103 protein-coding genes (1 of these 103 running past the window's edge) are annotated in these 114,085 nt (G+C 55.5%); 44 read left to right on the top strand and 59 right to left on the bottom strand.

Features of this window, described 5'->3' with window-relative positions:
- The coding region (locus G565_RS26335) for a transposase family protein (protein WP_169579623.1) at positions 1 to 275 on the bottom strand (275 nt) is incomplete at its 3' end.
- A 160-nt stretch (positions 276 to 435) separates the two neighbouring features.
- On the opposite strand from G565_RS26335, the gene G565_RS23465 reads away from it, so the two are divergent.
- From G565_RS23465 to G565_RS25925, 3 genes are all read left to right on the top strand, one after another.
- Positions 436 to 1,968 (top strand): methyl-accepting chemotaxis protein, encoded by a 1,533-nt coding sequence (locus G565_RS23465; protein ID WP_051207584.1) that lies wholly within the window; start codon positions 436 to 438, stop codon positions 1,966 to 1,968.
- Between the two features lie 108 nt (positions 1,969 to 2,076).
- On the top strand, positions 2,077 to 3,369 hold the full coding sequence (locus tag G565_RS0108125) for a ferredoxin reductase family protein (protein WP_028670479.1): 1,293 nt from the start codon (positions 2,077 to 2,079) through the stop codon (positions 3,367 to 3,369).
- Positions 3,366 to 4,160 (top strand): cytochrome b5 domain-containing protein, encoded by a 795-nt coding sequence (locus G565_RS25925; RefSeq protein WP_051207582.1) that lies wholly within the window; start codon positions 3,366 to 3,368, stop codon positions 4,158 to 4,160. The genes G565_RS0108125 and G565_RS25925 overlap by 4 nt, the downstream gene beginning before the upstream one ends.
- A 46-nt stretch (positions 4,161 to 4,206) precedes the next feature.
- Here G565_RS25925 and G565_RS0108115 read toward each other — a convergent pair whose 3' ends face one another.
- Positions 4,207 to 5,202: an NADP-dependent oxidoreductase gene (locus tag G565_RS0108115; RefSeq protein ID WP_028670478.1), complete on the bottom strand. Its 996-nt coding sequence runs from the start codon at positions 5,200 to 5,202 to the stop codon at positions 4,207 to 4,209.
- A gap of 137 nt (positions 5,203 to 5,339) precedes the next feature.
- Here G565_RS0108115 and G565_RS0108110 point away from each other — a divergent pair, with 137 nt between their 5' ends.
- From G565_RS0108110 to G565_RS0108090, 5 genes are all read left to right on the top strand, one after another.
- Entirely contained in the window at positions 5,340 to 6,248 is a 909-nt protein-coding gene (locus G565_RS0108110; RefSeq protein WP_028670477.1) for a LysR family transcriptional regulator, read from the top strand.
- Positions 6,249 to 6,319: 71 nt separating this feature from the next.
- Entirely contained in the window at positions 6,320 to 6,733 is a 414-nt protein-coding gene (arfB, locus tag G565_RS0108105) for an alternative ribosome rescue aminoacyl-tRNA hydrolase ArfB (RefSeq protein WP_028670476.1), read from the top strand.
- Between the two features lie 169 nt (positions 6,734 to 6,902).
- Complete coding sequence (locus G565_RS25920) at positions 6,903 to 8,018, top strand: GGDEF domain-containing protein (RefSeq protein ID WP_051207580.1); 1,116 nt, start codon at positions 6,903 to 6,905, stop codon at positions 8,016 to 8,018.
- Positions 8,019 to 8,069: 51 nt separating this feature from the next.
- A complete protein-coding gene (locus G565_RS0108095) occupies positions 8,070 to 9,275 on the top strand; it encodes a BaiN/RdsA family NAD(P)/FAD-dependent oxidoreductase (RefSeq protein WP_028670475.1) in 1,206 nt (401 codons plus the stop codon).
- A 57-nt stretch (positions 9,276 to 9,332) separates the two neighbouring features.
- The gene (locus G565_RS0108090; protein ID WP_028670474.1) at positions 9,333 to 10,190 is read left to right on the top strand and encodes a PA4780 family RIO1-like protein kinase; all 858 of its coding nucleotides are present in this window, start codon (positions 9,333 to 9,335) and stop codon (positions 10,188 to 10,190) included.
- On the opposite strand, the gene G565_RS0108085 is transcribed toward G565_RS0108090, so the two are convergent.
- The gene (locus G565_RS0108085; RefSeq protein WP_211227145.1) at positions 10,187 to 11,122 is read right to left on the bottom strand and encodes a MurR/RpiR family transcriptional regulator; all 936 of its coding nucleotides are present in this window, start codon (positions 11,120 to 11,122) and stop codon (positions 10,187 to 10,189) included. The two genes, G565_RS0108090 and G565_RS0108085, sit on opposite strands and share 4 nt — an antisense overlap.
- A gap of 250 nt (positions 11,123 to 11,372) precedes the next feature.
- Here G565_RS0108085 and G565_RS0108080 point away from each other — a divergent pair, with 250 nt between their 5' ends.
- The 3 genes from G565_RS0108080 to G565_RS0108070 are packed head-to-tail and all read left to right on the top strand — an operon-like array spanning position 11,373 to position 14,294.
- Positions 11,373 to 11,879 carry a TRAP transporter small permease subunit gene (locus G565_RS0108080; RefSeq protein ID WP_028670472.1) on the top strand — a complete coding sequence of 169 codons (507 nt, stop codon included), beginning with the start codon at positions 11,373 to 11,375 and terminating at the stop codon, positions 11,877 to 11,879.
- Positions 11,879 to 13,207, top strand: coding sequence for a TRAP transporter large permease (locus G565_RS0108075; protein WP_028670471.1), 1,329 nt, complete (start codon positions 11,879 to 11,881; stop codon positions 13,205 to 13,207). The genes G565_RS0108080 and G565_RS0108075 overlap by 1 nt, the downstream gene beginning before the upstream one ends.
- Positions 13,208 to 13,259: 52 nt before the next feature.
- Positions 13,260 to 14,294: a TRAP transporter substrate-binding protein gene (locus G565_RS0108070; RefSeq protein WP_028670470.1), complete on the top strand. Its 1,035-nt coding sequence runs from the start codon at positions 13,260 to 13,262 to the stop codon at positions 14,292 to 14,294.
- On the opposite strand, the gene G565_RS23450 is transcribed toward G565_RS0108070, so the two are convergent.
- The 10 genes from G565_RS23450 to G565_RS0108020 all read right to left on the bottom strand — a co-directional run bounded on the left by G565_RS23450 (position 14,285) and on the right by G565_RS0108020 (position 24,012).
- Positions 14,285 to 14,950, bottom strand: coding sequence for an SCO family protein (locus G565_RS23450; protein WP_051207579.1), 666 nt, complete (start codon positions 14,948 to 14,950; stop codon positions 14,285 to 14,287). The two genes, G565_RS0108070 and G565_RS23450, sit on opposite strands and share 10 nt — an antisense overlap.
- Before the next feature lie 8 nt (positions 14,951 to 14,958).
- Positions 14,959 to 15,279, bottom strand: coding sequence for a cytochrome C oxidase subunit IV family protein (locus G565_RS0108060; protein ID WP_028670469.1), 321 nt, complete (start codon positions 15,277 to 15,279; stop codon positions 14,959 to 14,961).
- A gap of 33 nt (positions 15,280 to 15,312) precedes the next feature.
- Complete coding sequence (locus G565_RS0108055; RefSeq protein ID WP_028670468.1) at positions 15,313 to 15,984, bottom strand: heme-copper oxidase subunit III family protein; 672 nt, start codon at positions 15,982 to 15,984, stop codon at positions 15,313 to 15,315.
- A 5-nt stretch (positions 15,985 to 15,989) separates the two neighbouring features.
- Positions 15,990 to 16,667: a cytochrome c oxidase subunit 3 gene (locus tag G565_RS0108050; RefSeq protein ID WP_028670467.1), complete on the bottom strand. Its 678-nt coding sequence runs from the start codon at positions 16,665 to 16,667 to the stop codon at positions 15,990 to 15,992.
- Positions 16,664 to 18,439 carry a cytochrome c oxidase subunit I gene (locus tag G565_RS23445; protein ID WP_037338242.1) on the bottom strand — a complete coding sequence of 592 codons (1,776 nt, stop codon included), beginning with the start codon at positions 18,437 to 18,439 and terminating at the stop codon, positions 16,664 to 16,666. Before G565_RS23445 ends, G565_RS0108050 begins: the two co-directional genes overlap by 4 nt.
- A gap of 45 nt (positions 18,440 to 18,484) precedes the next feature.
- Complete coding sequence (locus G565_RS0108040) at positions 18,485 to 19,834, bottom strand: c-type cytochrome (protein WP_028670466.1); 1,350 nt, start codon at positions 19,832 to 19,834, stop codon at positions 18,485 to 18,487.
- A gap of 200 nt (positions 19,835 to 20,034) precedes the next feature.
- Positions 20,035 to 20,568, bottom strand: coding sequence for a hypothetical protein (locus G565_RS0108035; RefSeq protein WP_028670465.1), 534 nt, complete (start codon positions 20,566 to 20,568; stop codon positions 20,035 to 20,037).
- A 331-nt stretch (positions 20,569 to 20,899) separates the two neighbouring features.
- Positions 20,900 to 21,424, bottom strand: coding sequence for a TlpA family protein disulfide reductase (locus tag G565_RS0108030; RefSeq protein ID WP_028670464.1), 525 nt, complete (start codon positions 21,422 to 21,424; stop codon positions 20,900 to 20,902).
- An 87-nt stretch (positions 21,425 to 21,511) separates the two neighbouring features.
- Entirely contained in the window at positions 21,512 to 22,135 is a 624-nt protein-coding gene (locus tag G565_RS0108025) for an arylesterase (protein WP_051207577.1), read from the bottom strand.
- A 14-nt stretch (positions 22,136 to 22,149) separates the two neighbouring features.
- A complete protein-coding gene (locus G565_RS0108020; protein ID WP_028670462.1) occupies positions 22,150 to 24,012 on the bottom strand; it encodes a patatin-like phospholipase family protein in 1,863 nt (620 codons plus the stop codon).
- 278 nt (positions 24,013 to 24,290) lie between these two features.
- Between G565_RS0108020 and G565_RS0108015 the strand changes: the two genes are divergently transcribed.
- The 3 genes from G565_RS0108015 (at position 24,291) to G565_RS0108005 (ending at position 26,634) form a co-directional block, all read left to right on the top strand.
- Positions 24,291 to 25,316 carry an adenylate/guanylate cyclase domain-containing protein gene (locus tag G565_RS0108015; RefSeq protein WP_028670461.1) on the top strand — a complete coding sequence of 342 codons (1,026 nt, stop codon included), beginning with the start codon at positions 24,291 to 24,293 and terminating at the stop codon, positions 25,314 to 25,316.
- A 39-nt stretch (positions 25,317 to 25,355) separates the two neighbouring features.
- Positions 25,356 to 26,033 carry a Crp/Fnr family transcriptional regulator gene (locus G565_RS23440; RefSeq protein ID WP_084649283.1) on the top strand — a complete coding sequence of 226 codons (678 nt, stop codon included), beginning with the start codon at positions 25,356 to 25,358 and terminating at the stop codon, positions 26,031 to 26,033.
- Positions 26,034 to 26,100: 67 nt separating this feature from the next.
- Complete coding sequence (locus G565_RS0108005) at positions 26,101 to 26,634, top strand: PH domain-containing protein (RefSeq protein ID WP_028670460.1); 534 nt, start codon at positions 26,101 to 26,103, stop codon at positions 26,632 to 26,634.
- A gap of 8 nt (positions 26,635 to 26,642) precedes the next feature.
- Here the strand turns inward: G565_RS0108005 and G565_RS0108000 are convergent, their stop codons facing one another.
- The 3 genes from G565_RS0108000 to G565_RS0107990 form a co-directional block, all read right to left on the bottom strand.
- Positions 26,643 to 27,902: a cyclic di-GMP phosphodiesterase gene (locus G565_RS0108000; RefSeq protein ID WP_028670459.1), complete on the bottom strand. Its 1,260-nt coding sequence runs from the start codon at positions 27,900 to 27,902 to the stop codon at positions 26,643 to 26,645.
- Positions 27,903 to 28,089: 187 nt separating this feature from the next.
- Positions 28,090 to 28,935, bottom strand: a complete 846-nt coding sequence (fghA, locus tag G565_RS0107995) for an S-formylglutathione hydrolase (RefSeq protein WP_028670458.1) — start codon at positions 28,933 to 28,935, stop codon at positions 28,090 to 28,092.
- Positions 28,936 to 28,994: 59 nt separating this feature from the next.
- Positions 28,995 to 30,104, bottom strand: a complete 1,110-nt coding sequence (locus G565_RS0107990; protein WP_211227147.1) for an S-(hydroxymethyl)glutathione dehydrogenase/class III alcohol dehydrogenase — start codon at positions 30,102 to 30,104, stop codon at positions 28,995 to 28,997.
- Positions 30,105 to 30,342: 238 nt separating this feature from the next.
- On the opposite strand from G565_RS0107990, the gene G565_RS0107985 reads away from it, so the two are divergent.
- Entirely contained in the window at positions 30,343 to 31,218 is an 876-nt protein-coding gene (locus tag G565_RS0107985) for a LysR substrate-binding domain-containing protein (protein ID WP_028670456.1), read from the top strand.
- A 241-nt stretch (positions 31,219 to 31,459) separates the two neighbouring features.
- Here the strand turns inward: G565_RS0107985 and rimO are convergent, their stop codons facing one another.
- Complete coding sequence (gene rimO, locus G565_RS0107980) at positions 31,460 to 32,818, bottom strand: 30S ribosomal protein S12 methylthiotransferase RimO (RefSeq protein ID WP_051207595.1); 1,359 nt, start codon at positions 32,816 to 32,818, stop codon at positions 31,460 to 31,462.
- 351 nt (positions 32,819 to 33,169) lie between these two features.
- Between rimO and G565_RS0107975 the strand changes: the two genes are divergently transcribed.
- Genes G565_RS0107975 through G565_RS0107965 form a run of 3 tightly spaced genes read left to right on the top strand, consistent with a single transcriptional unit; the run spans position 33,170 to position 36,253 of the window.
- Positions 33,170 to 34,234 (top strand): TRAP transporter substrate-binding protein, encoded by a 1,065-nt coding sequence (locus G565_RS0107975; protein ID WP_037338296.1) that lies wholly within the window; start codon positions 33,170 to 33,172, stop codon positions 34,232 to 34,234.
- 3 nt (positions 34,235 to 34,237) lie between these two features.
- Complete coding sequence (locus G565_RS23435; RefSeq protein ID WP_037338236.1) at positions 34,238 to 34,837, top strand: TRAP transporter small permease subunit; 600 nt, start codon at positions 34,238 to 34,240, stop codon at positions 34,835 to 34,837.
- Between the two features lie 54 nt (positions 34,838 to 34,891).
- Positions 34,892 to 36,253: a TRAP transporter large permease gene (locus G565_RS0107965; protein WP_028670453.1), complete on the top strand. Its 1,362-nt coding sequence runs from the start codon at positions 34,892 to 34,894 to the stop codon at positions 36,251 to 36,253.
- 66 nt (positions 36,254 to 36,319) lie between these two features.
- Here the strand turns inward: G565_RS0107965 and kynU are convergent, their stop codons facing one another.
- From kynU to G565_RS0107935, 6 genes are all read right to left on the bottom strand, one after another.
- Positions 36,320 to 37,570 (bottom strand): kynureninase, encoded by a 1,251-nt coding sequence (gene kynU, locus G565_RS0107960; RefSeq protein ID WP_028670452.1) that lies wholly within the window; start codon positions 37,568 to 37,570, stop codon positions 36,320 to 36,322.
- Positions 37,571 to 37,714: 144 nt separating this feature from the next.
- Positions 37,715 to 38,146, bottom strand: a complete 432-nt coding sequence (locus tag G565_RS0107955; protein WP_028670451.1) for a type 2 periplasmic-binding domain-containing protein — start codon at positions 38,144 to 38,146, stop codon at positions 37,715 to 37,717.
- Between the two features lie 16 nt (positions 38,147 to 38,162).
- Positions 38,163 to 39,257 (bottom strand): hypothetical protein, encoded by a 1,095-nt coding sequence (locus G565_RS0107950; protein ID WP_028670450.1) that lies wholly within the window; start codon positions 39,255 to 39,257, stop codon positions 38,163 to 38,165.
- A 52-nt stretch (positions 39,258 to 39,309) separates the two neighbouring features.
- Complete coding sequence (locus G565_RS0107945; RefSeq protein WP_028670449.1) at positions 39,310 to 40,953, bottom strand: TonB family protein; 1,644 nt, start codon at positions 40,951 to 40,953, stop codon at positions 39,310 to 39,312.
- A gap of 340 nt (positions 40,954 to 41,293) precedes the next feature.
- Entirely contained in the window at positions 41,294 to 42,364 is a 1,071-nt protein-coding gene (locus G565_RS0107940; protein WP_157600027.1) for a lipase family protein, read from the bottom strand.
- 199 nt (positions 42,365 to 42,563) lie between these two features.
- Positions 42,564 to 43,757 carry a hypothetical protein gene (locus G565_RS0107935; RefSeq protein ID WP_028670447.1) on the bottom strand — a complete coding sequence of 398 codons (1,194 nt, stop codon included), beginning with the start codon at positions 43,755 to 43,757 and terminating at the stop codon, positions 42,564 to 42,566.
- A gap of 226 nt (positions 43,758 to 43,983) precedes the next feature.
- Between G565_RS0107935 and G565_RS0107925 the strand changes: the two genes are divergently transcribed.
- The 6 genes from G565_RS0107925 to G565_RS0107900 all read left to right on the top strand — a co-directional run bounded on the left by G565_RS0107925 (position 43,984) and on the right by G565_RS0107900 (position 49,024).
- On the top strand, positions 43,984 to 45,402 hold the full coding sequence (locus G565_RS0107925; RefSeq protein ID WP_028670446.1) for a C13 family peptidase: 1,419 nt from the start codon (positions 43,984 to 43,986) through the stop codon (positions 45,400 to 45,402).
- A 282-nt stretch (positions 45,403 to 45,684) separates the two neighbouring features.
- Positions 45,685 to 46,809 (top strand): M14 family metallopeptidase, encoded by a 1,125-nt coding sequence (locus tag G565_RS0107920; RefSeq protein WP_028670445.1) that lies wholly within the window; start codon positions 45,685 to 45,687, stop codon positions 46,807 to 46,809.
- Between the two features lie 35 nt (positions 46,810 to 46,844).
- Entirely contained in the window at positions 46,845 to 47,156 is a 312-nt protein-coding gene (locus G565_RS0107915) for a cupin domain-containing protein (RefSeq protein ID WP_028670444.1), read from the top strand.
- Positions 47,156 to 47,911, top strand: a complete 756-nt coding sequence (locus tag G565_RS0107910) for an SDR family oxidoreductase (protein WP_028670443.1) — start codon at positions 47,156 to 47,158, stop codon at positions 47,909 to 47,911. Before G565_RS0107915 ends, G565_RS0107910 begins: the two co-directional genes overlap by 1 nt.
- 202 nt (positions 47,912 to 48,113) lie before the next feature.
- A complete protein-coding gene (locus G565_RS0107905) occupies positions 48,114 to 48,551 on the top strand; it encodes a VOC family protein (RefSeq protein ID WP_028670442.1) in 438 nt (145 codons plus the stop codon).
- Entirely contained in the window at positions 48,551 to 49,024 is a 474-nt protein-coding gene (locus G565_RS0107900) for a GNAT family N-acetyltransferase (RefSeq protein ID WP_028670441.1), read from the top strand. The genes G565_RS0107905 and G565_RS0107900 overlap by 1 nt, the downstream gene beginning before the upstream one ends.
- A gap of 55 nt (positions 49,025 to 49,079) precedes the next feature.
- Here the strand turns inward: G565_RS0107900 and G565_RS0107895 are convergent, their stop codons facing one another.
- A complete protein-coding gene (locus tag G565_RS0107895; RefSeq protein ID WP_028670440.1) occupies positions 49,080 to 49,634 on the bottom strand; it encodes an NADPH-dependent FMN reductase in 555 nt (184 codons plus the stop codon).
- A 129-nt stretch (positions 49,635 to 49,763) separates the two neighbouring features.
- Here G565_RS0107895 and G565_RS0107890 point away from each other — a divergent pair, with 129 nt between their 5' ends.
- The 5 genes from G565_RS0107890 to G565_RS0107870 all read left to right on the top strand — a co-directional run bounded on the left by G565_RS0107890 (position 49,764) and on the right by G565_RS0107870 (position 55,643).
- On the top strand, positions 49,764 to 50,663 hold the full coding sequence (locus G565_RS0107890) for a LysR family transcriptional regulator (RefSeq protein WP_028670439.1): 900 nt from the start codon (positions 49,764 to 49,766) through the stop codon (positions 50,661 to 50,663).
- A 51-nt stretch (positions 50,664 to 50,714) separates the two neighbouring features.
- Positions 50,715 to 52,139, top strand: a complete 1,425-nt coding sequence (locus tag G565_RS23430) for an MFS transporter (RefSeq protein ID WP_037338233.1) — start codon at positions 50,715 to 50,717, stop codon at positions 52,137 to 52,139.
- A gap of 48 nt (positions 52,140 to 52,187) precedes the next feature.
- Positions 52,188 to 52,613 carry a DUF1801 domain-containing protein gene (locus G565_RS0107880; protein ID WP_028670438.1) on the top strand — a complete coding sequence of 142 codons (426 nt, stop codon included), beginning with the start codon at positions 52,188 to 52,190 and terminating at the stop codon, positions 52,611 to 52,613.
- Positions 52,614 to 52,821: 208 nt separating this feature from the next.
- A complete protein-coding gene (locus G565_RS0107875) occupies positions 52,822 to 53,814 on the top strand; it encodes a DctP family TRAP transporter solute-binding subunit (RefSeq protein ID WP_051207571.1) in 993 nt (330 codons plus the stop codon).
- Between the two features lie 149 nt (positions 53,815 to 53,963).
- Positions 53,964 to 55,643, top strand: coding sequence for an NAD-dependent malic enzyme (locus tag G565_RS0107870; protein ID WP_028670436.1), 1,680 nt, complete (start codon positions 53,964 to 53,966; stop codon positions 55,641 to 55,643).
- Positions 55,644 to 55,708: 65 nt separating this feature from the next.
- On the opposite strand, the gene G565_RS23425 is transcribed toward G565_RS0107870, so the two are convergent.
- Complete coding sequence (locus tag G565_RS23425; RefSeq protein WP_084649280.1) at positions 55,709 to 56,230, bottom strand: cupredoxin domain-containing protein; 522 nt, start codon at positions 56,228 to 56,230, stop codon at positions 55,709 to 55,711.
- Between the two features lie 616 nt (positions 56,231 to 56,846).
- On the opposite strand from G565_RS23425, the gene G565_RS26330 reads away from it, so the two are divergent.
- The 3 genes from G565_RS26330 (at position 56,847) to G565_RS0107850 (ending at position 58,272) form a co-directional block, all read left to right on the top strand.
- On the top strand, positions 56,847 to 57,296 hold the full coding sequence (locus G565_RS26330) for a P-type ATPase actuator domain-containing protein (protein WP_245584150.1): 450 nt from the start codon (positions 56,847 to 56,849) through the stop codon (positions 57,294 to 57,296).
- Between the two features lie 27 nt (positions 57,297 to 57,323).
- Positions 57,324 to 57,599: a hypothetical protein gene (locus G565_RS27430; RefSeq protein WP_245584149.1), complete on the top strand. Its 276-nt coding sequence runs from the start codon at positions 57,324 to 57,326 to the stop codon at positions 57,597 to 57,599.
- A gap of 160 nt (positions 57,600 to 57,759) precedes the next feature.
- A complete protein-coding gene (locus G565_RS0107850) occupies positions 57,760 to 58,272 on the top strand; it encodes a hypothetical protein (RefSeq protein WP_051207567.1) in 513 nt (170 codons plus the stop codon).
- A 101-nt stretch (positions 58,273 to 58,373) separates the two neighbouring features.
- On the opposite strand, the gene G565_RS0107845 is transcribed toward G565_RS0107850, so the two are convergent.
- The 7 genes from G565_RS0107845 to aceA form a co-directional block, all read right to left on the bottom strand.
- Complete coding sequence (locus G565_RS0107845) at positions 58,374 to 59,663, bottom strand: APC family permease (RefSeq protein ID WP_037338285.1); 1,290 nt, start codon at positions 59,661 to 59,663, stop codon at positions 58,374 to 58,376.
- A gap of 114 nt (positions 59,664 to 59,777) precedes the next feature.
- A complete protein-coding gene (locus tag G565_RS0107840) occupies positions 59,778 to 60,266 on the bottom strand; it encodes a c-type cytochrome (protein WP_028670431.1) in 489 nt (162 codons plus the stop codon).
- Between the two features lie 43 nt (positions 60,267 to 60,309).
- Positions 60,310 to 61,662, bottom strand: coding sequence for a multicopper oxidase family protein (locus tag G565_RS0107835; protein ID WP_028670430.1), 1,353 nt, complete (start codon positions 61,660 to 61,662; stop codon positions 60,310 to 60,312).
- Positions 61,663 to 61,812: 150 nt separating this feature from the next.
- Complete coding sequence (locus G565_RS0107830; protein WP_028670429.1) at positions 61,813 to 62,022, bottom strand: hypothetical protein; 210 nt, start codon at positions 62,020 to 62,022, stop codon at positions 61,813 to 61,815.
- A gap of 84 nt (positions 62,023 to 62,106) precedes the next feature.
- Positions 62,107 to 62,556, bottom strand: a complete 450-nt coding sequence (locus G565_RS0107825) for a c-type cytochrome (protein WP_051207563.1) — start codon at positions 62,554 to 62,556, stop codon at positions 62,107 to 62,109.
- A 660-nt stretch (positions 62,557 to 63,216) separates the two neighbouring features.
- Positions 63,217 to 64,356: a HupE/UreJ family protein gene (locus G565_RS0107820; RefSeq protein ID WP_051207561.1), complete on the bottom strand. Its 1,140-nt coding sequence runs from the start codon at positions 64,354 to 64,356 to the stop codon at positions 63,217 to 63,219.
- A 211-nt stretch (positions 64,357 to 64,567) separates the two neighbouring features.
- Entirely contained in the window at positions 64,568 to 65,902 is a 1,335-nt protein-coding gene (gene aceA / locus G565_RS0107815; RefSeq protein WP_157600025.1) for an isocitrate lyase, read from the bottom strand.
- Between the two features lie 229 nt (positions 65,903 to 66,131).
- Between aceA and G565_RS0107810 the strand changes: the two genes are divergently transcribed.
- From G565_RS0107810 to efpL, 3 genes are all read left to right on the top strand, one after another.
- On the top strand, positions 66,132 to 67,082 hold the full coding sequence (locus G565_RS0107810; RefSeq protein WP_028670425.1) for a LysR family transcriptional regulator: 951 nt from the start codon (positions 66,132 to 66,134) through the stop codon (positions 67,080 to 67,082).
- A 199-nt stretch (positions 67,083 to 67,281) separates the two neighbouring features.
- Positions 67,282 to 69,462 carry a malate synthase G gene (locus tag G565_RS0107805; RefSeq protein ID WP_028670424.1) on the top strand — a complete coding sequence of 727 codons (2,181 nt, stop codon included), beginning with the start codon at positions 67,282 to 67,284 and terminating at the stop codon, positions 69,460 to 69,462.
- Positions 69,463 to 70,025: 563 nt separating this feature from the next.
- Positions 70,026 to 70,592 carry an elongation factor P-like protein EfpL gene (gene efpL / locus G565_RS0107800; RefSeq protein WP_028670423.1) on the top strand — a complete coding sequence of 189 codons (567 nt, stop codon included), beginning with the start codon at positions 70,026 to 70,028 and terminating at the stop codon, positions 70,590 to 70,592.
- A 50-nt stretch (positions 70,593 to 70,642) separates the two neighbouring features.
- Here the strand turns inward: efpL and G565_RS0107795 are convergent, their stop codons facing one another.
- From G565_RS0107795 to G565_RS0107770, 6 genes are all read right to left on the bottom strand, one after another.
- Entirely contained in the window at positions 70,643 to 71,674 is a 1,032-nt protein-coding gene (locus G565_RS0107795) for an AI-2E family transporter (protein WP_037338228.1), read from the bottom strand.
- Positions 71,675 to 71,879: 205 nt separating this feature from the next.
- Positions 71,880 to 72,353, bottom strand: a complete 474-nt coding sequence (locus G565_RS23420; protein ID WP_051207560.1) for a YeeE/YedE family protein — start codon at positions 72,351 to 72,353, stop codon at positions 71,880 to 71,882.
- 2 nt (positions 72,354 to 72,355) lie between these two features.
- Positions 72,356 to 72,799 (bottom strand): YeeE/YedE family protein, encoded by a 444-nt coding sequence (locus tag G565_RS0107785; RefSeq protein WP_037338225.1) that lies wholly within the window; start codon positions 72,797 to 72,799, stop codon positions 72,356 to 72,358.
- A gap of 97 nt (positions 72,800 to 72,896) precedes the next feature.
- Positions 72,897 to 73,778 carry an MBL fold metallo-hydrolase gene (locus tag G565_RS0107780; protein ID WP_028670420.1) on the bottom strand — a complete coding sequence of 294 codons (882 nt, stop codon included), beginning with the start codon at positions 73,776 to 73,778 and terminating at the stop codon, positions 72,897 to 72,899.
- 201 nt (positions 73,779 to 73,979) lie between these two features.
- Positions 73,980 to 75,686, bottom strand: a complete 1,707-nt coding sequence (locus G565_RS0107775) for a SulP family inorganic anion transporter (protein ID WP_028670419.1) — start codon at positions 75,684 to 75,686, stop codon at positions 73,980 to 73,982.
- 15 nt (positions 75,687 to 75,701) lie between these two features.
- A complete protein-coding gene (locus tag G565_RS0107770; RefSeq protein ID WP_028670418.1) occupies positions 75,702 to 76,490 on the bottom strand; it encodes a hypothetical protein in 789 nt (262 codons plus the stop codon).
- A 203-nt stretch (positions 76,491 to 76,693) separates the two neighbouring features.
- On the opposite strand from G565_RS0107770, the gene G565_RS0107765 reads away from it, so the two are divergent.
- Complete coding sequence (locus G565_RS0107765; RefSeq protein WP_169579622.1) at positions 76,694 to 77,662, top strand: DUF3080 family protein; 969 nt, start codon at positions 76,694 to 76,696, stop codon at positions 77,660 to 77,662.
- A gap of 80 nt (positions 77,663 to 77,742) precedes the next feature.
- Entirely contained in the window at positions 77,743 to 78,183 is a 441-nt protein-coding gene (locus G565_RS0107760; RefSeq protein ID WP_028670416.1) for an acyl-CoA thioesterase, read from the top strand.
- A gap of 4 nt (positions 78,184 to 78,187) precedes the next feature.
- Here G565_RS0107760 and G565_RS0107755 read toward each other — a convergent pair whose 3' ends face one another.
- The 4 genes from G565_RS0107755 to G565_RS23415 all read right to left on the bottom strand — a co-directional run bounded on the left by G565_RS0107755 (position 78,188) and on the right by G565_RS23415 (position 82,554).
- A complete protein-coding gene (locus tag G565_RS0107755; protein ID WP_028670415.1) occupies positions 78,188 to 79,549 on the bottom strand; it encodes a ribonuclease J in 1,362 nt (453 codons plus the stop codon).
- Between the two features lie 100 nt (positions 79,550 to 79,649).
- Positions 79,650 to 80,609 (bottom strand): sigma-54 interaction domain-containing protein, encoded by a 960-nt coding sequence (locus tag G565_RS0107750; protein WP_028670414.1) that lies wholly within the window; start codon positions 80,607 to 80,609, stop codon positions 79,650 to 79,652.
- On the bottom strand, positions 80,602 to 82,218 hold the full coding sequence (locus G565_RS0107745; protein ID WP_028670413.1) for a SulP family inorganic anion transporter: 1,617 nt from the start codon (positions 82,216 to 82,218) through the stop codon (positions 80,602 to 80,604). Before G565_RS0107745 ends, G565_RS0107750 begins: the two co-directional genes overlap by 8 nt.
- A gap of 3 nt (positions 82,219 to 82,221) precedes the next feature.
- The gene (locus G565_RS23415; RefSeq protein WP_037338221.1) at positions 82,222 to 82,554 is read right to left on the bottom strand and encodes a protein tyrosine phosphatase family protein; all 333 of its coding nucleotides are present in this window, start codon (positions 82,552 to 82,554) and stop codon (positions 82,222 to 82,224) included.
- A 355-nt stretch (positions 82,555 to 82,909) separates the two neighbouring features.
- On the opposite strand from G565_RS23415, the gene G565_RS0107730 reads away from it, so the two are divergent.
- On the top strand, positions 82,910 to 83,521 hold the full coding sequence (locus G565_RS0107730; protein WP_028670412.1) for a Yip1 family protein: 612 nt from the start codon (positions 82,910 to 82,912) through the stop codon (positions 83,519 to 83,521).
- 296 nt (positions 83,522 to 83,817) lie between these two features.
- Here the strand turns inward: G565_RS0107730 and G565_RS0107725 are convergent, their stop codons facing one another.
- The 3 genes from G565_RS0107725 to G565_RS0107715 form a co-directional block, all read right to left on the bottom strand.
- Positions 83,818 to 84,720, bottom strand: coding sequence for a hypothetical protein (locus tag G565_RS0107725; RefSeq protein ID WP_157600024.1), 903 nt, complete (start codon positions 84,718 to 84,720; stop codon positions 83,818 to 83,820).
- 119 nt (positions 84,721 to 84,839) lie between these two features.
- Complete coding sequence (locus G565_RS0107720) at positions 84,840 to 85,910, bottom strand: patatin-like phospholipase family protein (RefSeq protein WP_028670410.1); 1,071 nt, start codon at positions 85,908 to 85,910, stop codon at positions 84,840 to 84,842.
- Positions 85,911 to 86,109: 199 nt separating this feature from the next.
- Positions 86,110 to 86,859, bottom strand: coding sequence for an inositol monophosphatase family protein (locus tag G565_RS0107715; RefSeq protein ID WP_028670409.1), 750 nt, complete (start codon positions 86,857 to 86,859; stop codon positions 86,110 to 86,112).
- Positions 86,860 to 87,124: 265 nt separating this feature from the next.
- Here G565_RS0107715 and trmJ point away from each other — a divergent pair, with 265 nt between their 5' ends.
- A complete protein-coding gene (gene trmJ, locus G565_RS0107710) occupies positions 87,125 to 87,901 on the top strand; it encodes a tRNA (cytosine(32)/uridine(32)-2'-O)-methyltransferase TrmJ (RefSeq protein ID WP_051207558.1) in 777 nt (258 codons plus the stop codon).
- Position 87,902: 1 nt separating this feature from the next.
- The gene (cysE, locus tag G565_RS0107705; RefSeq protein WP_028670407.1) at positions 87,903 to 88,691 is read left to right on the top strand and encodes a serine O-acetyltransferase; all 789 of its coding nucleotides are present in this window, start codon (positions 87,903 to 87,905) and stop codon (positions 88,689 to 88,691) included.
- Positions 88,692 to 88,714: 23 nt separating this feature from the next.
- On the opposite strand, the gene G565_RS0107700 is transcribed toward cysE, so the two are convergent.
- From G565_RS0107700 to G565_RS23400, 4 genes are all read right to left on the bottom strand, one after another.
- Positions 88,715 to 89,581: a hypothetical protein gene (locus G565_RS0107700; RefSeq protein ID WP_028670406.1), complete on the bottom strand. Its 867-nt coding sequence runs from the start codon at positions 89,579 to 89,581 to the stop codon at positions 88,715 to 88,717.
- Positions 89,582 to 89,837: 256 nt separating this feature from the next.
- Positions 89,838 to 90,656 carry a UDP-2,3-diacylglucosamine diphosphatase gene (locus tag G565_RS23410; protein WP_051207556.1) on the bottom strand — a complete coding sequence of 273 codons (819 nt, stop codon included), beginning with the start codon at positions 90,654 to 90,656 and terminating at the stop codon, positions 89,838 to 89,840.
- 243 nt (positions 90,657 to 90,899) lie between these two features.
- The gene (locus G565_RS23405) at positions 90,900 to 93,455 is read right to left on the bottom strand and encodes an ExeM/NucH family extracellular endonuclease (RefSeq protein WP_051207554.1); all 2,556 of its coding nucleotides are present in this window, start codon (positions 93,453 to 93,455) and stop codon (positions 90,900 to 90,902) included.
- Positions 93,456 to 93,782: 327 nt separating this feature from the next.
- Complete coding sequence (locus G565_RS23400; RefSeq protein ID WP_037338217.1) at positions 93,783 to 95,639, bottom strand: sigma-54-dependent Fis family transcriptional regulator; 1,857 nt, start codon at positions 95,637 to 95,639, stop codon at positions 93,783 to 93,785.
- Positions 95,640 to 95,972: 333 nt separating this feature from the next.
- Between G565_RS23400 and exaC the strand changes: the two genes are divergently transcribed.
- The 3 genes from exaC (at position 95,973) to G565_RS0107670 (ending at position 100,468) form a co-directional block, all read left to right on the top strand.
- Positions 95,973 to 97,496: an acetaldehyde dehydrogenase ExaC gene (gene exaC, locus G565_RS0107680; RefSeq protein WP_028670405.1), complete on the top strand. Its 1,524-nt coding sequence runs from the start codon at positions 95,973 to 95,975 to the stop codon at positions 97,494 to 97,496.
- 627 nt (positions 97,497 to 98,123) lie between these two features.
- The gene (locus G565_RS0107675; protein ID WP_028670404.1) at positions 98,124 to 99,608 is read left to right on the top strand and encodes a SulP family inorganic anion transporter; all 1,485 of its coding nucleotides are present in this window, start codon (positions 98,124 to 98,126) and stop codon (positions 99,606 to 99,608) included.
- A complete protein-coding gene (locus G565_RS0107670) occupies positions 99,608 to 100,468 on the top strand; it encodes a universal stress protein (RefSeq protein WP_028670403.1) in 861 nt (286 codons plus the stop codon). Before G565_RS0107675 ends, G565_RS0107670 begins: the two co-directional genes overlap by 1 nt.
- Positions 100,469 to 100,526: 58 nt before the next feature.
- Here G565_RS0107670 and G565_RS0107665 read toward each other — a convergent pair whose 3' ends face one another.
- The 5 genes from G565_RS0107665 to G565_RS0107645 form a co-directional block, all read right to left on the bottom strand.
- Entirely contained in the window at positions 100,527 to 100,910 is a 384-nt protein-coding gene (locus G565_RS0107665; RefSeq protein ID WP_028670402.1) for a hypothetical protein, read from the bottom strand.
- Positions 100,910 to 101,455: an LOG family protein gene (locus G565_RS0107660; RefSeq protein WP_211227144.1), complete on the bottom strand. Its 546-nt coding sequence runs from the start codon at positions 101,453 to 101,455 to the stop codon at positions 100,910 to 100,912. The genes G565_RS0107665 and G565_RS0107660 overlap by 1 nt, the downstream gene beginning before the upstream one ends.
- Positions 101,456 to 101,515: 60 nt before the next feature.
- The gene (locus tag G565_RS0107655) at positions 101,516 to 102,025 is read right to left on the bottom strand and encodes a hypothetical protein (protein ID WP_028670400.1); all 510 of its coding nucleotides are present in this window, start codon (positions 102,023 to 102,025) and stop codon (positions 101,516 to 101,518) included.
- A 122-nt stretch (positions 102,026 to 102,147) separates the two neighbouring features.
- On the bottom strand, positions 102,148 to 103,920 hold the full coding sequence (locus G565_RS0107650) for a sodium:solute symporter family protein (RefSeq protein WP_028670399.1): 1,773 nt from the start codon (positions 103,918 to 103,920) through the stop codon (positions 102,148 to 102,150).
- 5 nt (positions 103,921 to 103,925) lie between these two features.
- Complete coding sequence (locus tag G565_RS0107645) at positions 103,926 to 104,186, bottom strand: DUF4212 domain-containing protein (RefSeq protein ID WP_028670398.1); 261 nt, start codon at positions 104,184 to 104,186, stop codon at positions 103,926 to 103,928.
- 204 nt (positions 104,187 to 104,390) lie between these two features.
- Here G565_RS0107645 and G565_RS0107640 point away from each other — a divergent pair, with 204 nt between their 5' ends.
- Positions 104,391 to 105,233 (top strand): putative RNA methyltransferase, encoded by an 843-nt coding sequence (locus G565_RS0107640; protein WP_028670397.1) that lies wholly within the window; start codon positions 104,391 to 104,393, stop codon positions 105,231 to 105,233.
- Positions 105,234 to 105,389: 156 nt separating this feature from the next.
- Here G565_RS0107640 and aceF read toward each other — a convergent pair whose 3' ends face one another.
- The 5 genes from aceF to hexR form a co-directional block, all read right to left on the bottom strand.
- The gene (gene aceF / locus G565_RS0107635; protein ID WP_028670396.1) at positions 105,390 to 107,333 is read right to left on the bottom strand and encodes a pyruvate dehydrogenase complex dihydrolipoyllysine-residue acetyltransferase; all 1,944 of its coding nucleotides are present in this window, start codon (positions 107,331 to 107,333) and stop codon (positions 105,390 to 105,392) included.
- A 36-nt stretch (positions 107,334 to 107,369) separates the two neighbouring features.
- On the bottom strand, positions 107,370 to 110,027 hold the full coding sequence (gene aceE, locus G565_RS0107630) for a pyruvate dehydrogenase (acetyl-transferring), homodimeric type (RefSeq protein ID WP_028670395.1): 2,658 nt from the start codon (positions 110,025 to 110,027) through the stop codon (positions 107,370 to 107,372).
- Between the two features lie 297 nt (positions 110,028 to 110,324).
- A complete protein-coding gene (gene pyk, locus G565_RS0107625; RefSeq protein WP_028670394.1) occupies positions 110,325 to 111,767 on the bottom strand; it encodes a pyruvate kinase in 1,443 nt (480 codons plus the stop codon).
- A 92-nt stretch (positions 111,768 to 111,859) separates the two neighbouring features.
- Positions 111,860 to 112,885 (bottom strand): type I glyceraldehyde-3-phosphate dehydrogenase, encoded by a 1,026-nt coding sequence (gene gap, locus G565_RS0107620; RefSeq protein ID WP_037338213.1) that lies wholly within the window; start codon positions 112,883 to 112,885, stop codon positions 111,860 to 111,862.
- A 418-nt stretch (positions 112,886 to 113,303) separates the two neighbouring features.
- On the bottom strand, positions 113,304 to 114,085 hold the 3' portion of the coding sequence (gene hexR / locus G565_RS0107615; RefSeq protein WP_028670392.1) for a transcriptional regulator HexR. The gene runs 79 nt beyond the window's last position; 782 of the gene's 861 nt are visible here — the last part of the coding sequence; its start codon lies beyond the right edge, outside the window; it ends in the stop codon at positions 113,304 to 113,306.

Here is a 114,085-nt window from a genome sequence, read left to right as displayed (position 1 = left end):
GAGACCGTTTTAACACCATGGCCCTTACACTTGACCCTTGGCAACCGAGCGTGCAGGTAAGTAGCAAACTGCATGGTATCCAGATGGCGCCAGGTCCGGGATTCACGTTCATCGTGTTTTGGACATAATGTTCCGCACTCAGGACACGCGCCAGTGGAGTCGACATACTCAATCTCGATATCGACTCGGCTATTGGCCATGTTGAGGTCTACCGAGCTTGTCTCCCAGGGCGAATGAATACCCAGAAGCAGTGCATAATGCTCTTCGATTTCCACAGAAAGACTCCCCGTAAATTCGGTATGATCAAGTCCTGATTATACTGGATTTCCACAGGAAACTACGAAGAGCCTTAAATATCTTGAAGCAGTAGATGAGTTTGGTAATCGAGAGTCTGAATGGTACCTGTGCAGCCGGGATACACTGGAACCTTGCATCATGGAACCTTACCTGTATGAAATTGAAGAGGGCTATGAGGTTCTGCTGACCTCTCTGGTTCACCCGGTGGTTGTCGGTAATGAGTTTAGAGGCGTTGCGGGCGTTGATATAAACATGCCCCAGGTTCAGGAGCAGGTGTTGGCTTACCAGCGTGAACTGTTTGGCGGGGCCGCGAACATCGCCTTGCTCAGTGACCTGGGTCTGCTGGTGGCCAGTTCGGCGTATCCGGATCGATTGGGGGAATTGAATGAACGGGTCGATACGTCCATGGCGCAATCGCTATCAACGATGACCGGGCAGGTTATGGCAGATGCCAATACTCTGCTGGTACGGGCGCCGGTAGTTATTGAGGATGCGGGTGTTGAGTGGACGGTGGCCATTTCAATACCACGATCCGTTGCGTTTGCTGCCAGCCAGGAGCTCGAGCAGAGTCTGCGCCAGGGGTATCAGTCGACAGCCGCCTCGATGGCTGGCATAGGTCTGGTACTGGTGGTGATTGCTATTGTGCTGATCAGTTTCTGGTTGCGCAGCAGCACCCGGCCCATGCGCCAGATGCAAAGTCTGGTCGACGAACTGGCTGGTGCCGGAGGTGACTTGACCAAACAATTGAGTGTGTCCAGCCATGCTGAACTGATCGCCATTGCCGACGGGTTTAATCGTTTCACGGGCAAGCTACGCGACATGATTCAAGTGTTGAAACATTCTGCCGCTGAGCTTCGGGATCAGAGTCATATTTTGGTGACAACCTCCACTGATACGACCGCAGCGACGTCTGCGCAACAGGAAGAAATGCAGAGCGTTGCGGCGGCCATGAACGAGATGTCGGCGACCGCCAACGAGGTTGCTCGTCTGGCCAGTGGGACCGCCGGAGATGCTGAGCAATCGAACCAGTCATTGCAGCAGGCGCGAGAAGCGTTTGCGCACACCGTATCGGAAATCAGAGTGGTGGCAAAAGCCATGACAGAATCCAGTGAGCGGGTTGCACTGGTTGCAAAAAGCACGGACAACATCAACGGCATTACCCAGGTGATTGAGGGGATCGCCGAGCAAACCAATCTGCTGGCACTGAACGCGGCTATTGAGGCTGCGCGAGCCGGGGAGCAAGGGCGTGGTTTTGCCGTTGTTGCCGATGAAGTGCGCAATCTGGCCGGGCGAACCCAGTCGTCAACAGTCGAAATTCGGGCGCTGATTCAGACCCTGCAGCAGGAAGTTGACGCAGCGGTCGGTCAGATCCAGAGCAGTACGGAACGCATCAATATCACCGTCAGCGACGCAGATAATGCGTACCAGCAAATGGAAACGGCGGCCAATGGTATCGCCTCGATCACCGACAATGCCGCTCAGGTCGCGACAGCCGCTGAGCAACAAAATCAGGTGAACGAAGAAATCAATCGCAACATTAACCGGGTTGAAGTAGCCAGCGTTCGCCTGGCAGAGCTGGCTCAGGATGCCCAGGGTGTCAGCGATTCAATGCGCACTATCACCGATGACCTGGACCGGCAACTAAGTCAGCTAAAGGTGCAGCCGGATTAACCCTGCAACCTGCGCAGGGAGCCGGGTCATTGCTACCGCTTGATGTGGATCAACCGGTTCCGGAGGGATCTTTGCTATAGTGTGTGCTCGGCTACCTAAGGAGCATTCATGCGCTGGTTCAAACCCGGAGAGGGAATACTGTTGGTACTGGGGCTTATCCCGGTGGCGATATTTCTGCTGAATCACTGGCCTTCACCTTCCACCGATCCTGTGGTTTGGTTTCGCTGGAGCGGTCGTTTGGTGGGTGTCGTTGGGCTGACGTTGCTACTGCTGGCGGCGCTGATGAGCCTGCGGCTACCCAAGCTTGACCTTATGTTTGGTGGTTTACCCCGGTTGTGGAGGATCCATCGACTGGTCGGGTTTATGGGGTTTGTGAATATCTTGCTTCACGCCTGGCTGCTTGGCTTTGCGACGGTTACCCAGGGTCGCACTCTTAGCCTGGCCGGGCTATTTCCTGATGTTGCTAATTGGCCTATATGGGCAGGGTGGCTTGCTCTGGCGCTGATGGTGGTGTTTCTGGCGCCGACATTCCAGTTCTTTGGCCGGTTGAATTACCAGCGCTGGAAACGGTTGCATCTATTATCAGCACCGGCCCTGGTATTGGGCTTGATTCATACCTTGCCCTTGGCTGATCAGCCGCTGGTTTGGTGGGTGCTGGGCGCTCTGTCTATCGGGGCCATCGTTTGGCGCAAAGTGTTATCTCCTCATCTGGGCCGGTCGGCCTGGGAAGTCGCTGAGGTGCGGCAACTGAAGCACGATGTGGTCGAGATTTGTCTGAAGCCATTGGGCGAACCCATGCGCTATATGGCGGGCCAGTTTGTTTACCTGACGCCACAAGTACCGGGGCTGAGCGCCGGCAATCGCGAAGAGCACCCCTACACGATCGCCTCGGCACCGTCTGACCCGATGCTGCGACTCGGTATCAAAGACCTCGGTGATGCCAGCCATGCTTTGCAACAGGTGCCGCCGGGCAGTCGTGTGGACGTCGAAGGTCCTTACGGTGACTTCTATTTGCGCCATTACCCGAAGCGCGATCAACTTTGGCTGGGTGGCGGTATTGGCATTACCCCTTTTGTCAGTGGTGCGCGCGCGATGCTGGACGACCAGACCGATGCTTCTGTGCATTTGTTTTATCTGTCACAGGATGAGTATCGCTCCTACTATCTCGACGAACTTCAGAACATTGCCGTCAAGCAATCTCGCTTTGATATTACCGCTCATCATTTTTCCGTGCAGGGCGCAGTCACCGTTGCTTTTTTGGAAGAGCATTGCCCGGATTTCCGCGACAGAGAGGTCTACTTGTGTGGCCCTCCAGGCATGATGAAACACCTTATTCCCTTGTTGAAACGGGCCGGTATCACAGGCAATGCCATTCACAGTGAGGTCTTTGATTTTTTATGAATAAATTTGCCTATTCTGCACTGATTGCATTCGTCAGCAGCCTGCTGACGCTGATCGCCGTGGTCTGGGTTGCGCCAACGGTGGCGGAATCTGATGCTCGTGTGCGTGAAATCACTTTGGATGAACTGGCCACTCACAATTCGGCAGACAGTTGCTGGAAAGAAATTGAGGGACTGGTGTATGACGTCACTGATTTTATTGACCGTCATCCAACGCCGGCATCGGTCATGACGCAATGGTGCGGGCGTCCGTCAACCGAGGGTTGGGTCGATAAAGGCAATGGCCGGCCTCACAGTCAGGGTGCCGAAGCGCTGCTGGATGATTTTCTGGTGGGTTATCTTGAGGGTGCGGATGTGGATCTGGCGGCGCTCAATCAATCGATCAATGAGGCGGCGGTTGACGCCAGCGAGCGGACCGCCACGGGCACTGAAGGTCAGGGCGTTCGTTATCGCGATGGCAGTTACTATGCCGAGGCTGAGCCCGGCAGTCGCGGAACCTTTGGGATTATTGAAATTTCAGTGCAAGGCAATCGTATCGTTGGTGTGTATTTCGATGAGTTCGCACGAGATGAAGACGGAACGGTTAATTATCGCAAGTCGGCCGACATGAATTATGCCGAGCGCTGGCGACGCGTCAGTGGCGGGGTAACGCAATTGTCTACCTACCCGGCTTATGAGCGAATGTTGATCGAGCAGGGCGTGCCCGAAGGAGTTGATGCCATCAGCGGCGCAACCGGGGCCCACGAAGCCTTTGTAGGGTTGGCGGCGCAAGCCCTGTCAGATGCTCGTTGAGCGAAGGGGCCCGCACTGCTGCGGGCCCCTTCGCTAAGCAACCTGATTACAGTTTGACGATGAGTTTGCCCTCGTTACCGCCTGTGAAAAACAGGTTCAAACCGGTCATGGCTGACGCCAGGCCTTCCAGGGTGTGAGCCCGGTATTTGATCTTGCCCTGCTGCACATAGGGCGTCAGTTTTTCCAGCAACTGCGGCGCCTGGTGCAGGTGATCCGGCATGGTGAAGCCCTGAATCAGCAGGCGTTTTTTGATGATGTTCATCCAGTTTGGGCCGGGGCTTGGTTCACGGGCCGTATAGTCGGCGATCATACCGCAGACCATGATCCGCCCATGAGCGTTCATGCGTTCGAATACCCGGTGTTGTATCGGGCCACCAGTGTTTTCAAAGTAAAGGTCTATGCCCTCTGGCGCCAGAGTATCGAGCTTGGTGCCCAGGTCGTCGGTTTTGTAATTCACCGCACCATCAAAGCCCAGATCATTAATGATCCAGTCGGCTTTTTCATCACTGCCAACCACGCCAATCACCCTCAGGCCATCGGCTTTGGCCAACTGACCGACAATGGAACCAACTGAACCGGCGGCACCGGACACGACGATTGTTTCCCCGGCCTTGGGTTTACCGATGCTGAAGAGCCCCTGGGTGGCGGTTAAACCGGGCAGGGCAAAAATCGACAACAGCATGTCGGGCGGTAACGAAGGGTCTACCTTATTGATGCCCTGTCCGTTGCTGAGAGCCATTTCCTGCCAGCCAAACATGCCCATGACGCGGTCACCGGGTGAAAAATCAGGGTGCTTTGATTCAATGACTTCGCCCAGGCCCGACGAGCGCATTACGGTACCCAGCTCAACCGGTGGAATATAGCTTTCTGTATCCGGTGACATCCACCCCAGCATGGCGGGGTCGAGTGACATGTGTGTCTGGCGAACCAGAAACTCGCCCTCGCTCACCGTTGGTGTGGGTTTCTGGATGACTTCGAACAGCTCGGGACCGATAGCACCTGAGGGTCTTTTAATTAAGTGGATGGCTGTATAGGTGTTCATGATGGGTTCGCCTCGTTCATGGTTGATACGGTTTGTTGTCGACTGTGATCTATTATTGCGCACTTAGGGATGATAAAAAGCCTCAAATAGGCGAATATTTGTTGTCTTAAAGGCAATAATAGAGGCGTGACACGACCATGGATCAGCTAAGGGCCATCAAGTATTTTGTGAAAGTCGCTGAAACGAGCAGTTTTTCGCGGGCAGCCGAGCATTTTCAGGTACCCCCGTCGTCGCTTTCACGCCGGGTGGCTGATCTTGAGGCGCACCTTGGCGCGACCCTGCTGAGCCGATCGACCCGGGTGGTGCGGTTGACTGAAATCGGGCAGCGCTATTACCGCGACATCGTGGACGTACTGTTGCAACTGGACGCCACGCACGAGGCCGTCAGTTTATACCAGACAGACCCCATGGGCCGGCTGCGCATCAGCGCCATGGTTGGGTTCGGCGAACAGATACTGTTGCCGCTGATGGACCGGTTCAACCGACTATATCCCGAGGTTGAGCTCGATATTACGCTTAGCGATGAATTGAGCGTGCTCGACCGTGACGACGTGGACATCGCCATTCGCGGTGGCTACGCACCGGATGCGCGGGTGATTGCGATCAAACTGATGAATAACGATTTCATGGCAGTGGCCTCACCGGCCTATCTGGCACGGTTCGGCACACCAACCCACCCGCGCGATCTGAAGCAGCACCGGGGGCTTTATTTTCGCACGCCGCAAGGGCCAACCCGTTGGATCTGTGAGCTGGACGGCCGTTGGCAGGATGTGTCCGCTCCCGGGGTGGCGACCAGCAATGCCGGGCGCTGGCTGTTGGACAGAGCGGTTCGGGGGGAGGGTATTCTGATGTTGCCGGACTGGGTGTTAAAGCCCTATCTGGACAGTGGCGACCTGGTTCCCGTTGTGGTGTCTCCTGGCCTTCGGGTGACCACTGAACCTGGCCTGGCCATCTATTTGTTGTATCAGAAACGGCGCTACCAGGTTCCCAAAATACGGGCGGCGGTTGACTTTCTGGTCTCCGAAGTGCCCCTGTTGCATGCCTGATCAGGGTTGCCGGGCTGGTAATGCTTGTGGTTTGATCGTGACCAGTAAACCGAATTCAAGACAAGGAACCTATGCTTCAACTATCCAATGCTGTCTCACTGGCCGACTGGGAGATCGATATTGTTCAGATCCGGGCCCAGGGGGCCGGGGGCCAAAACGTTAATAAAGTCGCTTCGGCCGTGCATTTGCGGTGCGATGTGCCCAAAACCGCCTTACCTGATTTTTATAAAGAGCGTTTGCTGGCCCTGTCGGATAACCGTATTACCAAAGACGGTGTGATCGTCATTAAAGCCCAGAGGTTCCGCACCTTTGAAAAAAACAAAGACGATGCGCTGCAGCGTCTGGCGGATTTGATTCGCGGTGCGGTCAAACAGGAAAAAGCACGCAGGCCCACCAAACCGACCCGCGGGTCGCAACGCCGTCGCGTAGAAAAGAAGGTTCAACGTGGCAAGACAAAAGCCATGCGTGGCAAAGTTGACCCCTGACGCAGACCAGCAGCTATGCCGCTGCTAATTGGTTTTGCGACCTGATCAGGAAACGATCATACTATCGGCTTCGTTTGTGTCGCAGTAGGCTATATCCCGGAATGCATGCTCAGAGTAACGCCTGATGACATCGGCTACCCCCATCGCTGATTCTCCAAAGAGAACCCTTATGGCCGACCGCCGACGCCGGCGAGGACTGCGTCTTCTGGTACGCTGGCTATTAGGGCCCGACTCCGACACGCTCAAGCAGCAGCAACTGATACTGATCGTGACCAGCTTCGTTTTTTTATTGCTGTCGGCTTTGTTTAATGGCCTTTTTGGTATTACACCGTTTTTGTTGGTTGCTATTTATGTCGCCGCGTTACCGGTATTTGGCGGGCTGTGGTGGCAGGGGCGCTGGCGAGACAGAACATCTGAAGCAACGGCTATATCGTTGGCTATTCTGGCACTGGTTGTGGCTCCGGCAACCTGGTTTTTAAACGCCGGTTCGCAGGGACCAACGTTGATTCTTTACCTGGTTCTGGTGAGTTATGCCGTGGGCGTGCAAAGCGTCTGGGTCCGCTGGCGAGCCGGGTCGCTGATTCTCTTGCTGGTCTCGCCCGTTGTTTGCCTGTTGTTGGAGATGTGGGTTCCACATTGGGTAACGCCCTATCCGGATACCTTCACGCGCCTGATCGACCTGGTGTTCAGTTACTCCGCCGGAGCCATGTTGCTGATCATCGTTATTCTGGGGCATGTCCGTCGTTTCAATCAGGAACTGTACAAGGCCAATGTGTTGTCCAAGCGGCTGACGGATATGGCCCGCAAAGACAGCCTTACCGGTCTGTTAAATCACAAGGTTATTCACCAGGGCGTGATGGCGGCGCTGGCACACCAGCGGCCTTTTTCACTGATCATGCTTGATTTGGATCACTTCAAGAAAGTAAACGACCGGCACGGTCATTTGTACGGAGACACAGTCCTGGTGCAGTTCGCCCTGGTATTGCGGGCTTGTTGTGAGCCTTCCAAAGGCCAGGTCGGACGAGCGGGCGGTGAGGAATTTCTGGCGATCATTCCCGGCCCGGAGGAGGCGGCGAATAACTTTCTCTCCCATCTGCGCACTGAATGGGCGATATGCAGTCTCGAACATGGGGCTGTGACGTTCAGCGCCGGAGCGGCAAGCTGGGTTCCGGGCGATTCCTTGAACAGCCTGATTCAGCGCGCAGACGACGCCTTGTACGGCGCCAAGGATGGGGGGCGCGACCGATGGGTCGTGTCCACCGCTTCGTCAGGCGCCGGGCTGTGATACACTCTGTACCAGTTATCTTACAGAGCCAACGGGACCCCCAGATCTGATATGCAGCAGTACGATGGACTGATTATCGGCGGTGGTGCCGCCGGCCTGATGTGCGCCGCTGCCGCGGGTCATCGTGGCAAACGCATGCTGGTGCTTGAGCATACCAAAAAGGTTGGCAAGAAAATCCTGATGTCCGGTGGCGGACGCTGCAATTTCACCAACTACGAGGTGGAGCCCTCCCATTTCATTTCCCGAAACCCGCACTTTTGTGTATCCGCACTGAAGCGCTATACCCCCTACGACTTTTTGTCACTGGTGCAAAAATACGACCTGGCGTTCCATGAAAAGACGCTGGGGCAGCTGTTCTGTGACCGGTCGTCAAAGGACATTCTGGCTGTGCTGCTGGCAGAGTGCGAAGCCGCAGGTGTCGACATTCGTACTCAGTGCGAGGTTGAATCCATCGAGTACAATGAGGACCAGACTGACACTCGGTTTCAATTGACCACATCGACTGGCCGGGTAGCGGCCCCTTCGTTGGTGGTCGCCACCGGTGGATTGTCAATTCCCACCATGGGCGCAACCGGGTTCGGTTATCAGGTGGCCGGTCAGTTTGATTTGAAAGTGGAGCGCCGCGATGCTTCTCTGGTGCCATTCACGCTGTCAGGTGACTTGCTGGCGCTGGCGCAGTCTTTGGCGGGTGTCGCAGTGCCGGTCAGTGTGTCCTGTGGCGATACCCGATTTCGAGAAGCGATGTTGTTTACGCACAAGGGCCTGAGTGGCCCTGCCATGTTGCAAATCTCCAATTACTGGATGCCCGGCGAGGCCATCGAAATCGATTTCTTGCCGGATGTCGCCATTGCCGATTGTCTGGCACAGTGGCGTACTGAAGGTCGCAAGGGCGAGCTCAAAAACGCTCTGGCGCTGTTACTGCCAAAACGGTTTGTGCAGGCGTGGCTGGATCATGACCCGGCTGTACGTGCGCTGGGCAGCACCACTCTGGCCAACCTGAGCAAAGCCGATACGGAAGCGCTTGGTCAGGTATTGCACCGCTGGAGACTGATGCCCGCCGGTACAGAAGGTTACCGCACGGCAGAAGTCACGCGGGGCGGTATTAGTACGGATGAAGTGTCGTCAAAGACATTCGAGGCTAAGTCGGTTCCGGGGCTCTATTTTATTGGCGAGGTTCTGGATGTGACTGGCTGGCTGGGCGGCTACAATTTTCAGTGGGCCTGGGCCAGCGGCCATTGTGCGGCGCAATACCTGTAAATTCGCGGTTGCGCAAAACGGGAACAAACACACCGATTGGAAGAGGAATATAACTGAATGAAAGCCCCTGCACGCCTGCAACCTCTGATTGAGGATGGCGTCATCGATGAAGTCATCAGTGCTCTGATGAGTGGCAAGGAAGCCGCTGTGTTTGTTGTTCGCTGTGGCGATGAGATTCGGTGTGCCAAAGTCTATAAAGATGCTAAAAAACGCAGTTTTAAACAGGCCGCCACCTATACCGAAGGCCGTAAGGTGCGCAGCACTCGCCGCGCCCGAGCCATGGAAAAAGGCTCGCGTTTTGGCCGCAAGCAACAGGAAGAAACCTGGCAGAATGCCGAAGTGGATGCCTTGTATCGCCTCGCGGCGGCCGGTGTGCGTGTGCCTGAGCCCTTTGGTTGTATTGACGGCGTGATGATCATGGAACTGGTCACCGACGATGACGGCGGTGTTGCTCCCAGGCTCGACGACGTTGTACTCACGCCGGAGCAGGCGCGGGAAGATCATGCGCTGATGATGCACTACGTTAAATTGATGCTGAATGAAGGCCTGATTCACGGCGATCTGTCTGAATTCAATGTATTGGTCGATGCTTATGGGCCGGTCATTATTGATCTGCCGCAAGCGGTCGACGCCGCCGCCAACAATAACGCTCAGTCGATGTTGAAACGCGATATCGGCAACATGACGCGCTACTACGGGCAATTTGCACCCGAGCTCAATCAGACTCACTATGCGGAAGAACTCTGGGCACTTTATGAAGCCGGTGATCTGACCGACGATACCGAACTGACCGGCCACTTTGACGTCGATGAATCCGCCGCTGACGTTGATGGTGTGTTGGGAGAAATTGCGGCCATTCTGGCCGAAGAAGAAGAGCGCAAAGGCTGGGAAAATGCTGAGGATTTGGACGACTAGCGCGGTCGTTTGAACAAACGGGTTCGCTCGTACAGATCTTCTATCCGCTTCAATCGTGCGCTGGTTTCTTCCCAGCGCCGCTCCTGAACGCCTGCCAGTAGCGCTTCGACCAGCGCCATCAGCGGGGTCAGTGAATCCCAGGCGGAAGGGGCTTCAATGTGGCAGGGCATGGTGCAGCGCGCATGGACAGCGGCAGGTGATACCCAGCGATCGGTAATCAGTACAATTTCAACACCCTGCTCACGCGCCAGCTCGACCAGTTGCACCACGGCGGGTTCATAGCGGCGCACATCGAACGCCACCAGTACATCTCCTTTATTCATATCCAGCAGAGCCGTCGGCCAGGTATTGGGCATGGATGACAATAAGACGACTTCACCGCGCATCACCTTGAGAGCCGTTGCGAAATAATCCGCGATGGAATGCGTCAGGCGGCCACCCAGCGCATAGATTCGTCGCTCAGGGGCTGAGAGCAATCCGGTTGTGGCATCGAAGCTGGTTTGATCAACCTGTCCGAGGGTGGCATTCAGGTTGTCGACGAGTTTATCGGCAAAGTGGTTGAGAATGTGGGCACTTGGGTAGGCATCGGCCCATTTATCGTGTTTGGTCAGCGGTGATGCCAGCGTCTCGCTCAACTCCTCATGCAAACCCGCCTGAAAATCCGGATAGCCCCCATAACCCAGTTTTTGCACCAGTCGCACCACTGTCGGGCTCGATACACCGGCAGCGCGGGCGATGGATGCGACCGAACCGAGCACCGTTACCGGGAAATTACCCAGCATGTACGTCGCTACTTGCCGTTCGGCCCGCGTCAGTTTCGGCAGTGCGTTGCGCAGTAGGGTCTCTATGGTATGGGCCTGTACGTTCATCGGTTTGAGTCTCTGAGTGGGTGTTAAAAACGGGATGCTGACTGTCTCAAACCGGTGCGTCATTGGCCAGAGCAACCCAAGTCAGTGCATTTCAACGCTGCACAAAGTTTAGTCATTTTGTTTGAATTGTAACAGTCTATGTAATTCTGAAAAGATATTGACAAGATGGTGAGAGCGACAGAGACTGGTTTTAACGTTGAGTAGGAAAGGACCGTCCAATGCTGACTGCCGATGCCTGTACTGCGACCGGTACAGCCGGGGCCCTGCAGACCCTCATCGCGACGAAAGCCTCGTATGACCCGGGAGTTCGGTCATGCCACGTTTCCTGATTGTGTATGTACGCTGGGTTGAACGCCTGAATTATGGCGTCGGCCGGGTGGCTATGGTCTCACTGTTTGCCTTAATGGGCGTTTTGCTGTGGGGCGCCATCGCCCGTGCTGGCTGGCAACCCCAGATCTGGACCGACGAAATGGCCCAGTTTTTGTTAATGGGTTATTTCATGCTCGGTGGTGCATACGCTCTGCAACTGGGTTCGGCGGTGCGCATGGATTTACTCTATAGCCGCTGGTCAGATCGCACCAAAGCCGCCGTCGATGCGGTCACCATTCTGATGCTGCTTGTTTATCTGGGTGTACTGCTCTGGGGCGGCATTGAAAGCACCCTTTATGCCCTCGAATACTCTGAACGTCGCCGGGGTCTCTGGCGTCCTTATATGGCACCGGTCAAAATTGTCATGGTCATTGGCATTGTGCTGATGATCCTGCAGTGCACGGCCTTCTTTATTCGCGATATTGCGCGCCTGAGAAAGGTAGAGCTCTGATGTCCTACGATTTGATTGCCGCGCTGATGTTCGGCTCCATGCTGGTGATGATGCTGACGGGTCAGCGTATGTTTGGCGTCATTGGGTTCGTGGCCGTTGTTGCGGCCGTTTTTTTGTGGGGCGAGCGGGGCGGCTATGATCTTGCCTTCGCCCAGACCATCAAAGTCATGAACTGGTATCCGTTACTGACGCTGCCCATGTTTATTTTCATGGGGTACATCATGTCTGAATCGCGCCTGGCGGATGACCTCTATCGCATGTTTCATGTCTGGTTCGGCCCGGTGCCCGGTGGTTTGGCGATCGGAACCATCTTGCTGATGGTGCTGATTTCCGCGATGAACGGTTTGTCGGTCGCGGGCATGGCGATTGGCGCGACCATTGCCCTTCCTGAATTGCTGCGCCGGTCTTATGACAAACGCATGGTCACAGGGGTTATCCAGGCAGGCGCCAGTCTGGGTATTCTGGTGCCGCCCTCGGTGGTGATGGTGCTGTATGCCATGATTGCACGCCAGCCCGTCGGGCAGCTTTGGCTGGCCGGTGTATTGCCCGGACTGTTGCTGGCGTCGCTGTTTATTGTCTATATCTGGTTGCGCTGCAAATTGAACCCGGAGCTGGGGCCTCCCATTTCCGAGGAAGATCGGCAGAGCATCAGTCAGCGCGAGAAGTACACATTATTGTTGGCCGGCTTGATGCCTCTGGGTATTTTTGCGCTGATGATGGTGCCCTTTGTCATGGGTTATACCCGGCTGGTGGAAAGTTCGGTTATTGGTGCGCTGGCAGCGACGGCTGTATCCGCGTTCAAAGGCCGCATGAGTTGGCGGGTTCTGGAAGTCTGCAGTCGCAATACGCTTGCCATCAGTTGCATGTTCTTGTGGATTATTCTGGCTGCACTGGCCTTTGGCGCGGTGTTTGATGGCCTCAGGGCCGTCGATTTTGTGCGCAGCCTGTTTATGGACAACCTGGGCCTTGGTCGCTGGGAAATCCTGATTCTGATGCAACTCAGTTTCATTTTGATGGGCACGTTTCTGGACGACACGGCCATGCTCGTTATCGTCGCACCACTCTATGTGCCCATAGTCAGCATGCTGGAATTTAACCTGATCTGGTATGGGGTGCTCTACACCATTACCTGCCAGATTGCTTATATGACACCCCCTTTTGGCTACAACCTGTTTTTAATGCGTGCCATGGCACCGAATGACGTAACGCTGAGTGACATTTATCGATCCATAATTCCGTTTGTGGGTGTAATGATTCTCGGATTAATCATCGTGATGATGTTTCCACAAATCGCACTCTGGTTACCCGAGACCCTTTACAACCGCTGATAAGAGGCTGCGCTGGTGCAGCCTCGGCTTCAACTGGAAAGAGGGAATAACCATGACATCAAGACGTACGTTCATTAAAGCCGGAGCAATGGCCGGTGCCGCTGCCATAACGGCCCCCAAGGTGCTCGCTGAGTCGACCATTCGCTGGCGCCTGCAAACCTACGCGGGTTCGTCACTGGGCGCCCAGGTGATCAAACCGGCGGTGGATATGTTCAACGCCATCGCCGGGGATGAAATGCAGATCGACCTGTTTTACGCCGACCAGTTGGTACCAACGTCTGAACTGTTTCAGGCAATGCAACGCGGCACTATTGATGCGGTTCAGTCCGACGATGACTCGATGATGTCGCCTACGGATGTCACGGTCTTTGGTGGTTATTTCCCCTTTGCAAGCCGCTATTCTCTGGATGTTCCGGCCCTGTTCAACGACTGGGGGTTAAATGAAATCTGGGCTGAGCAATATGCATCGGTGGGTGTGAAACACATCTCTGCCGGGTCCTGGGATCCGTGTCACTTCATTACCACGTCGCCCATTACCAGCTTGTCTCAACTGGAAGGAAAGCGGGTGTTTACTTTCCCAACGGCGGGCCGATTCCTGAATCAGTTTGGCGTAGTGCCAGTAACGGTACCCTGGGAAGATGTTGAAATCGCTTTGCAAACCGGTGAAATTGACGGCGTTGCCTGGTGTGGTATTACGGAAGCCTATGAAGTCGGCTGGGCCGACATCTGCTCGCATTTTCTGACCAACAACATTTCCGGCGCCTGGATTGGCCATTTCTTTGCCAACATGGAGCGCTGGAATGAATTGCCCGCCCATCTGCAAACATTGATGGCAGCGTGTTTTGAGCAATCGCACTATTATCGCCAACACTGGTATTGGGCCGGTGAAGCTCGGTTGCGTACACAGGGCACCAAGCTGGAACTGACGTCGATTCCGGATGCGGAGTGGGCGCAGGTTGAACAGGCCGCCCGGGTCTTTTGGGATGACATCGCGGAGGAGTCCGAAACGGCAGCGCGTGTGGTGCAGGTATTTAAAGACTACAACGCTGCAATGGACAGGGCAGGTCGCCCTTACCGCTACAGTTGACGGGCGTTTACCCAACGACGAACGGTCAGATAGTCCTGAAGTAGCCGGTCAGGTTCGAAGTGCAACCGACCGGTCAGGGTTCGGGTTGGGTCAAGCACGGCTTGCAGCTCGCCCTGATCGTTGATAAGAAACAGTTTCAGACCGTGTGTGACTTGAACCGCACCCTGGGCATCCTGTGTCACGCTGGCATGGATTCCCAGGGCTGATTCAAACGCCCGGGCTTGGCGGTCGGAATCAGCGCGCCAGCCACTGATTTGCTCATGAAACCAGGGCAGGTATTCGGCCAGCTGGTTCAGCGAGTCCCGCCCCGGATCGACGGTATAAAAATGCAGGTCCAAATCCCTATACCGGGTGTGTTGATTAAGCGCGCGCTTGAATTGAGCCATTTCCACCAGTGTCGTCGGGCAAATGTCGGGGCAGTGCGTGAACCCATAACTGACCAGGTGCCAGGAGCCGGGAAGCGTCTGAGAGGTGATCACGGAACCGTCGTGTTTTTGCAGTGTAAACTCAGGCAGAGGGTGTGCGGGCATCAGCCAGGCGCCTTGTATCCCGGGCAGAACAGGAACCCCAGTGGGCAATACCCACCAGCCCAGTGCAGCCAGAAGTGCCAGAGCAACCAGAGGGGCCGTCAATTGAGTCAGCCTGGTGTTTTTCACAACCGCGATTACCCGGCCAGGAAGTTCAGTCGGCTGCTTAGGGTGTAGTTCCCCTCAATGGCCATAAAGGCGATGAATATCGGGATGGCCAGCGTTGGAACCAATAGCGCTACTCGCAAGGTGATGGGCTCCCAGGCAAAATGCATGAAGATACTGAGTATCAGTCCGGCCTTGAGAAACATGAAAACCAGAATCAGCCCCCAGCGCAACAAACCCTGAAATTGCAGGTAGTCAACCATGTACGACATTGCGCTGAGCACAAACAAAAGTCCCCAGACCTTAAAGTACAGGCTTAACGGGTGCTGTTGACCCTGAGTGTCTGCGCTCATAATTCCTCCTGATGTCAGCCGGTTTTTACCGGTTTACCACAAATAAAAAAAGGCAAAAATAAACACCCATACGAGATCAACAAAATGCCAGTACAGTCCGGTAATTTCGACAATCTGAAAGCCCTTTTTATCGTAATGTCCGAGTCTCACCTTGATCGCGACGATCGTTAAGTAGATCACTCCGCCAGTCACGTGCAAACCATGAAAACCGGTGATCATGAAAAAAGTGGAACCGAACTGAGCCGCCCCGAGGGGGTTACCCCAGGGTCGAATGCCTTCCTCGACAATCAGTTTGGTCCACTCATAGGCTTGCATGCCAACGAAGCTGGCGCCCAATACAGCGGTGGTAATCATCAGCCAGAATGTCGCATGCTTATTGCCCTGATAGGCCGTGTTTACCGCCATCGCCATGGTGCCACTGCTGGTGATCAGGATGAACGTCATGATGGCAATGAGCAGGAGTGGAATGTGTTCTCCGCCCACCACCAGTGCAAACACTTCGCTGGTTAGGGGCCAGGCCTCAGAGGCTGATATACGAACGTTCATGTATCCGATCAAAAACAGACTGAAGATGAAGGTGTCGCTGACCAGGAACACCCACATCATCACCTTGCCCCAATTGACTTTAAAGGCTTCTTTGTCGGCCGACCAGTCAACAACCATGTTCTGCCAATAGCCTTTGGGCGCGCTGTTCATATCCGTCATGATGGTTACCCCAGGCCGCAAGCTGCAGCAATGATGGCATAGGTTTCCGGCGTACGGGTGAGCAGGAAAAACAACAGTAGCCAAAGCGCCAATAGATAGTGCCAATAAGTGGTACAAGCCTTCACCGCAACGGCAACCTGGCTAATACTGCAGCCCCGGCCGATTCGAATGAAAACCCGTACAACGGCCAGGACTCCACCGAACAGGTGCAACGCGTGCAAGCCGGTAAATAAAAAGAAGTACGCATTGGCCGGGTTCTCACTGACCCCGTAGCCCAGGTTGACGAGGTAGTTCCAGGTCGTCCATTGCGCCATGATAAACACCAATGCCAGAAACCCGCCCACACTGATGCCAAGCATAACCCCATCGGGCCGTTGCGTTTTGACGGATCGCCAGGCCCAGTGCATGGCCGCACTCGCGGCGACCAACACAGCCGTAGTGGCCCAAAGCCTTGGGCTCTGGTTGAACGGTAACCAGGGTTCACCGGCCAGTGCCTGAAAATCCGGATATTGTGAACGAGTCAGAAAAGTGACAAAAATGAGAATGAACGCAATGCTGATAACCATCAGCAGGAACCGCAATGCAATTTGAGCCGAGGGCGTGCCGCCCTCAGGGTCAAATTGCATCGGCCCCTGAGGCATTGCCAGCCAGGGTTTCTCGGTCAGTGCGCTGAAACCTCTCATGTCGATTCCCTCCCGGATGTGAAGCGGTCATATCCCGGCTCATATACCACTTCACTGTCGGGCACATGCTGTGGAATAAAATCTTTTACAACGCCGGGAACACTGTAGTCATAGGCCCAGCGATGCACTGTCGGCAATTCACGACCCCAATTGCCGTGATGGGGTGGCACATCTGGCGTATGCCACTCGAGCGATGCAGCGTCCCAGGGGTTGATTCGGGATTTGGGTTCGCGCTTTATCGTCCAGAACAAGTTGAAAATGAAGATTAACTGGAACAGCGCGACAATAATAACAGCGATGGTGATGTTCGCATTGAGCGCATGGGCTGAATCGGGAATGAAGCTGGTGTCACCCAGAGCGTAGTAGCGGCGGGGAACCCCGAGAAATCCAATGTAATGCATCGGCAGATAGATTGCGTAGGTACCGATAAAGGTTCCCCAGAAATGAATCATTCCCAGGCGGGTATTGAGCTGTTTGCCAGTCACCAGGGGAAACCAGTGATAGATGGCGGCAAACAGGACCATGATAGGCGATACGCCCATCACCATGTGGAAGTGGGCGACCACGAAAAAGGTATCGGATAGCGGCAGGTCGATCACGACATTGCCCAGAAAGAGCCCGCTTAACCCGCCATGGGTAAAGGTAAAGATAAACCCGATGGCGAATAGCATGGGCACTGTTAAGTGAATGTTGCCTTGCCAGAGCGTGAGCACCCAGTTGTAGACTTTAATGGCGGTAGGCACCGCGATAATGAGCGTGGTCGTGGCGAAGAAGAACCCGAAGTAGGGGTTCATGCCGCTGACATACATATGATGTGCCCAGACGACGAAACTCAGCCCGCCAATGATAACAATGGCCCACACCATCATGCGATAGCCAAAAATATTCTTGCGTGCGTGAACGCTAAGGACATCGCTGACCATACCAAAGGCGGGAAGCGCAACGATGTACACTTCGGGGTGGCCGAAAAACCAGAACAGGTGTTGGAACAAAATCGGACTGCCGCCTTCATAGTCGGTCGCTTCACCTAGCGATACAATGGCGGGCATGAAAAAGCTCGTCCCCAGGATCGAATCGAACAGCATCATGATGGCGCTGACAAGCAGGGCAGGGAAGGCAAACAGACCCAGTATGGTCGCGGTAAAAATTCCCCATATTGTTAGCGGCATGCGCATCAGTGTCATACCCCTAGTGCGTGCCTGAAGAATGGTTGAAACGTAATTCAGGCCGCCCATGGTAAAAGCGATGATGAAAATGGCCAGTGAAGCCAGCATCATCACGATTCCCATACCCGACCCCGGCGTTCCTTCGAGAATGGACTGCGGCGGGTACAGCGTCCAGCCGGCACCGGTAGGTCCGCCAGGTACAAAGAAGCTGGCCAGCAATACCAGTACCGATAGAAAATAGAACCAGAAACTGAGCATGTTCAGGTAGGGAAACACCATGTCTCGTGTGCCGACCATCAGGGGGATCAGGTAGTTCCCGAAACCGCCCAACAATAAGGCTGTGAGTAGATAGATCACCATGATCATGCCGTGCATGGTCACAAATTGCAGATACATGTTGGGGTTGATGAAATCAAACTGGTCAGGGAAACCCAGTTGCAAACGCATAACCACAGACAGCATCAGGGCGACCAACCCGACAAAGATCGCCGTGCAGGCGTACTGAATGGCGATGACTTTATGATCCTGACTCCAGATGTATTTGCCGATAAAGGTTCGAGGGTGATGCAGCTCGGGTTCCTGGTCAGCAATGGCAATGTGTGTCATGGCAAATCCCTGTTTAAACGTTCTTATGAGTCTATTGGGTTCCGCTTACAGTGTTGCGATATAGGCGAGCAGGTCGCGCAAACGTTCAGGGCTGTGAATGGTGCGAGTCATCAGGCGCATCTGCGTTCCGAACTGATCCTCCGGGTGCTTGCCCCGCCAACCCATGCTGAAATGTTCCAGTTGCCGTTTCAGATACAGGTCACTTTGCCCTGCCAACGCCGGAGCGCTGAGTAATACCTTTCCATCGCCTTGTGCGCCGTGACAGGCTATGCAGGCACCATAGAGTCGCTGGCCGTTGGATACGTCGCCGGACAGCGTGCCGCCGACATCAACCGGATCGAGTGATTCGATATAAGCCAACAGGTCTGCTTCGGATTCGACATCGGTACTCTGCGCGATGGTTGCCATGGTTTGTCCCGGCGAGTCTGCTCGCTCAGTGCCGCGAATACCGTTCCGGTAGTGTTGGAGTTGCCGTGCCATATACCGGCTGTCAAGGTGGGTCAGGTTGGGCGCATTTAGAGCGTCATTGCCCTGGCCGTCAGCGCCGTGACAACCAGCGCAGCTCTGATACCGGGTTTCGCCTGAGGCCAGATTAACGGCGTTGGTCGACTGGACGTCGGCAAAGGTGGGGTAGGTTTCAAGCCAGGTTTCGAATGCGGGCTCCGTTTCAACCTGAACCTGCCCCTTCATGGTGTAATGCGCCAGGCCGCAGAGCTCTTCGCACAGGACGTCGAAGGTACCTTCTCGGGTCGGTGTGAACCACTGGTAAGTCTGTGTGCCGGGCACCAGATCCATTTTCACCCTGAACTGTGGTACGGCGAAATTGTGCAAAACATCATTGGAGCGCAGCACCAGTTTGACGGGTTGGTCGACTGGCAGGTGCAGGCGGTGATGTTCGATCAGAATGTCATCGGCGCCGTCGGGGTCGCTCGGGTCGAGACCAAACCGGTTAGCGTTACTGACAAAGCGCGCGTTGGCTGCTCCGAGTACACCGTCTTCGCCTGGAAAGCGGAAGGTCCATTGCCATTGTTGGCCAATGGCTTCAACTTCCATGGCATTGTCTGGCACATGAACCACTTTGGCCCAAACGATCAGGCCCGGTGTCAGCATCGCGATCACCCCGATGCTGGTCAGGGCCGTTAGCCAGATCTCGAGTTTTTTGTTTTCGGGTTCGTAATGCGAACGCCGGTCTTTGTTATGGCGATACCGCCAGACCGTCCAGGCGAGAAACAGGTTGACGGCGATGAATACAAAGCCAGTAATCCAGAAAGAGATCTCGATGGTGGTATCGATCAATGACCAGTTAGACGCAAGGGGCGTTAGCCACCAGGGGCTGGCAAAATGGAGTATAAGAGTTATCGCGACCAGACCGACAATGACGATGGCTATATACACAGTGTCCCTCCTGAGCACGACCGGCCCGAACGTTGAGTTCGCAGCTGGCGCGTAGCGAAACAGCACGGAGTTTCTGCTGTGTATTTCGCCAGGTAGCTTGGTGTTGTTATTAGGTTGGGCCGATTCCTACCGCCGGTTATTCAGCGGCCCCGGTTCAAACCGAACCCGGACTCCTGTTTGGCGTTCGACCCCAGGGTTGATCAAACGCGTTTAAGCTTTGAAAAAGGTGAAATAAAATGTCGGTCGATAGCCGCAAACTGAGCGTCAGGGTGGCGTTCTTCCATGGCCTTTTTAACCGCGCCCTCTTGGCCTTTTGGCGTGTATATCAGAATCAGGTATTTGCCCGCTTCGATGTCGTCGTGAAACGGTTGCAGCTTCTTGTTTTCGGTGTCGACGCCCCATAGGCCTCCTTCCCAGATACCAAACAGAGTGGTGACGGCCACGAAGATTCCATTTACCCACCAGGGAAGACTGTCACTAAAAACACCCGTCATGTGAAACAGAGTGATCAGCAACAGGCCCGCACAAAACCCGATGAGCCCTCCAAGTATGGAGCTGTGATAAAGGTCGAGTGTTTCGATATAGTTGGCCGATTGAATGTGCTTTTGGGTTAGGCCGGACTCGTCTTTACTGATGACGTGTATGTACCAGTCGGAAATACCAACTTCGTGCAAATCCTTTGCGATATCGGCGCTTTCTTTCAATGTCGGCGATAAATAGTATAAGCACTTCATTGGAGACCCTCTTTTTCGATAGATCTTTTATTTAACCAAGGGTTCGCTGTTGAACAGCTACCTGGTTTTTATTGTTTGGCTTAACGTTAATTCAAGCCTGTGTTTTTTCAACCGGCTAAAAAAGACTAATGGGGTGTTGAATTGCGATTCAATCTGAACGATAGCTGTGTGAACATTCATGCCAATCTTTAAAACAGTCGAAATATCAGTCGGTTAATGCACTAAAATAGATATACAACGTGAATATTTATTCACACATCATGTTTTTTTCGCTATTAACAGATATTTTTTAACCGTAAATCAGTATAAAAGCTGCGTGGATTCGTCTTCGCTATTGGGTCAGCTCAGGTAATAGCGCTTCCCACTGCCTTATTAGCGCCGGGTCGTTCCAGTCTGCATAGCCGTCGAGCTGGTAACGTACCTGGCCATGGCTGTCTACCAGAAAGGTGGCGGGCAAACCTGTCAGTGGCAATTGCCGGGTAAACTGTGTGGTGGCATCGAGCATGACCGGCATGTCTATCGAGTGGGTGTTCATAAACTGTTTTACCTGGTCAAGACTGTCTCCATAATTCAGCGCGAGCCATTGAACTCCGGCGTCCGGATAGCGTGCTTTCAGGGCGTTGAGGGCAGGAAGCTCGTCAATACAGGGTTTGCACCAACTGGCCCAAATATTGATGAATACAGGCCCTTCTGGTGAGTCGCTGACCTCATTTTTGAGTGTCAGCAGCGCCGGTACGTCCGGCAATGCCAGGCCGGTAACTGGCCTGAATGTTTCAGCAATGGCGGTTGATGTAAGGGTCACGCAGGTACCGATTATGGCCATTGCAGGTATGCGGGTTAACAGTGATTGAAACATCGGCTCGACCTCCTAACGTTGATCGCATCTGGCGCGCCAGTTTTGCCCATTGAATGTGCCTGGCTCGCATGGCGTTACAGGCTTTGTTCAGGGCAGGGCGCCGGTATCGTATAGCAGAGCCGAGACGGCCTGAGCAAACTGCCGGTAGCCCTCGCCATTAAGGTGCACCTGGTCCGATTTCAAACTCGCGTTGCCTTGCAAGTCGGCCATGATGTTGTTTTCGACTGGAACGTCGTATTGCGTGGCCAGTTCCTCGTACAGCCGGGCCGACGACAGAAAAAGGCCTGGTTCCGGTACGCCAATCAACACTACCTGGATTCCTCTCGATTGCATTAGCTCGATCATGGCGGCCAGGTTGGCTTTGGTACCGTTGGTGTCCTGGCGGCGCAGAAAATCGTTGCCACCGTGGCACAGAATAACCAGGTCGGGCTGGAACTGGTCAAGCACCCCAGGCAGTCGCTGGCGGCCCTGGGCGCTGGTTTCGCCGGACGCACCGGCATTGATCACTTCAATGTCCGTTAGCTGTTGCAGCACGGCTGGGTAGGCGTTGCTGTTGCTGGCGCCTACGCCCACCGTCAGGCTATCACCGAATGCCAGAATTCGATCACCGGGGCCGATCGGGTCGAGTTGGGCGCCGCCACAAGCCGTCAGCAGCAGGACGCTTGCGATGAGCAAGGCAGCCAGCCGCTTTACTCTTACTGTGTTTCGCAACGATATTGCCTCTTTTATTGAGTCGTTTTTTCGCCCGCAGCTTGTCGTGCCAGTACCTCTTTCCCGTGATCGTAGCCCTGACGTACGGCCTGGTCGAAGCGACGCCAGTCGAGTAGGCCAACCTTTTTCAGCGGCGGGTTGAAGTAGAGGTCGGTCAATTGCTCTGATTGGGTGCGCCGCGAGGTGCTGTATAAAATGCTGACATTCATCAGGTAGGATGCCAGTGACGGAAGTTTGTATTTGCGCTTATGACGTTTGCGCAGCCGATCGCGCAGTAGCGCCCAGGTGCCGGGGACTTCATCAAAGGTGAGTGGTCGTCGTGCAGTGACGCTCAGGTCGATTCCGATCACCGTGCCAACGCCACGGGCCTTGCGCATGATGTCGACCGGAAAGTTGTTCAGGGTGGCGCCATCACACAATAAGTCGCCTTTGTGCAAAATAGGAGGCAGTGCCCCGGGAATCGCTGTGCTCGCGCGCAGAGCTTTCGCCAACGGACCGTGGCGCATGACATGTTCTTCGGCCCGGGAATAGTTGGTCGCGACGCAGTAATAGGTTTTCCAGAAATCTTCCAGGTCGGCGTCGTGTCCGAGCAGCTCTTTAAACGCCTGTGCAATGATTTTGGCCAGACGTTGGCCGCGAATCAGCGACAGCATGGGCAGCCAGTTGAAATCGCCTGTCGGATTGAGTTGAAACGAACGACGGCAGATGTCGAAGGTGGGGTCAATGGGCTGGTCTGCTGCAACGAGGGCGGCCATCACCGCCCCCATGCTGGTACCGCCGACGTAGTCGATTTCCATACCCGCTTCCTGCAGTGCCTTGAACACGCCCAGATGTGCAAATCCGCGAGCGCCACCGCCTGCCAGAACCAGGCCGACCGCTGTGCGGGTTTCTATTCGGGCCAACCGGGCCATATCGCGTTCAAGATCGGGCCGGATATGAACGTGGTCGGTTACTGGTCGCCGCTCAAGCCAGGTCCGGGTGTTGCGCGGTGCCCGGGTGTCGGCAGGGTGTAGCAGCACCAGCACTTCTGCCGCTTCCGTGCGCAGTGAGCCTCCGCTCAGGCATTCGGTTTCGATCGGATGCAGCGCCGGGGACTGGGTGGCGTCAGCCAATAGCAGGATTTCATCGCTGTGCCGGCAACAGCGCCGGGTCCAGTCCGACGGGGTGTCGTCGGCCACCAACAGTACAAAGTCGGAGTCCGATTCGACCTGGTCCAAAAACAGTGTGATACGCCGCTGCCGGTCGCGAGAGTCGGAGTGCAACGCTGGGTCTGACTTTGCCAGGTGCGCCTCCAGTATCGAGGAATCGAGCAGGGTGACCGAGCCCTGTTGTTCCAGCTGGGTTTTTAGTCGGGCTGCCATATCACCGGGGTTAACACCTTCGGATACAGGCACCAGCGTTATCGTCACAGGCAATGGCATCGGGTTGACGATATGCTGGGTTTGCAGGCGTTGTATGATCTGCCGGGTAAGCGCCATGGACAGGCGGTGGCTGCTCGCTAGCAGGTTGTCGAAATGAATTTTGTCCAGCCGAACCAATACCGAGTCGCGAATGGCGACCACGGTGGCTGTGCGCGGTTCGCCGGTATACAGACTCATTTCGCCGAAAACCTGGCCACGGCCCATTTCACGCACAGGCTGTGGCGCACCCGCCTCGTCTTTTATATAGGCACGCAGGCGCCCGCTGACTGACAAATAGAGTGCATCACCCGGGTCTCCCTGCTCCATCAGCGTCTCGCCACCGGCGATTTCCACCCAATCGAGTTGTTCTCGCAGCAATGCCAGTGCCTCGGGCTCAATCTCGCCCAGAAAGTCAGTCAGATGCTGATCCAGCAGCAATTGGTGGTGTGCCTGTATATCCGGGGTGTGCGAGTCCAACTGAAAGTCTCCCTATCGGGTTTCGGTTTGTTGAGTCGTAGTCGGGCCGGTAGATAACGGAAGATCAGAATTACAGAGAAGTCACGGCCAGTAAAGCGGGAATCCGTGCCGATGTTGTCTGACAATGCCGCTATTGTGTACCGTTCGAAAGAATGTGCTAGCTTAGTGTTCAGTCCCGGCAAGGTTAGCGGCGAGGGAACTTCACAATACACAGGGCAGTGTGACACAAGGACTTCGGTCAGCAGGCGCAAGTCTGCCCGATTAGCCAGGACCCGGACATGAAAGAACATCAGCTCAACGCCATTCTCTTCAGTGACATTGTCGGCTATTCCAGTCAGATGGCTGCTGATGAAGCCACAACGCTGGATGTGCTGCAACGCAACCGTTTACGCCACCAGCGCATTGTTACCCAGTATCAGGGCCGTATTGTCGACACCATTGGCGACGGACATCTGTGCCTGTTTTCCAGTAGCCTTGACGCGGTGCACGCCGGGCTCGCGCTGCAACAGGATCTGCACGCCAGCCAGGATGAGACCCGGTTAAGAGTGGGTATTCATGTTGGCGATACTGTTGTTGAGCGCGACGGCCTGCGCGGCATTCGCGTGATTGGAGATGCCGTCAATACCGCTTCGCGTATTGAAAGTAACGCCCCGTCGCCCGGGGTCTGGGTGTCGGCCCGGGTTGCTACCGACCTGCGCAGCCATGCCCAACTGACGTTTGAATCAGCGGGGATGTTTGCGTTAAAAAACCTGCCCGAACCGATGGAGCTCTTTCAGGTGCAATTGGCTTCGGGGTCAGTGCCGGCAGCTTCACCCAGGGCCCGTTTTTCCTACCGCCACCAGCGTTTCAGCCGTGCGTCGGTGCTGGCACTGGGTACGTTCCTGGTGGTCAGCCTGGCGGGGGCTTTCGTTGCCTCTCAGGTCTTTGACGAACCGGAGTACCTGGCTGTTCTGCCTCTTGAGTATGTTGGTGCTGATGCTGAGAGTCAGTATCTGGCCACAGCTCTGTCGACGCGACTGCAATCCCACCTGGCGCCCCTTGAAAACATCAAGCTGGCATCCCAGTCGAATGCCCGGCGGCTTACGGATGCCAGTGGGTATCTTGGCGAAGAAGAGGTCGACTTTTTCATCGAAGGCAGCCTGCTACTAGTTGATCAGCAGGTGACGATTGAAATCAGCGTGGTGGAAGCTGATGCCGACGCCATTCTGTTCAGCGAACAATGGCAGGGCCCGCTTGATCAGTTGGAGCGTCTTGAAACCTCGGTGCTGAACACCCTGGGTGACTATGTGGCGGGGTCACTGTGAGGCAGAACGCCGGGTGCAACCGGGATATGAGGTCAGGCCATGACTAGCCCGGTCTCCATCCTCGATGCGTTGTCTGCTGCGTCACAGAAAACCCTTATGGCACATGCCCGGCCGCGTCAGGTTCCTGCCGGTTCAGCATTGTTTTACAAAGGTGACGAGGGTAGCTGGCTGTACTTGGTTGAACGCGGTCTGGTCGAGATCAGCCTGGTGTCGCTGCAGGGTAAAAAAGCCACCCTGAATCATCTGGGTCCAGGCGAACTGATCGGTGAACTGTCGGCGCTGGATCAGTTGCCGCGCAGCGCTGATGCTGTGGCATTGGCCGATACAAAGGGTTTGGTGATACCCAAGCAGCGTCTGGCGGATGTTCTGCGTGACGACAGCGATGCCTGCCTGCAGGTCATTCGACTGTTGTGCAGCCGGGTTCGAAATGCGTCGGATATGTTTGAGCACCGGGCTGTCGCGCCGGCCCCGGTTCGGCTCGCGCATTGTATACTGACGCTGATCCGCAAGTGGGGTGAGGTAGACGGCCAGGGTGCGCAGCGCTTGTCGCAACAGCTTAGCCAGGCTGAACTGGGTGAGTTTGCCGGCCTGGCCCGGGAGAATGTCAACCGGTTGTTGAAAGAGTGGCAAGCGCAGGGGTGGCTTCAATTTTACCGCGGCGAATTGACCGTGCTTGACGTCGGCGCCCTGCAAGCGGTGCTGGATCAGGACGAGTGATGTAGATCACTGCGCCTGTCCCGAGCTGTTCTTAGTATGGTCCTGTCACTCAACAGGAGACAGGACCATGACCTCAATTTCAACAGACCCCATTCAGACTGAAAAAACCGTTACCGACCCAGAGCAGGGCAATCAGCCCGATTTGGCGTCAGACGAATACATTCTGCATACCGGTAGACGCCACCCCGCCGTCTGGGTTGCCCTGACAGCCCTGGCATTGACGGGTTCACTGGTGTCTGGCTGGCTGGTTCTACCGGTCGCTATTGTGGCCATCGGGCAAATGACCTATTCGTTTTCCATTACCAGTCGACAGATTCTGGAACGTCGGGGTCTGTTGTGGCGAAGAACCCGTCGCATTCCGCTGAAGCATCTGGCCAGTATTGATCTGGTGAACCGGGATTTCGGATTGATGTTTCAGGTTGGCAAACTGACGGTGACAACCCACCAGGGAGATATCCACTCGTTTAACTGGGTTGTTCAGCCGGAACGCCTGATTCGATTACTGGACCATCAACACGCGGGGTCAGACCTGGCCAGTGAGTCAGAGCCGGTTCACCGGGTAAGGCGTCTGCGCAACAGTCTCAGTCATCTTGTCCAATAATCGGGCAGTCAGAGTAAACTTATTTCTTGTGTAAGCGCTGTATTGATATCTATGCCGGCTGTGCCGTTGTGTACCTCTGCCCGGATGAACACGCTCTGATTGGTGGGGTCTGCCAGGTTCAGTTCATAGGGTGTTTCCAGCCGGTGTTGTTGGTCGTCGGTCAGAACCCTCAGGCGTGGCCGGGCAAAATCGGTTTGGCTGGGTTCCAGGACAATGGCCACTTGCCCTCCGGCCAGTTCGATCAAACAGCCGGATGGGTAGAAGCCGATGCAGGTTACGAATTTCTTCGACAGTTCGGAATCAAAGTGACTGCCCCGGTCCCGTAAAATCATTTTAAGGGCTTGCTCAGAGGTTTTGGCGGTGCCGTAACAGCGTTCGCTGGTCATGGCATCGTAGGCATCTGCCAGAGCAACAATTTTGGCGTAATAGGATATTTGTTGGTGGCGCAAACCGCGTGGGTAACCTTTGCCATCCATGCGCTCATGATGAGTATGGGCGACGTCGATGGCGTGTTTGAACTCGGCGGAAGCCGACATCAGAATATTGCGTCCATGCGTTGGATGTTCGGCCATGATGTAGGCTTCTTCCCGGGTAAATCGGCCGGGTTTATTCAGGATTTCTACAGGAATACGGCTTTTGCCCACATCGTGAAGCAGGCCGCAGAGTGCGGCATCTCTGATTTCATACTCCAGCAAGCCCAGGTGGCGTGCAAAGGTGGCACTCAGGATGCAGACATTCATGCTGTGTTCAGCGGTGTAGCTGTCTTTGTGTTTGATCATCGACAGAAACCGCAGTGCATCCTTGTTGGCCAGGATGCTGTCGACCACTTTATCGACCGTGTCGCGGCATTCGGATACGTCCAGATTGCGCCCGACCCGCAGGCCTTCCATGATCGATGTCGCCAGCGAGCGGGCAGAATCAAACGTCAGCCGGGAGGCATCGACGGCTCGTTCAAAGCTTACCTGATTGATGTAATTGACCCGCTGGGTGCTGGCGGGGCCAGTTTTAGTCGGTTTTGGTGCGGCAGTGACTTCACCCGGGTTGGATGGAGTTCGCGCGGCACCCTTGGGTACCGACTCAATGCGAACCTGGACGGTGACTGTCTGACACTGACGCTGCAGCTCCCGAATGTCATGGTTGGAGGCAATGACAAAACCCTGAAGCAAGAAGGTGGTTTCCTCCCAGGGCCGGTCCAGAGCCACTACGCGCATACCGATGTCCAGTTCCTGGACGGACACCGTTAAATCCTGATAATCGGCATGACGCATGATGAGTGTTATTCCGAGGTACAGCCTGTAATTTGCAGTGTAGCCCGAATATGGAATCCGGGTCGACACTGCTCTTTGTCGGTTGACCTGAAATAACTGAAGAGGGGCCAGAGGGCAGAGCGATCCGGTTTAACGGCTTTTCGATCCAGAGTCCCTGCTTCCGGCGTTCAGTGACCTCGTTTCATAGTCACTGACCGAGGGCTCTGGCGTGAAAACGCAGGTGGTCCTCAATGAAACTGGCAATGAAGTAGTAGCTGTGGTCATAACCCGGTTGGCTGCGGCTTTCAAACGGGTGGTCACTCTGCGAAGCAGCCTCACTCAGCGCCCCGGGTTGTAATTGTTCTGCCAGGAAATTATCCGCATCTCCCTGATCGACCAGAATCGGGAACTGTGCTCCGCTTTTGGCCAGCAGCAAACTGGCATCATAGTCGCGCCAGCGTGACGGGTCGTCCCCAAGGTAAGCCTGGAATGCCTTATGACCCCAGGGAACTGCGGTTGGGTTGCAGATCGGTGCGAATGCCGAGACTGAGCTGTAGCGCTCAGGGTTGCGCAATCCGATCACCAGCGCACCATGGCCACCCATCGAGTGACCACTGATTGCTCGGTTTTCCGTAACCGGGAAGTGCGCTTCGATCAGGCTGGGCAGCTCCGATACAACATAGTCGTACATCCGGTAATGGCGGTTCCAGGGCGCCTCAGTGGCATTGACGTAAAAACCCGCCCCCAGGCCGAGGTCGTAGGCACCATCAGGATCGTCAGCGACGCCATCGCCACGCGGGCTGGTGTCCGGTGCGACGATGGCGATGCCAAGTTCGGCCGCGACGCGCTGAGCACCGGCTTTGTGTACAAAATTTTCATCGGTGCAAGTAAGGCCGGAAAGCCAGTACAGTACCGGAACCGGATGCTGGGCATCAGCGCCGGGCGGTAGAAAGACGCTAAAGCGCATGGTGCAATTGAGAGTGGCAGAGGCGTGCTCATACTGCTTTTGCCAGCCGTTGAAGCACTTGTTGCTGTTGAGATGATTCAAGCTCATGGAATCCCCAGGTTTGAGTGAGAGGCAACCCTGCCGGGTTGCCACCCTTGGCGCGGTGCTCAGTAATGCACGACGCTGCGAATGCTCTTGCCTTCGTGCATCAGCTCGAAGGCTTCATTGATTTGCTCAAGCGACATGGTGTGGGTGATGAATTCGTTTAACGGAATCTCACCGGCCAGGTACTGTTCAACATAGCCAGGTAGTTCAGAGCGACCTTTTACCCCACCGAAAGCGCTACCGCGCCAGACCCGGCCTGTGACCAGTTGAAACGGACGGGTACTGATTTCCTGGCCCGCGCCGGCGACGCCAATGATCACAGATTCACCCCAGCCTTTGTGGCAGCATTCCAGCGCTGAACGCATGACATCGACATTGCCGATGCACTCAAACGAATAGTCGACGCCGCCCTCAGTCAGTTCAACAATCACTTCCTGAATGGGTTTGTCGTAGTCTTTCGGGTTTATGCAGTCGGTCGCGCCCAGTTTGCGCGCCAGGTCGAATTTGCTGGTGTTGATGTCGATCGCAATGATACGGCTGGCCTTGGCCATGACGGCACCAATGACGGCCGACAGACCAATGCCACCTATGCCGAAGATGGCAACGGTGGCACCTTCTTCGACCTTGGCGGTGTTCATGACTGCGCCAATGCCGGTGGTTACGCCGCAGCCCAGCAAGCAGACTTCCTCAAGCGATGCTTCCGGGTTCACTTTGGCCAGTGAAATCTCCGGCAGTACGGTGTATTCGGAAAACGTGGAGCAGCCCATGTAGTGGAAGATGGGTTTGCCGTCTTTGTAGAAGCGGCTGGTGCCATCGGGCATCAGGCCTTTGCCCTGGGTTTCGCGAATTTTCTGGCACAGGTTGGTTTTGCCGGACAAACAGAATTTGCACTCGCCGCATTCGGGTGTGTACAGCGGAATGACGTGGTCACCCACTTTGACGCTGGTCACGCCTTCGCCCACTTGTTCAACAATACCACCACCTTCGTGGCCAAGAATGGCCGGGAAGTTGCCTTCAGGATCATCACCCGAGAGGGTGAAGGCGTCGGTATGGCAGACCCCAGTGGCCACGATGCGTACCAGTACTTCGCCCGCTTTGGGTGGCATCACGTCAATTTCTTCGATACTCAGCGGCTGGCCGGGGCCCCAGGCAATGGCAGCTTTGGATTTGATCATGGTCGAACCTCGTTGGTCGGTGGGGACAAAACAGTAAAGTCGATTGTATTTGGGTTCGCCAGGTTAATAATGGGGGTGATTGGTAAAACATTTTTACGGTTTGGTAATAATATAGGGGTTTGGAGTTCACTGAACAGATCAGTAGCGGGAGCATACCCAGTATCCGGTGCGGACCACAGCCACTCAACCGCCCGGAACTTCAAAACTAGCCTAAGAATAAACAAGGGGAGTTCGTGTGGCACGATGGGACGGTATTGAAGAATGCGTGGCAGTGGCCGAGACCCGCAGTTTTACCCGGGCGGCCGAACGACTGGGCAGTTCGGTGGCCAATATCAGCCGTCAGATCAGCAGGCTTGAGGACCGGCTGGATGTTCAGCTGTTCCAGCGCACGACGCGGTCGGTCACTCTGACCGATGATGGCAGGATTTATTACCATCATTGCCGTGCCTTGCTCGATGGTCTGGTGGAGGCCGAACAGGCCATTGGCCAGCGTTTGTCCGAACCGGCTGGCCGGCTGTGTATTACCGCGCCGTTGTCTTATGGTGAGCGCTATATAGCACCGCTGATCGCGGAGTTCACCTTGCACCACCCGCGTGTCGACATTGACCTGCAACTGACCAATCAGCGCCTCGACCTGATCGAATCCGGCATTGATTTGGCGATACGGGTCGGGGTTCTGGAAGACGAACGCCTGGTCGCCCGGCCGCTGGCGCACCGGGCCCAGTTTGTTTGCGCCTCACCGGAGTATCTGGCCCGGTTCGGGCAACCTCACACCCTGGCCGAACTCAAAGATCACTCCTGCTTGCTGGGCACGCTGGATCACTGGCGCTTTACCGACCAGGCAGAGCGACGGGATATCCGGGTCACCGGGCGGCTTCGGTGCAATAGCGGCCCCGCTTTGCGGGACGCAGCGCTAAAAGGCCTGGGCATTGTGCAATTGCCGGATTATTACGTTAAAGCAGACATTCAGGCCGGGCGACTGGTCACCGTGTTGGATGCCTTTGCGCCTGCAGAGGAGGGGGTATGGGCGTTGTACCCGCCCAACCGACATTTGTCGCCCAAGGTAAGGGCTTGTATTGACTGGTTGGGAGCGGGTTTGGAAGTCAGGTAATCGAATTTCATCGGCAACCACTAATCCAGTGAGTTGGAAATTCGTGTTTGATCAACCAAATGAGATACCAGGACGGTCGGGTGCGTCTGCTGGAGGCCGTTAGACCGCATGGATGCGGTCTTCGAGCCTACAGGGATGTATTCACGGCGTGCCTTCAGCAGACGTACCCGATGGTCCGCCTGGTACCGAAGTATCAGCTATCACTTCGGTACCTCAATCGACGAATTTCCAACTCACGACCTCAGCGGGCGATCGGGTGAGCCCAAAGATCATATTCATCGGCATCTTCGACATGAACCCAGAGGCGGTCGCCGGGTTTGAGGTGGGTCTGGTTGTCGAGAAAGACCTGGCCATCGATATCCGGTGCGTCGGCTTTTGAACGGGCGACGGCGCCTTCAGCGACCACTTCGTCGACAATGACTTCAATGTCGGTGCCGACTTTCGCCTGCAACCGGGCCGTGCTGATACGCTGTTGCACCTCCATAAAGCGGTCGTAACGCTCCTGTTTGACGGCTTCGTCAACATGATCGGGCAGGGCGGCTGACGCAGCGCCGTCGACATTGGAATATTGGAAAGCGCCGACGCGGTCCAGCTGGGCTTCTTCCAGAAAATCGAGCAGCATTTGGAAGTCATCTTCGGTTTCGCCCGGAAAACCGACAATAAAGGTTGAGCGCAGGGTGATATCCGGGCAGATTTCCCGCCATTTATGGATACGGTTCAACACCTTTTCGGCGTGAGCCGGGCGCTTCATGGCTTTCAGTATCTTTGGGCTGGCGTGCTGAAAGGGAATGTCGAGGTAGGGCAGTATGCGGTTCTCGGCCATCAGCGGAATGATGTCGTCGACATGGGGGTAGGGGTAGACGTAGTGCAAACGCACCCAGGCGTCGAGTTGGCCCAGTTCTTCGCAGAGTTCTTTCATGCGGGTCTTAACGGGTTTGCCATTCCAGAAATCGGTGCGGTATTTCATGTCGACACCGTAGGCACTGGTGTCCTGTGAGATGACCAGCAACTCTTTGGTGCCGTTCTTGACCAGACGTTCGGCCTCGCTCAACACCTGACCGACCGGTCGGCTGACCAGATCGCCCCGGAACGACGGAATGATGCAGAAGGTGCAGCGATGGTTGCAGCCTTCGGAAATTTTCAGGTAGGCGTAGTGTTTTGGCGTCAGTTTAACGCCGGTATCCGGTACCAGTGAGATGAAGGGGTCGTGACGGGGTGGCACCACGTCATGAACCTGGCGAACCACTTCTTCATAAGCATGGGGCCCGGTAACGGCGAGCACGTTGGGGTGCACTTCGCGAATATCGTTCTCTTTGGCGCCCAGGCAACCAGTGACCAGCACCTTGCCATTCTCGCGCAGGGCTTCGCCGATGGTATCGAGCGATTCCTTCACCGCCGAATCAATAAAGCCGCAGGTGTTAACGATGACGACATCCGCGTCGTGGTAGGACGGCACCACATCGTACCCCTCGGCGCGCAGCTGAGTCAGGATGCGTTCGGAATCTACCGTGTTCTTCGGGCAGCCGAGGCTCACGAATCCGACGCGCCCCTGCTCGGTAACAGGCTTGCCTTCGCGGGGGTTGACGATATGGGTGGTCATGAAAACCTCGGGGCTGGTCAAAAAAGGAGCGGTATTGTAGCGCCTTCCTGTCTGGCTTCAAGCGCGGCGCTGCTGTTGCGCTGTGTTTCTTTGTATTGCCACTCTCCTACCAAAGCAGGAGGCCCGGCAGCGCCCGAAATCCGGCCCTTCGCCGCACTCTCCTACTAACGAACGAATGCCAGACCTGAAGCCCGGGCCTAGCATGCAACCACTGGCTTACACCCACGGGTCACGCCAAGCCTCCATGGCAGTCGGTCATACCGGCAACCTGAGGTTCAGAGCCAGACCAGTAGAGTTGGTAGAAAGCACGAAGACTCACGCCACAATTACAAAAACAGAGAGACAATGATCATGAGAAAAGCATTGCCCCTGGCCGTACTGGCCACCACACTCGCGGCCGCACCCTTTGCGGCTCAAGCTGACTTTAACCGGCTTCGCTGGCAGGTCCCCATGGCATTTTCATCGTCACTGACGGCACTGGGCGACACCATGCCTGTCGTTGCTGACATGGTGTCTACCGTGAGCGACGGTCGGGTTACCTTGCAAACGGTAGAGCCTGGCGCGCTCATTCCCGCCCTGTCTATTTTCGATAACGTTAGCGCTGGCAACGTATCAGCTGGCTACTCCTGGATGGGGTATGAGTGGGGTCAGATACCGGGCGCTGCGCTGTACGGTGCAACGCCATTTGGTCTCGAATCCCAGGAGTTTTTGGCTTGGATGAATCACCACGGTGGTGATGAACTGCTCAAAGAGATGTTTGAGCCGCACAACGTGTATCCGATTCTTTGTGGGACTATCAGCCCGGAATCAGCGGGTTGGTTTACCGAAGAAATGAACTCGGTTGATGACTTGCAAGGTCTGAAGTTCCGGGCGGCCGGCCTCGGTGGCGAGATCATGAGCGAGTTTGGCATGTCCATCAACGTATTGCCGGGTGGCGAGTTGTATCAGGCCCTTGAAACCGGTGTTCTGGATGCGACAGAATTTTCACTGCCTACCGTGGACAAGCAACTGGGTTTCTCTCAGGTTGCCAAGTACTACTACCTGCCAGGCTGGCATCAGCCTTCAACCAACCAGTTCCTGTACATCAACCTGGATGAGTGGAACAAGTTGAATGGCCAGACTCAAAGCCTGATTGAAACGTCTTGTATGGCAGGCAATGCAGTGGCACTGGCAAAAGCTGAAGCGCTGCAAGGTGCTGTGCTGAATGAGTTTGCCGAAGAAGGAGTAAATCTGCGTCAGTACGATGCTGAAATGCTGGCCGCCTTTGAAGATGCGACGGATGATGTGATGGCCAGGTACTCTGAACAGGACGAAATGTTCGGCCGGATCTATAGCTCCATGAAAGCGTTTCAGGCCGAACATGCTACCTGGAAGAAGTATGGTTACCTGCCACGTGACTGGCATGCACAGGACTGATCCATGTCTGACATAAAGCTCGATCTTGACACGGTGGAGCAAGCGGTGGGGCATGGCCCCACCGCCGTTCCGTATCCGAATACCTGGGTATCCGACCGGCTCGATGCTTTGCTCGAGCTCGTCGGTCGTTTTTTTTCCTGGAGTTGGGTATTACTCATGGTGCTGGTGGTGCTGAACGTCATCCTGCGCTATTTATTCAGCAACTCCTATGTTGCCCTGGAGGAGCTGCAATGGCACATCTATTCCATCGGTTTCATGATCGGGTTGTCCTACTGCGTACTGCATGACGGCCATGTGCGCGTGGATGTATTGGCTGAAAAACTGTCGCATCGAAAACGGGCTATCATCGAACTGCTGGGCATCGGCTTGTTTCTGATGCCGTTCTGCCTGTTCGTTCTCTATTACGCTTATCCCTTTGTTGAACGCGCTTATCTGATGGGCGAAGTGTCTGGTTCTCCGGGCGGTCTGCCGATGCGCTGGTTGATAAAATCCGTGATTCTGATCGGTTTTGGCTTGTTGCTGCTGGCGGCGCTCAGTCGGTTTATCCGGGCATTATCTTTTCTTACTGGCTTTCCCCGGGGGCGTGTTTCGGCTGGTCAATGAGCCAAACCCTGTTAGCTGTTGTTGTAACGGTCGAACTTGCCGTGGAGACTTGTTGTGTTTGAAACCTACGAACTGATCGTCATGGCCATGCTGGGCAGTTTTATACTGCTGATTTTTACCGGTTTTCCGGTGGCCTGGATCCTGGCGGGTGTATCCGTCTTTTTCAGTATTGGCGCCATTCTGGCTTTTAACTACCTGGATGCTGATACCTACTTTTTAACCGACTGGAAGATATTCGGCATCGTCGTCCAGAGAATTTATGACCAAATGACCAAGTGGATCATGGTCGCCTTACCCATGTTTATCTTTATGGGGCTGATGCTGGAACGTTCGGGCGTCGCCGAACGTCTGATGGTCAATTTTGTTAATTTGTTCGGCCGATTCAATGGCGGCCTGGGTGTTGCCGTTATTTTGATTGGTATCCTGCTGGCGGCCTCCACTGGCATTGTAGGCGCCTCTGTAGTTTTGCTGGCCATGTTGTCGCTGCCGGTTATGCTTGATCAGAAATACTCACCGGCCTTTGCCAGTGGCATCGTTGCTTCTTCCGGTACGCTCGGCATCATGATTCCGCCGAGCATCATGTTGATCATCATGGCCGATCAGTTGTCTTTGTCGGTTGGTGATCTGTTCATGGGGGCGCTGATTCCCGGGGTAATGCTGGGCTTTCTCTACATTGCGTTTGTCGTTATAGCCGCCTGGCTTAAGCCATCGCTGGCACCTCCAAAGGCCGACCTGCCACCGATTACACGTGAGGTCGTCATTGAAACGTTGCGGTCTGTTTTGCCACCGCTGTCACTGATTCTGGCTGTACTCGGTTCCATCTTTTTCGGGATTGCGACGCCGACGGAAGCATCGGGTGTCGGTGCGCTCGGGGCTACCATTCTGGCGGCCATGAATGGTCGGTTGAACTGGGACGTTCTGCGTGACGTGTCACGCAAGACGACCATCACAACGGCTTTCGTTTTCGGGATTTTTCTCGGGGCGACGTCGTTCGCTGTCGTGTTGCGTTCTCTGGGCGGTGATGAATTTATTGCCGGGCTGCTGACCGGTATTCCATTGTCGCCGGGCGGTATTATTCTGGTCATTTTGTTTATAGCCTTTGTCGCGGGCTTTTTCCTCGACTGGCTGGAAATCAGTTTGATTCTGCTGCCGCTGGTCGGGCCAGTTGTGGTACAACTCGGTTTTGACCTGACCTGGTTCGTGGTGTTGTTTGCCTTGACACTGCAAACATCTTTCCTGACGCCGCCGGTGGGTTTTTCACTGTTCTATTTGAAAGGCGTTGCTCCCCCCGAGATTAAAACGACCGACATCTATAAAGGCGTGATGCCGTTTATCGCCTTGCAAGTGCTGGCGGTAACGATGGTCTTTTTCTGGGAGCCGCTGGTGTTGTGGTTGCCTGAAGTGCGGTATGGCTAGGCAGACTGTGAAAGGTCGATAGTGTTGGATTTCAGGGGCTGATGATCAGCCCCTTTTTTATGAAGTTCAGGTGACTGCATGACGCTCGTGGTATTGGGGTTGATCCCAAGTTCGGTTGTCCATGATGTCTTTCAAACACTCGACACTGTCCCAGACGTCAGCAAAACGGACGTACAGCGGCGCGAAGCCGAAGCGCAGGATATCCGGCGCGCGAAAATCCCCAATCACACCCCGGTCGATCAGTGCCTGCATGATGGCGTACCCTTCAGGGTGGGCGAAGGCGACCTGGCTGCCTCGCTCGTCGGCATTGCGCGGTGACACCAATTCGAAGCCCGCGTCTGGCAGGCGAGATTCGACCAGTTCAATAAACAGTTGGGTCAGTGCAACGGACTTGGCACGTAACTCGGCCATGGTGGTGTTGGCAAAGGTATCCAGGCCCACACTGAGTAGCTGGGTTGCAACCACAGATGGAGTTCCCGTCAGGGCGCGGCGTATATCATTGGCCGGTGCGAAGTCGTCACGCATCGCAAAGGGCGCTTCGTGGCCAAACCAGCCGCTGAGCGGTTGTTCAAAAGCCGCCAGGTGGCGCTCTGCAACAAAGATATAGCCCGGTGCGCCCGGGCCGCCATTGAGGTATTTGTAGCCGCAGCCGATGGCGAAGTCGGCGTTAACGCCATTGAGATCAACCTCGACGGCGCCGCCGCTGTGGCTCAGGTCCCAGACGACCAGGGCCCCTTGCTCATGGGCACGTCGGGTTATGGCCGCCATGTCATGCAGCTTACCGGTCTTATAATGAACGTGGGTAAGTACCACGACCGCGACATCCTGATCGATGCGCTCATACAGCGAGTCAGCGGGTTGGGTTTCGAGCACTGGCCCGCCGCTCATGAACTGGCTTAAGCCCTGCAACATGTACAGGTCGGTAGGGAAGTTGCCCGGTTCTGACAGGATAACGCGTCGGGACGGTGACACGGCCATTTGTTGCTTTAATGCAGCGGCGGTGACTTTGAACAGGTTGACGGATGTCGAGTCGGTCACCACCACTTCTTCCGGTTTGGCGCCGAGCAGGGCGGCGATCTGGCCACCGACCTGCCGCGGCAAATCAATCCAGCCCGCCTGATTCCAGCTGCGAATCAAGCCCTGGCCCCACTCTTGTTCAATGACTTCACGGGCGCGTTCCGAAGACGCTTTCGGGCGAGCACCCAGAGAGTTGCCGTCGAGGTACAGAACATCGTTGGGAATGTCGAACTGGTCGCGCAGTGGGGCGAGAGGGTCTTGGCTATCAAGCGAAAGGCAATGGCTACGATCTAACGACATCAGGCTGGCTCCGTTGTTTTGCGGATACCCTACTGTTTTGTTGTCACTTGTGGAAGATCGGCGACCGTGAAAGCAGGGTCTCAGACTGTTGGCCGGGCCTTACGCAGACTGGAGAGGGGCCTCCCCAGTCTGCATTTGGTCAGGTTACTGGCGCACGCGCATCACGACTTTGACACTGTCGTTCACCGCTTCAGAGTCGGCATAGCCAATAGCCGCCGGATTCGTTGCTACCGCACTGATGACCGCTGTCGAACTGTTCATTTCCATCGGCGGTTGCTGGCCAGTGGTAAACAGGGCTTTTGACCAGTGGCGCCGGTATTTCACCGGAGTCTGGTCAATGGCTCTCAGGAAGGTTTCGCGTATTGAATCGCCAGCCGGAAGATCCAGCGGTTCAGCGCGGGTGCCATCGCTGAATTGCCGGGTGTTTCCAAGGTAGAGGTTCTTCAGGAAGCTCTGGTCAATGGCCGCCGTGTTGCTCGGGTGAACCACGATGACAAGATCAGCCAGGGCCGTGCCGGTCATCAGCAAGGTCGTTAACATCAGGCCGGTGAGGGTGCGTAGTGCTAAGTGCTTCATAAGTCAGTATCCAGCCTTAAAATACAACATCAATGGCGAAAGAGAGCAGGTCAGCATCACCGACTGCGCGTTGGGAATCCGGGTTGGTGTCTTCCCGGCGGGTGTATTCCACTTTCAGGGCCGCGGCGATGTCGAAATCCCAGCGGATGCCCAGGGTGGCCGACTGATATTCTCTTGGATTCTGGTTATAAGACGGGTCGATGGAATTGGTTTCTTCCTCGTAACGTGCATAGGTAACATGAGGCGTCAGTGCGCCGATCCGATAACCCAGTGAGGCGTATCCGTTGTAGCGGTTGTTGATCAGGTTGGTATCGTTCAGGGTGCTGGTGTATTCGGCAATGGTGAACAGAGTGCCGTTGTCATACATGGCGGCAGCAGAAATGAACTCGATCGGGAAATCAAACGTCTGGCCTACGGTACCGATGTAATTGTTCGGCGGCATAGGGACCTGTACTTCGCGGGTCAGTTCTGCATTGTTTGCCGCGTTGTATGAACCACGAAACGACAGATTGTTGATCGCCAGGTCCAGTGACCCGCCTGCCAGCGTCTTAAAGTCAACATCTGAACCGGATTCGGGGTCGGTACCCTGGGTGGAGCCGGCGTACGCAGAGGCTTTGGCCGAGAAGTCGCCAATGTAGAAGCTATAGTCAGCGCTGATACCTTCGACAGTGGTCACGAAAATATTGTAGGTCTCGACCGGTGGCCGTACCCATTGGTAGCCATAACCCAACTCCAGGAAGTTGGAGTAATAGAACAACGGCATGCGCAGCCGACCGCCTTTCACATCCAGACTGTCGGTCGCTTCATAAGTCAGGTACGCCCATTCGAATTGCGTATTGAAATCTTCGCCGCCGCGGCCAACCATTTGTGCCGTTGCCGTCATGTCGTCGTTGACTTCGGCAATGGCCTGAATGGCCACCAGGCTGTCCGCCGAGAAGTTGAGGTCATTGTTGTAAGCGGCCAGGTTGACCGGATCGATGACCAGGGTTTGGTCGTCGCCAAGCGTTACACCGCCTGCAATCGACATAAAGCCATTCAGTCGCATGTCAAAGGCAAAGGCGCTCGCAGGCATTGCCAGGGCGCCAATCAGCGCCCAGTGGATTGGTTTCATAGGGTTCTCCAGCAGTAATTGGGTTCAGCCCGGGGTCGGGCTGAACCTGCGATCAGTTAATGGCGAATTCGTGTTGAACAGTCAGGTCGGTCTCCGGCAGTTCCAGTTCCGGCGGTATGGATTCAAAGGGAGATGCCCGGGTCACTGCATCTTCCAATGCCTTGTTCAAAACAGCGTGGCGGGACCGTTCGGTAAACTCCATGCTGCCTATCTTGCCATCGGCACTAATGTTCAGACGCAAGGCAACCAGACCCTCCTGTCCCAGGTTTTCAGCCCAGTAAGGGTATTCAACCTGGCTTAGTATCTGTGCTTGTAACCGGGTCTGGTAAGCAAGCAGGCGGTTCTGCCGATCTTCGTCTGACAACTCACCCAACAGGTCTCGGTAGTTCTCCGGTGGAACCGGGCGGGCGGGCAAAGCAGCCTGTGGCTGATTCAACTGAAAGTGGTAGTCCAGGGTGGCGCGAAAGCGATCACTGTCGCCATTGCCTTCATAGGCGTCAGGAACGGGTGGGAAGGGCGCCGCATTTTCGATGGCGGTGCGAAAGGCTTGACCCAGCAACCCGGCATCGGCTGGGCGAATCGACGCGATTTCCACCAGTTCACCGCTTCGGGTAATGACGACTTCAGCCTGTACCCGGCCTTCCTTGGATAGCTGTTGAGCCCATTCCGGGTAGGTCACACGCGGATAAATAGTGCGCAACAGTTCCCATCGATACTGGTCTTGCTGATAGACGGCGACTTGCTGCTGTAACTGCGCCTGACGTTCTGCATTGGCTTCGGCCTCAGCGGCGGCCTGAGCATTGGACAGTTCCAAAGCGCGACGCTCAGCATCGGCCTGAGCCCTGGCTTGTTCAAGCGCCCGGGCTTCAGCACTGGCTTGCTCTCTGGCACGCGCCAGTTCAGCCGTTTCTGCCTCAGTCAGGGCTCGGGCTTCAGCCAGCTGCCGGGCCTGCTCCCGGGCTTCGGCCAGCCGGGCGGTATCACGCTGGCGCTGTGCTTCCAGTTCTGCCTGTGCAGCCTGCCGTTCGGCTTCTTCAGCGGCGCGCTGTTCGGCCTGACGACGTGCAGTAACCGACTCGCCACTGAAGGAGGCCAGCAAGTTCATGCGGTTGGATGCTATGGTCAGGGCATCATTCTGGTTGACCCACTGAGTATGTGTAGGGTGTTCGGAAAAGGCGCCACCGGCGAGCATCGCCTCTTGAAACCGCAGCGAGGTTGGAATCTCGCCCAGCCAGGCATTGGCCAGAGTACGGAACAGCAAGTCGTCACCGGATTCCAGCCAGTCGGATTCATTCAGGGTAATGCGGGTTCCCTGCCCGGGGGCGTAATCGATCACGATGGTGTCGCCCCGGGTAAAGTCGTCGCTGGGTGTTTCTGTGAAGGCGGTGATCAGATTGATGACATCCGGGTTAGCCCTCAGATTGTTGTTAATCGCAATGTCCTGCTTCCACATCTGATTGAACTGACGAGGTGACCATTTGTCGGCGCTGACTTTGATCACCATGCGTTTGGCACCTGAGTCAGCAGCGAATTGTGCGGTGGAGGTGATGGGCTGTTCAGCATAGAAGCTGGCCACATAGAAGGTTTTACTGAGGTATTGATAGGGTGCCAGGCCATTTAACATCAGTTCATTGGCCAGAGCATGGCTGCTGCTTGCCAGGCTGAAGAGGGCAGCGACCAGAATACGGTACCACATAGGATTTTCCTGTTTTACACCGGTTATCAGGCTCGTTGCGGTCCTGTCGGGTGCTTTCGCAAGCCAGACAGTCCGATGAATCATTCATGTTTTTTTTCGAGGACCTGAGCGGAGTCGGATAGTAAAGCAGCGACAATGAAAGGCGACTGTTAGTGTGTTTTTTGTTCGCACACTGTCATTTATGGCAAAAATGTTAACGAAACCCGGGTTGAACCGTCGCGATATTCAATAATGCGGTCTGATCGACTTGATGGCGCCTGTCGAATAAATGCCTTTTCGGGGGCTTTCTGTTGAACCCTGCGTGTGGCTCGCAAAGCCCCCGGTTTTCAACCAGGTTGATTCACGGGTTCAGTGTTTCGAACACATTGGCTGACAGGCTCTTGTTGGATCCATCGCGCACCAGTCGCATGGTGTCCCATTGCCACCAGCTCCAGTACTGGTCAATAGCGAAGTTCACACTGAGCCCCCCGACAGTGATGTTGTTGAGCACCGGTGCGTAGTCGCCCGAGGTCGCGGCACCAATCACCTCGAAGTGATCGGTACTGTCACCCATTAGAATTGGAAAGTTGTTGAAGCGCAGGGCCGCAGGGGCTTTGGATACGGGGTCCAGTTCGCCGGTGGTTTTTATGCTGGCCGAACAGGATTCCAGATTCTCCTGGCGCACGGAGCCGCAGGCGCTGTGCAATGGCACGACGCTGTCGTCATACCCCAAAATAAAGGGTTTGCTGGCGCGCAAAAAAGTGTCGCCACTGCCAACGAAGCGCAACCGGGGCACGGCATTGTTCTGGGTAGCCAGAGACCGGGCTACAGCGGGTTGCAAATCACGAACCACGCCCAGTTCGTTGGAGCCAACATTAGTGCCGAGAAACCAGTTGACCACCGAGGTGGCTGCGCCGGCAAAAATGTTGTCGCTGTCGATCACCGAGACCGCCAAGTCGGCCAGTTCAGTACCGCCACCGGCTCCGGCCATATCCAGCGAGACCAGAAAAGTGACCCGACTGGAAGGGTAGCCCCACTCCCACAACCAGCCGTTAAGATTGCGCAGCATCTGCCGTGCGACCAGGTCGCCGGTTGAATGCGTCAGCAATACGCAGCCCGTCTGACATGTGCCGTTATCCGCCAGGGTTTTAACCTGTTGCTTGATCTGATCACTGATGCCCTGGCTGATACGCTCACTCGCAGACCAGTAAAGAACCACTTCGGATCGTTGCAGCCAGTATTCCTGCCAATAGTCGATGGCTTCTGCCTGCAAACTGGCGTTCGTCGGTTGAGTGCCCAACTGCTGATACTGAAAACCGTGAATCAGCACAACCGGTTTGCCGTTCAGGCTTGCGTGAGCTTGCCAGCTCATCAGGGCAAGACCGAATAGGAGTAAAGTGCGCACTGTGGCGCGGGCGATTGGTCGTATCATAATAAACCTACCTTCGTGTTGTTATTGTTGTCGTGGTGCGCAGTACCGCTGACTCTGCGCGGTTGTAACTCTGGTGTCGGAATGTCCACCCATTGAGTGCCAGGTACACCCGGTGACTGGTACGGAACTCATTGCAATGCAACGAAATTGAACTCCGACACGTGTCTTGTAATATCCCTGTTTGGGCAGCTTTTTCCCTTTACTGCAGGTTAGTGCTCAATGAATTGAGAAACTCCTGGCGTTGCTGTGCCAGCGGGTCGCTCCAGGTGCTGTCGGCATAGCCTTCCAGGTCGAATGCCGGAATCTGGAATTGCCCCTGAGGTGCCTCGCCCTGTAAGTCGGGCACACCGTTGCCGCCCATGCGCGTCAGGTGAACATCGCGCAGTACATAAGGCCCGGGGGCTTCAAGGTCGATCAGTGCCGGGCCCGAAGCGCGCAGTCGCAGGCCCGGTTCCCGGGCGGCCAGCGGGCCTTCAGTTTCGAGGTGTAGCAAGGGCTGGCCATCGGCGCTGTAAAGGTTGGCTTGCACGAAATAATACCCGCTGCGGTCGTACTCCAGTGACAGGGGCAGAACCAGAAATTCGCCGTCGATGTGTGGCTCATTGATGGCCGTTAACGTCACGACCGGTGCCTCAAGGGTGAAAGGCGCTGCCACTGAAAGACGTTGCTGACCCACGCTGGCCTGCAGCCGCCATTGCAGCTCTCGGGGCCAGTTGTCGGCCTGGTCACTGAGGTCGACTGTCAGACTGTGTTGAATGGAAGGCGACGATGGCAGTGATAGCGATTGACGATGCAGCACGGTACCGTCGAGTTGAGTAACGCTCAGTGACGTGTCTCGGATCAGGCTGTCATCGCTGGTTGTGAGCGACAGCGCCAGCTGCTGTTCATCGCCGATAAAGTAATGATACCTGTCAAGCGTTAGACGGGCGTCGAAGGTAGCGCCGTTTTCGATCGGGAACGGAATACTGACCTGTTGCGGTTGATTGAATTGATAACGCAGTGCTTCCAGCTCGGAGCCGATGGGTTGCGAAAACGGCGGATACCGGTTTTGCGCCCGGTAGACATCGGCGACCTGAGTGAGCGATTGGCGCATGGTTGCGGGCAGAGTAAGGGCTTGGTCCCGGTTGTCTGAAGCCGGTGCAATCGGATTTTCCGCAGCCATTGTTTCGGCAGGCAGCGGCATTGGTGGTTGGGGTATGGACGCCCGGGTGCCAGAATTGACAGGCCGCAAGTCATCAGAGGCAGTGACCGTTTGCTGTGCTGGTAAAGCAGGTGAGGCCGTAGCTGACGCTTGTGAAGCTGCTGAAGTAGTACCTGGTTTCATGGCCGCCAGACCAGCGACCGTCGTCAGGATGACCAGGGCCAGCCCAGCCAATACCCATCTTTGTTTCATGCGGTGAACGCCTTTCTTGTTTTTATTGGGCTGTTTTACTGCGTGTTTCAAGGTAGGAGGTGTCGCCAGCGAGGTCCAGTTTCGAGGCTGATATACGGGCTTTGAGTAAAATGATTCATGATTGGCTCTTTACTGGCAACATTGGTGAGGTAGCATCAACAGTTGCCATAGCCTTGGCCGTCATCATGACCCCGTTCATCCGTCATTTTTAACTAAGGAAATAACATTGCCCAGCCAACTGCGCGTTCTGATGGTTTTACTGGCGCTCACATGTCCAGTGCTAGCAGCATCTCTAACCACACCGGACGGTGGTGCTTATGAAGGTGACGTGAAAAACGGCCTGTTGCACGGCAATGGACGCATTGATTGGCCCGATGGCACGTATTACAGCGGTGCCTTCCGCAACGGGCTGAAACACGGAGAGGGAACACAGAGCCTGCTCGATGGCCGGATTTACCAGGGGCAGTATAAAAACGGTCAATGGGTCGACGGGGTACTGCATTTTCCCAACGGCCAAACCTATGACGGCGATTTCGTGCGACAACGTTTTGAAGGAAAAGGCACACTGACCTTTGGCAACAGGACGGTCTATGAAGGGGAGTTCCGGGCCGGGAAGATGGAAGGTGAAGGGCGCATGTCCACAGCAGACAGCACGGTGTATGAGGGGACGTTCAACGCAGATCGTTTAACGCGCGGTACCATAACGGCAAATGACGGATCGGTGTATCAAGGGGAACTGAGCAATTGGCGCCCACACGGTGAGGGCCGATTGGTGGAGGCGGACGGCGAGGTGGTTGAAGGCCAGTTTGCTTATGGCGACTACGTCGGGGAAAACGGCCTCCCGGCGTATCAGGAGCAGCAAGTCAGACAACAGGAAAGGCTGGAACGGGCACTTTATAACCAACGAGCTCTGGCCGATGATCAGTTAAGCCGGCTGCGTGATCAAACCGCGGGCGAACCCGAGGTGTTTGCTTTGCTCGCCGCGCTCAGTAACTCGGAGACGGTTTTCCGCACCGAAGTCGAAACCATTGATGCCCAACTGACGGCCATGCCTCAGTTCGATGGTCGCCTGGTCACGCTCGCCAATGAGCTGCGCGACAACGACAATTACCCGCTTGCTACGAGCACCAGTCTCAGACACATCGTTCGATCACTGGGTACACGGCTTGGTGATGAAGACCTGATTTTTGTCTACCTGACCTCTCATGGCAGCCCCGATCATGAACTCTCGGTCGATTTCAACGCCAATCAGGCTCTGCCCGGCATAGATCCAACAGAGCTGGCCAGTATTCTCGATGAAGCGCCACAGCAGAAGGTGGTGGTGATATCCGCTTGCTATTCCGGCGGTTTTCTATCACAGCTCGGTACGGAAGACATGCTCGTCATCACGGCTGCCGCAGCGGACAAGCCTTCATTCGGTTGTTCCAATGAAGAGACGATGACGTACTTTGGGCGGGCTTTCTTCGAAACGGCCTTTACCCTGGAAAAGCCACTGGATGAGGTCTTCGAAGATGCCAGAGCCGCCGTTACCGAACGTGAACTGGCCAGGGAGTATGACCCTTCCAACCCACAGATCCGGGTAGCCGAGCCCGTTTTGCAGGCTTGGGACAGGTGGCGTACTCAGCTCAATAACCGGTTGAATTGACGCCGGTGGATCGTCCAGCGTACCCCAGCTTTACCACCGTTGACTCAAGTTCCGCAGTTCAGTTCTATCTTTGCCAATGGTCCGTGCCAGCCACTGGGTACACCCAGCCCCCGTCACTCGATTGGGTGCCAACTGCGAAACCTGAGTCAGCGGTGTCTGGGTTTCAAAGGTACTTTACGGCACCGGATGAAAAGACTTCACCTTTGCCTCTTTACTGGCGGCGTTGGTGAGGTAGCATCAGGGGTCTTTTCAATCATCAGGTTCAAGGCAGGAGCTAACAGCATGCACATTAACCAGCGTTTCGATGGCGGTAATATTATTTGTCAGGATGCTTCTGATCCGGGCGCTGTGCAGTTGCAGATTCGCTCCGATGTGGGTGATGAGCACAAACAATGGTTCTATTTTCAAGTGCTGGATGCCCGTGACCAGCTTTGCCGGTTTGATATCACCAACGCTGGCCAGGTGTCTTTCCCCGCAGCCTTTCACGATTACCAGGCCGTGGCGTCCTACGACCGTGAATTCTGGTTTCGGGTGCCAACCCGATACGACGGCCAGACGCTGACCATTGAACACAGCCCCGAGACCGACAGCATCTATTACGCCTATTTCGCGCCCTACAGCTTCGAACGCCACCAGCAACTCATTGCGGCTACCCTGGCCTCTGCGCTGGTTCAGGCTGACACCCTGTGCATTACCCCGGATGGTCACCCACTGACCCGCCTGACCATTGGTGAGCCGTCGCCCGACAAAAAAGTCTGCTGGGTCATCGGCCGTCAACACCCGGGTGAGACCATGGCCCAGTGGTGGATGGAAGGCTTTCTGGAGCGCTTGCTTGATGAACAGGACAGTCTGAGTCGGCAGTTACTGGACCATTGTGTGTTCCACGTCGTGCCCAATATGAACCCCGATGGCAGCGTTCGCGGCCATTTACGCTGCAATGCGCACGGTCGTAATTTGAACCGGGAATGGCTTGAACCGAGCGAAGAGTTTTCCCCGGAAGTCTATTTTGTCCGCGAGGCCATGGCCAAAACTGGTGTGGATTTTTGTCTGGATGTGCACGGTGACGAAGCATTGCCCTACAACTTCATTGCCGGCGCCGAGGGCATTCCGGCCTGGAACAAGCACATGGCGTTGCAACTGAGTACCTTTAAATCGGTCTTGCAAACCGTCTGCCCGGACTTCCAGACCGATGTCGGCTACCCCATGGCTGAACCCGGTAAAGCGAATCTGACCCTGTGTACGGCTTATATAGCTGAACATCACAAGTGTCTGGCGATGACGCTGGAAATGCCGTTCAAGGACACGACTGCTACACCCATGCCATCTACGGGCTGGTCGCCTGACCGTTGTCAGCGCCTGGGTGCGGCCAATATTGATGCGATCTGGCAGGTCGTGCCCCTGCTTTGAGAGCGACAGGTAACCGGAGGCTGAGTGGCGAAACCATGGAAATTATCCGAGGCAAAGAATTTACCGCTGAGAAAGCCTGGGGTGCCCGCGATATCGCCCTGATGAACGGGATATCAACGCGACTGCACTGGACTGATCAGCCTTACAAATGGCATGTGAATGACGGCGAAGAAGTCTTTGCCGTGCTGGATGGCCGGGTGGAAATGTTGTACCGCGATGCCGGTGTCGAGCACTCTGTTGTGTTGGAGTCGGGCGATGTGTTTTACGCCACGATTGGCACCGAGCACGTCGCTCACCCGCTGGGCGAGGCAAGGATACTGGTGATCGAGCAAGCGGGGAGCGTTTGATGAGTGCCACTGACCGAATAGCACTGGTGACCGGTGGCGGCCGGGGTATCGGCGCGGCGACAGCCCGTTTGCTGGCCCGCGAAGGGTATTTTGTGTGCATAAATTACCGGTCTGATGCCGCATCAGCCCGGTCGGTAGCGCTGGGTATTGGCGAGGCCGGAGGGCGTTGCCAGGTTATCCAGGCCGATGTCTCACAGGAAGCCGAAGTCGTTCGCCTGTTTGCCGCGATCGACCGGCTATCCGGGCGCCTTAGTGTGCTGGTCAATAATGCCGGTATTCTGCACACCCAGATGCGATTGGAAGACATGTCTGCCGAGCGAATTAACAGCGTGCTGGCGACCAATGTAACTGGCCCCTTTCTGTGTTGTCGGGAGGCCGTCAAGCGGATGTCGACACGCCATGGGGGCGCCGGTGGCGCTATTGTTAATGTCTCATCGGCAGCGGCGCGAACCGGATCGCCGAATGAATACATCGATTACGCCGCTTCCAAAGGCGCGCTGGACTCAATGACCCGGGGGCTGGCCCTGGAAGTGGCCGCCGAAGACATACGGGTTAACGGCGTTCGCCCCGGGCTGATTCACACAGGCATTCATGCCGACGGCGGTGAACCCGGGCGGGTAGAGCGACTGCGCGACCGTATTCCGATGCAGCGCGGTGGTAAGCCGGAAGAAATTGCTGAAGCCATTTTATGGCTGGTGTCAGAACGATCTTCCTATTGCACCGGCAGCATGATTGATCTCGCAGGTGGGCTTTAACCGCTTGCCAAATGTGGCATTAAGGTTGGCCAACCAGATTTGAGTGGCCATAGTTAACCAGTTCAAGTTTCGGAGTTGGCTATCGTTCCAGAACCCGCGCCGGCTGCCAGGCAGACCCATCGGTGGTCTACCTGGTAGCCGGCGCTAGTTTTACGTGAATGCCAAACTTGAGATGTTAAGTCAGTAGCACAGAGGGGTGTTTATGTCTTTAGATACGCCGGCGTTGTCGCCGTTCCATTTGGCTTTTCCGGTTCATGATCTGGATGCAGCCCGTCATTTTTACGGTGACATTCTGGGTTGCCCCGAGGGCCGCAGTTCCGATCACTGGATCGACTTCGATTTCTTTGGTCATCAAATCGTTGCCCATCTGTCTGAGACAGCCGAAGCGGCAAAGCCGATCTCCAACGCCGTCGATGGTCACGATGTCCCGGTTCCGCATTTTGGCGTCGTTTTATCGATGCCCCAGTGGCAGGCTATGGCTGACCGACTGACGGGCATGGGGTGTGAGTTCGTGATCGAGCCTTACATTCGCTTCAAAGGGCAGCCGGGTGAGCAGGGTACCCTGTTTTTCCGGGACCCAAGTGGCAATGCCATTGAAATGAAAGGCTTCGCAGATCGCAGCAGCTTGTTCGCGACCTGATGGGGGTTACCCTGCGGCGGTTAGGTCGGGATGAATGTCAACTGGCCGCTGGGCTGACTGTGGCGCCCGAGCAAAGGGTGTATACCGGGACGGTGACCGAAGCCCTGGCGGGAATGGGAGAGTTTCGACACCCCCATGGGGTATTTCTCGATGAAACGATGGTGGGGTTTTTCATTGTCGATAGCGCCTTCGCTGTCGAGTTCGACTTCTGTGACGCGAATGATCTGGGTATTCGGACCTTTTTGATCGATAGCCAGCATCAGGGTCTGGGCCTTGGCAAGGCAGCGACCGTGGCATTGAGGCCTTTTCTGGTTACCGCTTTTCCGGGCGTTAGTGCAGTCTGGTTGACGGTTAATTGCCGGAACCCGGGTGCCTATCGGTGTTATGAACAGGGTGGTTTCAGTGATACCGGTGCGCTTTATGAAGGCGGGTCCGCCGGGCCGCAGCATGTGATGCGATTGGCGTTAAGCTAATGTCAGGCAAAAAAAAGACGGGCGATGCCCGTCTTTTTCTGAATCAGCCCGGCGTTTAACGCAAAGTCTTCATCGCGCCTGTCCAGGCGACCAGTTGGTCCAGCATGGCAGTCAGGGTTTCCTGATGCATGTCGGCTGGTTTGAACTCGCTGAAGTTTTCGAAATCGGTAAACAGCGACAATTGAACCTGGTTACGAACGTGAGCCAACTGCAGTTCTGATGCAATTTGGCGCAGGTGTTCGACCGCACGCACACCGCCAGCAGAGCCGTATCCGACAAAGCCGGCAGCTTTGTTGTTCCATTCAGCGCTGATGTAATCCAGCGCGTTCTTCAGGGCACCGGAAATGCTGTGGTTGTATTCCGGCGTCACAAAGATGTAGCCATCGTACTGGGCAATGGTCTGTGACCACTTTTTGGTATGCTCATTGGCGTATTGCTGGAAGCCGGCTGGCATGGCTTCATCCAGTACTGGCAGGTTAAAGTCGGCGATATCAACCAGCTCGAACTGAGCGTCACTGCGCTTCTGAGCATTTTCTAGCACCCAGTTGGCTACTGCGATGTTGTTACGACCTGGGCGGGTACTGCCTGTTACGACTGCAATCTTGTCCATTTTAAGCTCCTCTGGGGCTGGCCGAATGGCCACCCGAATTCTGTATCACCCCGACAGTATGAAGGCTACCCAGCGGCAATCAATGGCGCTATTATTGACAGATCGTTTCTCAATAGGAAACCATGAATTATGGATACCTTACTCAGCATGAAGGTACTGGTAGCGGTCGTAGATCACGCCAGTTTTGTGCAGGCAGCGGAGCATCTGGGGCTGTCCAAAGCAATGGTCAGTAAGCATGTCATGCATTTGGAGCATCGCCTCGGTGCCCGATTGCTGAACCGCAATAGCCGCCATTTAAGTGTGACCGAATCTGGCCGGGTATATCTGGAAAGGTGTCGGGCCATGCTGGAAGAGTTGGATGAAGTAGAAGCAACGGTGAGCCGGGCGACGGTGACGCCTCGTGGCACCATCCGCTTTACCGCCCCGATGTGGTTGGCCACAGACTATTTCACCCGCCTGTTGCGCGAATTTCGCGAGCACTACCCGGACGTCAGTTTTGACATCGACATCAGCGGTCGCTTTGTCGACATTGTTGAAGAGGGGTTTGACCTGGCGCTCAGGGCGAGTCGTACCCTACATCCCAACCTGATCGCCCGGCCGCTGATGACCATTCCGTTCTATATTGTGGCTTCCCCCGGCTACCTGGCTCGACATGGTACGCCGGTGCATGGACAGGATCTGAAGCGCCATAGCATGCTGGGGTATTCGCTGATTCGCAGCAACGAATTTACCCTGACCGGGCCGGAAGGGGAGGTTAAAGTCAGTTTCAGCCCTGTCATGCAATCGAACAACGAGTCATTGCTGCTCTCGGCCGCGATCAATGACATGGGCATCAGCATTCTGCCCGGTGGCCTGGTGGAGCGGGAGCTAAACCAGGGTAATCTGATTCAGATATTGCCCGGTTATACGCCGCTTAACAGTCAACTGTATGCCGTGTATACCAGCCGGCGTTACCTGTCTGCTAAAGTGCGAACCTTCATCGATTTTTTGTCGGATCGAATGGAGTGTCCGGAACACCTGCAGGGCTGACCAATAACCGGCGCTTTACCGATCCTGATGTCAGTACCAAGCGGATTTATCATGTCTGAAACTGTGTCATCCACAACATCGAAACCCCCATCGCAAGAACCGGGTCACCCGCAACGGGTTCGCGACAGCCTGGCGGTGTCGATGAAAGACAGCGTAGCCTCCTCAGTCATGACCGGAACGGTTGACCAGTTCCTCAACGCCTTCGCGATTTTCCTGCGGGCTACGAGTGTGCAGATTGGCTGGTTGACCGGTATTCCCCAGTTGCTGGGCGGTCTGTTTCAAATTCTGTCGGTTTGGCTCGGAGGATACTGGCCGCGCCGAGGTCTGATTGTCTGCGGCGCAGCGTTGCAAACGCTGTCGCTGCTTGGGCTCTTTTGTCTGGCTCTGCCGTTTCCCTGGCCAGAAGGCTCCCGGGTACCCCTGTTGATTGGCTGTGCGATTGTCTATCACGGAGCATCCAACCTGACGCAACCGCAATGGAAAGCTCTGATGGGCAACCTGGTGCCACCCCGGTTGCGTGGTCGCTATTTTAGCATCCGATCCAGGTTGGCCATGGCGACGTCTTTTTTCGCTTTCCTGGCCGGTGGTCTGTTGCTGAATGGGTCGGCTTCAATGAGCCTCGAAACACTGGGTTTCGCGGCACTGTTTATGATTGCTGTGTTTGGCCGGGGGCTGTCGACCCGTTATCTTCACCAGATGTACGATCCCTATCTGCCAGATCACTCCCAAGGCCGGGGCCTGGCGCACACCTTACGCAGTATGAAGCGCTCTTTTGCAGATTCCCGGTTTCGCCGGTTTACTCTCTTCCTGGCAGGCATGCAATGCATGGTCGCTTTGTCGGCGCCTTTCTTTGCGGTCTACATGCTTCGCGATCTGCAGTTTACCTACCTGCAGTTTACTCTGAACACGGCTGCATCGATTCTGGTTCAGTTTGTGTTGTTACGCTATTGGGGGCGTATTGCCGACCGCAAAGGCAACCGTTATGTGATGGCTCTGGCCGCGACGGTTATTCCGGTATTACCTGTGCTTTGGGTTTTTTCCGACAATCTCCTGTACCTGATGGGAGTTCAGATGCTGGGCGGGGCTGCCTGGGCGGGTTTCACGCTGGCGACCTCCAACTACCTCTACGACCTGAAGCCGGATGATAGCCAGTTTGCCGGCTATGCGGCCATGCAATCGACCATTGGCGCCACGGCGGTATTTGTCGGGGCGATTTCAGGTGGTTACCTGATCAGTTGGGTGCCGGATGCAGTGGTCATCGGTGACTGGCAGTGGCCGATTGAACGACCGATCTGGGTGATATTTATTGTATCAGGTGTGTTAAGAGCCATCGTTGCGCTCTGGTATTTACCGAAGGCGCCAGAGTTGCGGGTTAAACATCGGGGCCGGGTACGGGATCTGGTGTTTCGAGTCTCGCGGTTCACGCCGATTTCCGGTGTTGTGTTTGATGTGATAAATGCACGCCGGAAAAAATAGCCTGATTGAACTAGAATGATAGCCAGCCAGAACTGGAAGAGCATGATCATGAGCACCGCTTTGAAAACCCGGGAAAACGATGCCAGCGTAGCCGATTTCCTAAATGCCGCAGAACCAGCGCAACGTCGTGAAGATGGCTGGAAAGTACTGGAACTGATGCAGGGTATTACCGGTGAACCGCCCCGTATGTGGGGTTCGAGCATCATAGGGTTTGGGCATTACCGCTACCGCTATGCCAGCGGGCGGGAGGGTGAGTGGATGATCACCGGCTTCTCGCCAAGAAAAGCCAGTCTGTCTTTGTATATCATGGCTGGCTTCAGTCAGTATGAATCACTGATGGCGCAACTGGGCCGCTATAAGACGGGAAAATCCTGTCTCTATGTCAATCGGCTGACTGACGTTGATCTGGATATTCTTAGCAAGGTAATTTCTGAATCGGTCGCTTATATGAAAACGACCTATCCCGTGCGCTAGCCACTCAGCCGCCCCGCCTTTAATGGCTCAATTGTAACCATATCCCCCCGCTTGATGCTCCCGATGTGTGGAAAACCACCCGTTCCTGTCTCTGTCAGGTTGATAGCAGAGCGTATTTCGGGGTGGTGTTAATCTTGCTAATGAAATAAAAGAGCTGGCGCACAAGCGACGGTCATTATAATAAATACAATCACAGGAAACCTTCACGATGCTGTCTAAACTGCGGCCTTTGCTGCTCGCTCTGCCTTGTCTGTTGCTGTCTGGTCTGGCCATCGCTGAACCAAGAACATTGATTTTTTCGCATGTGGTCAGTGAAGACACGCCCAAGGGCAAAATGGCGCTGATGTTCAAGTCGATGATCGAGCGCCGGCTTGGGGACCAGTTTCAGATTGAGATCTATCCGAATACCGAATTGATGGATGACGATGAGGCTGTGACGGCGATTGCCGAAGGTCGAATTCATTTTGCCGCCCCGTCTTTATCGAAGTTCCAGAACTACACCAACCGACTGATGGTGTATGACCTGCCGTTCTTGTTTGCCGATATGGATGCAGTTGAGCGCTTCCAGGGGAGTGCCCAGGGGCAGGCTTTGCTAACGCATATGAGTACAGATGGTATTTTGGGCTTGAGTTATTTGCATAACGGCCTCAAGCAGTTAACCGCGAATCGTGATTTTAGTCAGCCAGATGATCTTGCGGGGCTCAGGTTCCGGATCATTGCATCAGAGGTTTTGCAAAAGCAGTTTGAATTGCTCGATGCGGAACCGGTACCCATGGCATTCAGCCAGGTTTACCAGGCGCTTGCGAATAATGACATTCAAGGTCAGGAGAACACCTGGTCGAATATATACTCTCAAGCTTTTTACGAGCATCAGCCGTACATGATGCAATCAAACCACGGCGTGCTTGACTACATGGTGATCACCAATGCCGATTTCTGGAATAGCTTGACGGATGAGCAGTTGCAGGAGTTCATATTTGCCATGGAAATGTCCGTGAAATATGGCAATGCTGTGGCGTTGGCAAAGAACCAGAACGACCGGGCGGCATTGTCGTCCATGGGAGACGTTACATTGCTCGAACCGACATCGGTGCAGTTAGCCCAGTGGCAAACCGCCATGAAACCGCTGTGGCAGGAGTACGAGCCCCTTATTGGCGCTGCAGTCATTGAAGCGGCGTTGGAGGCTAACCAGGTACCCTGAGACGCGCCAGTTATGGGAACTTTGGTTGGAACGCTGGTTCCCGGTAACCGCTTGTGCTGTTGCCACCTGAGGAATCGGCTTATTGATGCTAAAATACGTCGACTAGTGACCGTTAAACCCAATTAATGACATGGAATAGATCAACTCTTATGAGCAATACTGAAAAACGCCCGCTCTATATTCCCTACGCCGGGCCAACCCTGCTGGAACTACCACTGTTGAACAAAGGCAGCGCCTTTTCACAGGAAGAGCGGGTTTCGTTCAATCTGATTGGCCTGTTGCCACAAAACGTGGAAACCATTGAAGAACAGGCTGAGCGGGCCTACCGACAATATCAGTTGTGTCAGAGCGATCTGGATCGGCACATTGCCTTGCGCTCCATTCAGGACGACAACGAAACCCTGTTTTTCCGCCTGCTCGAAGATCACCTTGAGGAAATGCTGCCGATTATCTATACCCCGACCGTTGGTGAGGCCTGTCAGGAGTTCTCCAATATCTATCGCAATCACCGGGGCCTGTTCATCAGTTACCCGGATCGCGACCACATGGACGACATCCTGCGCAGCGCCACCAAGGATAACGTGAAAGTCATTGTTGTTACGGATGGTGAGCGCATTCTGGGCCTGGGTGATCAGGGCATCGGTGGCATGGGTATCCCCATTGGTAAATTGTCGCTCTACACCGCGTGTGGCGGCATTAGCCCGGCCAATACCCTGCCGATCATGCTGGACGTGGGCACCAATAATCAGACGCTTTTGAACGACCCCATGTACATGGGCTGGCGCCATAATCGCATCAGCCAGGATGAATACGACGCCTTTATCGGGCAGTTTATTCAGGCGGTAAAACGCCGCTGGCCAGAGGCCATTGTGCAGTTTGAAGATTTTGCCCAGACCAACGCCATGCCGTTGTTGGAGCGTTACCGAGACGAGCTGTGCTGCTTTAACGATGACATTCAGGGCACTGCCTCGGTCTGTGTGGCCACACTGCTGGCCGCTTGTAAAGCCAAGGGCGAGCCGGTCAGCGAGCAGCGCGTTGTGTTTGTCGGTTCCGGTTCGGCTGGTTGCGGTATTGCCGAGCAGATTATCGTGGCGATGCAGGATGAAGGTCTGGCGGAAGCCGATGCCCGCAAACGGGTGTTTATGGTCGACCGGTTCGGGTTGCTGACCAGCAATATGACCGATTTCTATGACTTCCAGGCACGGTTGGCACAACCGGCCGAGTCCATCTCTGACTGGCCGGGCACCGACTTGTTGGATGTAATCACGCAGGCAAAACCGAGTATTCTGATCGGTGTTTCCGGACAGCGTGGCCTGTTCACCGAAGAGGTCATCAGGACCCTGCATGCCGGGTGCAAGCGTCCGCTCGTGATGCCACTGTCGAACCCCACCTCCAAGGTAGAGGCGACGCCGGCTGATGTTCTGACCTGGACCAACGGCGAGGCACTTGTGGCCACCGGTTCGCCATTTGCCCCAGTGACTGTTGACGGCCAGACCTACCCCATTGCCCAGTGCAATAACGCGTACATTTTTCCGGGTATTGGCCTGGGTGCTTTGGCCGTCGGTGCCGAGCGCATCACCGATACCATGTTGATGGCAGCATCCAGAGCGTTGGCGAATCAGGCTCCCATGGTGCAAACCGGTGAGGGGGCTTTGCTGCCGCCGTTGGCCGACATACGTGAGACCAGCAAGCTGATTGCGTTTGACGTTGCCCGGCAGGCTCAGATTGAAGGCGTCGCTCTGATGAGCAGTGAAGAGCAGGTTCGTGAGACTATTGAAGCAAACTTCTGGACACCCAGGTACCGGCAGTATCGTCGCCGGGCGGTGTAATACGGGCGTCGACTGGTGGTCTCGGGAAGCAGCAATATGCCCTGCCAGTGTGGCAGGGCTAGCGGTTAGCCAGCTTCGCTACTATGAGCGACCGTCTCGTTTGACACGGTAATTTCAGTGGTCATGCCCGCTTCGTAGTGACCAGGTATGTTGCAGGCTGCTTCAAATGTACCTGTGTCGGTGAATAACCAGGTCAACTCACTGGTTTCCCCCGGAGCGATGGAAACTGCGTTAGGGTCGTCATGAACCATCATTCCACCATCAGCCATGGTTTCCATCATGGTTTCACGATGATCCGCATTTCCCTCAACGGAATCGATCACAAATTCATGCGGTAGCTGCCCGGAATTCGTTATTACAAATCGAACAGTCTCACCGGGCTGAACGGCCAAGTCTTCCGAATTAAACCGCATCTGGTCAGATGCCTCTACTTTTATGATCCGGTCAATAGCGTGCTCCATTCCAGGCTGTCCCGCCTTAAAACTGGGTTGCTGGTCATCACTATGATCGTCTGAATGCCCGGGACCTGCGAAAGCTAGAGTGGAAAGCCCAAAGGTTAGGACGGTAAACGTTGTTTTCAAAAGCATTTTTTCATGTTCCTTAAAAAGCGTGTTTCATTCAGTATTTGCGTGGTAGGAGTACGAATCAGCGCTAATTCAGGAATACACAGTTCACCAGGTGGACAGAAGGATCCGAACACCATTGTTCATTCCGGTTGGTCGCCGTTCGGGATACTGCTTGGGAGTGTGATTGGAGTGACGGGACAGTCGGAAAATCGCTAATTTCAACGTCTAACGCTGGGCTATCCTGTCGAGAATTGAATGCCGCTCCAGTTGATTGATCGGCCTTAAGTAAATGACATGGCTCTACCAAGTGCACATCTACGATATGGGTCGCAGTAGTGTGAGAGCGAACCTGAACCGGGGAATAATGGAGGCTGGCCAGGCTGTGGCAAACAGGGGCAATGACCAACAATAAACCGATCATAATGGCTCGGGTGCGGCGTATAGCCGAGAGTGATCCCACCGTTTGAGCGATATGCAGATTCATTACATCAAAAGCCAGTAGGAAAGTGACATCGGGATTTTCCAGTCCGGGTACAGACTGTCAACCGAATGGGGCACAGTTTACACAGCTTTGCTGTTGGCAAAACTACCCTTCAGGCTTTGTCGATGGTGACCGTGACCGCGCACGACACTAGAAATGACGTCGTTTATCGAAACGGCCGCCACCATCATGACGTTTCATATGCTATGGAGTTACCCTGGAGCAAAGGCCAGGGGAGGAGCTTCTCAGGCGATCCGCAAGTTGTTGACCCTGGGTGCTAAAACGGCACGGGTGGAGCGCGACGGCCAGGAGCAGAAAGTTCCGGTGAAGGAACTCCAGCCAGGCGATATCATGGTCATCCGCCCCGGTGACAAGGAACCTACCGACGGCGAAGTGGTTGACGGTGAGAGCCACCTGGATGAGTCCTTTGCCACCGGTGAATCGTTACCGGTCTATAAAGCGGCGGGCGATACTGTGATTGGCGCAACCACCAATAAAGAGGGGCGTTTACGGGTAAAAGCCACCAAGGTGGGAGGCGATACCTTTTTATCCCAGGTGATCAAACTGGTGGAGCAGGCTCAGGGGGCGCGGGTTCCGATTCAGTAATTTGCCGATCGCATGACCGGGCGCTTTGTGCCTGTCGTCATATTGATTGCTCTGGCGAGCTTTGCCATATGGTTTGTCGCCGCCGACTATCTGCGCCCGATACTGGTCTGGGGAGCAGGGTTTCTGCCCTGGGTCGACCCGATGGCGACCACCCCGGTGCTATCTATTCTCGCCGTAATTGGTTTGCTGCACCCCATGACCGGGGTTATTGCCATGACCATGAGTTCGCTCTCGGTGATTGGCAATTCACTCTTGCTCAAGCGGGTAAAGTTGAATGCGAGCAACCAACCTGAAACCGAGTAGTTAGCGAATCACGGAGTCCATAGGTCCTTGTGGGCATAACCCTAATGCAAGGGAGAGTGGCCGTCCTAAAACAAGACAATGAGATAACGTTCTCTTATTCATTGTAACCGCTATTATCTGCGAATGGACTGACGGGAGAAACCAGCATAAGGAGTACCATATGCTCAAGCGACTGCGCCAAAGTCTAACTGCCGGCACGGCGTCTAAGCGCAACCAATTCTTTCCAGAGATACCACTCGCGGGGTTCGGGTTTCTGACGCATTTCGTCTGGGAGATGTTGCAGGTGCCCTGGTATCAGGGAATGGCGGAGGAATCCCACGGCTCTGTGGTCTGGCTTTGTATACGGGCGACAGGCGGCGATGTTCTGATTTTTCTGCTCAGCTTCTGGGCGTCATCAATCCTCTGCGGAAATCGACGATGGCTCCTGGAGGGCGATCGGAAGCCAGCCCTCATAGTGGTTACCATTGCCCTACTCGCAACCATCGTTCTTGAGTGGCTGGCGACTGGCCCGCTAGAGCGATGGGCATATGCGGACTCCATGCCGATCATCATGCTGTTGGAGGTGGGCCTGACCCCGCTATTGCAATGGGTGCTATTACTACCATTATTACTGTGGCTGACGCGCCGGCATATGCTTGGGCGAATTGCACTTCGCTCCGACAGTACAGTCTAATTGCAACACAGCACTAATGTCGCCATCACTCAGATCCAATTTCTGCGCTAGTCGGATCCTAACCATCGTCAACGTTCTATTGGGCAATAGCCTCATGCTGGTTATTGGTGATGATGATTGTGATACTCGTCATCTTTTGATAGCGCCGATTCTGGTGATTTTTTCAGGAAAACCTGTTCCGCTACGGCGATCACAATCATGGTGACGACCGCCACGCCAATCACCAATGGATCGGTGTTAAGCTTTACCCAGACAAAGCCACCGAGGACGAGTAGGTCCAGCACAATAGCCACTATGGGTACCCATGCCTGCGCTTTGACATCTGCCCTCAGGTAGCGAATAACGCCCCAGTGGATGGCAATATCCATGATCAAGTAAAACACAATACCCAGTGCGGCAATCCGGGACAGATCGAAGAATGCCGTTAGAATCAGTCCGAGCACGACGGTATAGACCAAGGTGTGCTTTTGAATACTGCCTGGCATGCCGAAGTGTCTGTGAGGTACCAGCTTCATTTCTGTCAGCATCGCCAACATACGCGAAACCGCAAAAATACTGGCCAGAATGCCACCGGCGGTCGCCATCATGGCAAGGGCCACTGTGAACCAAACCCCATAATCGCCCAATGCCGGTCGGGCCGCTGCCGCCAGGGAGTAGTTTTGTGTCTCAATGATTTCAGCCAGCGAGAGATTGCTCGCAACGGCAAAACCGACCAATGTATAGATCACCACACACGCCACGATTGAAATTACGATGGCACGCCCAACGTTGCGATGAGGATCTTGCACCTCCGAACCGCTGTTGGTTATTGTTGTGAAGCCCTTGAACGCCAGTATCCCCAGAGCCGTCGCCCCCAGGAAATTACCCAGGGTTCCTGTCTCTCCCGGGCTGGAAAAGTCAACGGAAATGCTGTCGGCAATCCAGACACCCACCACCCCGAAAATTAAAATGCCCGCGATCTTCAAGATACCGATAAAGGACGCCACCCCCTGAATCATTCGGTTGCCAAGCAGGTTAATCAGGAAAGCGGCAAGGATGAGCGACACCCCGAGAATGGGCACCATGCGACCACTCTCGTCTCCGCCAAACAGCTGCATGGTGTAAGAGCCGAAAGTACGGGCGAGAAAGCTCTGCGCTATGACCATTGAAAAGTACATCAGCAAGGCATTAAACGCGGTTGGCAAGCGATTCCCATACGCCTTGTGCAGATACATACCGATGCCACCGGCGGACGGATAGGCATTGGAAATCTTAATATAGGAGTAGGCGCTAAAGCCGACGACTACAGCGGCAGCCAGAAACGCCAAAGGGAACAGAGCGCCGGTCATCTGCGCCATTTGGCCGGTAAGCGCAAAGATGCCCGCACCGATCATGACGCCTGTTCCCAGCATTACGGTCCCGCCCAGCGTCAGGCTGCCTTCCCGGTAATGTGTTGTTCTGTCTTCCCTCGCCATAAACCCTCCGCTATTTATCAGCACGTTAAGAACGTCTGGATTCCTTGTAAACTACTGACTGTCACTCCTGGACTGTTCACGTTCCAGCCAGAGCTGATAAGTGTCATCTGGCCAGTAGCTTTGAAAACTGGCGATTACATCGATAATTTGACGGTCGCTTAATGTGTCGCCCCAGGCTGGCATAACACCACCCACCGGTTCGCCGCCTTGTTCGATAACCATTTTGAGTACACCCAATGGGTGGTGCCAGGCATGGGCTGTGCCATTTAATGGGGGAGGAGGGTATTGGCCGTTTGCAGCCACTGTTTTCCAATTGGGTATTGATTCAGCCTCTTGTCCATGGCAACTGGCGCAATTTGCTCCAAAAATCTCTTTTCCACGCATTGCTTCTTCTTGGGTGTACCATCGGCCCGTGACCGCTTTCGCCTCGAGTGAGATGCTGGAAATATCGATGGTCTCGCCCACATTCCGGGCAGTCTCGTCATTGTCTGCGCAGGCAGCGAGACCCAGTACAGTAGCTGCTATCCAAACTAATTTCATGGCTTTACCTTTTTCCTGTTACTGCTTGCGCAGTGATCTTTCGCTAAGCAACCTCAAACCAGGTCATCATCCCTGTAGCCTGGTGGTCTATCATATGGCAATGGATAAGCCATTTACCGGGATTTCCGGCCACCAATCGGACTGACTGTTTCTGACCTCTTAACAGCGTCAGGCTGTCCTGCCAGCGTCCATTGGCCCAGACATGATGACCATGCCAGTGCATGGTGTGTGGAAAGGCCGTGCGATTGTCGAGCACAAGTTCAACCGACTCTCCCTGCCGGGCACGAAAGAGGGGTTCTTCAGGCATTCCAGTTTGGCCACTGATCGCCCAGAATTGCCCTTTTGCAGCCAACTCCCTGAAACTATGGGACTCTTCCAGGTACTGTGCCGTCTGCAACCGCCCCATCGCTCCGCCTTCGAGGATGACAGGCACTCGTTGGTTCACACTCGCTGACAAAGGAGACATGGGGTTGGACGGTAACGCCATCGCATCCGGGAAGGCAGGAACGTCTGTATTCTCTACCGGGTTAACCTCAACCTGTCCAACGAGCAGGGAATCCGCGCCGCTGACCTCCAGTAGCTGGCCTTCTTCACGGGCTATCCAGCCTAGATCCCAACGTTCACCGGGCCCAAGAATAATCACCTCAGGGATCGGTTCAGGGATGGTCAGTGGCTGGCCATCTTTTGCGAGCCATAACGCTCCTGGAAACTGCGCATGCAATTGTAGAATTCGATTGGTGGAGGTGTTGATCAGCCGAAGCCTAATTCGTTCGCCAGCGTTTGCCTGACCCTGCCAGGGCCCAGCGTGATGATTAATAGTCAGGAAGTTACCCATTCGACCCGCATGTGATTGGTTGTGCCGGTTCGCAAACACCGGGTCTATGCGACCGTTTCTACTCAGGTTCCAGTCGTCGATCAGCAATGACCAGTCCCGCTCAAAGTGAGGTTCGTCATTGCCAGAGACGACCAGCGCGCCGTAGAGCCCACGTGCCAGTTGCTCAATGGTATTGTGGTGGCTATGAAACCAGAAAGTTCCCGCATCAGGCGACATTATTTGATAGTCAAAAGAGGCACCCGGTTCTATGGGCGCTTGGGTCAAACCAGACACTCCGTCCATCGCATTGCCAACACGCACTCCGTGCCAGTGGATGGTCGTAGGTTCGGGCAAGTGGTTGGTCACGCGTATTGTTTGCATGACGCCCTGTTGTAATGTCAACTTCGGCTGGTTATAGGCCCAGATCGGAGTTGGTGCGGCGAGCCAGGACGCCGTCGTTTCCCGGGCCTGAATGTTGATGTGCGGTACTTGTGGTTGGTCAGCCCAGAGTGACCAGGGCAGCATTGAGGCCGCTGTCAATTGTGCCCCCGTCTTTATCCATTGCCGTCGTGTCAGATTCATCTTTACCGCCTTCAATTAACCTGTGCTACCGGCTGAGGGAAACAGCCTCAGCAGTCCTGCCTGTGAATGTTAAGCCAATGACGACATCGTCGGAATCGATCCGAGAGTCAAACCGTTGCGAGGCGTCCAGCTTAATGCTCTCCAGTCCGCTCACAGACGAGAATTATTGGTGCCGCCGGGTGGTTCGCTGAACGCGAGAAAATACAGCAACCCCAGGTTCAGTATGGGAACCAGTGCCAAAACACTGAGAACGCCCGGAAATCCAAGCTTTTCGCAGATTCGCCATAAAGGTATGACCATAAGTGCAGCGATCAACGGCCACCAGAACAAGTGCAAGCCCCAACTTATATCCATCATCATTTTAGGTACTCCAACGTTTAAGAACGTGATTGTGTGTATGTATGGGGTAACTCGGTTTGAGTATCCTCATCCGAACCATCCTGGTTATATGTCATTGACTACCTGTACCTCACGAATAAAGGCAAGGATGAATGTCATTTGAGTAAATCCAACGGTGGGTTGTGGCGGCATGTCACCAAACGACCAGTGGTGTTGCCGTGAACCCTGCGTTACCGCACGGTAGAACGCTTTGTTGGAGTGGTGCCCTGCGTTATAGATGGAATGAATCAGTGGTGGCCCGGCCTCTGATCCCTCTGCATTTAACCCGTGGCAGGATGCACAGGTTTGGTTGAACATTCGTTGCCCCGTTTGAGCATTATCTGACAGCCCCTCAACAACGACATCAACATGATAGGGTTTATCATCGGCCGTAGTTGCGGGAGCGATGAAGATGGCAAAAATGACCGCAACGAGCACTGCTACAAGTGGTGTGCAGGCAGGGGCGCAACGGATCATCATTGAATGATGATTGCGGCGTTCAATCATTTTTCTCATAAGTGACCTCAGTATCTATACCAATCCGAAATATAGTGATGTTCAGACAATTAAAAGACAGGAAGTAAGCTGTCAGATGATAGCGAGAGGCAAAAGGTTAGCCTCTTGTCTGAGCAGAACGATAATGAAAACGATTGAGGATCAGAGGCTGGGTGGGCGATCGAGTGAGCTATGATAGCCCGAGTGGAGGGAATGATTGAGCGGTTGTTTATAGCGCTCTTTTTCCTGTGGCGCACTTTCGGCCACACTGGTAAAGGCTTGCGCCAATAGCGGTAAGCTACAGGCCATACCACTGCATTGTGATCGTAACTGACTGGAATGATCGGCCATGCCACAGTGTTCAATACTATGGTCTGCACACAATGCCTGTGTTTGATCGGGCCCATTTGGTGTGGTTTCCGCCCAAGCCGATAAACCCCCTACTACCTGGAACGTAACCAGGAATAGAATAAGGATGTATCGAAGCTTTAAGGTCGTCATCGCGGGCGTCGCTTAGCTTGAACGATACATGAGAATACTCGTGGGACCACCGAATTTCCAGTCGAAGACAACTTTTTTACCAATAGAATCAACCGATGATTGGTTGCTGCATTCTTAATGGTCTGATACTGCCAAACCCTATGCGCTGGAACATCCGTGTTCCATCAGCCTCCTTGACGATTAGACTCCGTAAACAGTCCGTTCAAATACCCACCAGCCTGCCACTAAGGCTATCGCGATGGATGCCGGGTTCGTGATGTAGCTCCGGTACCAGTCTTTGTTCCTGAACCAGACGCCTACAGCCAGAAAGCACAGTGCAATGACCGTCAACTGACCGAGTTCGACACCGACGTTGAAGCCAATCAGGCCTGTAATAAAGTGATTCGGACTCAGTCCTATCTCAGTCAGTACGCTGGCGAAGCCAAGGCCATGCAACAATCCGAATCCGAAAATAACGGCAGGTCGCCACTTGCTGAGGTTGCGTGACCACAGGTTTTCGACGCAGACGTAGACAATGGACAGTGCAATGAGGGGCTCCACGACCGCTGCTGGTATTGTCACGATGCCCAGCATACCAAGAGCAAGGGTTACGGTATGTGCCAGGGTGAAACTGCTTACTTGCCATAACAAAGGTTTTAATTTTGAACTAAGCAGGAATAAGCCGACCACGAATAAGATGTGGTCGAGCCCTTTGGGCAGAATATGTTCAAAACCAATGACGATGTAATTGGCGAAAATCGAAAATCCGCTTTGTTTGACGGCCCCGGTAATATCAAAAGGACCTGCCGCGGTGCCTGGCTGAAGATACTCGGTATAGATCTCCTCACCCGATGCGGAAGTGACCCGCAGTGCCGACCCGCCATACTGCTCATCCCACTGCCAGGCCAGGCTTGAGCTGCCGACTGGCAGAGTACCGGTAAAGGTGATGACCGCATCTCTGGCAAGCTCCAGATCCGGCTCGTTGGTCAGAGCAAGGCTCGGCTCAGGCAAGTTGAGATCAATACCGTCAGCCTGGAAGCGGATGCCATTTATCAGTTCAGGGACAAATTCTTTGAACACAGGCGTCAGTTCCTGGGCGGACATGGCCCGGTATCGATCGTATTCATCGGCCTGAGGGGCGTCATTGGTGTCGGTGACTTCAGGGCCAATACCCGCGAGGTAAGTCTCCACACTGGTTTGAATGTCGATGCGGTAGGCTCCGTCCTCTTCGAGAGTCAGGTCGATGATGGCAGGGCGTATTTCATGAGCCGTTGATGCCGCACTCAGGGTGAGCAGAAAAACAAAAAAGCCAGTCAGTGCCAGCTTAAGGGTAGAAGTCATGTGTCAGAGTCCGTTGCAGTTATTATTTGAGCCCAATATCAGCAGCTTTGGCGGGTAAAGTGCTGATCAGGGCCCAGTGTATACGATGCAAAATGGACTGCCGATGCAATTATCGGGTACTTCCGGTCGAAATGCTGACTTGATGGTGCTTTCAGCATTCCGGATAGACCAAATCACATCCTTGTGATCCTGTTTGAAGATTCCTCGCCGATTAGGCGAACTGCTCTTCTTCAGTGGAGCCAGTCAGGGCAGTAACCGATGACGTACCACCCTGAATGACCGTGGTCATATCATCGAAGTAGCCGGTGCCCACTTCCTGCTGGTGTGCAACAAAGGTGTAGCCTTTTTCCGCGTCTTTGAATTCCTGCTCTTGCAGTTCAACGTAGGCCGACATGTCCTTGCGGGCATAGGCGTGCGCCAGGTTGAACATGCCGTGCCACATGTTGTGAATGCCGGCCAGGGTAATGAACTGGAACTTGTAGCCCATGGCTGACAGCTCGGTCTGGAACTTGGCGATGGTCGCGTCGTCCAGGTTCTTGCGCCAGTTGAATGAAGGCGAGCAGTTGTAGGCGAGCAGCTGATCCGGGAATTCCTTGCGGATCGCTTCAGCGAACTTGCGGGCTTCGTCCAGGTCCGGCTTGGCAGTTTCACACCACAACAGGTCGGCATAGGGCGCGTAGGCCAGGCCGCGTGAGATGGCCTGATCAATCCCGGCTTTAACCCGGTAGAAACCTTCGTTCGTGCGGTCACCCTGGATGAAGGGGGCATCATAGGGGTCGCAGTCAGAGGTGATCAGATCGGCTGCGTTGGCGTCGGTACGTGCCAGTAGTATGGTCGGTACGCCTTCAACGTCAGCCGCCAGACGTGCCGCCGCCAGCTTTTGCACGGCTTCCTGAGTCGGCACCAGTACCTTGCCACCCATGTGACCGCACTTCTTGACCGAAGCCAGCTGATCTTCAAAATGCACGCCAGACGCACCGGCACGAATCATGTTTTTCATCAGCTCATAAGCGTTCAAAACACCGCCAAAACCGGCTTCGGCATCGGCGACGATGGGCGCGAAGTAGTCGATGTAGCCTTCATCGCCCGGGTTCTTGCCGGTTTTCCACTGGATCTGGTCGGCGCGCTCAAAAGCGTTGTTGATGCGACGAACAACCGTGGGTACAGAGTCAACGGAGTACAGAGACTGATCCGGATACATGGTTTCAGAGGAGTTGGCATCGGCGGCAACCTGCCAGCCAGAAAGGTAAATAGACTGAATGCCCGCCTTAACCTGCTGTACGGCCTGGCCACCGGTCAGGGCGCCCATGGCGTTTACAAAGTCTTTCTCGGGACGGAAGCTCGGACGGCCACCTTCGTTGATCAGTTGCCAGAGTTTCTCGGCACCGCGGGTCGCGACCGTGTTGTCGCGTTTCAGTGAGCCACGCAGGCGAACCACGTCTTCGGCACTGTAGGTGCGTTTGACGTTCTGCCACCGTGGGTTGATGTCCCAGTCTTTCTGGATGGCTTCGATTTCAGCTTGGCGGTTGTAGTTTCCAGTGGTCATGGCAATGTCCTCTTGGCGGTGTGCTGTCTAGTTGTGTTTGCTTGTTGTGTGATCGTTGTGCCAACTGCAACGGTGTGTCTCTGCAGCGACCTTGACTTCACATTAAGATCGCCCCGGTAATTTGGCCAATTTATAGTTATTATTTTCAGTATTCACCGGGTGAATGATGGGTGCGCCTTGGGTATAATCTTGCCCCACAACAGGACCCTTACCGGAACAGGAGAGACAGATGCAATTAAGTCGCATCGACATGAACTTGCTGGTGTATCTGGACGTGCTACTGCGCGAACGCAGCGTCACCCGGGCTGCCGATAAACTGGGCATCAGCCAGCCTGCCATGAGCAACGGCCTGCGGCGGTTGCGCACCCTCTTTGACGACCCCTTGCTGATCCGTACCAGTGAGGGAATGACGCCGACAGAGCGTGCCGGACAGCTTGAGCCGATGCTTCGAACCGTGCTCCAGGACATTGAGCGGGCGATCCAGCCACGGTCAGATTTTGACGCTGAAAACAGCCAGCGGGTGTTCCGCATCATGGTCAGCGATTACGCGGAATCGACCCTGGTGCCGCCACTGCTGCGGCGTTTGCGCGAAGAAGCGCCGAACGTCATCCTCGACCTGATGACCCCCAGTGACGTCAGTTTTCTGGACGTCGAACAGGGCAAGGTCGACATGGTGATTAACCGCTTCGACGACATACCCCAGTCGTTCCATCAAACCATCGTCTGGCGAGACGAGTTCTGCTGCATGGTCAGCTCTGACAACCCCATTATCGATAACTTCAGTCTGAAGAATTACCTCCAGGCGCAGCACGTCTGGGTGAGCAAGACCGGCTATGGGGTTGGCGTTGGCGTCGACCCGGCCGACGTGCAACGCCTGGGCTGGGTCGATGAAGTGTTGGGACAGCTTGGCAGCAAGCGCAACATCACCGTCTTCACCCGGCACTATCAGGCCGCCATGCTGCTGGCCGAACAGAACGACCTGGTGGTTACGCTGCCAGCCCGGGCGGCTCTGCTGCAGGCGCACAACGACCGGTTACGGGTGATGGCGCCGCCTTTCGTGATTCCCGGCATTCAGCTCAAACTGGTGTGGAGCCCGTTGCTGCATCACGACCCGGCGCATCGCTGGATGCGGCGTCTCATCAATGAGGTGGCTGAACAGGTTCCAAGCCCGGAGTTTTGATGGCAAGGTCGGGGGCTTAAAACTTAAGTTAAAACTGAACGTCGAAACGTCACCTAAGCGGCCAGGTTAAGCCCGCAACATTCCGGTACGGTGAAATCGCATTCATGCGGTGAATGATGACTATAAGAACTATAAATTAGTCGTATCCACCCAGGCTCCCTAGACTCGAATAAAAAGCCAACAACGACAGGCCAGACTCATGACAGAGCGAACCCAGCACGGCGGTCTTCAGATCGCGACCGAACTTTACCAGTTGATTGACCAGGAAATAGCGCCCGGTACCGGCGTGACCTCAGCTCATTTCTGGGATCAGTTTGAAGCCATTCTGGACGAGTTTGGTCCGCGTAATGACACCCTGCTGCGTCAGCGCGATACGCTGCAGGCCAAAATTGATCAATACCACGCCGAGCGTTCCGGTGAACCGCACGATGCCGCCGACTACAAAGCATTCCTGCAGGAAATCGGTTATCTGCTGCCCCCGGTCGATGCAAAGCCTATTACCACGGCCAACGTGGATACCGAAATCGCCGAACAGGCGGGTCCGCAATTGGTGGTGCCGGTCAAAAATGCCCGTTTTGCCCTGAATGCGGCCAATGCCCGTTGGGGCAGTCTGTACGATGCGCTTTATGGCACCGATGCGATCAGTGAAGACGACGGTGCCGAGAGGGGGCCAGGGTACAATCCGGTGCGCGGCGCAAAAGTAGTCGCGTTTGCACGGGCACACCTTGACCAGGCCACGCCTCTGGCCAGCGGGTCACATGCCGACGCCGTAGCCTATACCATTGCCAATGGTGCACTGTCGGTTGAATTGAACGATGGCAAGCAAACGGGTCTTGCCAAGCCTGCGCAGTGCCTGGGGTATCAGGGTGACGAAGCGGCACCCAAGGCCATTTTGCTGAAAAACAACGGTCTGCACATTGAGATCCAGATCGATCCGACCAGCCCGGTTGGTAAAACCGATGCTGCAGGCGTTAAAGACCTGCTGGTCGAAGCAGCCCTGACCACTATTATGGATTGCGAAGATTCAGTAGCCGCGGTCGATGCCGAAGACAAAACCGAGGTCTATCGCAACTGGACCGGCCTGATGAAAGGCACCCTGAGCGAATCCTTCGAAAAGGGTGGCAAGACGGTCAAGCGGTCTCTGAACAGCGACCGCGCCTACCAGGGCCTGAATGGCCGCCCGCTGGTGTTGCATGGCCGCAGCTTGATGTTCGTGCGCAACGTTGGCCATCTGATGACCATCAACGCCGTACTGGACCGGGATGGCCGTGAAGTCCCCGAAGGCATTCTCGATGGCATGGTCACTGCGCTGGCCGCCAAACATGACTTGCTGAACAACACGGAGCGGCGCAACAGCCGTACCGGCAGTGTGTACATCGTCAAACCCAAAATGCACGGGCCGGAAGAGGTCACATTTGCCGTCGATCTGTTTGCGCGCATCGAGCAGGCACTCGACCTTGCGCCAAAGTCGCTGAAAATTGGCATCATGGATGAAGAGCGGCGCACAACCGTCAATCTGGCGGCCTGCATTCAGGCGGCCAGCGATCGCACGGTCTTCATTAATACGGGCTTCCTCGACCGCACTGGCGATGAAATCCACACCAGCATGCTGGCCGGACCGATGATTCCCAAGGCCCAAATGAAGCAGCAGGCCTGGATCAGCGCCTATGAAGACAACAACGTCGATGCGGGTTTGGCCGCCGGTTTGCCCGGCAAAGCTCAAATCGGCAAGGGCATGTGGGCCATGCCCGATGAAATGGCCGCGATGCTGGAGCAGAAACAGGGCCACCCGATGGCGGGCGCCAACACCGCCTGGGTTCCCTCACCCAATGGTGCAACGCTGCACTCGGTGCATTATCACCGCATCAGCGTCGCCGAGCGCCAGGAAACCCTGCGCCAGCGCGAACCGGCCTCGCTGGATGCCATTCTGCAAATCCCGCTTCTGGCAGACCCGGGCGCTCTGACCGCTGACGCCATTCAGGCGGAGCTGGACAACAATGCCCAGGGCATTCTCGGCTACGTGGTCCGCTGGATCGATCACGGTGTAGGGTGTTCCAAAGTGCCGGACATCAATAACGTCGGCCTGATGGAAGACCGCGCCACCCTGCGCATTTCCAGCCAACACATGGCTAACTGGCTGCACCACGGCATCTGCACCGAGGCCCAGGTCATCGAAACCATGAAGCGAATGGCGGCCGTGGTCGACAAACAGAATGCCCACGACCCAAGCTACACCCCCATGGCCAAAGACCCGGACAACAACATCGCCTTCCAGGCCGCTCTGGCACTGGTACTCGAAGGCAAACTGCAACCCAACGGCTACACAGAGCCCCTGTTACATGCGTTCCGCATTAAGGCAAAGTCAGCCCACCGCGCCTGACGGCGTTGTTTCAGGCACGGTTGAATTTGGTGCTGTGAGTGCGTGCTGGCCACCGGGTAGGCCTCTCCGGGGTCGGCGTGAATCCTTCCATGGAGCCTAGACCGCAGCCGAAGCGTCGGACCGATCCATACAGCGGACTACCCCGGAGAGGCCTACCCGGCAGCCAGCACTTAGCTATGGGTTAAATAGTCAGTCTTAACTTCAAAACCGACCTGTAATTGATAGCTGAATCGTACTGAAACTAACCTCGGGCTACTGAGTTAGAAGTTCGCGGTAATATGATCTGTTGCTTACCAAGGGCTGCCGGGTACGTCTATTGGAGGCCGTGAGACCGCATGGATGCGGTCTACGAGCCTACAGGGATGTATTTACGGCGTGCCTCCAATAGACGTACCCGGTGGCCCGCCCGGCACCAAATACAAAATTGACTCCCAGCCAAATTCGCCCGCGAACTTCTAACTCAGTACTTCTGCCACCGAATGAATCACTGTCGCCAAAGTAAATCTCAGTGCTAGAATTGCCGCGTTTTTAGGCTCTTTTCCCATTTCCCTGTTGAGACCATCATGCCGAAAGCTCCCGAGATCAAACCCGGCCACGTTATTGAATTGGACGGTAATCAGTACAAAATCAGTAAAGTGGATGTTCACAGCCCCAGTGCCCGTGGTGCCGCCACCCTGTACAAGATGACCATGAATGAACTGGTCAGTAAGCGTAAGCGTGAGGAAGCCTTTAAGGGTGACGACTTTCTGACCCTGGCTGATGCGGCGACGCGCTCCATGCAGTATCTGTTTTCCGAGGGCGACATGCACACTTTTATGGACGTGGAAGATTACGCCCAGCACATGCTGTCGACCGACGATCTTGGTGATCAGTTGGCCTGGTTGCACGATGGTATGGAAGGGTTGAGCGGGTTGTTGGTGAACGATGTGCTGGTGGCCATTGAATTGCCGCAGTCTCTGGTGAAACAAATCATTGAGACGGCGCCTGGCATCAAGGGTGCCTCGGCATCTGCGCGAACTAAGCCTGCGGTGCTGGAAGGCGGAATTACGGTTCAGGTGCCCGAGTACATAGAGCAGGGTGAGCGGGTAAAGGTGAATACCGAATTGAAGAAGTTTATGTCCCGGGCCTGAAGGCCTGTTATCGACCGGTGCCTGATGGGTACCGGTCGTTGTCAGCGTGATTACTGGCTCAGCAGTATCGCTAGCCAGCGGCTTTTCGGGTAAACCTCAAGACCAATCTTCACCACTACCGTCAATGGCACGGCCAGCAGCGTGCCGACCGGCCCCAATACCCAGCCCCAAAATATCAGTGATAAAAACACCACCAGGGTCGACAGATCGAGAGACCGGCCCATCAAGCGCGGCTCCAGTAAATTCCCGATAATGGCGTTAATGGCACCAAAACCGATGAGACTGATGGCGAAGCCACTCCAGCCTTGTTGCACCGTGGCTAGAAAAACAGCCGGAACGGCGGCTATCAGCGAGCCGATGTTGGGAATGAAGTTCATCACGAAGGCCAGCGTGCCCCAGAGAATGGGGTAATCGACTTGCAGCAGTCTGAGAAACCCCCAAACCAACAAGCCGGTAATGACACTGATGAAGGACTTGATCACCAGATAGCGTTGTACCAACTTGGTGAAACGACGGGCGTACTCAACGGTCCGGTCATCGCCGAGTGCGCGGTTCAGTTTGGCATGGGCGCCCTGGGCTTCGTCGAGCATGAAGATCAAAATGAAGACGGTGAGTACCAGCGCCAGCAAAATCCCCCCCAGGCCAGAAAACAGGGCGCTGACGACGCCGAGCATATTGTCCGGATCGGGCGCAATGCTTTGCAGGCTGGTTCTCAGGTCTTCTGACAACCAGGGGAGTCGTTCACGCAGAAGTTGTATCCAGCCATCTACTTTCTGTTCGTATTCTGGCATGCGCTGGAAAAATTCCTCAGTAGAGGAAATCACCAGGTTGCTCACGCCATAAAGCACAACAAACACCAGCAGTACAACGGAGCCAATGGCAGCAGGCGTAGGCACCCGATAATGGGTGAGCCAGCGCACGGCGGGTGAAGTTAGAACAGCAAGAAACAGGGCCAGCAGAAAAGGCACCAGAATCGGCTGGGCGATGCGCAGCCCGGCGATGATGACGATCACGGCGGCGACGGTAATCAATGCCCGGGTGAGTGGGGCATCAAAAGGGTTCGGTGACGTTCTTCGGGTCATAGGGAGTTGGTCTGCCTGTCTCAGTCATCGTCAGTGTAGCTGATCCGCTTTTGCGCAGTTCAAACACAGACCGATCAGCTTGTCGCTTTCGCCGGGTTGATTCAAGCGACATTGGTCATTTGCAGGCACTTGGACTGGAAAAATGCGAGCTGAGACAAAAAACCCGGCTTAGCCGGGTTTGGGAAAATAGCATTCAACACAGTTGTTAGCCGACGCAGGCCTCATTGGCCTGGTGTTTCTGGTGCTTGTAATCTTCGTATTTGGCCAGGCCAAACTTCGCGCCCAGGGTACCCACCACGTAAGCGGTGAAGATGGTCAGAATGCTACCGTCAACAAAACTCAGCGAGGTGATCATTGGGCCCGGGCAGTAGCCTGCCAGTCCCCAGCCGGCGCCGAACAGCACGCCACCGATTACGATGCGCCGGTCTACCTGGCTTTTGCCGGGTATGCGAAACAGCTCTGCCAGTACTGGCTTGCCACGTTTGAGGATCAGTGGCGTGGCGATGGCGTTTACGATCAGCCCCCCCCCCATCACGAAGGCCAGGGAAGGATCCCAGGTGCCAAAGATGTCCAGAAAATTAACCACCTTGGCCGGGTCGATCATTTGCGCGACGGACAAACCAAAGCCAAACAGGATGCCAGCAAACAGAGCCGCGGCCAGACTTTTCGATTGGGTCATGATCAAGCTCCTCCGCTAACCAGGTGACGAACGATGTAGACCGTGACAAAGGCGGTGGCCATGAAGGTCACCGTAGCCACCAGCGATCTCGGGCTGCGCCGGGCCAGGCCACAGATGCCATGGCCACTGGTGCAACCAGTGCCAATGGTGGTGCCGATGCCGACCAACAAGCCCGCGACGATCAACCAGGGTGTACCGACAACGGCTTCAATATGGTCAACACCGGCTCCTGCGCCCAGCCACTGATAGATAAAACCACCGATGACCAGTCCGGCGATGAACAGGATCCGCCAGCTGACATCACCTTTTTCCGGATAAACGATTCCACCGAAGATCCCGGAGATCCCGGCGACACGGCCTTTGACCAACAGCAGGAACGCTGCGGATAAGCCGATCAGCGCGCCACCAATGGTCGCTGACAAGGGAGTGAAATTAACGATTTCCATTGCAACCTCGAATAAGTTATTGCTAATTTAGATTGTTGAGAATTAGGGCGCCAGCCGGTCTTTGCAAGGGCCAGCGACCGAGCTGGCATTGTTGCATTTAAACTACCCGATTCATTTTCAGGTTGAGCGGTATTTTCAGGTACCGCTGGTTGTTGCTTTCCATTTTGGGAAGGTGGCCCGCATCGATGTTCACCAGAATGCTCTGGTAAATCAGCTTCGGAGCGGCCAAACCAGCGTCCCGTTTTTCGCGGAAGGCAACGAACTCATCTTCAGTCGTGTCGCCTTTAAGCTGTATGTTCTTTGCTTTTTCCTCGCCGATGGTGCTTTCCCAGGCAACCTCTCGTCCGCCGGGCTGATAATCATGTCCGACAAAGACCCGGGTTTCATCGGGCAGGCTGTAGAGGTTGTCGGTCACGCACTGGTACAGGGTGCGCGCATCGCCAGCGGGGAAGTCGCAGCGACCGGTACCGTAGTCGGGCATGAACAAGGCGTCTCCGGTGAATACCGCACCGTCCATCAGGAACGACAGGCAGGCTGGTGTGTGCCCGGGGGTTGGTAGCGCTTTGATCCGCAATGTACCGGCCTCGAGTGTTTCAAAGTCTTTGATCAGGGTGTCAAACTGATTGCCGTCGGTTACAAACGAGTCTTCCAGGTTGTAAACCGTCTTGAAAACGGTCTGTACACCGGTGATGCGCTCACTGATCGCGACCTTGATGCCAGGGTACTCATCGCGGAACAATTGACTGGAGCTCAGGTGATCGGCATGGGCATGAGTTTCCAGCACGTAGTGCAAGTTCAGTTTGTTGTCGGTGACAAAGTCGACCACTTGCTGGAATGACTGGTCAGACACGATGCTGCCAATCGGGTTGTAGTCCAACACCGGGTCGATGACGACCGCATCACGGCTGTCTTCGTCAAAGACCACATAGGTCAGGGTAAAGGTGGCCGGGTCGTAAAAGGTTTTGATGGCTTGTTTCATGGTGATTCTCCAGTCCGATGTAAGGCGCATTCCGGATGTTGTGTTTCCGGTGTTGCTATCTCTATTGCCAGTACTGTGCCAACTTAGAGTGCGCTTGATACGGGCATTTCAGGATATATTAGTAAAATCTGTATTAAGTGGTTGCAACATCTGTTTCAAGTTGTAGCAACGGGCCGGCAACGGCCCGTTGCGCTTGCATAATCAGCGTTGTGCGTAATCCCGGGCCGCTTGAATGGCTTCGTCTGTTGTCAGAAAGAAGTGATCCTCACCGAGCGATTGCGCAAAGCCACTGCGCTTCATAACGTCCATAACCGGGCCCTTAACGTGGGCAAAGAACAGGTCGACCTGACGCAGACGGTAGTCTCTTAGCAGTTCATGCAATGCCGTATCGGCTGACGAATCGAGCTGGTTGACTGCGCTGGCATCCAGGACCAGAGCTTTCAAAGGACTGCTCATACTGGCTTCTTCGCGTTTGACGGTGTCTTTCAGAAAGCTGACATTGCCGTAGTAGAACTGGGCGTCGAAGCGCAGAGCGAGCACATTGGGAGTCCTTTCAGCCTGGTCATGACGCTTTACGTTACGGTACTGGTCTGTTTCTGGCAGCTTGCCCAAAACGGCGTAGTGGGGTCGGGTTGTTTTGATCACGAACCAGACCATGCTCAGACCGACCGACAAGAAGATGCCGTATTTGACCCCGAGCACCAGGGTCGCTGCAAAGGTGAAGATCAGCAGGCCCAGGTCATCGCGCTTTACTTTCCACAGGTGCTTTACCTCGTGTAGGTCGATCAACCCGAACACGGCTACCATGATCACGGAAGCCAAAATGGCGTTCGGGATGTAGTAGAAAAGAGGCGTCAGGAAGACCAGAGCGATGCCGATCAGCACGGCGGTAATGATCGCTGCCAATCCGGTATTGGCGCCCGCATTGCGATTGACCGCGGTGCGACTAAAGCCTCCGGTAACGGGCATGGCTTTGAACATTGACCCGACGATATTGGCCAGGCCCAGCCCAACCAGCTCTTTGTTGGCGTCGATTTCATACCGCTTTTCAGACGCAATTTTCTTGGCAACGGCAATGCTTTCCATGAAGCCCACAATGGAAATGGTCAGCGCGATTGGCAACAGGCTAACGATGCTGGTCCAGCTCAGAGTGGGTATTGAAAACTCGGGGAAGCCCGCGGGTACTTGGCCAACAATGCTGACACCGGCGGTTTCATTCAGGTTGAACCCCCATACCGCCAGCGTCGCAATGACGACGGCGATCATGGCACCGGGTAACAGCGAACTGATGCGCTTGAGGCCCAGCAGTAGCACAATACCGCCAACGCCGATTGCCAGAGCGACCGGGTCCATCGCATTCACCTGGGTCAGGGTTAACCACAGGGTTTCGGCAATGTTCTCGGTGCGCGGCAGTGGCAGACCAACAATGTGCTTCAGTTGGCTAAAGCCAATGATCAGCGCAGCGGCACTGGTAAAGCCGGAAATGACGGGGTGCGACATAAAGTTGGTCACAAACCCGAGCCGGAAGGCGCCCATCAAGAACTGAATGACACCCACCATTAACGCCAACAGAATGGCCATGGCGATGTACTCATCGGAACCGATGGGTGCCAGCACACCCACACCGCTGGAAACCAGCAAGGCCACCATGGCAACGGGGCCAACGGCAAGCTGGCGCGACGTTCCAAACAGGGCGTACACCAGCAGTGGCATTACTGAGGCGTACAAGCCGATATAGGGCGGCAATCCGGCCAGCATGGCGTAGGACATGGCCTGGGGAATCAGCATCATGGTCACGGTAATGCCGGCGATCAGATCGCCGCGCAGGTGACCGCGCTGATAGGTTCGAATCCAGTCTAAAGCCGGAATCCATTGGGCGACCCGGCGGTTGAAGGTAAGTTGTGTCATGTTATGAAGCTCCTGTTAAAGCCGAATGTGGTCGACGTTGAGTTCGGGTGCAAGTGCGTTAAGTGTCGTTTCGGCGGCACGATTATGGGCTTGAATCAGCGTAGGCCAGCTTGAGCGGTCGAGCCCGGGCAGACCCGCCGCATCGATGGCTTTCAAAAAGCGTTCTGCCAGCGCCTGCTTTAAAGGCCGATGACAGAAAAAACGATCCTGTTCCATGGGTTCGGCCAGCAGCAGGGCAGATTCCTGGTCCAGATTCTTACTGAACTGTTCTTCCAGCAACAGCACGCTTTCTTCCCGGTGACGACCTGCCAGCACATCGAACATCACATTTGGTACCTGCCCAAAGTACAGACGGAAGAACGCCTTGATAGCCCGTGAAACCAGTGCGGGAGGGATCTGGTAGTCAATGGGGTTCTGCATGATCAGCTTGATATGACCACAACCCTGCAATTCTGACGTAGTCGCTAATTCACAGAAAGAGCGTTGCTGGCTGGCGTTCAGGTCACGCAGCCGGGTTTCGGTTTCCAACCCCATCCGGGCGAAGATTCGGTCAATGGTATGCTGGTCACTGTGTAAATAAACAGGGCCAACCTCACTGGCAAAGAGTCGCATATAGCGATCCACATCGTCCTGCGACAGGCAGCGGTCCTCTGCAGTTTGTATTGTAGCCAGGGTATGCAGAAACAGCCCAAAGCTGCCTCCGGCTACGCTGTAGCGAATACCCTGGGTGCGACCATCAATGCAGGTACAGGGAACTTTCTTTAAAATTTCGTTGGTTGGCATCCAGACCAGTGTGTGTGCCATAGCGGATTCCTCTTACAAAAGTAGGGTCAGTGCTGCGTTGAACCGCCCTGACGGTAGGGTTACTTGTCTGAGGTATATCAAGTCTTGTGCCAACACTTAACTGTTTGATATATAAGGGTTTTATGGGGCTTTGTTTGATGGCTTGTTTCAGTGTGTTGCGACAGATGTTTCGATTTGCAACAATATTGCTGGCGGTGTTTTTGATGGCGTGCACGCAGTCGGGCGATGACTTGTTGGCTGATTACGTCAAGCGGGTCAGTCGGGTGCTGGATGCTGACATTCCTGCTGTAATGCCGATCGACCTGCCGGCCTACCCTGCCACTCGCGCCTTACGCCAGGCACCGCCGGAGGTGCACATTGACGTACTGGATGCCTGGGCATTGCGCGGCTGCGAAGTGTTCACTTTGATGGGTGAGCGAAACAGCATTCTGGGTCGCGTGGCCGACCCACTGATTCGTCTCGACTATGAACGCCGATTACTGACCTTATTGCCCCAGTGTTTGGCCTCCGAGCCTGATCTGGACAATGAACTGGTCACCGAACTGGACGCCATTCTGGACCTGAAAGTTGACGTGTTTCCGCAGCATCTGTTTAACGCCACCCTGGCTAATCCCGACTACCAGCGCTACTGGACCGGAGGCAGTGGCGGTTTCGCAGCGGGTGATGAAGTCGATTTCGAAGGCTACCGGGCCGCCCAGCAAGCACTGGCGGGTTATACCGCACAGCCATTACCGGTCACTCAGTCTCAGTGGCTACAGAGCATGAAGCTGATCACGGAATACCCAATGGGCGGGCGCAGTCTGACCGCCATGCGCTGGGCAATTGAAGCGCTGGAGCAGAGCGAGCAGATGTTGCGTGCTGCGGCCGAAGACGCCCGGTTATGCCCGATGGGACGACCCTTGCAGGAGCTCGGTTTCGCCCGCAATGTGATGGGCAATATTTTTGCCCGGGAGGTTCAGCCATGGCTGGTTGGGGTTGATCAGCGTTTTCTGGCCGGCTACGACGCACTGAGTGCAATGACTGGAACCCTGGGCATCGGGAATTCGGCGATACAGGCGTTTGAGCATGAGCTCAACGCGTACCACAACCGATATCGGACTCAGATTCGTCAACAGGTTGAGGCTTGGCAGGCGTTGTTCGACGCTTGTGGTGAGCAGGCGACAGGCTCCTGATTACACCGGCACGGCCTTCTGTTCTTTTGGCAAGTCGGGCACACTGCCGATTCTTCAAACCGACTCAAACAGGAAAACCCATGGCGATGACTCTGGAAGACTTTGAGAATGCCTTCCCCGTTCGATTGGAACTGCCGGTACAGTGGGGCGAAATGGATGCCTTTAATCACGTTAATAACGTGACCTATTTCCGCTATTTCGAAAGCGCCCGCATCGCTTATTTTGAAGCCTGTGGGTTGTTTGGCCGCAAGGAAAGTTCGGGCATCGGCCCCATACTGGCCTCGACGGAATGCCAGTACCGGCGTCCGGTCAACTACCCGGACCGGCTCTGGGTCGGGGCACGCATCGGTGAGATTCAGCGCTTTGGTTTTATTCAGCACTACGGTATTTTCAGCCAGACCCAACAGGCACTGACAACCGAAGGCAGTGGTCGAATCGTATTGCTTGATTACAACACCAATGCCAAGGTCGAACCCGATGCGCAGTTGCTGGCGCGTATCGCTGAGCTACAAGGGCAGTAGACGGTTATTCTGTCGCAACCGGGATTAATGCATCCCGGTCCCAGCCCAACCGACCCGTCATGGCTGCTTTACGACGAATCCCTACGACCGGTTTGATGTAAAACAAGTCGCCGTTTTCACCGGTCAATTGCCGGGTAACCCCGGCACCGCGTGCCAGTTTGGCATTGGCCGCCATGTGCGCTTTTTCACCGTGGACGGGGATGGCCAGCTCGGGTTTCACCCACTGATACATCTGCGTCAGTTCATCCGCTGCCGGGTGGCCGGAGGCGTGAATCGGCAAGCCGGCTTCTTCGGCCGTAATGACCTGTATATCGCGAGCTTTCAGGGCTTTGATCAGCGATTCAACCAGCAATTCATTGCCAGGAATGATGCGCGCACTGAACACGACGGTATCACCGGCTTCGAGCGTCAGGTCCGGGTGAGTGTCCCGCGCGAGCCTTGACAGCGCTGCGCGCGGCTCACCCTGACTACCAGTGGCAATGGCCATGAAATGTTCGCGCGGGAAGAAGCCGAGGTCAAAGGGATCGATAAACCGGTGTTTGGTGTCCCAGTAACCCGTTGCCTTAGCCGCTGACACCATGTTTTTCAGGGAACGACCGAGCAGGGCAACCCGGCGACCGGTCTGGTCGGCAGCTTGCATCAGGGTCACCAGGCGCGCGACATTGCTGGCAAAACAACTGACGACAACCCGGCCTTTCGCGTTTTCGATGATCTTGCGTAACCCCGGTATCAACTCTGATTCAGAGACCGAATGGCCCGCCACCAGTGCGTTGGTTGAATCACACACCATGGCGGAAGGCGATTCCTCGGCCAGTGCCTGAAACGTCTTGGGCGCAATGGGCGGTCCTATGACGGGACCCGGGTCGAGTTTCCAGTCGGCGGTATGGAAAACGCTGCCGACCGGTGTGCGGATCATCAGCGCCTGAGGCTCCGGTATGGAATGGGTAATGTTGAGCCATTCGACGTTAAAAGGGCCGATCTGACGCCGGTCGCCGGGTTTGACTACGTCGATTGAAATTTGCCCGGCCAGGTTGAACTCGATCAACTTGCGGCGCAGCACCTCAGCGGTAAACGCAGTGGTATAGACCCGACCTTTGAAGCGACGCCACAGATAGGGCAAGGCACCCAGGTGGTCTTCATGGGCGTGGGTAATAACAATGCCAGCCAGGTGATCGGCGCGTTCGGCAATGAAACCGGGGTCGGGCATTTGCACATGGGGTTGATGGGCCTGACCGGGGTCGGCAAAGGTGACCCCGCAATCGATCATCAACCACTGGTCGTCGTGGCCGTACAAATTGAGGTTCATTCCTATTTCGCCGCAGCCACCCAGCGGCAGAAACCAGAGATCGGTGTGATCGGGGGACATTCTTTCTGCAGTTGTCTGAAAATGTAACGATAGTTTACCGAATACCGGGAGCGACTGTTGGGAAAGGCGGCTCAGGAACGAAAATTCTTCGCAAACGGGCTTACATAAGCTGCAAGGATTTCATTTTCCGCCAGAGTGTAGCGCGGGAAATGCCCATGGCGTCGGCGACCACCTGTTTATGGCCCTTGTGCTGTTGCATCAGGGCGAGAATCTGGTCGCGCTCGCTATGTTCGAGGCTGATGTCCGATTCATCCGGCGGGGCTTCGCCGCGCAATTCCGGTGGCAAGTCCTGCAAGTGAATGGTCGGGCCTTCACCAATGGCATGCGCATAGGTGATCACATTGATCAGTTCGCGAATATTGCCCGGCCATGGGTAGGCCAGCAAGGCGTCGAAGGCCTGGGCCGTGATACTGTCGATGTGCCGCTCGTTTTCCTGATTCAGGCTGTGAATGAACTGCCAGCTGAGCATGGCGACGTCGCCAATGCGACTTTTCAACGGTGGTAGATACAAGGGCACGACCCGTACGCGGTACATCAGGTCTTCCCGGAATTCGCCGGTAGTGGCGAGCTTGCGCAATGATTTGTGGGTTGCGCTGACCATTCGAATGTCCGTATGCAGCACTTCACTCGACCCCAGTGGGGTGAAACACCGGTCTTGAAGTACTCGCAACAGGCCAGCTTGAATATCCAGCGGCATTTCGGCAATTTCATCCAGAAAGAGGGTACCGCCGTCGGTCAGCTCAAACAGGCCGGTTCTATCGTGTGTGGCACCGGTAAAGGCGCCGCGCTTGTGGCCAAAGAGTTCAGAGGCCATCAGTTCACGCGACAGAGCGGCGCAGTTGATGGCACTGAACGTCTGGCTGGACCGGCGCGACTGATCATGGATGTAGCGCGCCACCAGTTCCTTGCCGGAGCCGGTTTGACCGCGCACCAGAATGGACGCCTGGGTGCGGGCGACGCGCTCGGCCTGAGCCATGAATTCGATCATATTGGGGGCAACTGTCAGCAGACCGCCAAAGTTATGAGGGCGCTGATCATCGGGCCGGTAGAGCTCAGTCATCGTTCATCTCCGGTTCAGGCTCTTTTATACGCTGCGCCATAACACGGTCACACCAGGGCAGGCGAATCCCCAGAGTGTTGGAGAGCTGAACCAGGCCTGGTGTGTGGCCACATATCTGGATGTCGATGTCTCGTGCCTGACAGTGTGCGACAAACTGCTGCAATGCCTGCAAGGCAGCTACGCGAATGTGGTGAGTGTGAGTCAGGTCGATGGTCAGCAACGTTGTCTTTGGTGCCAGCATAGCGATGAGCCGTTCGGGTAACTGCCGTGCAGCGGCAAAATAGAGGCTGCCCGAGATCTGAATCAGGGTGTGCGGGCTGTCCAGTTCGATGGTGTCGCGCAACCAGCCGTCTTCGTCCACGGCGTAGCGTCGCAGCAGAGGCACACTTGCCTGGAACAGAAAGATCCCTAGCCCCAGGGCTGCGCCGAGCAGAATGGCCTCGTGAAAATTGAGGACCAGCGTGCTGATCAGAGTTACCATGAACAGGGTTCGGGTCTGGGAATTGGCTTGCAAAATGGTGCGAATCTGCACTGGTTTCAGCATCGACAGGGCTGTGGCAATCAGTAAGCCCGCGATAACCGCCTGGGGGATGGCACGGATCAAATCGGCGCCATAGAGTATGATCGGCAAAATCGCCAGAGCAGCGATAAAGGGTGCCCAGCGTGTCACGGCACCGCCAATGTCCAGCAATACCGATCGGGTCAGGGAGGTGCTGGCCGGGAATGCGCCGGTAAGACTGCCAACCAGGTTGGCCACGCCCTGGCTGCCCAGTTCTGCTCTCAGCCAACGTTGTTCTGCGCGGTTGCGCAGAGTAACGATCAGTTCCAGAGAGCCGATAAAGGAGACGGCAAAGCCCGGAATGATCAGCGCCTGTACCATGCTCCAGCTGGGCCAGTGAGTGGCCAGTTGCGGCCAGCCATCGGTAATGACCGTGGTTTCCTCAAGGGTTATCCAGCGTTCCACCACAGGCCAGGGTGCCCAGATAACCAGGGCCGTGCTGACCACCAGGGTCATCAACGGGATCGGCCAGCGTGGCAGGAAGCGCCGGCCGAGCACGACCGATGAGAGCGCGAATACCGACAGGCCAACGGCGGCCCATTCAATATCCGGCGGCCTTAGGCTGGAAAGCTGAACCAGTTCATCCACAACATTGCGCACCTCGGAAAAAGGCGTGCCGATGAATTCATCCAATTGCATCAGGGCGATGATGACGGCGGCACCGGTAGCGAAACCCACCATGACAGCCTCAGGTACGAAGTCGAAGACACGCTCGGCGCGCAGAGCAACGATCAGCAGGCGTGACAGCCCTGCCAGAACGGCCAGTGTGGCCATGGCAGTGAGTAGCTGGTCGGGCTGGTCTGCCCAGGGCGTCAGGCTGGCGAGAATGATCAGGCCCGTGGTGTTGGTTGGGCCGACGGTCACATGGGCACTGCGGCCAAAGGCTGCAGCCACCATGCCCGGTAGGGCAGCCGTGACCAGGCCATACATTGGGGGCAACCCCGATAACATGGCGTAGGCAAGGCATTGTGGAATGCCGACCAATGCTACCAGCAAGCCGGCGTTGATGTCGCCGGCGCGTGGCAGTGAAAAGGATATGGCTTTCGGCAAGACTCAGTTGGATCCCTGGGTGGCGTTGTACAGAATACTGCTGCGATTGCCGGTTCGGCAGTAGGCAAGAATGTTGCTACCGTCGTCGATCAGGCTTTTCAGTGTACTGACTTGCTCGGGTGAGTAATTGGGTCCGTTCATAGGCAGTTCGACGAATTTGATGCCGGCAGACTCACAGGCACGTCTGATGTCGGCGGCGGGTATCTGGTCGTCGCTTTCACCATCCGGCCGGTTGCAGACAATAACGGCAATGCCCTGTTCTTTGGCTTCGGTAACGTCGTCGACAGTGATTTGCGGACTGACCTTAAAAGTGGGGGACAATTGGGTAATGTTCATTGTTAAGCGCTCCTGCTTATCGTCGAGTTGTTCTGGATGCTACCACCTGAGTGAGGGTGGTGCGATACCGCCGGACAGATAGCAGCGTCCGGCATTAGTATTAGTAAACAATAATATAATGATATGGATCACAGTTTCCAGAGATTGGTCGTGGCAGTGCATTAATTTTCTGTGTCGCGGCGCCCGGCATGCTTGCAGTCTGCGCCAATTCCTCTATGTTATCAGTCAGAATCCGGCCACTTCCACGGTGCCTGTGAACGGTTTGAACAGGACATGCTTTGTGCCTGGTAGACCGGGCAGGTGATCGTCAACAACAATAACCCGCATCGGCCGGAATGATTCTTTGGAGATCACTATGATTCTGGATCACACCCTTGGTATTTTCACTCACCCTGGCAGTGAGTGGTCACTCATTCGTAAACAGCGACGTAGCAAGACCATGGAGTTCCTGACCCATGTGCCCATACTGGCGCTGATTCCTGCGGTGTGTTTCTATTTTGGCGTGGCCGAAGTTGGCTGGCGTCTGGGGGACGGGCCGCTAACGGTGCTGACGGCGCAAAGTGCGCTGGTATTGTGCGTGTTGAGCTACCTGGCTGCGTTGGTCGGAGTGTGGACATTCGGCGAGTTCATCACCTGGATGACAACGACCTATTCCGATGAGCCGGTCGATCCGCACCACGGCATGGCGTTGGCAGTGTACACAACAGCGCCGATTTTTCTGGCCGGTATAGTAGGTGCTTACCCTCTGTTGTGGCTGAACGCGGTGGTATTTGCGCTCGCTGCGGCTTATGCGGTTTACCTGATTTACGAAGGCCTGCCCATTGTGATGAACATTCCCAAGGAACGTGCCTTTATGTACGCAACCTCGGTGATCACTGTGGCGCTGGTGCTGCTGGTTACTCTGCGGGTAGGTACCGTCATCGTCTGGTCAGCAGGCTTCGGACCGGAATATATGGTTGTTGAATAGTTTGTAATTTGGTGCCAGGAATCCGTTTCGGCTACCGGGTGTCCCTATCCGGGGTCGGGCGGAATGCCGCCCACTCAACCCGTCCATGGAGCCTAGGCTTCGGGTTATGAATCCCATCCGTGGGATTCACCCTTCGGGCTCGCTGCGCTCGTGCTAAAACGCTCCTGGCGTTTTAGTCCATGCCTCAGACTACCCCAGATAGGCCCACCCGGCAGCCCACACTTGATCCTGTGCAAACTTAATAATCGCATTAGAATAAGCCGACCTCACTGTCGGCTTTTTTGCGGCTGCCCGATTTAGCGCAAACTGGACCAGGCAATACTGTCCCGGTAGCCGTTGCTGTCGGTGCGGGTTACGCCATAGTCGGAGAACTCCAGATCCACCCAACCCCGATAGGCAGTGAGCCGGATCTTGCCGGCGTGTGGCCGGGTATCGTTCTGGTACCAGTGGACGCCGCGTGTGGTGGTCAAACTGGCTGAGTTGGTGCGCCAGCCGTCGTCCAGCCAGATACTGGCACGGGCTTCAATGCGAAAATCGGTAGAATCCAGCTCGATGATATCTGTGTTGATATTGGTGTAGTTCAGGTCACTGCGCTCGGCACGCATGCGCAGGCGGCCGGTCATGCTGCCTTCAAGCGAATCGATGCGGTCGAAGTAATCGTCGTACCAACCCATAACGTCAAAATCGAGCTGGCTGTTCAGGGTGACATACCCCTGCCAGTTGAGGGTGTCGCAGTCCACAGCCTCTGCCATCACATCCATGGTAATGAACGTCATGCTGTCGGAATAGGTTTCGGTTTCCCCGTAGGCATCGATGCTGGTGTAGCCGCCGAAATCGCAGGCTCCGCTGTCAAACAAGTAGGTTGAGGTGGTTTCAACTGGTACATGGCTGCGGCTGGCCATTCGAGCCGATGGGGTCAGGAAAGCCTCCGGGTCGGCGATCATCTCAATACTGGTGGCGCTCAGGGCGTAGGGGACCAGGGCGCTGCGCACCAGAAATTCGGTGTCGTAGCGTGCCAGTGTTGGTGTGACTTCCGTGTCGTAACCGGCCTCATGCTCTTGTACATCGGTGACGCTTACGTGGCAGCCCGTCAGCAATAAACCGGCAATGGCCATAGTGGCCAGACGGCGTATCCGGACAGGCGAATTTGGGTGGGTCCCGGTTGCAGTAAACCGGCGATGCAGTCTGGACTGAGTCATGGGTAAGGCTCCTTGTTCAATGGAGCCAGTATCGCAAGGCAGGCTGAACCCTATCTGAACTGAACCCGAGAGCGGATGCAGGTGTTCAGATTGGATTCAGGAAGGTCTGTTTCAGGGCGTTAGCGGGCTATGGCTTTGATGGGTTGCAGCCGCTGCGCCAGTTTGCCGGTACTGACCAGGTCGTGAAACTCGTCAGCCAGGGCACGGTTCATGTCGACCACAGTGTTCCAGTAGCGAATACGAGTTTCAGCGTCCAGGGTTTCAAAGTCTTTCCGGTCCGGGATTTTGCCGTAAGGCAATTTCTCGATGAAGGCCCGGCTTGGGCAGACGACGAGGGTGTGACTGTAGTGGCTGGCCGTGACCTTGCGCCAGGGCAGTGGCTTGTCAAACCAGCCAGGCTTCAGCACCGGTGAAAAGTGCGGGTAAAGCACCAGGCCGTTGTCGGGTTTGATCGGCAGGTCGAAGTGATAATCAACCATGCCGCCATCTCGGTAGACCCCCGCTGGCGCGCCAGCCGGGTTGGTGACACCGTGAATCACCACCGGAATGGCACCGCTGGCTTGAAGCGCCTGGCGCAGGTTCTCGGAGCTCAGTGGTACCTGATAGGTGGTGAACTGATCCCAGTCCGACAAGGGTAAATGGCCCTGGGGGCTGCGAAACACAACACGATCGAAGTATCGTGACAGGGTGGCTCGGGAAGCCATATTGCTGGCAGCAACACCGGTAAATACCCACGCCTGCTTGCGCGGCGAATGGGTTGCCGTGATGCCCCTGCATCGAGCCGTAACCAGGTGAAGTCGCCGCTGGGGGTGTAAATCTTCGAACGGAGTCTCGCTGAGCATTTTCTCGATAAAATCATTCACCTTACCGGTAATTTCATCGGCATCGGCGTTATCTGAGTAGCGCTGGTTCAGGTAACCCTGTTCCAGCCGATCAATGGCGGCAACCGGGTTTTTATTGGCATAAGCTGTCATGCGCCAGGCGCCGATGGAGCTGCCAATCAGATTCAGCGGGTGCTGTATGGCAGGCAACCATTCACTGGCCAGATAGCGATCGAGATGGCTCAGTACAAACCACTTGGGGCCGCCCGAAGCGCCAAGAATGACGCGGATGGATTGCGGCGATAACCCTTCGTTTTGAATGGTCCGGTAGGCGTGCTCGCCAGCGTAGAACGTGAGCGCTTGGGTCAAACGAGTGCCCCTGTATTTGCGGAAAAGGCGCACTATACCCTCTGGTTGCCGATGCCCCAAGGCGAAGCGGGCAAAACAGGGGCGCAGATGTTCAGAACCGGAAAGGAGGTCACAGAACGCCGTTGTTTTTGCAGGAACATCCGTGTTCCGGTAACAACTGCAGACACGTCGCGATGTTTAACGGTTTGCGCGTTCTGCCTTAGTTGCGGCTGAACAACTGTTTGAACAAACGCGGTGATGAGGCCAGTAGTTCACCCTTTCTGGCACTCACGGGGCCGCCGTTGCGATCCCCGCTAAGGGCCCCTGCTTCTTGCAAAAGCAGGCTTGCAGCCGGAAAGTCAACGTCGTTCAAATCGTCGGCGAAGGCCAGTTGAACCCGACCGGCGACCAGTTGAGCAATGTTCATCAGGCCACAGCCGCTGACGCGAATGCCCGCAACGCGCTCTGACCAGCGACCTATTTCGGCAGGGTCGCTGCTGTCAATCGCGGCCAGGGCCAGATCCAGGGTTGAAGCGTCTACCCGCACACGGCGCTCGTTCAGTTGCACGCCACGTCCGCGCATGCTGGTCCACTCATCACCGGTGATCGGGTCGAGCAGGGCAGCCGCTTCGATGCGGTCTTTGACAAAAAAGGTGACGACGATCAGAAAGCCCGGGTAGCCGGAGCGGTAGTTGGACTCACCGGCCAGGACATTGATTTTCCAGCAGGACTGACCATCGTAGTCGCGGCTTTCGTCCATGCCGATGTGCAAGCTGTCGATGTGATGGCGCGGGTGGCCTTTGCGAATGGCTTTGCGCGCACGCCAGGCGGCGTCTTCTATGGCCTGATCAAACACGTCTTTGCGGGTAGCCCCTTCGGCGGTCAGTGAATCGATGTTCGACAAGGTATAGGTCAGTTTGTCGGCTGCGTTGCGCGCGGCGCGCAGGGCAATGGTCAGTATCGGTTGCATGGTCGGTTCACACTCACATCTAAAAAGGGTTAAACCATACCGGATACGGGCGTGGGGGCCGGCCTAATGTCGGGCGTGTGACAGCACAGCCAGACAAAACGGACCGGACGAGCCAGTTCAGGTACGTCGGTTTTATCCGCAAAAACGGGTTTGTTAAAGAGCGGTTCGGGCGCTTTCCCGAACGAGGGCGCGTATAATACACATCTTTAACGCACTCTTTAAGTCTTGGTGTGCAGTATTTGAGCAAATAGAGGTAGATTCAAGCATGTCGCAGTCAAGGGACGCCGCAGGCGAAACGGGCATCCGGCTGGATGAAATTAAAGTGGTTCTGGTGCATACCAGTCATCCCGGTAATATCGGGGCGGCCGCCCGGGCCATGAAGACCATGGGGCTGACCCGGCTGGTGCTGGTCTCTCCCAAGGACTATCCGTCTGGCGAGGCTTTCGCTTTGTCTTCCGGGGCACACGATGTGCTCGACCGGGCTGAGGTGGTCGACGACATTGACACCGCCATTGCTGATTGCACGCTGGTGGTGGGTGCGTCAGCCCGTTCAAGGTCGTTGCCCTGGCCATTGCTTAACCCCCGTGAAATGGCCGACAAGGTCGCGTCTCACCCATCCGGATCGTCCGTGGCCTTGTTGTTTGGGCGTGAACGCAGTGGCCTGACCAACGATGAGCTGGCTAAGTGCCACTATCACGTGAACATTCCGTCGAATCCGGACTACAGTTCTCTGAACGTCGCTCAGGCGGTTCAGGTACTGTGTTACGAACTGCGGATGCGACAGGAGCTGGCTGTGCCGCAGACCCGAACCGACTGGGGCGTTGACTGGGATCAGCCGCCGGCCCGGGCGGAACAGCTTGAAGGGCTGTTTGAACACTGGGAAAAAACCCTGGTTGAGATCGACTTTCTCGACCCCACTAATCCGCGTACCCTGCTCAGTAAATTACGCCGCCTGATCCTGCGCGCGCAGCCCGATGAAGTTGAAGCCAATATTTTACGTGGCATGCTGACACAGATAGACAAGTCGATAAGGAAACCCTGACATGTTCCGCAACCTGAAAGAAGACATCCAGAGCGTCTTTGACCGAGATCCGGCAGCGCGCAGCTGGCTTGAGGTGATCCTGAACTATCCGGGTTTGCATGCCATCCTGATTCACCGTTTCAGCCATAAACTGTGGCAGTGGAATCTGAAAACTCTGGCGCGCTGGGTATCCCAGCTGGCGCGTTGGTTCACCGGCATCGAAATTCACCCGGGCGCCAAACTGGGTCGGCGGTTTTTCATCGATCATGGGATGGGCGTAGTGATCGGTGAAACAGCTGAAATTGGCGATGATGTGACCATCTATCAGGGGGTGACGCTGGGCGGTACCAGCTGGGAAAAAGGCAAACGTCATCCAACCCTGGAAGACGGCGTTATTGTCGGTGCCGGTGCCAAGGTGCTGGGGCCATTTACCGTCGGGAAAAATGCGCGGGTGGGCTCAAATGCGGTGGTAACCAAAGCTGTGCCAGACTACGCAACCGTGGTGGGCATACCCGGTCGTATTGTGAAGCAACAGGGCGAAAAGGTGCTGCCATTCAGTGACAAGCAGAAAGCCATGGCCGATAAAGTAGGCTTCGATGCCTACGGTGTCTCACAAATGCCGGACCCCACAGCTCATGCCATTATGGCTTTGCTGGAGCATATTCACGCGCAGGACCAACGTATAGACGTCATGTGCAAGGCCCTTAAACGCATCGATTCCACCTATACCAGTACGGAATCCCCCGAGTTGAGCGATGAAGATTTCGCTCCCATTGAGGACTCCGACCGGTCAGCTAACGCGGGAGGTTGAGTGCAGCTCCTCCCGCCTAGTCGTCAGGCGTTGGCGGTTTGGGGTCTAAAGGTGCTTTTGGGATGTGTAGGGATCAGCTGGTTTAAGTCTCTAACAGCGTAAAAAGTATCCCTTGAGTGGCATACCTGATCGTAGAGATTGCGCCCGAACAGATGGTGACGTCGCGGAAAACGCAGTTGAGGGGGAATCAACGCATAACGTCGGCTTTGGCCCAGCGGCTGGGCAATAACAATGTCGAGAAAAGGCGCCAGAAAAGCCAGATAGCTGTCGATATCGGTCCCTTCAACAGCAGATATCAGTTCAAGTTCGTGCGTTCTGGACAGCAAAGCGTCTTTAATATCCAGAGCACTGCAATAACGCCCTTTATTGAGAATAATGGCATCGTACTGAGCGTCGACCCAGACCCAGGTGTTTTCTTCACTGAGAAAAACTTCCAGACCCGTATAGCATCCGCCCAACGGCCGGTAATGACTGTCGCGAGTATGCAGTTCAATCAGGCGGGTGGGTATTCCAACCGCCTGCAGAGCGTGGCCGAGCACGGTTACAAAGTCGCTTCGACCAAATTGCTCCCCCTGACTCACGCGCGCGAGAATATCAAGCGGGTTGTGTGAGGCGGAGCGATTACCGGTTTGGGGCTCCCAGCGATTGAGCGTCCACCGCAGCAATGCGTCGAGGCGCTCGCTGTCGAGGCGGGCATGCCGGACAGCTTTGTCGAGCTGGTAGCGTTGTGCCAGTACCGCCATCAGTTGAGAGCGCTTTGGATCGGGCAGGGGCATCTCCGTTCCCGGGCTGTACCGGAAAGGACGTGAACGTGGATAGTGGTTTAATGACCAGTAGCAAACGCCAAACACCATCAGAAACAGAGTGAGAATTACGATCAGTGCCAGCATAGAACCTCCCGGGAATCCGTTCCGGCCGTGTATCCGAAGACTGCGTTAAGCCTTGATTGAAAAACCTGGGGCTACACCAGGCAGCGTCTCACTGCATGGTCTGTCCCGGGTTTTACTGGCCCCTTAACATCGGCGTATGGAGTACCGTTATACTTTGGCCCTTAACGTCGTGCAGCGCAACGTGCTACCGCCCCGGTTTGTGATTCAATTGACACTCAGGGAGCAATTATTTGGTAGTAAAACGTAAGCAAAGGTTTCAACGTGTCTGATTGCTCATTGCGATACCCGGCTCCGGGGCCATCGCCGGGTGCAGTCGTGTACCAGGGGCCGTGGCGTTGTGCGGCACCTGAAGCAATTCCAGACTGCCGTCATGGTGCTCCAGCAAAGCCGTGCAGCTTTCCACCCAGTCACCATCGTTGGCATAAACGAAGCCGTCGCTGACACGCAGAGTTCCCTGATGGATGTGTCCGCAGATCACACCCTGAACACCCTGACTTTGCGCATATTGGATAACCCGGGTTTCAAAGCTCTCGATGTAGGCCCGGGCTTTTTTGCTGCGCACTTTCAGTGCGCCGGGTAGCGACCAGTAAGGCTTGCCAAAAAGAAACCGGACCCGGTTCAGGTAACGGTTCAGGGTAACAATGGACTCGTAGGCCCATTCACCCAGGTGCCACCAGAAGTGCCCGCAATAGATATCGTCATCGAAGCGGTCTCCGTGCAGCAATAAATAGCGTTCGCCGGTTGCGGCTGTATGAATGGCCTCGTGCTCGACGCTGATGGGTCCCAGCGTCGTGTCGGCGAAGTGACGAAAGAAGGGGTCGTGATTGCCCGGCACATAGACGACTTTGGTACCGTTGTTAGCCTTGGCCAGTATCAGCTTTAAAATGGCTTCGTGCTGGCGGGACCATCGGCCTTTGCGGGTGCTGAGTTTCCACAGATCGACAATGTCACCCAGCAGGTACAGGGTTTCCATGTCGGTGGTGCGCAGGAACTCGGCAAGCAGGGTGACCTGGCTGTTGGGGTTGGCCAGATGTATATCGGAAATAAACACGGCTCGTACGGATCGATTCGTCATAACAGCGGGCTCCGGTCATAGCAGACAGAGCCAGACTATTGCGGCGATGTGACGGGTAGGCGACAGAGTGGTGACGATTTGATGAATGGTGGTTCGTCTATTTCGGCTGGCTTCGGTGGCGGAAAGCCGTGCCAGCTACCGGGTAGGCCCTAGCACTTGCCCAATGTCAGCGGATTATTCAGACATAAGGATAGACTTGGAAGTTGGGTGTCAGGGCATCAGAACGATGCCCTGACCAGGGGATTAACGCGGCAACGTCTGGGTCAGACTGCTGGTGGCGCCATCGTTGTCCGTGACAGTCAGGGTTACCTCACGGATCTGATTACGCTTGAACAGATAGGCCGGAATGATCTTCCAGTCACCTGAAAAAGCGAACTGACCGGCATTCCAGTCTTCGGCGACCAAGTAACCGTCATCGTCGCGGCTGTCGCTGATAAAGACATACCAGAACAGGAATCTGAACACACTGAACGAGACGTTCGGAGGTGTATTCAAATTGAAATCGACGATAACCGGGTCGTGGTCGGAAGACCGGTAAGGCGTGGGTGCGTAGAGCAGCTCAACGTGATTGTCGGATTTGAACTCGGTGTTGTAATCCAGCACCAGCGGCTCATCGGTGTTGATGTGCCAGTCCTGCACGTTAATGACCTTGGCCTGCAAACTGGCAGAAGCCAGGGCATGGTCGAGGTTACCGGATTCACCGTCGAATACGTAAGAGTATTCACCGTCGCCTTTCAGGTTGGCATAGCCGGCATCGGCCAGAACCTGCAATGGATCTTCCATTGAGTAGGCGTTCAAGTCGCCAATGATCATCACATCGGCATCAGCTACACCGGTCGGGTTGGTGCTCAGCCACTCAGCCAGGGCGGTCGCTGCGGCAGTACGAACGCCGTTGCAATTGCCTTGCAGGTTGGGGTCTTCCGGGTCGCCGACGTCGTCACAGGAAGAGCCTTTGGACTTGAGGTGGTTCACCACAACGGTAAAGCGATCACCACTGCCCAGATGTTCAAAACTCTGGGTCAGAGCCGGGCGGTTTTTCTGATCGTTAAACAGGGGCTGGCCTTCATCGTCCAACGGAGAGTTGTCGCTTGACAGAACCTGGGCGCCGTTAACCGGTGCCACGATGCCCGCGCGATAAATCAAGCCGACGGCGATGGAATCGGTACCAATGCCCGGGCCTCCGGTTGAGATGTAGTCGTAGAGCTTATCGGCTGGCTGGGTGACATTCAGTGCATCGACCAGTTGGGCGATGGCGCTGTTTTCGTCAAAGCCGTCGTTCTCGATTTCCATCAACCCGATGACATCCGCATCCAGTGCTGAAAGCGCTGCAATCAGTTTGGCCTCCTGGCGCTCCAGTTCCAGCGGTGTATCGGCGCCGCGGTCAGTTGGGAAACCGCCACCAAGGCCATCGCCGTTGTAGTAGTTCAGCACGTTGAAGCTGGCTACGCGCATGTCGCGATCCAGGGTGTCTTCAGGGGCTGCTTTTCTCGGGTTGGTGCCCTGCAGTTGCAAGTCCCCGGTCGGGATCAGCTTGTAAGCGCCGAATGAATAGTTCAATACACCGCTGAGGTTGTTGAGGGTTTCGCCAATGCGCAGGGTGTTGTAGGCCGACAGCTCAGGCGATGGGAACCGCATGGGGTCCGGGTTCTGAGTGCGAATGCCATCTTCCACAATCAACTTGTTCAGATCGTTGGCCTCATTAACGGCAAAGGCATCCGGGCCAGGGGCAGCCACTTCTGTCGGGATGTAGCGACGACCCTGGCTAACGGTGAATTCACCATAGCGGCCCAGTTGATACACTTCGTTGACCGTCAGCGTCTGGTTGCTGGTCACCCGCATGCCTTCGAATGCTTCGAGGTCATCGGCGTTATCCAGTGGCAGCGAGACCAGCGCGGGTGACGGCAACAACTGGTTACTGGCGCAAACAGAGATGCCATCGACATCATTGATCTGGGTCAGGCCAAAGTATTCGTCCACGGCACCATTGACTACAACCCGGTCGCCAACCGCGACATCGGTATCGTCGTAAAAGACAAAGATACCCTCGGAGGTGCCCGGATCACCGTCTTGCTCGCTATCTTCTTCTTGCAGGAAGAAACCGCTGAGCTGGTTGCCAGCCTGGTAATCGGCAACCACAATCGCTTCTACCGATACGTTCTGTCCCAGCAGGGGTGAGGCATCGCCGCTGCCCTGAACGCTTGAAATCAAGGTCATCGGTTCGCCGCATTGCGCCAGTACGGGATCGTCCGGCCCACCATCGTCACCGGTGCCACCATTGCCGAGGTAGGCAAAGGTGTTGCTGGCAAAAGAATCCCATTGTTCGGTTGGGTCGAAGGCGTCCGCAAAGTTCGCATCACCCTGGGTAATCTCAGTTTTTCGAACCAGGGTGACGTTGGCGCCGAAGGTATCGGCGCTGCCCAGCTGGCCAATACGGTCGACCACGGTATCCACTTCGCGCAACAAGACCACATCGTTGCCATTGAAGTTGGCCACGCCCGATGTTGTGTCGGTGACGTCGAGGATTTCCTGAGTAGCCTGGCTGTTCGCGATGACGTACACATCACCGGCACCCAGCGTGCCGCCCAGCGTCAGGGCGGTGTTCAGACTGGTATTGCCATTGGAGTAGAGTTCGACGCTGTATTGACTGAGGTCAATCGTTGCGTCGCCGGTATTCTGGAGTTCGATGGCTTTATTGAAGGAAGATCCTTCAATGTATTCGGAGAAAATCAGATCGGCCTGAGCACCGCCAGCATAGGCTGCGGCAATCATCAGGGCCAGGGTGGTTCGTCTGGCGTTCATGGTATCCCTCTCGTTTTCATCGGGTCTCACTGACATCCATGTGGGTTGCCGACCACAGAGTCCCGTTATTGTTGTTGTGATTGCAGCGTATCGACTGCAGAGCTGCGTTCTACTTTTTTAGTTGTATCTCGCACCCCCGAGTCCGACAGACTCCCGGGTACGGTGCAGCATCATTAGTTGAACATTTGGTCAAAAAATGATCCTGACCACATTACCGGAAAAATGTGACCGATTGGTAACATTTTTAGGGATATCCGACTGCAAAGTGCGAATTATTCGGATTTGATCAATGCAAATACTGCAATATATCGCTTTAGGCTGGCTGTTTTACTTGCCACTGAGCAGTCTCAGTTTGCGATGCAGTGTAGACCGATCAATGTTCAACTGTCGGGCCGCGGCTGAGACGTTACCCTGGTTGTCTGTCATTGCGGTGTTGATGGCGAATTGTTCCCAGTCGGCCAGTGCCGCGCCGTTCGATTCAACTCGGGCTTCTGCGAGAAAATCGGCTGACAGGTGCTCGGGGGTTATCGATTCATCCGGACCGCATAGAATCCGGGCGGTGCGGAGCACCGAATGCAATTGTCGTAAATTGCCGGGCCAGGGGTGCTGGATCATCAGCCGGTAACTTGCCTGACTCAGGGTTCCACCACCGAGGTCAGCCAGCACCTGGTCGATCAGTGCCCGAATGTCGCTCCGTGAGCGCAGCGGTGGCAGGTTCAGTGTCAGGCCGTTGATTCGGTAATACAGATCCTGGCGAAACACGCCTTGACTGACCGCTTCACGCAATCGGGCATGAGTGGCACATATCAGATCGCAATCGACAGGAATGGGCTGGCCACCGCCGACCGGGGTCACCTGCCGCTCTTGCAGCACTCGCAACAGGCGTGACTGGAGTGAACGGGGCATGTCACCAATCTCATCGAGAAACAAAGTGCCGTTGTCTGCGTCCAGAATACGTCCCCGAGAGCCCGCTTTGTCAGCTCCGGTAAAGGCGCCGGGGCGATAGCCAAACAACTCAGCTTCTATCAGCGTTTCGGGAATGGCTGCACAGTTGACCGCCACCATGGCGCCGCTGCGAGGTCCGGCCTGGTGCAGCGCCCGGGCCCAGACATCTTTGCCCACACCGGTTTCGCCCTGCAGCACAATGGGAATACCCTGACCGACGATCCGCCGTGCCTGCGTGATCAGCTTGGCGATATCGGGGTCGGTGCTGTCCAGTGCGGCCAGGGGATCCTTTGTCGCGGACACAGGGGTTGCTGGGGCCGGTCGGGTTGGGCGCGTCGGCGCTCGGTAGGCCTTGTGCCGGGCATGCAGCGTCTGTCCGCTCTGCGTTACCAGGCTGGCATGGGCTTCGGGTTCGGTCAGTCGAGGGAACAGAGTGCGCAGATTCAGTGGCTGTTCAGTGCTATCAGTCACGTTCAGATGGTGTCGGGCCCAGCGGTTGGCGCCGATGATGTGGCCATTGTCGTCATAGGCGATAATGCCTTCATAGAGGCCACCCAGCAGATGCGCATGCGGGTGCAGGTACATCAGGTGTGCCCGTTCACAGGTGCGTTCGAGCAGGCTGTTCTCGATCATCGATACGGCTAGGTTAACCAGAGCCATGGTGTGACGCTGCGAATGGCGGGCATCGCTGGATATATCGAGTACGCCAATCACCTGGCCACCGGGATCGAATACCGGTACCGCAGCGCAGGTCAGAAAGCCGTTCTGGTCAAGAAAATGCTCCTGGCCATGTACCACGACTGAGCGGCCTTCGCTGGCAGCTGTACCGATGGCGTTGGTGCCGCGGGCGCCTTCACTCCAAACGCCACCGGGCATCAATTCAACGCGTCGTGCTTCCGGTACGAAGGCAGCATCGCCCACCCCGTGGAGGATGGTGCCGGTCTGGTCAGCCAGCAACACAGCACATTGAGTATCCTGGATTTGCTCGAACAGACTTTCCAGTTGTGGACGGGCGATATCGAGCAGGGTGCGGTTGCGTTCGCGAATATGGCGGAATTCGGGTTGCGACAGGCGGGCATCGCGGCTGCAGTGTCCGGGGGTAAGGCCAGACTTCAGGCTGCGCTGCCAGGATCGTTCAATCAGCGGCGATATCAGAGTACCGGGCGTCTGGTGTTGTTCAAAAAACTGATGCCTGGCGGCGGCCAGCGCTTCGGCGCTGGGGTGAGTCGAAGAAGTCATCTGTGATCTCCCGGGGTGTGGCGTTTTGCAACACCTGGCGCACCCTGCAACACCCTAATTGGGTGGAGGCCGATACCCGACCGGCGTTTGAGTTTTTATTGTTATGCTCGTTGTTCACGCTGAATAGCCCATAAACAGGGGCTTTCCGGTGCAGTCGTGTGTGGCGGACAGCCCCGGTTGGCAAGCCTTGCCTGACTGATGGGCCCGCTTATTCAGTCCCTCTGTTTTAGTCTCTTCCCGGCAGCAATGCAAGCGCTGGCACGGCTGTTGCGGTAGCTCGGGTGGCAACACCCAAAACAACAATTCATAAAACAACATCCAGAGGTACACACCATGCTTTATTCGCATCCCGGTCAGCCCGATTCTCCGGTTTCAGTCAAAACCCGTTATGGCAACTTTATCGGTGGCAAATGGGTCGAGCCGGTCAAGGGTCAGTATTTCGACAATGTATCTCCGGTAACCGGTGATATTTTTTGTCAGATTCCCCGTTCAGGCGCTGAAGACATCGAATTGGCTCTGGATGCGGCCCATGCGGCCAAAGAAGGATGGGGGAAAATGTCGGTGACAGCGCGTTCCAATATTCTGCTGAAGGTTGCCGACCGTCTGGAACAGAATCTGGAAATGATTGCCATTGCCGAAACCTGGGATAACGGTAAGGCGGTGCGCGAGACGTTGAACGCCGATGTACCGCTGGCGGTCGATCATTTCCGCTACTTCGCCGGTGCGATTCGGGCCCAGGAAGGTTCGGTCGGGGAGATCGACGAGCACACCGTGGCCTATCACTTTCACGAGCCTCTGGGCGTGGTCGGGCAGATCATCCCCTGGAATTTCCCGCTGCTGATGGCGGCCTGGAAACTGGCCCCGGCACTGGCCAGTGGCAACTGCACCATTCTGAAACCGGCGGAACAGACGCCGTGGTCGATTCTGAAATTCGTTGAACTGATCGAAGATCTGTTGCCGCCGGGCGTGTTGAACGTCGTTAATGGCTATGGGGCCGAAGCCGGCGAGGCGCTGGCGACCAGCACCCGCATTGCCAAGATCGCCTTTACCGGCTCAACCCCGGTTGGCTCGCACATTCTCAAATGTGCGGCTGAAAACATCATTCCCTCTTCGGTGGAGCTCGGTGGCAAGTCGCCCAACATTTTCTTTGAAGACGTTATGCAGTATGAAGACAGCTACCTGAGCAAGTGCATCGAAGGGGTTGTACTGGCGTTCTTCAATCAGGGCGAAGTTTGTACCTGCCCGTCACGCTTGTTGGTGCATGAGTCGATTTACGATGAATTCATGAAGAAAGTGATTGAGCGCACCAATCAGATCAAGCGTGGCAACCCGCTGGATACTGAAGTGATGGTCGGTGCCCAGGCATCAAAAGAGCAATTCGACAAGATCATGGGTTACTTTGCCATTGGCCGGGAAGAGGGTGCGGAATTCCTGTTAGGTGGTGATCAGCTGGGCACAACGGAAGGCAAGTACGAGTCTGGCTTCTACATTCAGCCCACGCTGATGAAAGGCCACAATAAGATGCGCGTCTTTCAGGAAGAAATTTTTGGCCCGGTGGTGTCAGTTACCACATTCAAGGACGAAGCCGAAGCACTGGAAATTGCCAATGATACGGAATTCGGACTGGGTGCCGGCCTGTGGACACGCGACATGAACCGCGCCTATCGCATGGGGCGCGGCATCCAGGCGGGTAGGGTCTGGACCAACTGCTACCACCATTATCCGGCCCATGCTGCCTTTGGTGGCTACAAAAAATCCGGGGTTGGCCGCGAGAACCACAAAATGATGCTCGACCACTACCAGCAAACCAAGAACCTCCTGGTCAGCTATGACGTGAACCCTATGGGTTTCTTCTAATGTGTTGCCTAGAGTCCGTGCCAGACACCGGGTATACCTATCCGGGGTCGGCGTGAACCCATCCGTGGGGCCTAGGCTGCAGCATCCATGCTGCAGACTACCCCGGATAGGTACACCCGATGCCTGACACTGGGCTGTTCGAGGACCCTAAAAATTGAAAGTACGGTATCTGATTTTTTGTCCAACTGTTGGTTGGAATGTCAGAGTTCGCCGGCAAACGATTAGCATCGGGTACCAGGTAGGCTCATCAAGGGGGGTTCGCAACATGGATGTTGCGATCCAGGCCCCATGGAAGGGTTGAGTGGGCGGCATCCCGCCCGACCCTTGAGGAGCCTACCTGGTAGCCGATGCGGGTTCTTGGCGCGAACTCAATTTGAGATGTAACCACCGTACCGTGACAAAGGGTGACCTGGGGTTGTTATCTGCTCCCCAGTCGCTATCATGCGCTTCCCTTTATCAGACGAGCCAGCGGCACCTATCGTGACCCTTACGCCACCATAGCATTTTCCCACCTCCGCAGACTCTCCGAGCCTGTCGTCTGACCTATTCTGTTCATGCAGGGCATGCATCCTGTGTGGCGCGCCGATACGCGGCACTTGTTTTTTATCCGTACCTCCTGAGGTTCTTATGTTGTTATCTTCTACCCGAAAAGACTGGTTCGGGAATGTTCGTGGCGATGTGCTCGCCGGTTTAGTCGTAGCACTGGCTTTGATTCCCGAGGCCATTGCCTTTTCGATCATTGCCGGCGTTGACCCTAAAGTCGGGTTGTATGCGTCGTTTTGCATGGCGGTGATCATTGCCTTTACGGGCGGTCGACCCGGCATGATTTCAGCAGCCACCGGCGCTATGGCGCTGTTGATGGTGACTCTGGTCAAGGAGCATGGGCTGCAATACCTGTTAGCGGCGACGTTGTTGACTGGTGTGCTTCAAATCTGTATCGGCTACCTTCGCATGGGCGAACTGATGCGTTTTGTGTCGCGCTCTGTGGTCACGGGGTTCGTGAACGCCCTGGCCATTCTGATTTTTATGGCGCAGTTGCCGGAACTGACCAACGTAACCTGGCACGTCTATGCGATGACCGTGGCGGGCCTTGGCATTATCTATTTGTTCCCGCTGATTAACAAAACCATTCCGTCTCCTCTGGTGACCATTGTGGTGCTGACCGGCGTGAGCTTGGTGCTGGGGCTCGATATACGGACTGTGGGCGATCTGGGTGACCTGCCAGATACGCTGCCTGTGTTTCTGTGGCCTGATGTTCCACTGAACCTGGAAACCCTGAAAATCATCTTCCCCTATGCTTTTGCGCTGGCCATGGTCGGTATTCTTGAGTCTTTGATGACGGCGACTATCGTTGATGACCTGACCGATACACCGAGTGACAAAAACCGCGAGTGCAAGGCTCAGGGTGTTGCCAACATTGGTTCGGGCCTGCTCGGCGGCATGGCGGGCTGTGCCATGATCGGTCAGTCGGTCATCAACGTGAAGTCCGGTGGTCGCGGGCGTTTGTCGACCCTGGTAGCGGGTGTGGTGTTGCTGATCATGGTGGTTTTTTTGAACCCCTGGGTGTCACAAATACCCATGGCGGCCCTGGTGTCAGTGATGATCATGGTCTCCATCGGAACCTTCAACTGGGGCTCGTTCAAGGACCTCAAACAATATCCGCTGTCGACCAACATTGTGATGATCGTGACGGTGGTGGTCGTGGTATGGACGCATAACCTGGCTTACGGTGTTTTTGCCGGTGTATTGCTGGCGGCCCTGTTCTTCGCGAACAAAGTCGGCCACTTTATGTATGTCGCCAGTGAGTTGGATGAACAAACCGATACCCGTCGCTACAGCGTCGTCGGCCAGGTCTTCTTTACGTCGTCGGAGAAGTTTGTCGCTTCGTTTGACTTCAAAGAAGCGGTCGATCATGTTGTGATTGACCTGACCCGTGCTCATTTCTGGGATATCACAGCCGTGGGTGCGCTCGACAAGGCTGTTATCAAGTTCCGCCGAGAGGGTGCACAGGTCGAGATCATTGGCTTGAACGAGGCCAGTGAAACCATCGTCGACCGCTTTGGTGTGCACGATAAACCCGAAGAGATCGACAAAGTGTTAGGAGGTCACTGATGTTTAATAACGACAATAAAATACTGGCCTGCATCGACGGTTCCAAGTACAGCCAGTCGGTCTGTGACTACGCCGCCTGGATCAGCCAGCGTACGGGCGCTCCGCTGCAGTTACTGCACAATCTGGAGCACACCGGCGGTGCCTCTTCGGCCGACCTGTCCGGTGCCATTGGCCTGGGCAGTCGGGATACCCTGTTGCAAGAACTCACCGAGGTAGAGGAACAGCGCAACCGGCTGATGATGGAGCAGGGTAAGCTGATGCTGGCGGCTGCCAAAGAACGGATTGAGCAGGGCGGCACTGTGGCCACTACCCGGCAACGCCATGGCAGCCTGACTGAATCGCTGATCGATATGGAAGAGGACATTCGAGTTTTGGTGCTTGGTATCCGCGGCGAAGAGCATGAGCAGGATAGCAAGCATCTGGGGGCTCACCTGGAAGCGACGATCCGGGCACTGCACCGGCCAATTCTGGTGGTAAACACTGAGTTCAGCGTGCCCGGGAAAGTCATGCTCGCTTACGACGGCAGCGATGCCTCCGGTAAGGCACTCGACATGCTGGCGCAAAGCCCGCTGTTCAAGGGTATTCCGGTTCATTTGGTGACCGTGGGAGAGGACCCGGCCGATTCCAATACCCTGCAGCACAAGGCAACAAAGCTTTTACAGGCGGCGGGTCACACAATTACGGCCGTGACACTGGACGGGAAACCCAGTGACGCGCTGGTGAGTTATCAGGCTGAGCATGATATCGACCTGACTCTGATGGGTGCTTTCAGCCATACTCGCTTGCGTGAGCTGGTGCTGGGCAGCCTGACTGCGAAGGTGTTATTGAAGTCGAACAAGCCGCTGTTGTTGTTAAGATAACCGGTGTTGTTAAGATAACCGGTTTGGCTTAACACCCATTCCACCCTGTGCAGAACGCTCAGGGTGGAAGGTCCTTGTCTTGCTTCACCTTGCTGTCCTGATCCACTCCCTTGCGCCACACCTTCACTACATAGATATACAGCATGACCACCAATGCAGCGGCCAGGCCCGAGGCCAGTATTGACGGTTGCTCTACGGACTCAGGGTTCATGGTTAAACCGAGGCCACCAATAGTGAACACCTGTTGTGGCATCAGCCAGCGTTTACGCGGCCTACCGGTTAACGTAGCGCGCAGTGTGAAGTGCAACGCCATCGGTGCAACCGCGAGCAGCACACCCCACCAGGGTGCCGGTTCAGATCCGTTGACGAGCGCCAGTATCGCCACCATCGCCGATACGCCGAGTAAACCGGTGTAGGCGCGCATGAAAAAGGCAATGTTCATCAGGGCTTGACCCGGCTTTCCAGAGTGTCGAGCAAACCCTCCACCGTCGATTCGATGATTAAGGTGGTTGTCAGGTCTGCCCAGGCGAAGCCCTGGTCTGTCATACGGGTGATCATGGTCAGGAGTGGGTCGTAGTAGCCATCGTGGTTCAGAATAGCCACGGGCTTGTGATGATAGCCAAGCATCTGCCAGGTCCACACTTCAAACAGTTCCTCCATGGTTCCGGGTCCACCGGGCAGCGCCACGAAGGCGTCGGCCGGGTCGGCCATACCGGCTTTTCGCTCATGCATGGTATCGACCACCTGCAGCTCGGTAATACCGGGGTGTGCCACCTCCCGGTCAACCAGGGCCTTGGGCATCACACCCAAAACGCGGCGCCCACCCGCGAGAACGGCATCGGCGACAGCACCCATCAGGCCAATATTGGCTCCACCATAAATCAGGTCGTGCTCACGCAGGGCCATTTGTTGGCCCAGGCTGGTGGCCAGTTCGACGTATTCCGCACTGTGGCCACTTTTTGAGCCGCAATAGACTGTTATCTGCATGATGTTCCCCTGATGACTGGCGCTGCAAGCATGCCAGCTTCAGTGACTGATCTCAAAGGGTCAGTTCTTGCAGACACCGTTCATCAGGGTGCTGTCTTGCTCAAGGGTACGGATGTCATTGACCTGGGCTTCTCCGGCTTCTGTCATCGGCACCAGTTCGGTGGTGGTGCAGTTGAGCAGGTAGGTTTGGTAGGTAACCTGATCAATGTGCTGCTTTTCAAAACGATACAAGACAAAACGAACGATAGTGTCGCCTTCCTGTTCGCGCTCAGTCAGGTTGTTGGTATCAAGTACGGTAAAAGCATTGATCATGGGGTAAACCATAGTCCAGGGGCGCCAGACCTGGTTGGGTGACTCAGTTGATACGACGATGGAGCCCGGCGGCAGTTGCGTCTGCTTCAACTCGAACCAGCTGTATTCGAAATTGACCTGATAAGCGAGCATCCCCGCGCCAGCGAAGACTGGAATGATCCATCGGGGCAGTTTTTTACGGCTCAGAACACGAAGAAAAAGGGCGATGCCGGCGGCACCCAGGCCCGATACTGCAATTGCGATGATATGCCATAACATGAAAGGTTAACCCTGAAATAAAACGGGCTTCCAAGTGGAAGCCCGTGAAAGAAACTGTGGTTTTTTGGTGAATCCGGTACGACCCCCGGGTTACGAGAGTCGTTGGTTGTACTCCGGATCAATCAGTGGCTGAGGTGACTCGCAGCGCCAGCCCCTTTCGGGTAGCGAACGCTCTCCACCAGTTCCTGAATTTCCTTCGGTGGTGCATCAGTCGCATTAGAGACGATGAAGGCCACGCCGAAGTTGATCATAGCACCGACTGCGCCGAAGGACAGGGGTGAAATGCCAAACAACCAGTTGTCAGCGGTGTTGGCCAGCATGTTGGTGTCTGGAACGAAGAACCAGCCGAGGTAGGTGAAAATGTACAACAGCGTGGACAACAGACCGGCCAGCATACCTGCAATCGCACCCTTGTCGTTCATGCGAGTAGAGAAAATACCCATCATGATCGCCGGGAAGATTGACGCAGCCGCAATACCGAATGCCAGTGCCACCGTCTGTGCCGCGAACCCGGGAGGATTCAAACCCAGATAGGTTGCCAGCAAAATGGCACCGCCCATGGAGATCCGGGCGGCCAGCATTTCCCCTTTCTCACTGATGTCGGGTTTGAGGGTCTTCTTGATCAGGTCGTGACTGATGGCCGAGGAAATGGCAAGCAACAACCCGGCTGCTGTCGACAGTGCTGCAGCGATACCGCCGGCTGCAATCAAGCCGATGACCCAGCCTGGCAGATTGGCAATTTCAGGGTTGGCCAGTACCAGGATATCGTTGTTAACCGTCAGTTCATTACCAGCCCAGCCACGTGCATCTGCGGTTTCTTCGAACGAAGGAACGGCATTGTAGAACTGGATACGGCCATCGTTGTTTTTGTCGGTATAACTCACCAGACCGGTTTCTTCCCAGCTGCGAATCCATTGTGGTCGTTCGTCATATTGCAGGGCAGGTGCTTCAGCACCATCCGGGAACACAGTCGTCAGCAGGTTCAGACGCGCCATGGACGCAACAGCAGGTGCTGTCAGGTACAACAGAGCGATGAACACCAGAGCCCAGCCGGCAGACCAGCGAGCGTCGGCGACTTTGGGTACTGTGAAGAAGCGGATGATGACGTGCGGCAGACCGGCGGTACCGATCATCAGCGACAGGGTAAACAACACCATGTTCAGTTTATTGGAAACATCAGCGGTGTAGTCTCTGAAGCCCAACTCGCGAACCACTTCATCCAGTTTGGCCAGCAAAGGCATTCCCGAGTCGGTATGTTCACTGAACAAACCAAACATCGGAATCGGGTTGCCGGTCAGTTGCAGTGAGATAAAAATCGCCGGGATGGTGTAGGCGATGATCAGCACGACATACTGAGCGACCTGAGTGTAGGTAATGCCTTTCATGCCACCGAATACCGCATAGAAAAATACGATAACCGCCGCAATCCAGATACCGGCTGTGCTGCTCACTTCCAGGAAGCGCGAGAAGGCCACACCCGCACCGGTCATCTGACCGATTACATAGGTTACCGACGCAACAATCAGACAAACCACAGCCACCAGTCGCGCTTTGCTGCTGTAGAAACGGTCACCGATAAAGTCGGGAACCGTGAACTTGCCAAACTTGCGCAAGTAGGGAGCCAGCAGCATGGCCAGCAGAACGTAACCACCGGTCCAACCCATGAGGAAGGTGGAGTTGGCGTAACCGCCCGCTGCGATCAAACCTGCCATGGAAATAAACGAGGCAGCAGACATCCAGTCGGCAGCCGTTGCCATACCGTTGGTGATTGGGTTGATGCCGCCACCGGCGACGTAGAATTCTTTGGTCGAGGAAGCCCGCGCCCATATCGCGATACCGATATAGAGTGCAAAGGAGCCGCCGACAAAGATCAGGTTAATTGCAAATTGACTCATCTGCCTTACTCCCCGAGGTCGAATTTCTTATCGAGTTTGTTCATCTTCCAGGCATAGAAGAAGATCAAACCGATAAAGCTGAGAATTGAACCCTGTTGAGCAAACCAGAAGCCAAGATCGGTGCCGCCAAACTGAATTCCGGCCAATAGAGGACGAAACAAAATGGCGCAACCGTAGGACACAAAAGCCCAGACGATCAGACAACCCAGAATCAATCTCAGGTTGGCCGACCAATACTGCGCCGCTGGGGATTTTTCATCACTCATGATGTGTTCTCCGTCTTATTGTTGTTGAACGAGCTAGAGAGTGCGCGGTGTTCTTAAGAAAACCCATCGCTATGGTGCATAATTGCAGTGTCCATTGAAAAGCCAGACTTTAGTCTCATGGGAGGAGATGGCTGCAAGCTATGAGCTGCGAGAGGGTCGGGTTTTTCGGTATGATGGGGGGTTCATGCTCCGGTTTGGCTGTTTATGACGGTTACTGCTTTTGAATGCCTGGCTTGCCCTCTGGATGGCGAGCCGTTGAATACCCGCGGATCTGCCTGGCAATGCCCGCGGGGACACAGCTTTGATATAGCTCGCCAGGGTTACGTGCACCTGTTACCGGTGCAGAAAAAACGGTCGAAAGATCCCGGAGACAGCAAGGCGATGGTGGCCGCACGGCAACGTTTTTTACAGGCGGGCCATTACCAGTGCATTGCCCGGGCGCTCAATGAGGCTGTGGTGCAGGATATGAGCTCTGGTGCTGCCTGCCTGGATGCCGGGTGCGGTGAAGGGTATTACCTGAGGCAGCTGGGCCAGAGTTTGCCCGAAGACGTCGAACTGCAGGTGCTGGGGTTGGATGTGTCCAAATGGGCGGTGCAGTCAGCGGCAAAGCAAGACGCGCAGCCGGCCTGGGTTGTAGGTACCAATGCCCGATTGCCGGTATTGGATAACAGCATTGATCGCTTGCTTTGTGTGTTTGGCTTCCCGGTGTATGAAGAATTTGCCCGGGTCATCAGGCCCGGCGGGCGCCTGATCATGGTCGACCCGGGCCCGGATCATCTGCGTGAGTTGCGCGAAGTGATCTACCCGACTCTGAATGAACGGCCGGATTCAGCCCGAACCTACCCGGACACTTTCCAGGTAGTGGGTAGCCAGTCTGTCACCCGGAAACTGACACTTGAAGGCGAACAGTGCATTGCCGACTTGCTGGCGATGACACCGCATCTGTACCGGGCACCCGCTGCGGGCATCGAAAAGTTGAAGGCGCTGACTCATCTGGACGTCACAGTCGATGTCCGGGTTCAGGTGCTGATCCCGGCATCGGATTAAAATAGTGTTCACTAAAACGTTGAAGTTCGTAACTGTTTGAGTGCCCGGTGGCTGGCACGGACTCATGGCTATGCAGGGAACCTAAACGTCCAATTTTGAAGCAAAAAAAACCCGGCTTGAGCCGGGTTCGTGGTTGTTGTCATCCATCCCTGATCGTTACAGCACTAGTCGACGGATATCGCTCAGTACCTCGGTCAGGTAAGTGGCGAACTTGGCCGCATCGGCCCCGTTTACGGCGCGGTGGTCATAGGACAACGACAGCGGCGTAAAGGTGCGTGGCACAAACTCCTTGCCATTCCAGTGCGGTTTGACCTGGTTCTTTGAAACACCAAGAATGGCCACTTCCGGCGCGTTGACGATTGGCGTAAACGCCGTGCCGCCCAAACCACCGAGGCTGGAGACGGTAAAGCAGCCACCGCGCATCTCGTCCGACTTCACCTTGCCATCGCGACCGCGTTTGGCCAGATCAATGATTTCCTCGGCGATCTGCCAGATCGACTTCTTGTCGGCATCTTTGATTACCGGCACGATCAGGCCGTTGGGCGTGTCAACCGCCAGGCCGATGTTCACATAGTGTTTGTGCACAATGCGCTTGCCATCAGCCATCAGTGAGACGTTGAAGTTCGGGAACTCAAGCAGTGCTGAAGCACAGGCCTTGACGATAAACGCCAGCGGGCTGATCTTGATGCCGCGCTTTTCCATCTCGCCTTTCAGTGACTGGCGGAAGGCTTCGGTCTCGGTTACATCGGCTTCGTCGAACTGTGTCACGTGCGGGATATTCAGCCAGTTGCGCGCCATGTTCTGGGCGGTAATCTGTTGAATCCGGGTCAGATCTTTCACTTCAACTTCGCCGAACTTGCTGAAATCCTGATCCGGAACGCCCGGAATACCTGCACCCGCGGCAGTCTGAGCCGGTTCCTGAACCCGTTTCTTGACCCAGGCGGCAACGTCGTCTTTTACGATTCGGCCTTTCGGTCCTGAACCCGGTACCAATGCCAGGTCGACCCCGAATTCCCGAGCCAGCTTGCGCACGGCCGGTCCGGCATGAACGGTTTTCGACGGACGCACCGGGGCATCGTCATGGGCGGTGGCCAGAGTGGCCGGTTGCTCTTCCGCCGCCGCTTTGGGGGCCGGGGCATCAGACTTGGCTGGTTTGTCATCGGCTTTGGCGGAGGTCGACTCACCACCGCTGACTTTCAGCTTCAGCAGGGGAGTACCTTCACTGACCTTGTCGCCCGTTTTGACCAGCACCTCAACCACTTCGCCAGCTTCCAGAGCCGGCACTTCCATGCTGGCTTTATCGGTTTCCAGCACCACCATGGGGTCATCAATGGCCAGCTTGTCACCGGGTTTGACGGAGACTTCGATAACATCCACGTCTGAAGCATCACCAAGGTCCGGTGCGTTGACGGTAATGACGCTGTCACTCCCCCCTCCGGACGCTGCTGGTGCAGCATTGTCATGACCGCTCTTTTCGTCATCGGATGACGATGATGCAGCACCGCCTGCCGACTTCACTTCGACCAGAATACTGCCTTCTTTGACCTGATCGCCTTCTTTGACCTTGATCGAGACCACTTCACCGGCGACATCCGACGGCACTTCCATACTGGCCTTGTCCGATTCCAGTACCACAATCGGGTCATCGACCTCAATGCTGTCACCGACTTTGACGTTAATTTCGATAACGCCGGCGTCATCCATACCGATGTCCGGCACCTTCACGGAGACGACTTCGCCACCGCTTTTCGACGCTGCCTTGGACGGCTTTTCTGTCTCGTCGGCTTTGCTGTCAGCTTCCTTGTCTGCGGGGGCATCGGTTTTATCGTCCGACTTTCCGTCAGCAGAATCGCTGTCGGAATCACCTTCGATTTCCAGGTACAGAATTTCGTCGCCTTCAGAGAGGCTGTCGCCTTCTTTGACTTTTACCTGGGTGACCTTGCCAGCTTTGGGCGACGGGACATCCATGGATGCCTTGTCTGACTCCAGCACAATCAGAGTATCGTCTTCACCGACGGTATCCCCGGCTTTGACGCTGACCTCAATGACTGAGGCCTCGTCCATTCCCAGATCGGGAACCTTAATGATTTCAGTTGCCATGCATGACTCCTAAATCCGCTCGTATCCTGTACCCGATCAAGACAGCGCCGGGTTGGGTTTGTTGGGGTCGAGGTTGTACTGTTTCAGCGCCTTGGTGACGTCTTTCGCATCAACAGTGCCTTCTTCCGCGAGGGCATTCAGAGCAGCGACCACAATCCAGTAGCGATCGACTTCAAAGAAATGACGCAGTTTCTGGCGCGAGTCACTGCGGCCAAAGCCGTCGGTACCGAGCACGTGGTAGCTGTGCGGAACCCACTTACGGATCTGGTTGGCGTAGTTTTTCATGTAATCGCTGGCCGCGATGACCGGCCCGCGGCGTTTTTGCAGCATTTCGGTCACGTAAGACAGTTGCTTGTCACGTTCCGGGTGAAGCATGTTGTCGCGATCGGTATTCAGGCCGTCGCGAGTCAGCTCGTTGTAGCTGGTTACCGCCCAGACGTCAGACTGCACGCCGTAGTCATCGCGCAACAGGGTGGCCGCTGCGCGAACTTCCTGAAGGATGGAGCCGGAACCGAACAACTGAACCGCTTTTTTGCCCTTCTTCACACCGTCTTCGAGCAAATACATGCCGCGTTTGATGCCGTCGACCATCGACTCATCGAGACCCGGGTTGTGGTAGTTCTCGTTCAGGGTGGTGATGTAGTAGAAGACGTTTTCCTGGTCTTCGACCATGCGCTTCATGCCTTCCTGAACAATGGTGACCAGTTCGTAGCCGTAGGTGCAGTCGTAAGTGACGCAGTTTGGAATGGTCCCGGCCAGAATATGGCTGTGACCATCCTGGTGCTGCAAGCCTTCGCCGTTGAGGGTAGTTCGGCCCGAAGTAGCACCGATCAGGAAACCCCGTGCCTGCAAGTCACCCGCCGCCCAGGACAAGTCGCCCACGCGCTGGAAACCAAACATCGAATAGTAGATGTAGAACGGGATCAACTGGCGGTTATAAGTGCTGTAAGCCGTTGCCGCCGAAAGCCAGGAACTGAATGCACCACTCTCGTTGATGCCTTCCTGCAGAATCTGACCCTTGACGTCTTCCTTGTACCACATGACCTGGCCTTTATCCTGAGGGATATAAAGCTGGCCGTTGGGCGAATAGATACCAAACTGACGGAACAGGCCTTCCATACCAAAGGTACGGGCTTCATCCGGCACGATCGGGACGATTCGGTCACCGATGTTTTTGTCTTTCATCAGTGTGGAAATCAGGCGCACAAAGGTCATGGTGGTCGAGATTTCACGTTCACCGCTGTCTTTGGTCAGCGCTTCGAAGGATTCAAGCGATGGCACCGACAGTTTTTCCTTGGCCGTCTGGCGACGCATGGGAATGTAGCCGCCCAGGTCGTTGCGGTGCTTGCGAATGTACTGCATTTCCGGGCTGTTCTCGTCCGGGCGGTAGAACGGAATCTTGCCCGCTTCGAGGTCTTCATCGGAAATCGGCACGCCGCAACGATCGCGGAAGGTTTTCAGATCCTCAACGCTCAACTTTTTCAGCGAGTGAGTGGCGTTCTTGCCTTCACCCGCTTCAATGCCATAACCCTTGACGGTGTGCGCCAGGATAACCGTTGGCTGTCCGTTGTTGTCGTTCACTGCGCGATCAAAAGCCGAGTAAACTTTGTAGGGGTCGTGACCGCCGCGGTTCATGCGATAAATGTCGTCATCGCTCATATCCTTGACCATTTCGGCCAGTTCCGGATATTTACCGAAGAAGTGTTCGCGGGTGTAGGCCCCGCCGTGTGATTTAAACGCCTGCAGTTCGCCATCGACGACTTCGTCCATGCGTTTCTGCAGCAGGCCTTTGCTGTCTTTGGCAAACAGCTTGTCCCACTGGCGGCCCCAGACCACCTTGATGACATTCCAGCCAGCACCGCGGAACATGCCTTCCAGTTCCTGAATGATCTTGCCGTTACCACGAACCGGACCGTCAAGGCGCTGCAGGTTGCAGTTAATTACAAAGTTCAGGTTGTCGAGGTGTTCACGGCCGGCGAGCGAGATGGCACCCAGTGATTCCGGCTCATCGGTTTCGCCGTCACCCAGGAAAGCCCAGACTTTGCCGCCCTTGTCGATTTCGCCGCGGTTTTCAAGGTAGCGCATCACGTGCGCCTGGTAAATGGCCTGAATCGGACCCAGGCCCATCGATACGGTCGGGAACTGCCAGTAGTCGGGCATCAACCAGGGGTGGGGGTAGGACGACAGGCCTTTGCCATCGACTTCACGACGGAAGTTGTCGAGCTGATCTTCGCTCAGGCGGCCTTCAACAAAGGAGCGCGCATAGATGCCGGGAGAGATATGGCCCTGGAAATAGACCATGTCACCCGGGTGAGTGTCGGTCGGTGCACGCCAGAAGTGGTTGAAGCCCATGTCATACAGGGTGGCAGAGGACTGAAAGCTGGAGATGTGCCCGCCCAGTTCATCACCACTTTTGTTGGCGCGAATGACCATTGCTAGCGCATTCCAGCGAATCATGGAGCGAATTTTACGCTCCATGTCGTTGTCGCCGGGATACTTGGGTTCTTCATCCAGCGTAATGGTGTTGCGGAACGGTGTGTTCAGCGCAAAGGGTACATCCGGACCGCCCTTGGTGATGTTGTCGGACAAGCGTTTGAGCAGAAACTGCGCGCGGTCGTTGCCTTCTTCGCGCATAACCGACGCCAGGGCATCAAGCCATTCCTGCGTTTCAATCGGATCGATATCGTGTGCCATAAAGTTCAGACCTCTTCCCCTATGGGTTGAATCATCAGTCGTAGATTCACAAGTTGCGAGCCGGTGTAAAGGCACCCGCTCGTTTGAAATAGTGCTTTAACTCTAGCAGGCGGCTGAAATTCTGTGAATTTCAACCGCCTGCCAGACTACTATTGTCCGTCTTTGGCCGGGTTAGCGTGATTTCGCATTCTGGCGAAATTTCGCTTTTTGCTAACCCTGAAACAACAAACGGCAGCCAGAGGGCTGCCGTTTTGGATTGTCGCTTTTAAAGTATCACAGTAATCGCGGCCGCCCTTTTTACAGGATATTCCCAACGCTGACAATCTTAAGGGTATTGGTGCCGCCATGCACACCCTGGTGGTCGCCATAGCTGAGCAGCACCAGATCGCCATCCTTGACAATGCCGCGTTGTTTCAATTCATCCACCGCGCGCTTGTTTACTTGCTCGATCGGGCCGGCTGATACATCAAAGGCGATGGCTTCGACGCCCCGGTACAGCGCGCATTTACGCTGTGTCAGCTCCTGACGGGTCATGGCGTAGATCGGCATGCCCGAGCTGATGCGAGACATCCAGCGTGGCGTCGAGCCCGACTCGGTCATACAGACAATCGCCTTCACACCCTTAAGGTGATTGGCGGTGTACATGACCGACATGGCAATGGCTTCATCGACGCGATGGAACTCAGTGTTTACCCGGTGGCGTGACTGGGTTGTCAGCGGGTGTTTTTCAGCACCCAGACAGACGTCGTTCATAGCCTTGACTGTCTCGACCGGGTAGGCGCCCGCCGCGGTTTCGGCAGAACACATAACCGCATCGGTGCCATCGAGCACGGCGTTCGCGACATCGAACACTTCCGCCCGCGTCGGGAACGGGTTGTCGATCATCGATTCCATCATCTGGGTCGCCGTAATGACCACGCGGTCCAGTGTCCGGGCCCGTTTGATGATGTGTTTCTGTACACTGATCAGCGCCGGATCACCAATTTCCACGCCCAGATCGCCCCGGGCAACCATCACCACATCAGACGCGAGGATGATGCGATCGAGGTTATCGTGATCCAGGACGGCTTCAGCGCGCTCCAGTTTCGCCACGATCTCCGCAGTGGAGCCGGCTTCGGCCAGCAATTGACGCGCTTCGTTCATGTCTTCGGCATTGCGCGGGAATGAGACAGCGATGTAATCAACCCCAATGGCCGCAGCAGTTTTGATATCTGCCTTGTCTTTCTCGGTCAGCGCCTTGGCAGAGAGTCCACCGCCCAGCTTGTTGATGCCCTTGTTGTTCGACAGCGGGCCGCCCTGGATAACGATGGTATGAACGGCATTGCCTTCAACTTTTTCGACCTGGACTTTCACGCGACCGTCATCGAGCAGGTAAATGTCGCCGGGTTTGCTGTCGGCGGCCAGTTCGGGGTAGTCGATACCAACCCGGGTGCTGTCACCCGCGTTCTTGTCGAAATCGACATCCAGAATAAACGCCTGGCCATCGTCGAGTTGGACTTTGGTGTCCTTGAAGCGGGCAATGCGAATTTTTGGGCCTTGCAGGTCGCCGAGGATGCCAACATGAAGGCTGTGCTTTTTGGCGATGGCGAGAACTTCATCGGCACGGCGCTGATGGTCTTCCGGGCTTCCGTGTGAAAAGTTCAGGCGAACGACGTTGGCGCCCGCCAGAATGAGCTTCTCGAGCACACCGTCACGATCGGTGGCCGGGCCCAGGGTAGTGACGATTTTGGTACGTCTCATGGTATCTCGGATCTCTTGTTGTCGGGTCTGGCTGTGACACTCAGATCTTTACTCGCAGAAAAGCCCGGGTTAACCGGGCTTTTCTGGGGGACTTACTTGGCGTTCATCAGGGCGACGGTGCTGTCCAGCATGCGGTTTGAAAAGCCCCATTCGTTGTCATACCAGGACATAACCTTGACCAGACGACCCTGGACGCGTGTTTGCGTCGCGTCGAAAATCGAGCTGAAGCTGTTGTGGTTATAGTCGGAGGACACCAGCGGTTCAACGTTAACGTCGAGCACTTTGGCCAGATTCTTATCGGCTGCGATGGCGTCAGAGATGGCTTTGTTGATGCTCTCTGCGGTCACGTCCTTGCTGGCCGTGAACGTCAGGTCAACCAGTGACACATTGGCGGTCGGTACGCGCACCGCCATGCCGTCAAACTTGCCTTCCAGTGCCGGAACAATTTTACCCACCAGTGCAGCGGCACCGGTTTTGGTCGGAATCATGTTCAGTGCAGCGGCGCGGGCGCGGTACAGGTCTGAGTGATACACATCGCTCAGGCGCTGGTCGTTGGTGTAGGAGTGAATGGTGGTCATCAGGCCACTTTCGATACCAAAGGCATCGCTCATTACCTTGGCGACCGGCGCCAGGCAGTTGGTGGTGCACGACGCGTTGGAGATGACCGTCATGTCGTTGGTCAGAATGCTGTCGTTCACGCCAAACACGACCGTGGCATCCACGTCTTTGCCCGGGGCTGAGATGATCACTTTCTTGGCACCGGCGGTGATGTGCTTGCTGGCGCTGGCTTTATCGGCGAACAGACCGGTGCATTCGTACACCACGTCGACGTTCAGCTTGCTCCAGGGCAGATCAGCCGGGTTGCGCTCTGAGAAGATGCTGATTTTATCGCCGTTAACGTACAGTGCTTCGTTGTCTGAAGTAACGTCGAAACCAAAGCGACCATGAACCGTATCGTACTTGGTCAGGTGCGCATTGGTTTTGGAATCGCCCAGATCGTTGATGGCAACGATTTCGATCGGGTAGTCCTTGCCAGACTGATTGGCTTCATACAAGGCACGCAGAACATTGCGGCCAATGCGGCCATAGCCATTAATAGCAACGCGGATCTTGGACATGGTGTGCTCCTTAGCGTTAATTGGACGGTTTTTGAACCACCGCCGGAATTATTGAATTCTGGTTGCATGATCCGGCTCGCCGATTGCGGAAGGCCTGACCGGTTCACGCCAGACACCTTAATGGCGCCCGATGAAATTCGGTTTCTGTTTTGCTGACTGTTGTTTGGTGCAGGTGTTTGGTGCTGGCACCGCACGCTGATTGTTCGCTCCCGTGATGCTGGCTTCCCAGTTTAGCGGTAGCCTGGCGGTGTAGCTAACTTTCATAGTTATACAACAAAACAAGCGCATTCTGCCAGCTTTCGGACGGATTTCACAGTTATTTGTAGTTTTATTACATCCTGAGGGAGCCTGAAGGCCTGCCGTGAGCGTGGTCTGCAGGCCTTGGGGGCTTCTTTCGGGTTCGGTGCTGTTGGCCGGCTTATTCGCTGTCGGGCGATTTGAACCGGGTGTCGGCCAGGGCGGCCTTGATGCGCTTGAGGTGACTCTGGAATTCGGGGCCGTGTTTGAGAATGACGCCAGTCGCCAGCACATCAATGATGGTCAGGTGCACGATGCGTGAGGTCATGGGTGTATAGATGTCGGTGTTTTCCGGGCTATCGACGCCCAGCAAGATATGGCTTTCTTCCGACAAAGGCGTGTGCGGCTGGGTAATGGTGATCACCGTGGCGCCCGATTCACGCGCAATGCGGGCGGTTTCAACCAGGGCGATGGTGCGCCCGGTGTTGGAGATGATGATCACCACATCGCCGGGTTTGGTGGCGGCAGCGGCCATGCGCTGCTGGAGTACATCGATATAGGCGACGCAGGGTGTATTCAGTCTGAACAGCTTGTGCTGTGCGTCCATGGCGACACTGCCGGAGGCGCCGAGCCCATAAATCTCGATGCGCCTAGCCTGGGCCAGAGCATCCACAGTCCGGCTCAGGGCATTGGGGTCGATCGAGCGCTTGGCGTCGCTGATTGCGCTCATGGTCGCTTCGAAAATCTTACTGCTGTATTCCTCAACGTTGTCGCTGGATTCGACGTTGCGGTTGACGTAGGGCGTGCCCGTGGCCAGGCACTGGGCCAGTTTCAGCTTGAAATCAGGAAAACCGGTGCAGTCGAGGCTGCGACAGAAACGGTTCACCGTAGGTTCTGAAACGTTGGCGGCCTTGGCCAGGCTGGCGATGCTGGAGCGAATCGCCTTGTTCGGGTCTTCAAGGA

Origin of the sequence: Saccharospirillum impatiens DSM 12546 (assembly GCF_000423605.1) — a bacterium.
GTDB classification, from domain to species: Bacteria; Pseudomonadota; Gammaproteobacteria; order Pseudomonadales; family Natronospirillaceae; genus Saccharospirillum; species Saccharospirillum impatiens.
This window is presented reverse-complemented; position numbering and strand designations above follow the sequence as displayed.

Excerpts from the sequence above, each read along its gene's own strand:
- G565_RS0107880 (WP_028670438.1), top strand. The coding sequence starts at position 52,188 with ATGAGCACCGCTTTGAAAACCCGGGAAAACGATGCCAGCGTAGCCGAT.
- G565_RS0107795 (WP_037338228.1), bottom strand. The coding sequence starts at position 71,674 with ATGACCCGAAGAACGTCACCGAACCCTTTTGATGCCCCACTCACCCGG.
- G565_RS0108055 (WP_028670468.1), bottom strand. The coding sequence starts at position 15,984 with ATGACGGATATGAACAGCGCGCCCAAAGGCTATTGGCAGAACATGGTT.
- G565_RS0108005 (WP_028670460.1), top strand. The coding sequence starts at position 26,101 with ATGACCTCAATTTCAACAGACCCCATTCAGACTGAAAAAACCGTTACC.
- G565_RS0107715 (WP_028670409.1), bottom strand. The coding sequence starts at position 86,859 with ATGCAACCGATACTGACCATTGCCCTGCGCGCCGCGCGCAACGCAGCC.
- G565_RS0107920 (WP_028670445.1), top strand. The coding sequence starts at position 45,685 with ATGCACATTAACCAGCGTTTCGATGGCGGTAATATTATTTGTCAGGAT.
- rimO (WP_051207595.1), bottom strand. The coding sequence starts at position 32,818 with ATGACCACCCATATCGTCAACCCCCGCGAAGGCAAGCCTGTTACCGAG.
- G565_RS0107700 (WP_028670406.1), bottom strand. The coding sequence starts at position 89,581 with ATGCTGGCACTGATCGTAATTCTCACTCTGTTTCTGATGGTGTTTGGC.
- gap (WP_037338213.1), bottom strand. The coding sequence starts at position 112,885 with ATGTCCAAGATCCGCGTTGCTATTAATGGCTATGGCCGCATTGGCCGC.
- G565_RS0108050 (WP_028670467.1), bottom strand. The coding sequence starts at position 16,667 with ATGAGAGGTTTCAGCGCACTGACCGAGAAACCCTGGCTGGCAATGCCT.
- G565_RS26330 (WP_245584150.1), top strand. The coding sequence starts at position 56,847 with ATGACGTCGTTTATCGAAACGGCCGCCACCATCATGACGTTTCATATG.
- kynU (WP_028670452.1), bottom strand. The coding sequence starts at position 37,570 with ATGTCGTTAGATCGTAGCCATTGCCTTTCGCTTGATAGCCAAGACCCT.
- G565_RS0108035 (WP_028670465.1), bottom strand. The coding sequence starts at position 20,568 with ATGAAGTGCTTATACTATTTATCGCCGACATTGAAAGAAAGCGCCGAT.
- G565_RS0107650 (WP_028670399.1), bottom strand. The coding sequence starts at position 103,920 with ATGAGTCAATTTGCAATTAACCTGATCTTTGTCGGCGGCTCCTTTGCA.
- G565_RS23405 (WP_051207554.1), bottom strand. The coding sequence starts at position 93,455 with ATGAACGCCAGACGAACCACCCTGGCCCTGATGATTGCCGCAGCCTAT.
- G565_RS0107820 (WP_051207561.1), bottom strand. The coding sequence starts at position 64,356 with ATGACTTCTACCCTTAAGCTGGCACTGACTGGCTTTTTTGTTTTTCTG.
- G565_RS0107900 (WP_028670441.1), top strand. The coding sequence starts at position 48,551 with ATGGGGGTTACCCTGCGGCGGTTAGGTCGGGATGAATGTCAACTGGCC.
- G565_RS23425 (WP_084649280.1), bottom strand. The coding sequence starts at position 56,230 with ATGCTTTTGAAAACAACGTTTACCGTCCTAACCTTTGGGCTTTCCACT.
- G565_RS23445 (WP_037338242.1), bottom strand. The coding sequence starts at position 18,439 with ATGACACACATTGCCATTGCTGACCAGGAACCCGAGCTGCATCACCCT.
- G565_RS0107975 (WP_037338296.1), top strand. The coding sequence starts at position 33,170 with ATGAGAAAAGCATTGCCCCTGGCCGTACTGGCCACCACACTCGCGGCC.
- G565_RS23440 (WP_084649283.1), top strand. The coding sequence starts at position 25,356 with ATGACTAGCCCGGTCTCCATCCTCGATGCGTTGTCTGCTGCGTCACAG.
- G565_RS0107950 (WP_028670450.1), bottom strand. The coding sequence starts at position 39,257 with ATGAAACCAATCCACTGGGCGCTGATTGGCGCCCTGGCAATGCCTGCG.
- G565_RS0107755 (WP_028670415.1), bottom strand. The coding sequence starts at position 79,549 with ATGTCCCCCGATCACACCGATCTCTGGTTTCTGCCGCTGGGTGGCTGC.
- G565_RS0107830 (WP_028670429.1), bottom strand. The coding sequence starts at position 62,022 with ATGATGATGGATATAAGTTGGGGCTTGCACTTGTTCTGGTGGCCGTTG.
- G565_RS25920 (WP_051207580.1), top strand. The coding sequence starts at position 6,903 with ATGGCCGACCGCCGACGCCGGCGAGGACTGCGTCTTCTGGTACGCTGG.
- G565_RS0108110 (WP_028670477.1), top strand. The coding sequence starts at position 5,340 with ATGGATCAGCTAAGGGCCATCAAGTATTTTGTGAAAGTCGCTGAAACG.
- G565_RS0108075 (WP_028670471.1), top strand. The coding sequence starts at position 11,879 with ATGTCCTACGATTTGATTGCCGCGCTGATGTTCGGCTCCATGCTGGTG.
- G565_RS0107810 (WP_028670425.1), top strand. The coding sequence starts at position 66,132 with ATGCAATTAAGTCGCATCGACATGAACTTGCTGGTGTATCTGGACGTG.
- G565_RS0108125 (WP_028670479.1), top strand. The coding sequence starts at position 2,077 with ATGCGCTGGTTCAAACCCGGAGAGGGAATACTGTTGGTACTGGGGCTT.
- G565_RS0107675 (WP_028670404.1), top strand. The coding sequence starts at position 98,124 with ATGTTGTTATCTTCTACCCGAAAAGACTGGTTCGGGAATGTTCGTGGC.
- G565_RS0107750 (WP_028670414.1), bottom strand. The coding sequence starts at position 80,609 with ATGACTGAGCTCTACCGGCCCGATGATCAGCGCCCTCATAACTTTGGC.
- G565_RS0107805 (WP_028670424.1), top strand. The coding sequence starts at position 67,282 with ATGACAGAGCGAACCCAGCACGGCGGTCTTCAGATCGCGACCGAACTT.
- G565_RS0107955 (WP_028670451.1), bottom strand. The coding sequence starts at position 38,146 with ATGAAGCACTTAGCACTACGCACCCTCACCGGCCTGATGTTAACGACC.
- G565_RS0107840 (WP_028670431.1), bottom strand. The coding sequence starts at position 60,266 with ATGAAATTAGTTTGGATAGCAGCTACTGTACTGGGTCTCGCTGCCTGC.
- G565_RS23465 (WP_051207584.1), top strand. The coding sequence starts at position 436 with ATGGAACCTTACCTGTATGAAATTGAAGAGGGCTATGAGGTTCTGCTG.
- G565_RS0107905 (WP_028670442.1), top strand. The coding sequence starts at position 48,114 with ATGTCTTTAGATACGCCGGCGTTGTCGCCGTTCCATTTGGCTTTTCCG.
- G565_RS0107850 (WP_051207567.1), top strand. The coding sequence starts at position 57,760 with ATGCTCAAGCGACTGCGCCAAAGTCTAACTGCCGGCACGGCGTCTAAG.
- G565_RS0108015 (WP_028670461.1), top strand. The coding sequence starts at position 24,291 with ATGAAAGAACATCAGCTCAACGCCATTCTCTTCAGTGACATTGTCGGC.
- G565_RS0107765 (WP_169579622.1), top strand. The coding sequence starts at position 76,694 with ATGGCGTGCACGCAGTCGGGCGATGACTTGTTGGCTGATTACGTCAAG.
- G565_RS0108000 (WP_028670459.1), bottom strand. The coding sequence starts at position 27,902 with ATGCGTCATGCCGATTATCAGGATTTAACGGTGTCCGTCCAGGAACTG.
- G565_RS0108080 (WP_028670472.1), top strand. The coding sequence starts at position 11,373 with ATGCCACGTTTCCTGATTGTGTATGTACGCTGGGTTGAACGCCTGAAT.
- G565_RS0108070 (WP_028670470.1), top strand. The coding sequence starts at position 13,260 with ATGACATCAAGACGTACGTTCATTAAAGCCGGAGCAATGGCCGGTGCC.
- G565_RS0107760 (WP_028670416.1), top strand. The coding sequence starts at position 77,743 with ATGGCGATGACTCTGGAAGACTTTGAGAATGCCTTCCCCGTTCGATTG.
- G565_RS0107870 (WP_028670436.1), top strand. The coding sequence starts at position 53,964 with ATGAGCAATACTGAAAAACGCCCGCTCTATATTCCCTACGCCGGGCCA.
- G565_RS23435 (WP_037338236.1), top strand. The coding sequence starts at position 34,238 with ATGTCTGACATAAAGCTCGATCTTGACACGGTGGAGCAAGCGGTGGGG.
- G565_RS0107670 (WP_028670403.1), top strand. The coding sequence starts at position 99,608 with ATGTTTAATAACGACAATAAAATACTGGCCTGCATCGACGGTTCCAAG.
- G565_RS0108095 (WP_028670475.1), top strand. The coding sequence starts at position 8,070 with ATGCAGCAGTACGATGGACTGATTATCGGCGGTGGTGCCGCCGGCCTG.
- G565_RS0107835 (WP_028670430.1), bottom strand. The coding sequence starts at position 61,662 with ATGAATCTGACACGACGGCAATGGATAAAGACGGGGGCACAATTGACA.
- pyk (WP_028670394.1), bottom strand. The coding sequence starts at position 111,767 with ATGAGACGTACCAAAATCGTCACTACCCTGGGCCCGGCCACCGATCGT.
- G565_RS0107935 (WP_028670447.1), bottom strand. The coding sequence starts at position 43,757 with ATGAAACAAAGATGGGTATTGGCTGGGCTGGCCCTGGTCATCCTGACG.
- G565_RS0107875 (WP_051207571.1), top strand. The coding sequence starts at position 52,822 with ATGCTGTCTAAACTGCGGCCTTTGCTGCTCGCTCTGCCTTGTCTGTTG.
- G565_RS0107660 (WP_211227144.1), bottom strand. The coding sequence starts at position 101,455 with ATGCAGATAACAGTCTATTGCGGCTCAAAAAGTGGCCACAGTGCGGAA.
- G565_RS0107645 (WP_028670398.1), bottom strand. The coding sequence starts at position 104,186 with ATGAGTGATGAAAAATCCCCAGCGGCGCAGTATTGGTCGGCCAACCTG.
- G565_RS23410 (WP_051207556.1), bottom strand. The coding sequence starts at position 90,656 with ATGACGAATCGATCCGTACGAGCCGTGTTTATTTCCGATATACATCTG.
- G565_RS0108060 (WP_028670469.1), bottom strand. The coding sequence starts at position 15,279 with ATGAGCGCAGACACTCAGGGTCAACAGCACCCGTTAAGCCTGTACTTT.
- G565_RS0107725 (WP_157600024.1), bottom strand. The coding sequence starts at position 84,720 with ATGACTCAGTCCAGACTGCATCGCCGGTTTACTGCAACCGGGACCCAC.
- G565_RS0107825 (WP_051207563.1), bottom strand. The coding sequence starts at position 62,556 with ATGAGAAAAATGATTGAACGCCGCAATCATCATTCAATGATGATCCGT.
- fghA (WP_028670458.1), bottom strand. The coding sequence starts at position 28,935 with ATGAGCTTGAATCATCTCAACAGCAACAAGTGCTTCAACGGCTGGCAA.
- G565_RS23400 (WP_037338217.1), bottom strand. The coding sequence starts at position 95,639 with ATGACTTCTTCGACTCACCCCAGCGCCGAAGCGCTGGCCGCCGCCAGG.
- G565_RS0108090 (WP_028670474.1), top strand. The coding sequence starts at position 9,333 with ATGAAAGCCCCTGCACGCCTGCAACCTCTGATTGAGGATGGCGTCATC.
- G565_RS0107730 (WP_028670412.1), top strand. The coding sequence starts at position 82,910 with ATGATTCTGGATCACACCCTTGGTATTTTCACTCACCCTGGCAGTGAG.
- G565_RS0108030 (WP_028670464.1), bottom strand. The coding sequence starts at position 21,424 with ATGTTTCAATCACTGTTAACCCGCATACCTGCAATGGCCATAATCGGT.
- G565_RS0107770 (WP_028670418.1), bottom strand. The coding sequence starts at position 76,490 with ATGGCACACACACTGGTCTGGATGCCAACCAACGAAATTTTAAAGAAA.
- trmJ (WP_051207558.1), top strand. The coding sequence starts at position 87,125 with ATGTCGCAGTCAAGGGACGCCGCAGGCGAAACGGGCATCCGGCTGGAT.
- G565_RS0108115 (WP_028670478.1), bottom strand. The coding sequence starts at position 5,202 with ATGAACACCTATACAGCCATCCACTTAATTAAAAGACCCTCAGGTGCT.
- aceE (WP_028670395.1), bottom strand. The coding sequence starts at position 110,027 with ATGGCACACGATATCGATCCGATTGAAACGCAGGAATGGCTTGATGCC.
- G565_RS23430 (WP_037338233.1), top strand. The coding sequence starts at position 50,715 with ATGTCTGAAACTGTGTCATCCACAACATCGAAACCCCCATCGCAAGAA.
- G565_RS0107945 (WP_028670449.1), bottom strand. The coding sequence starts at position 40,953 with ATGTGGTACCGTATTCTGGTCGCTGCCCTCTTCAGCCTGGCAAGCAGC.
- G565_RS0107910 (WP_028670443.1), top strand. The coding sequence starts at position 47,156 with ATGAGTGCCACTGACCGAATAGCACTGGTGACCGGTGGCGGCCGGGGT.
- G565_RS0107640 (WP_028670397.1), top strand. The coding sequence starts at position 104,391 with ATGACGGTTACTGCTTTTGAATGCCTGGCTTGCCCTCTGGATGGCGAG.
- G565_RS0107890 (WP_028670439.1), top strand. The coding sequence starts at position 49,764 with ATGGATACCTTACTCAGCATGAAGGTACTGGTAGCGGTCGTAGATCAC.
- G565_RS0107940 (WP_157600027.1), bottom strand. The coding sequence starts at position 42,364 with ATGATACGACCAATCGCCCGCGCCACAGTGCGCACTTTACTCCTATTC.
- G565_RS0107845 (WP_037338285.1), bottom strand. The coding sequence starts at position 59,663 with ATGCTGGGAACAGGCGTCATGATCGGTGCGGGCATCTTTGCGCTTACC.
- G565_RS0107655 (WP_028670400.1), bottom strand. The coding sequence starts at position 102,025 with ATGTTATGGCATATCATCGCAATTGCAGTATCGGGCCTGGGTGCCGCC.
- efpL (WP_028670423.1), top strand. The coding sequence starts at position 70,026 with ATGCCGAAAGCTCCCGAGATCAAACCCGGCCACGTTATTGAATTGGAC.
- G565_RS0107780 (WP_028670420.1), bottom strand. The coding sequence starts at position 73,778 with ATGAAACAAGCCATCAAAACCTTTTACGACCCGGCCACCTTTACCCTG.
- G565_RS25925 (WP_051207582.1), top strand. The coding sequence starts at position 3,366 with ATGAATAAATTTGCCTATTCTGCACTGATTGCATTCGTCAGCAGCCTG.
- G565_RS23415 (WP_037338221.1), bottom strand. The coding sequence starts at position 82,554 with ATGAACATTACCCAATTGTCCCCCACTTTTAAGGTCAGTCCGCAAATC.
- aceA (WP_157600025.1), bottom strand. The coding sequence starts at position 65,902 with ATGACCACTGGAAACTACAACCGCCAAGCTGAAATCGAAGCCATCCAG.
- cysE (WP_028670407.1), top strand. The coding sequence starts at position 87,903 with ATGTTCCGCAACCTGAAAGAAGACATCCAGAGCGTCTTTGACCGAGAT.
- arfB (WP_028670476.1), top strand. The coding sequence starts at position 6,320 with ATGCTTCAACTATCCAATGCTGTCTCACTGGCCGACTGGGAGATCGAT.
- G565_RS0107775 (WP_028670419.1), bottom strand. The coding sequence starts at position 75,686 with ATGACACAACTTACCTTCAACCGCCGGGTCGCCCAATGGATTCCGGCT.
- G565_RS0107895 (WP_028670440.1), bottom strand. The coding sequence starts at position 49,634 with ATGGACAAGATTGCAGTCGTAACAGGCAGTACCCGCCCAGGTCGTAAC.
- G565_RS23420 (WP_051207560.1), bottom strand. The coding sequence starts at position 72,353 with ATGACCCAATCGAAAAGTCTGGCCGCGGCTCTGTTTGCTGGCATCCTG.
- exaC (WP_028670405.1), top strand. The coding sequence starts at position 95,973 with ATGCTTTATTCGCATCCCGGTCAGCCCGATTCTCCGGTTTCAGTCAAA.
- G565_RS0107665 (WP_028670402.1), bottom strand. The coding sequence starts at position 100,910 with ATGAACATTGCCTTTTTCATGCGCGCCTACACCGGTTTACTCGGCGTA.
- G565_RS0108085 (WP_211227145.1), bottom strand. The coding sequence starts at position 11,122 with ATGACGCACCGGTTTGAGACAGTCAGCATCCCGTTTTTAACACCCACT.
- G565_RS0107785 (WP_037338225.1), bottom strand. The coding sequence starts at position 72,799 with ATGGAAATCGTTAATTTCACTCCCTTGTCAGCGACCATTGGTGGCGCG.
- G565_RS0107915 (WP_028670444.1), top strand. The coding sequence starts at position 46,845 with ATGGAAATTATCCGAGGCAAAGAATTTACCGCTGAGAAAGCCTGGGGT.
- aceF (WP_028670396.1), bottom strand. The coding sequence starts at position 107,333 with ATGGCAACTGAAATCATTAAGGTTCCCGATCTGGGAATGGACGAGGCC.